The sequence below is a fragment of the Actinomyces sp. W5033 genome, assembly GCF_051303165.1.
The window spans coordinates 242,797-358,139 of record NZ_JBPPGD010000001.1 but is presented as its reverse complement, the minus strand read 5'-3'; the positions used below and the strand labels follow the sequence as shown (position 1 = coordinate 358,139).

Sequence of the window (115,343 nt, the reverse complement as noted above, 5' to 3'; positions counted from 1 at the left end):
GGTCGACTACGTCACCGAGGGCGACTTCCCGATCTACGGCAACGACGACGACCGCGCCGACGACATCGCCGCCACCGTGGTCCACACGATCATGTCGAAGATCAAGGCCCAGCCCTTCTACCGCGACGCCATCCCGACGCAGTCCGTCCTGACGATCACCTCGAACGTCGTCTACGGCCGCGCCACCGGCTCCTTCCCGTCCGGCCACCAGAAGGGCACCCCCTTCTCGCCCGGCGCCAACCCGGAGAACGGCATGGACACGCACGGCATGGTGGCCTCCATGCTCTCCGTGGGCAAGCTCGACTACAACGACGCCCTGGACGGCATCTCGCTGACCAACACCATCACGCCCCAGGGCCTGGGCCGCACGCTCGACGAGCGCGTCGCCAACCTGGTGGGCATCCTCGACGCGGGCTTCGTCCCCGAGGAGGACTGACCCTCCCGCCGCCCACCCGTTCGGCGCCCGGTACCGCGTGCTCCGGGCGCCGACGGTGAGGGACGGCCCCACCGACTCTCTGTCGAACACTCAACACCTATGTGAAAGGGGCCAATCATGCCCACGTACGAAGAGCGCCTCGCCTCCATGAAGGCGCAGCGCCAGGACAATGGCGGCGTCAAGGGCCTGTACCACGCCAACATCAACGTCCTGGACCGCAACACCCTCGAGGACGCCATGGAGCACCCGGAGAACTACCCGAACCTCACGGTTCGCGTCTCCGGCTACGCCGTCAACTTCGTCAAGCTCACGCGTGAGCAGCAGCTGGACGTCCTCAACCGCACCTTCCACGCCGGCGCCTGAGCCGGCCAGGGGTGAAGGAGCCAGATGACTGACACCATCACCCCCGCGACACGGGGCGGCCGGGACCAGGACTTCCTGGCCCCGGCCGCCCGCCTGCGCGGGGCGGGAATCGGTGGGCTCGAGGAGCTGACCGACCTCCAGCGGTCGGACCGCCTCGCCCGCATGCGTGAGGGGTCCCTCGGATCCATCCACTCCTGGGAGCTCGTCACCGCCGTCGACGGGCCGGGCACCCGGATGACGGTCTTCCTCAACGGCTGCCCGCTGCGCTGCCTGTACTGCCACAACCCGGACACCTTCCTCATGAAGGACGGTGAGCCGGTCGAGGCGCAGGAGCTGCTGCGCCGGATGAAGCGGTACCGCGGCGTCTTCCGTGCCTCCGGTGGCGGCATCACCCTGTCGGGCGGTGAGGTCCTCATGCAGCCAGCCTTTGCCCACACGCTGCTGCGCGGCGCCAAGGAGATGGGAATCCACACGTGCATCGACACGTCGGGCTTCCTCGGTGCCAACGCGAGTGACGAGTTCCTCGACGACGTCGACCTCGTGCTCCTGGACGTCAAGAGCGGTGACGAGGAGACCTACAAGAAGGTCACCGGCCGCGCCCTGGCGCCCACGATCGCGTTCGGTGACCGGCTTGCGGCCAAGGGGATCCCGATCTGGGCCCGTTTCGTGCTCGTGCCCGGCCTCACCTCCGACCCGCGCAACGTCGAGAACGTCGCCCGGATCATCGAGCGGTGGGGACAGGCCGTCGAGCGCGTCGAGGTGCTGCCCTTCCACCAGATGGGCACGGACAAGTGGGACGCGCTCAAGCTGGACTACAAGCTGCGCGACACCCGCCCGCCGGAGCCGGAGATGGTCGAGGCGACCCGCGAGATCTTCCGCTCCCACGGCTTCGTCGTCCACTGACGCCAGCGGAGCGCCGGACCACGGCCAGGGCCCCTGGCAGGTGCGAGCGGTCGTGCCGCGTGGACCTTCATGACGGCGCCCCGCTCCTGTGGGGCGACGCCCGCGTCCCCGGGCACTGCCGTGTGGCGATGCCTATATCATTCATGTATACCCATAGGGGTATATACTCACGTCGGTGGGCAATGAGGCCCGCCACGAGTCAACAATGAGGTGAGCTCAATATGGCCAGAGTGGTCGTTCTGGGCGCGGGCGTGTCCGGTCACGCGGCTGCGCAGCACCTGCGCCGCCTGCTCCCGCGGGAGCACCAGGTCGTCGTCATCAGTCCCAACTCGCAGTGGAACTGGATCCCGTCGAACATCTGGGTCGGCACGGGACGCATGCGCAAGGAGCAGGTCGTCTTCCCGCTCGCGCCCGTCTACAAGCGCAAGGGCATCATCTTCCACCAGGCCAAGGCCGTGGCGCTGCACCCGGAGGGCACTCAGGCGGACGAGCGGCCCCAGGTCGAGATCGTCTTCACCGAGAAGGGCCGAGAGGGCGAGACCCGGCGCCTGCCCTACGACTACCTCATCAACGCCACCGGCCCACGGCTCAACTTCGACGCCACCCCGGGACTCGGTCCTGATGAGGGCGGGCACAGCCTGTCCGTGTGCACGGCCTCCCACGCCGTCCAGACGGCCGCCGAGCTGCGCAAGGTCATCGAGGCGGCGCGTGCCGGCAAGGAGCAGCGCCTGGTCATCGGCACGGGCAACGCCACCTGCACCTGCCAGGGCGCAGCCTTCGAGTACGCCTTCAACGTCGACTTCGAGCTGCGCGAGGCCGGCGTGCGCGATCGCTGCGAGGTCGTCTACCTCACCAACGAGGCCGAGCTGGGTGACTTCGGCGTCGGGGGTATGCGTTTCCGCCAGGCGGGCTACCAGACGACCTCGCAGCTGTGGACGGAGTCGCTCTTCCGTGAGCGCGGTGTCAAGGCGATCAGCGGAGCGGCGGTCAAGCGCGTTGAGGAGGGCTCCCTGACCTACGAGTCGCTCGACGGGCAGACGCACCGGCTGGACTTCGACTTCGCCATGCTCCTGCCGCCCTTCTCCGGCCAGCCCCTCAAGGCCTACAACCGCTCCGGCGAGGACATCACCTCGACGGTCTTCGCCCCGAGCGGCTTCATGAAGGTCGATGCCGACTACACCCCACGCCCCTACGAGCAGTGGAGCGCCGACGACTGGCCGCGCACCTACCAGAACCCGACCTACCCCGAGCTGTTTGCTGCCGGTATCGCCTTCGCCCCACCGCACGCCATCTCCAAGCCGCGCAAGACGCCCAACGGCACCGTCATCGCGCCCGCCCCGCCGCGCACCGGCCAGCCCTCGGGCTCGATCGGCCGTGCCTGCGCCGAGTCGATCGCGGACATGGTGCTCGGCAGGGACAAGCCCCTGCACGAGGCGTCGATGGCGAAGATGGGGGCCTCCTGCGTGGCCTCGACCGGGGCGAACCTGCGCACCGGCTCGGCGGCCGCCATGATCATGTACCCCATCGTCCCCGACGAGCGGACTTACCCGGAGACCGGGCGCCACCCGTACCACACCCGCGGCGAGATCGGCCTGTTTGGCCACTGGATCAAGTTCATGCTCCACTACCTGTTCATCTACAAGGCCAAGTCCCTGCCGGGCTGGTCCCTCATCCCGGAGTGATCGACATGTCTGCGACAAGCACCCACAGCACCGACAGCGTCCCCAGCACCGGACAGGAGCAGCCGACGGGTCGCCTCCTCATTGAGGAGCTCGACCCCGTCCAGGCCGAGCGCATCCGCCGGGCGCCGCTGCCCACCAAGCAGACCCTGCGCCGGCGCAGGCTCCTGCCCCTCCAGGTGCTGAAGTTCATGGAGACGAACCTGCGCATCGCCGACATCGTGGCCCGGGAGCGGCTCGGGCTGTGACGCGGGCGTGACGACGCGGGGGGGGGACCCTGTTCCCCCCTTCTTCTTAGACCCCCCCCCCTCCCTCTATGACGCTCTTGCGGGTGGGTTGGGGTTATCGGGTGTTGATGCGGTTTTGTTCTCCCCCCCCCCCCCCCCTTCCCCCCCCCCCCCCCCGCGTCCGCTAGGGCAGGCTCAGGCCAGGGCGTCCGACAACGCGTGGGCCGACTGCTCGACCTGCCAGGGACGTGCCCCCAGCTGCGTGAGGACCTCGCTGACGGCCCTGACGCTGACGTCCGGGACCGTCCCCGCAGCCTCCTGCTCACCGATCCGCCAGGCCAGGCGGCGCTGGACCTCGGGGCTGAGCAACAGCTCCTGGGGCAGATGGAGGGTTCCCGCCCGCTCACGCACGGCCGCCCGCACCTCATCCAGGGCCGTGGCGGCCTCGGCGTGCCGGCGCCCCCACGACCGCGGCTGGGGCAGCTCGCCGTCGCCCAGGGGGGCGTGCGCCGGGGGGAGCTCGGACTCCGGCAGCTGCAGGGCGCGGTCAATGGCCTGCCACCACAGCTCCTGGTGCTGACGCGCCTGACGGGAGGAGAACTCCCTCAGCGCCTGCATCTTGCGACGTGAGGTCGGACGCGCCACCGCAGCGGCCACGAGCGCCTGGTGCGGCAGGACCTTCGACGGCGTGCGGTCGAGCTCGCGCGCCTTGTCCTCCCGGGCGGTCCACAGCTCGCGCAGCACCGCCAGGGACCTGGGGGAGCGCACCGCACGACCCGCTCTGGGCGTCTTGCGCCACGGGTCCACCTTGGCCGGACGCGGTGGACGGGTCCGCTCGTGCTCGAACTCCTGCCAGGCCCACTCCGCCTTGCCCACCGCCTCGAGCTCGGCAGCCAGGGCGTCACGCAGGTCGATGAGCAGCTCGACGTCGAGCGCCGCGTAGACGAGCCACGTGCGCGGCAGGGGCCGGGTGGACCAGTCGGCGGCGGCATGGTCCTTGGCCAGACGCAGCCCCAGGGTCTCCTCGAGCACCGCACCGAGCCCCACGTGCTCACGGCCCAGGATCCGGGCGGCGAGCTCGGTGTCGAACAGGCGGGCCGGACGCAGGCCGAGAGCCTCCAGACACGGCAGGTCCTGGTCGGCGGCGTGCAGGATCCACTCCGGCCCGTCGAGGACCGTGCCGAGCGCGTTCATCGGACCGCAGGAGACCGGGTCGATGAGGACGGTGCCCGCCCCGTCGCGCCGCAGCTGGACGAGGTAGGCGTCCTGGCCGTAGCGGAATCCCGAGGCCCGCTCCGCGTCGACGGCGACCGGCCCTGTGCCGCGCGACAGCGAGGTGACGGCCCTCTCAAGGGCGGCTGGCGTGTCGGTGACCTCAGGCAGCCCGTCACGGGGCGTGGTGTAGGCCACCACCTCCTCCTGCCGGACCGGGTGGGCGGTGGTGCCGGGCACGGGCACCGGCCGGGGCGCAGGGGTCATCGGGCCCGTCCCATCAGCGACAGCGAGGCCGCCTGCTCGGGCTCGTGCCCCGCGGCGACGTGGATGAGCTCGTACCAGGCGGCCAGGTGCGGGCCCAGGTCAGGCGAGACGGGGGACCAGGAGGCGCGAATCTCGGCGTGGGCGCAGGCGTCGTTCAGCTCCAGCCCGCCGAAGGTCTCGGACAGCACCCGCGTCACAGTGCCGACGAGCGCGCGGTGCCCTGCGCCCTGGTGGTCAAGGGCCTCGGCCAGCCAGGACCAGGCGGCCGCGCCCAGGACGGGGTCCGTGCCGATCTCGGTGTCGATACGGGCGCGCGCCATGACAACGAGCCGGAAGTCGCCGTCCCAGGCCGTCTGCCCGTCAGGGTCGTGCAGGACGACGAAGCGCCCCGAGGCCACAGGCGTGCCCGCCTGGGTCTCAGCGGTCTGCGCCGTCAGGGCCGCCGCGAAGGGCGCGAGCCTCCGGGGGGCGGGAACCTCCTCCAGGACGAGCCCGCGTGGCCGGGATGCCGTCCTCAGGCTGAGCAGGGCCTCCTCGAAGCGCTCGGGGAGCTCCGCTCGCGCCTGGTCTGGTCTACGTGCACGGCTGTCGGTCACCGGGTCAGGCTACCGACGAGCCCTGTGGTGGCGGGCTCCCACGCCGGCAGCCGCAGCCACCCGCACGCACACCCGCCGCTGCGACGGTGCCCCGCGCCGGCCGTGGCGAACGTGGCGAGTGACACGCGACAACGAGTTGGCGCCCAGGTGGGTGCTCTGCTAACTTTCTTCTCGCGCCGCTCATGGGCGGTCACGCGGATGTGGCTCAGTTGGTAGAGCATCACCTTGCCAAGGTGAGGGTCGCGGGTTCGAGTCCCGTCATCCGCTCGGGCGATTGGCGCAGCGGGAGCGCGCTTCCCTGACACGGAAGAGGTCACTGGTTCGATCCCAGTATCGCCCACGGTAGGGGTCCGGAGCCGCACGGCTCCGGACCCCTTGTGCGTGTCCGCCGCCGCTTGAGGCAACCGGGCACAGGAGCCTCGCCCGTCACACAACCACTGGGAGGACACATGCGCCCCGAGGTGCTGCCCGTCATCGTCTCCGGCGAGCAGAGCGCGTACGCGCTCGCCCGCCTCATGCACGAGGCCACCGGCTCCCGGGTCCTGTGCGTGAGCCCTGATCCGATCGAGGCGATCACCCGATCGGCCTTCATCGACGTCCACCACGTGCCGCTCCACCAGGACGACGACGCCCTGTGCGCGACCCTGGAGGAGATCCGCGACGCCCATCCGGACCGGATCGTCGTCGCCATGGCTAACCATGACAATTTCGCGCGCTTCGCCGCACGCCACCGGGACCGTCTTGGCGAGCGGGTCGTCATGCCCTACCCGCAGCTCGACGTCTTCGACGCCGTCCAGGACAAGGCCCGCTTCTCCGAGATCTGCCGCGAGCAGGGCATCCCCACCCCTGCGGACACCGTCGTAGACCTGGCGGACCCTCAGGAAGGGCAGTGGAGCGCCCCGCGCGTGGACCTACGGTTCCCCGTCGTCGCCAAGGCGATCGACGCACTCGACTACGCCCGCGTGTCCTTCGAGGGCAAGGCGAAGGTCTTCTTCCTCGACACCCAGGAGGAGCTCGACGCCCTGTGGGCACCGCTGCGCGCCGCGGGGTTCACGGGGCGCTTCCTCGTCCAGGAGCTCATCCCGGGCGATGACACGTGCGGAGTCTCCCTGACCTCGTACGTCGACTCCCACGGCGTCGTCACGCTGCGCTCATCCGCTCGTGTCCTGGTGGAGGACCACGACCCCACCGCCATCGGCAACCCGATCGCCATGCTGGTGGAGGACTACCCGCAGCTGCACGGGCAGATTGAGAACTTCTTCCGGGCTGTGGGATACACGGGGTTCGCCAACGTCGACGTCAAGGTGGACCCGCGCGACGGCTCCCACTACTTCCTTGAGGTCAACCCCCGCATGGGCCGGAACTGCTACTACGTGCGCGCCGGCGGGGTCAACCTCATGGAGCCCATGCTCGCTGACCTTGTTGACGGACGCAGCCCCGAGCCGCTGCGGGCCACCGAGCCGGCCGTCTACAGCCTCATTCCACGTCGCCTCATCTATCGTTACCTCAGGGAGCCGGGCCTGGCCTCGCGGGTGCGCGCCGTCATCCGCCGTGCGGGCCTGCACGACCCCATGCTCAATCCTGAGGAGGGCGACGTGCGGCGCGCGGTCGTCGTCCACCTCCAACGCCTCAACTACTACCGCAAGCTCAACCGCTTCTACCCGCGTCCTGAGGGGCTCTACTTCTGAGCCGTGGGCCCGTGGGACGAGGAAGGGACCAGTTCCCCATGCCCCAGACCTTCCGACCAGTCACCGACGAGGACTACGCACGGCTCATTGCTGGCAGCCCCTACCCGCACCGCGCCTCCGTCGAGTGGGACGACTACGCCGCCCTCCTTCCCGAGCGCGCCATCTGGCGGGGCTCGCGGCTGGCCTACCTGCCCGACGGCGCAGCCCGCCCTCGCGCCGTCATCACCCTGCGCCAGTTCCACATCCACGCCATGCCGTTCCTGTGGGCCGAGGGCGGCCCTGTGTGGGTGGGGCAGGAGCCCAGCGCTGAGGAGGAGACAGCCTTCGCCGCCGCCCTGGGACAGCTCGTGCGCTCCGAGGACCACGCCCAGGCCTTCGTGCGCTTCGACGTCCTCCACCATGAGGACGTCCTCGGCACCGTCCCCGCCTGCCAGGAGCTGTACGCGCACGACACGACTGTCGTCATCGACACGACCGGGACCGAGGATGACCTGCGTGCCCGCATGAAGAAGCGGGGCCGGCGCGATGTCAACAAGGCCCAGCGCGAGTGCCCCGCCGTGATCGCCGAGGAGACGACGACGATCGACCGAGCCGGCTTCGACGAGCTCATCGCCGTCATGGCGCTGACGAGCGAGCGGCAGGGGTTCAGCGCCCATGACGCTGAGCACTACTGGACCTTCTTCACAACCTTCCGGGACAAGGGGATGGCCCGGCTGTTCGTCGGCCGGGAGGACGGGCGCCCGGTCAACTGGGGCCTGTTCATCGTCCGCGGGGACTTCGCCACCTACGAGGTGGCCGCCTCGACCGAGGAGGCGCGGCGCACGGGGGCGCCGGACCTCATGCTCTACACCGGTCTCATCACCCTCCAGGCCGACGGTGTCAGCGCCGTCGACCTCGTCGCCGTCGGCTCCGACTACAACCCCACGCTCAACACGCTCAACCGCTTCAAGACGAAGTGGACGACGCAGACGACGCGTGTGCCCGCGCCCGTGGAGGTTGTCCTCAAGCCACTGCGCTACCGCGTGCTCACCTGGCTCGCCGCCCGGCGTCCGTGAGACGCGCCGCTCCGGCTGTGAGCACGTGGACAGGCACCTCACCCGCCAGGATGAGGCACGAGGGGCTCCCGCGTGGTTACCCTCGGACCACCGTGACGATGCGCTACACCATGCGCGCCTGACTTATGAAGGAAAGAGAGCACATGAGCTCAGCCTCCACCGCAGCCGCCAGCGCCGGTGAGCCGACCGCCGTCCTGCGCCCCGTCAACGCCCGCGACGCGCGTATCGCGGTGGGCTGCACCCCCTGCCCCCTCGAGCAGCTCGAGGTCTGGCAGGCCTTCGAGGCCAGCCAGGGGCACGAGCTCTTCGGACGCTTCCTCTACGAGTGCGAGGGCAAGCCCACCGCCGTCATCAGCCTCTACCGCTACACCATCGGCGGTCGCCCCTTCCTGTGGGCCAAGCACGGCCCTGTGTGGCTCAAGGAGCAGACCCCCGAGCGCGAGGCCGACCTTCGCCGCCGGCTCGTCGCCGCCGTGCGCGCCCGCGACCCGCGTGCCGTCTTCATCCGCATGCACGCCCGCTTCCGTGCGGGCGACACCCACGAGCTCATCTCCACCATCACCTACGACCGCACCTACGTCATCGACCTGCGCCCGGGCACCCCTGAGGCGATCAGTGCCGCCATGCCCAAGGACGGGCGCCGGGGCGTGCGCCGCGCCGAGCGCACCGCCCGCGAGGCCGGCTGCACCATCGCGGAGGAGACCGGCCTGGACCGCGCCGCCTTCGAGGAGCTGTACGCCGTCCTGGAGGAGACTGCCAGGCGCGACGGCTTCAGGCCCCATCCCAGCCAGGTCTACTGGGACATGCTCACCACCCTGGGCCCCGAGCACGCCCGGGTCTTCGTCCTGCGCCAGGACGGCGTCGCCCACTGCTGGGACATCGTCACCGTCTCCGGCGCGATGGCCACGGCCTACTACGGCGCCTCCTCCAACGCCTCCCGCGGCTTCCGCGGGGCCGAGGCCCTCGACTGGGCCGTCGCCTGCGCCATGGCCGCCGAGGGCCGCACCGGCCTGGACCTCATGGGCGCCGAGTCCACCCGGGTGCCCGAGCTGTACTCCGTCGGCCGCTACAAGCGACGCTTCGCCCAGCACCCCACCGAGGTCGATGGCGCCTGGGACGTGCCCGTGCGCCCCGTGCTCTACCGCGCCCTGGTCCAGGCGCGTCGCGCGCGTCACGCCCTGCGCCACCGCCTGGGGGTCTGAGCCCACCGCGCGGTCGGTATGATCCGGCACAAGCGGACGCACCCGTACAGCGGCCGCCGTCCCCAACTCCAGGAGCACCTCCGTGTCAACTCAGCCCAGCACCGACATCACCCTTGACGGCGTCCCGCGCAGCATCGAGGGGGGCACCACCGGAACCGCGCTCCTGGCCGGCGCCGACGGCGTCGTCGCCATGAGGGTCAACGGCGAGCCCTGGGACCTCGAGCGCGTCGTGCCCGCCGGGGCCGTCGTCGAGGCCATCACCCTCGACTCCGAGGACGGCCTCAACATCCTGCGCCACTCCGCCACCCACGTCATGGCCCAGGCCGTCCAGGAGATCTTCCCGGACGTCAACCTCGGCATCGGCCCGTTCATCACGGACGGCTTCTACTACGACTTCGGCAACATCGACGCCGTCACCCCCGAGCTCCTCAAGGAGATCGAGAAGCGGATGAGGCGCATCGTCAAGGAGGGGCAGACCTTCCGGCGTCGTGACGTCACCGAGGAGGAGGGGCGCACCGAGCTCGCCGACCAGCCCTACAAGCTCGAGCTCATCACCACCAAGGGCCAGGGCGCGGAGGCCACCGCCAGCGTCGAGGTCGGCGCCGGCGGCCTGACGATGTACGACAACGTCCGCCGCGACGGCGAGGTCGTCTGGAGCGACCTGTGCCGCGGCCCCCACCTGCCCACCACCCGTCTCATCGGCCAGGGCTTCGCCCTGACCCGCTCCTCGGCCGCCTACTGGAAGGGCGACCAGAGCGGTGACTCCCTCCAGCGCATCTACGGCACCGCCTGGGCCTCGAAGGAGGACCTCAAGGCCTACCAGGAGCGCCTGGCCGAGGCCGCCCGCCGCGACCACCGCAAGCTCGGCGCCGAGCTCGACCTCTACTCCTTCCCTGAGGAGATCGGCCCGGGCCTGGTCGTCTTCCACCCCAAGGGCGGCATGCTGCGCCACCAGATCGAGCAGTACGTCATCAAGCGCCACGAGGAGGCCGGCTTCGACTTCGTCCACACGCCGGAGATCTCCAAGGGCGGGCTCTTCCACACCTCCGGTCACCTGCCCTACTACGCGGACACGATGTTCCCGCCCATGCTCGCGGACGAGGAGACCGACGCCGAGGGCACCGTCACCAAGGCCGGCCAGGAGTACTACCTCAAGGCCATGAACTGCCCCATGCACAACCTCGTCTTCCGCTCACGCGGGCGCTCCTACCGGGAGCTGCCGCTGCGGTTCTTCGAGATGGGGCACGACTACCGCTACGAGAAGTCCGGCGTCGTCCACGGCCTGACCCGCATGCGCGGCTTCACCCAGGACGACTCCCACACCTACTGCACCCGTGAGCAGGCGCCCGCCGAGATCCGCACCCAGATCGAGTTCTTCATCTCGATCCTCCGGGCCTTCGGCCTGAGCGACTTCTACCTCGAGCTGTCCACCCGTGACGAGGACGGTGCCAAGAAGGACAAGTTCATCGGCTCGGACGAGGACTGGCAGGCCGCCACCCGCACCCTGGAGGAGGTGTGTGCCTCCACCGGTCTCGATCTCGTCCCGGACCCGGGCGGCGCCGCCTTCTACGGGCCGAAGGTCTCCGTCCAGGTCAAGGACGCCATCGGACGCACCTGGCAGATGTCCACCATCCAGTACGACTTCAACCAGCCCGAGCGCTTCGACCTGCAGTACACGGCCCCCGACGGCACCCACCAGCGCCCGATCATGCTGCACTCGGCCAAGCTCGGCAGCGTCGAGCGCTTCATCGGCGTGCTCACCGAGCACTACGCCGGGGCCTTCCCCGCCTGGCTCGCCCCCGTCCAGGTGCGGCTCGTGCCCGTGGCTGAGGCCTTCGACGGCTACGTCAGCGACGTCGCCGCACGGCTGCGCGCGCGCGGTGTGCGCGTGGAGACCGACCTGTCCGACGACCGCTTCGGCAAGAAGATCCGCAACGCCTCCAAGGAGAAGGTCCCCTTCATCCTCATCGCCGGAGGTGACGACGCCGAGGCCGGCGCCGTCTCCTTCCGCTTCCGCGACGGGTCCCAGGCCAACGGCGTGCCCGTCGCCGAGGCCGTCGAGCACATCGCCCAGGTCATCGCCGGGCGTGCCAACGACCCGGCGCAGGAGAAGATCACGCGATGAGCAACAGGCCCGAGCAGGTGCCCGGCACCGGACCGGGCCGCCTCGAGGACCTCGAGGGGACCGTGGTCGCCGGGCCGCTCGGGCCCGTCACCGTCGAGCAGCCCTTCCAGCAGCCGGACCTGCCGGAGCCCTTCGGGCGCCTGTGGACCCCGCACCGCATGGTCTACATCGGCGGCCAGGACAAGCCCTCCGACGCCTCCGAGGCCCAGTGCCCCTTCTGCGCGGCGCCCGGGCGCCAGGACGAGGCCGCCCTCGTCGTGCACCGGGCGGAGCACGCCTACGTGCTCATGAACCTCTACCCCTACAACACCGGTCACCTGCTCGTGTGCCCCTACCGGCACGTCTCGGACTGGACCGAGGCCAGCGAGGCCGAGCGCGTCGAGATCGGGCGGCTCACCGCCCGCGCCATGGAGGTCCTGCGCCACGTGTCCCACCCGCACGGCTTCAACCTGGGCATGAACCAGGGCGAGGTCGCCGGCGCAGGGATCGCCGCCCACCTGCACCAGCACATCGTGCCGCGGTGGACGGGTGACGCCAACTTCATGCCCATCGTCGCCAGGACCAAGCCGGTGCCACAGCTGCTGGGCGAGCAGCGCGACATGCTCGCCGCCGCCTGGCTCACCGCCCCGACCACCGCGGGCCCCAGCGTTAGCCCGCCGCCGCCCACCCACGACCCCACGAGGACACCATGCTCGGACAGCACGGACGCGGCCTGACCAAGGCCCTGTTCACCCAGCCGGCGCTCGCGCTCGCGCGCCTCGGCGTCACGCCCAACATGCTCACCGTCACCGGCACGCTGCTGACCGTCCTCGTCGCCGTCACCACCCTGCCGCAGGGGCGGTTCCTGCTCGGAGCGGCGCTGCTGGCCCTGGTGGTTGTCGGGGACTCCTTTGACGGCATCCTCGCCCGGGCCACCGGCACGACCTCCGTCTTCGGCGCCTTCCTCGACTCGACGATGGACCGCATCGCCGACGGCGCCGTCTTCGGCTCCCTGGTCGCCTGGGCGGCGCTGCGCCTGGAGCCTGGTGCCCTGCGCACGGCGACGATCGTCTGCGCCCTGGCCGTCGTCGTCCTGGCCGAGGTCGTCTCCTACGCGCGCGCCAAGGCCGAGTCGCTGGGCGTCAGTGCCAGCGTGGGCGTCGCTGAGCGCACCGACCGCCTCGTCGTCGCCGGGGTCGGCGTCGTCGCCGTCGGGCTGGGAGCCCCCCAGTGGGTGCTCACCGCCGCCCTGGCACTGGTCTCCCTGGGCTCACTCGTCACGGTCGTCCAGCGGGTGCTGGCCGCGCGCAGCCAGCTGCGCCAGCGCGAGCACGCCGCGGCCCCGGAGGAGGGCAGGCCCCTGTGAGCCCCTCGGTCGAGGACCTCTACCGCCTCGCCTGGCGCCACGCCCACCGCCTGCCCCCGCGCGTGGGCTACGCGCTGTGCCACCTGGGAGCCGACGCGACCTGGCTGCTCCACACCCTGCAGGGCCGGCGCACGGGCGTCGGCCAGCTCCGGCGCAACCTCGCACGCCTGCTGCCCGGCGCCACCCCGGCGGCGCTGCGCCGCACCACCAGGCAGGCCATGCGCTCCTACATGCGCTACTTCTACGAGGCCTTCGCCCTGCCTGGCACAAGCCCCGAGCAGCTCCAGGCCCGCGTGCGCCCGGACATCGACCCCCGGGCCTACGAGGACCTGGCCACCGGGTCGATCGTCGTGGCGCTGCCCCACATGGGCAACTGGGACCTTGTGGGCGCCTGGGCCTGCTCCCACCTCGCGCAGGTGCTCACCGTGGCCGAGCACCTCGAGCCGGATGACCTCTTCGAGCAGTTCGTGGCCTTCCGCGAGGGCCTGGGGATGCGCGTCATCGGCCAGCGCCGCGGTGAGAAGGCCTTCGACCGGCTCCTCGCCGCCGCGCAGGAGGGCCACCACGTCATCGCGCTGCTGGCCGACCGCGACCTGTCCTCCGCCGGGATCCAGGCCAGTCTGTGCGGGCACACCATGCGGGCGGCGGCCGGCCCGGCCGCGCTCGCCGTGAGGCTGGACCGGCCCCTGTACTACGCCAGCGTCTTCTACGAGCCTCTGACGGGCGAGCGCCGCCGCGCGGCCGGCGGCCCCTGGGGCGTCGTCCTGCGTCTGCGCAAGGTCGAGGAGCCGGGACCCACCGCGGCCCCCACGCGAGAGCGCGTCGAGGCCTGGACCCGGGCGTGGGTCAGCGCCCTCGCCCCCGAGCTCGTGGCGCACCCCACGGACTGGCACATGCTCCAGGCGGTGTTCGACGCGGACCTGGACCCCGAGCGCCTGGCCCGAGCCCACGCCCGTCAGGCACAGCTGAGCCCGCAGGACACCGCGACGGCGGGGGAGGAGCCATCATGAGAGTCGGTATCGTCTGCCCCTACTCACTCGACGCCCACGGCGGCGTCCAGGTCCACGTGCTCGACCTTGCCGCCGAGCTCAGGCGCCGCGGCCACGAGGTGGGCGTCCTCGCCCCCGCCTCGGAGGGCACCGAGCTTGCCGAGGGCGTCACAAGCGCCGGGGACTGCGTCGCCATCCCCTACAACGGCTCGGTGGCCAGGCTCAACTTCGGGCCCGTGGTCGCCCGGCGCGCCAGGCGCTGGCTCGACGAGGGCCGCTACGACCTGCTCCACATCCACGAGCCCATCACACCGAGCGTCGGCATGCTCGTGCTCCAGGCGGCGCAGGCGCCCGTCGTGGCGACCTTCCACGCCGCCATGGACCGGTCCCTGGCCCGCGAGCTGCTGTCACCGGCCACCGTGCCGCTCATCGAGAGGATCGCCGCGCGCATCGCCGTCTCCGAGGAGGCGCGACGCACCCTGGTCCACTTCCACGGTGGCGACGCCGTCGTCATCCCCAACGGCGTCAACGTCGCCCCCTTCGCCCGTGCGCCCAAGGACGACCCCCGCTTCGTCGGCACCGCCCAGGCACCCACCATCGCCTTCCTGGGACGCCTCGACGAGCCCCGTAAGGGGCTGCAGGTGCTCGCCGGGGCCATCGGCCCCGTGCTCGAGGTGGTGCCCGGTGCACGCTTCCTCATCGCCGGGCGCGGGGAGGCCGAGGAGCAGCGCCAGGCCCTGGCCCGCTACGGCGCGCACGTGCAGTTCCTCGGCGGCGTCAGCGACGAGGACAAGGCGGCGATGCTCGCCAGCGCCACCTGCTACGTGGCCCCGCAGACCGGCGGGGAGTCCTTCGGCATCGTGCTCGTCGAGGCCATGGCCGCCGGCACCCGGGTCATCGCCTCGGACCTGACCGCCTTCTCCGACGTCCTGGGGGCAGGGCGCTACGGCGCCCTCTTCCGCAACGGGGACAGCGACGACCTCGCGCGCGTCATCATCGACACGCTCACCCGTCCCGAGGCGGCCGCGCAGCGCCAACGCGCCGCGCAGGGGGTGGTCGGCCGCTACGACTGGGCGACGGTGACGGACGCCGTCCTCGACGTCTACGACATGGCCCTGTCCACCGCCCACGTGCGCGTGGACCCCGCCCCGGGCGCCCGCACCATGGTCGCGCGCCTGCGCGGTGTCCGGGGCGGGGGCGAGAGGTGAGCGGCGGCTGGGCCGGGGCGCTGGGCCTCCTGCTGGCGCTCCTTGTGGCCGTCGCCGTCGGCTGGGCCCTGTACGCCCAGGCGCTGAGGGTGGACCGCCTGCACCGGCAGGTGCTCGGCTCCCGCGCCACCCTGGAGACCCAGCTGGTCCACCGGGCCCAGGCCGCGGCCGAGCTCGCGGCCTCCGGCTACCTCGACGCCGCCTCCGCCCTGCTGCTCTCACGCGCCGCCCACGACGCTCTTGAGTGCGAGGCCCCGCTTGTCGAGGACGGGCTCGATCCCGACTCCCAGGCCCCCGGGCCGACGACGCGGCAGCGCACCCGTGCGGCCGTCGAGTCGGACCTGTCGCGCGTGACCCGCGCCGTCCTGGACCCTCAGACCCGCAGCTCGCTCATGCAGGAGCCGTTGGCCTGCCAGTGCCTGTCACGGCTGGACCGGGCCGGCTACCGGCTTGTGCTCGCCCGGCGCTTCCACGACACCCACGTCTCCGAGGCCAGGCGCCTGCGCCGCAGCCCGGCCGTGCGCCTGCTCAGGCTCGCCGGCCGGGCACCGCTGCCAGGCACCTTCGACATGGACGACGACCTCGGCCCCGCGGGACCGCCCGCCCCGCACCACGAGGACCCCCAGTGACCACCTACCCGCCCAGTGCCTGGGGCCCGCGCCCCAGCGGGGACGCCGGCTGGCGCCCCACAGCGGCCGGCGGCTACGTGCCGGTCCACGCACACCCTGGGGCCGGAGCACCTGTTGCGGCCGGCGCCTGGGTCCAGCCGCGCGCGCTGCGGCGCCGGCGCGCCAGTGACATCGCCGTCCACCTGCTCGCCCTGCTCGGCGGTGCCGGGCTCGCCGTCATCCTCTACGTCATCTACACCGAGGCCGGGCAGGCAGGTGCCCTCGTCCTGCCCTTTCTCCTTGCCCTCGTCCCGCTGGGTATCGTCCTGGTCTGCGTGCGCTGGATCGACAGGTGGGAGCCGGAGCCTGTGGGCGTGCTCATCGCAGCCTTCCTGTGGGGGGCCGGCGTGGCCACCGTGGTCTCGATGCTTGTCAACACCTCCACCTCGCTGCTGGTGGCCGCGGTGACGGGCGACGACGACGGGGCCGAGCTCGTCTCCTCGGTCCTGTCCGCGCCCCTCGTCGAGGAGTCCACCAAGGGTCTGGGGGTCCTGCTCGTCTTCCTCATCTGGCGCCGCTCCTTCAACGGCCCCATCGACGGCGTCGTCTACGCCTCCGTCATCGCCGCGGGCTTCGCCTTCGCGGAGAACATCCTCTACTTCGCACGCTACTGGGACCAGGTCCTCGCCGTCTTCATCATGCGCGGCATCATGTCCCCCTTCGCCCACGTCACCTTCACGGCCTGCACCGGGCTGGCCGTGGGGCTCAGCGCCCGTCGCCGCTGGCGCTGGGCCTGGGTGTGGATGACGCCCATCGGGATGGTCGGCGCGGTGGCCCTGCACGCCTTCTGGAACGGTGTGGTCTCCGTGCACCCCGAGATGTACCTGTTCGCGGAGGTCCCCTTCTTCCTCGTGTGCATCGGCATCGTCATCGGCCTGCGGGCGGGAGAGCGGCGCAGCCTGCGCCTGCGCCTGGAGGACTACGCCCGCACCGGCTGGTACGCCCCGGCGGAGGTCACGATGCTCACCACCTCCGCGGGCCGCGCCTCGGCTCGCCTGTGGGCCAAGGCCCGTGGGCCGGCGGTCGAGCTGGCCATGAGGGACTTCCTGGCCGCCTCGCTCCAGCTGGCCTGCCTGCGGCAGCAGGCGGTGAGCGGGCACACGGGCGCCGACTACGCGCTCAGGCAGGCCGAGCTGCTGGGGGTCGTCCAGCGCTGCAAGCAGGTTTTTGGGGCCTACTCATGACGGCGCGCGCCAGCACGGGTGACGGTGCCGCCCGGCTCGCGCCGGACGGGCGTGACCCGCTCCAGGTGCCGGAGAACTGGAGCGAGCTGCTCGACCCGGCCGAGTGGCGCCTCAACGAGGAGGGGCTGCCGGCCCGGCGTGCCGCGCGCGTCGTCGCCCTGCGCGAGAGCCCCCGTCCCGAGATCCTGCTCGTCGTCGGCCACGACTTCGCCGACGCCGCCCACTGCTGGGTCTTCACCCCCGGCGGAGGGATCCTTGACCACGAGGACGCCCGCTCCGGGGCCAGGCGGGAGCTCGCCGAGGAGACCGGGATCGTCCTGGATGACGCCGAGCTCGTCGGGCCTGTGGCCCGGCGCAGCTGCCGCTTCCGCTTCAACCTCGTCACCTGCCGGCAGGAGGAGGAGATCTTCCTCGCCCGCCCCAGCCAGACAGGGCCGATCGACCGCGCCGGCTGGACGGAGACGGAGAGACAGGTCCTCGACTCCCTTCGCTGGTGGGGCCTGGACGAGCTCGACGCCGCCGTGGAGGCCGGGACGACGGTCTACCCCGGCACGCTGCCCCGGCTGGCGCGCGAGCTGCTCGGCGGCTGGGACGGGGTGACCCGCGACATCGCGGAGGACGACTGACCACCGGGGCCCACAGGCCCAGGCGGCCACCGCCTCAGGCTGGGCGCACGGGCGCCGCAGGCCCCTGGCTCCGTGACGATCGCCTCACGACTGGGCCCTGGCGCAGCAGGATCACTCCCGTGCGGGCCGGGCGCACGGCGTTAGGCTTGCCCAGGTCTTCCGTGTGCCGCGGGCCGTGCCCGGCGGTGCGCGGGCTCTTGTCGCCACCGCTGCTGGCCGTCCGGCCCGGGCAGCGTGACACCCTCGACTCCCAGGAGGACACATGTCGGGACACTCCAAGTGGGCAACCACCAAGCACAAGAAGGCTGCCATTGACGCCAAGCGCGGCAAGCTCTTCGCCCGCCTCATCAAGAACATCGAGGTCGCGGCCCGCACCGGAGGCGGTGACCCGGCCGGCAACCCGACCCTCTTCGACGCCATCCAGAAGGCCAAGCGCAACTCGGTGCCGGCCGACAACATCACCCGCGCCGTCAAGCGCGGCTCCGGCGAGGAGGCGGGCGGCGCCGACTGGCAGACGATCATGTACGAGGGCTACGGGCCGGCCGGGGTCGCCTTCCTTGTCGAGTGCCTCACCGACAACCGCAACCGCGCCGCCTCCGACGTCCGCGTCGCCTTCAGCCGCACCGGTGGCAACCTCGCGGACCCCGGCTCCGTGGCCTACAACTTCTCGCGCAAGGGCGTCGTCGAGGTCGCCAAGGCCGACGGGGTTGACGAGGACTCCATCCTCATGGCCGTGCTCGACGCCGGAGCGGACGTCGAGGAGGTCGTCGAGGGCGCCGATTCCTTCGAGATCCTCTCCGAGCCGCAGGACCTCATCGCCGTGCGTGACGCCGTCACCGGTGCCGGCATGGAGTACGAGTCCGCCGAGTCCCAGTTTGTCGCCGGCACCAAGGTCGAGGTGGATCTCGAGGGCGCCCGCAAGGTCATGCGCCTCATCGACGCCCTCGAGGACCTGGACGACGTGCAGAACGTCTTCACCTCCGTCGAGATCTCCGCTGAGGTCGCGGCCCAGCTCGAGGACGAGGACTGAGCACCCGCCTGCCGGGCACGGCCCGCTCGCGCAGCGCCGTCGTCGCCCAGCAGCGGGTCCTGGGCATCGACCCGGGGCTGACCCGCTGCGGCCTGGGCTGCGTGGACATCGACCCCCGCCGCCGCGTGCGTCTCGTGGAGGTGGGGGTCGTGCGCACGCCCCCGTCGCAGAGCCCGGAGCTGCGCCTGCTGTCCATCGCCGAGGCCCTGGACGACTGGATCGCCCGCCTGGGGCCCACGAGCCTGTCCGTCGAGCGCGTCTTCGCCCAGGACAACCTGCGCTCCGTCATCGGGGTGGCCCAGGTCATGGGCGTGGCGATGCTCGCTGGCGCCCGCCACGGTCTCGAGGTCGCCCAGCACACCCCCAGCGAGGCCAAAGCCGCTGTCACCGGCTCCGGCACGGCGGACAAGCCGCAGGTCCAGGCCATGGTCGCGCGCGTCCTCGGCCTGGCGGAGCCTCCCAGCCCCGCGGACGCCGCCGACGCGCTCGCCCAGGCGATCTGCCACGGGTGGCGCGGAGGCGGCACCGGCGCTGACGGCGCCACCGAGATGGTCTCTGCCGGGGGAGCGGTGCGTGCCAGCGCCCGCACCCCCGCCCAGCGCCAGTGGGCCGAGGCCCAGGCCGCTGCCCGCCGTACCGGGGCGGTGGACCCGCGCCGCCGCCGGCGCTGACCTCGGCCCCACCTGATAGTGTCTGTACACACGTTCGACGGCGGTGTCCTCCGCCCCGACCCGAGGAGAAGCCCCGATGATCGCCTCCGTGCGTGGCACCGTGCTCGAGACCTCGCTCAACGGCGCGACCATTGAGGTCGGCGGTGTGGGCATGGCCTTCCAGGCCACGCCCACGGCCCTCGCCGGCCTGCGCCCGGGTGAGGAGGCCATGGTCCACACCGAGCTCGTCGTCCGTGAGGACTCCCTCACCCTCTTCGGTTTCGCCGACGACGACGAGCGCCACTGCTTCCGCGTCCTCATGGGCGCCAAGGGCGTGGGGGCGCGCCTGGCGCTGGCGGTGCTGAGCGTGCACACCCCCGACACCCTGCGCCGCGCCGTCGCCGAGGCGGACGTCGCCGCCCTCACCCGTGTGCCGGGGCTGGGGCCCAAGGGCGCCCAGCGCGTCATCCTCGACGTGGGCGACAGGCTCGGCCCTGTGCGCGACGAGGGCCCCGGCCGCACGGGCGGCGCCCTGGAACGAGGCTCCGCGCAGCCGGGCCCCGCCCCCTGTCCCGACGTCGTCGCCGCCCTCGTCCAGCTGGGCTGGAACGAGGCGACGGCTGCCGAGGCCGTTGGCACTGTCGAGGCCGCCCACAGCGCCGCCCACGGGCAGGCGGCCGCTCCCATGACCGTGCCCGAGCTCCTGCGCGCCTCCCTCAGGTGGCTGGGCGGAGGGCACCGTGGCTGAGCGCGACCGCTTCGTCTCAGGTGGCGCCGACGAGACCGAGCGCGCCGCCGAGGCGGCGCTGAGACCCAAGCGGCTGGAGGACTTCGTCGGCCAGGAGGTCGTGCGCGGACAGCTCTCCGTGGTCCTGCGAGCGGCCCTGGCACGTGGCACGACCCCGGACCACGTCCTGCTGTCCGGCCCGCCCGGACTGGGCAAGACCACGCTCGCGATGATCATCGCCGCGGAGGTCGAGGGCTCCCTGCGGCTGACGAGCGGACCCGCCGTCCAGCACGCCGGCGACCTCGCCGCGATCCTGTCCTCGCTGGAGGAGGGCGACGTCCTCTTCATCGACGAGATCCACCGCCTGGCGCGCACCGCCGAGGAGATGCTCTACCTGGCGATGGAGGACTACCGGGTGGACGTCGTCGTCGGAAAGGGACCGGGGGCCACCTCCATCCCGCTGACGCTGCCGCCCTTCACCGTCGTCGGCGCCACCACCCGCGCCGGCCTGCTGCCCGCCCCGCTGCGCGACCGCTTCGGCTTCACCGGGCACCTGGACTACTACGGGCCCGCCGAGCTCGGCCGCATCGTCGCCCGCTCCGCCGGCCTGCTCGGTGTGCGCCTGGACCCCGAGGCCGGCACCGAGCTCGCCCGCCGCTCGCGCGGCACCCCCCGCATCGCCAACCGGCTCCTGCGACGCGTGCAGGACTGGGCCGAGGTCCACGGCACGCCCGGACGACTCGACCTGGAGGCCGCCCGCGCCGCGCTGGAGGTCTTCGAGGTTGACGCGCTCGGCCTGGACCGGCTGGACCGCTCGGTCCTGCGGGCACTGTGCACCCGCTTCGGCGGCGGCCCCGTGGGCCTGGCCACACTGGCCGTGAGCGTCGGGGAGGAGCCCGAGACCGTCGAGACCGTGGCGGAGCCCTACCTCGTGCGCGAGGGGCTCATGGTGCGCACCCGCCAGGGCCGGGCCGCCACACGGGCCACCTATGAGCACCTGGGCCTCGAGGTCCCCGCCGACGGGACCCTCTTCGGCTGAGCGGCGCTGCTGCGGCCACCGCGAGCGGGGCGCGCGTCACACCGGTGAGTGACGCGGCTCGCGCTGCGCGGCCCGGGCCGTGACCTAGACTCGCGGAGGCCGTACCACGTCCTGGCGCGGCTGACGCGACCGAACGGAGAACCCTCCATGCTCTGGATGATCCTCGCCATGCTGTTGGCCTTCTGGGCCATGGCGCACTTCGCCAACAGGCAGCAGAAGAAGCTCCAGGCCGAGCAGCAGGCGCGCACTGACGAGGCCCTCGCCGTGCCCGGCACGTGGGTGCGTACCCGCGCCGGCTTCTACGGCACGGTCGTCGAGGTCGACGGCGACGTCGTCACCCTCGCCACCCCGCTCGGCGATGAGTCCCTGTGGGCCAAGAGCGCCATCGTCGGCGCCGAGGAGCCCCCCTTCGCCTCCCCCCACGAGGAGCCAGACGACGAGGTCGGAACCGAGGGCACCCCGGCCGGGGACCCGGACGAGCAGACCGCAGGGGCCTGAGCCCCACCGACCAGCCGGGAGCGGCCTGCGGCACCGCCGCTCGAGCCTGCGCACGACGCTCCCGCACCCGACAACCCCCACGAGGAACAACCGCGTGTCCACCAAGCAGCTCAGGCACCCGGGGCGACAGCTCCTGGTGCTGCTCGTCCTCATCGCACTCGGCTTCGGCGTGCTCGCCGTCGGCGCCGCCACCGGACGCACGACGATGACGCCGGGCCTCGCCCTCGACCTCGAGGGCGGCACCCAGATCATCCTCACGCCCACCACGAGTGACGGCTCGAGCATCTCCGACGAGGACATCGAGCAGGCCATCGGGATCATCCGCCAGCGCGTGGACGCCACGGGTGTCTCCGAGGCGCAGATCTCCCGTCAGGGCGGCCAGAACATCGTCGTCTCCCTGCCCGGCACTCCCTCGGAGGAGACCCTGAGCCTCGTGCGCACCTCCGCGGTGCTCTACTTCCGCCCGGTCATCCGGGTGGTCCAGCGCTCCGCCACCGCCCTGGCCGAGGCGCAGAACCAGTACGTCGCCCAGGCGCAGGCCTCCGCCTCCGCCGCGGCCTCCGCCTCCGCCGCGGCCTCCGCCTCCAGCGACGAGCCCCGCAGCGAGCCCACCCAGGACCCCGCCGCCCTGAGGGCCGGGCACGACCGGCTCGTCTCGGGCGGCGCGCCCACCCAGGCCCCCAGCGCACTGGCGACCACGACGCCGCAGGAGGTCGCCCTGCGCAGCGCCGACCTCGACGGTGACGGGACCATCTCCTCCGAGCCGCTGCCCTCGACCTCCGAGGACAGCTCCTCCGACTCGTGGATCAGTGAGCAGCTGCTCTACGACGCCTACATGACCGACTGCACGGACCCGGCCAACCTCACCGGGACCGTTCAGGACCCGGCGGTCGCCGTCATCTCCTGCGCCCGCGACGGCCAGGGGGGCGTCTACGTCCTCGGGCCCGCCGACATCCTCGGCACCAGCATCGCCAAGGCCGACTCCGCCCTCGAGGTCACGAGCCAGGGGGTGACGACCAACAACTGGGTCGTCAACCTCGAGTTCGACGACGAGGGCACCCGAGCCTTCGCCGAGGTCTCCTCACGCCTCATCGCCTACCGCGACGCGGCCGGATCGGCGTCGTCCTCCACCACGGACGCGGCCAGCGCCGTGCGCTCGGCCAAGGCCCAGTTCGCCATCGTCCTCGACGGCCTGACCCTCATGGCCTCCGGCTTCAACCAGTCGGTGACCACGGCCATCACCGACGGCAAGGTGCAGATCTCGGGAGGCTTCACCCAGGAGAGCGCAGGCACGCTCGCCAACCAGCTCTCCTTCGGCTCCCTCCCGCTGACCTTCACCGTCCAGTCCGAGCAAGCCGTCTCCGCCACCCTGGGCACCGAGCAGCTGCGCAACGGGCTGGTCGCCGGGCTCATCGGCTTCCTGCTCATCATCGTCTACCTGGCCTGGCAGTACCGCGGGCTGTCGGTCATCGCCGTCGCCTCGCTCGTCGTGGCCGCCGCCGTGACCTACCTGGCGATCGCCCTGCTGTCCTGGGCCATGGGCTTCCGCCTGTCCCTGGCGGGCGTCGCCGGCCTCATCATCTCCATCGGCATCACGATGGACTCCTTCATCATCTACTTCGAGCGCGTGCGCGACGAGGTCCGGACCGGCCGCACGCTCGTGGCCGCCGTCAACGAGGGCTGGGGGCACGCCCGGCGCACGATCATCGTCTCCGACGCCGTCAACCTCGTCGCCGCCGTCGTGCTCTACTTCCTCGCCGTGGGTGGGGTCCAGGGCTTCGCCTTCACCCTGGGCGTCACCACCGTGGTGGACCTCGGCGTCATCATCCTGTTCACCCACCCGATGATGGTGTGGATCCTGCGCTTCCCGTTCTTCGGCAGGGGCCACCGCCTGTCCGGGCTCGATCCCGAGCACCTGGGCGCCCGCTCGCAGTCCGTCTACGGCGCCGGGCGCCAGGCCCTGGCCGACGCCGCCACCACCTCCCTGGCACGGCGCAAGGCCGCCCGCGCCGCCGCGCAGGACGGGCGGGCCCACGCCGTGGACCTACCAGCGTCGAGCCGAAAGGAGGGCGAGGACAAGTGAAGAGCCTGGCCCAGCTCGGTAACGAGCTCTACTCCGGCAGCACCTCCTTCCCCTTCGTCCCCAGGCGCAAGGTCTGGTACTCCACCGCCGTGGGTGTCATCGCGGTCGCCGTCATCCTGCTCGCCACGGTGGGGCTCAACCCGGGCATCGACTTCAAGGGCGGAACCGAGGTGACCGTCACGGGCATCGAGTCCCTCAGCGAGGCGCCAGCCAGCGCCGTCGTCGCCGAGCAGGGGCTGCCCGCCTCCACCTCCGTCACCACGATGGGCACCTCCTCGGTGAGGGTGCAGACCATCGGCCTGAGCCCGGCCCAGAGCGAGGAGCTGAGCACCGCCCTGGCCCAGGCCTACGACGTCGAGGCCGGCAACGTCTCCGCCACCACCATCGGCCCCACGTGGTCCTCGGACGTCACCTCCAAGGCCCTGCGCGGGCTCGTCCTGTTCTTCCTGCTCGTCGGAGCCCTCATCTGGGCCTACTTCCGCACCTGGAAGATGGCGGTGGCCGCCCTGCTCGCCCTGTGCCACGACATCATCGTGACCGTCGGCGTCTACGCCGCCACCGGCTTCGAGGTCACGCCCGCCACCATCATCGGCGTGCTGACGATCCTCGGCTACTCGCTCTACGACACGGTCGTCGTCTTCGACAAGATCCGTGAGAACACCGTCTCCTGGCAGGCCCAGACGCGCTCGACCTACGCCGAGCTGGCCAACCTCGCGGTCAACCAGACCTTCGTGCGCTCGCTCAACACCTCGGTCGTGGGCGTGCTGCCGGTCGCCTCCCTGCTCGTCGTCGGCACCTTCGTCCTGGGAGCCGGGACCCTGAGGGACATCGCCCTGACCCTGTTCATCGGCATGATCGCCGGGACGCTGTCCTCAGTGCTCCTCGCGACCCCGCTGCTGGTGGACCTGCGTCGGCGCGAGAGAGCCGTCGTCGAGCACACCGCGAAGGTCACCGCGGCCCGCGCCCAGCGCCTGGAGGAGGCCGGTGACGACCCGGAGGCCCTGGCCGCCCTCACCGGCGCCCCCGTCGCCGCCCCGCTCGTCCCTGGCCACCACCTGGGAGCAGCCGCCCAGCCCAAGAGGAGGAAGAAGCGGTCATGACATTCCCTGCCCCCCTGCCCACCGAGCTCACCCAGCTCGTCCTGGACAACCTCCGCGAGGTGCCGGACTTCCCCGAGCCCGGTGTCCTGTTCCGCGACATCACCCCCCTGCTGGCCAACGGCGGGGCCTTCTCCACCTTCATCAGCGACCTCGCTGAGCACTACCGGGGCCACATCGACGCCGTCGCCGGCCTCGAGTCGCGTGGCTTCATCCTCGCCGCACCGCTGGCCTACACCCTGGGCATCGGCATGCTCACGGTGCGTAAGGGCGGCAAGCTGCCCGGGCCCGTCCTCGGCGTCGACTACGACCTCGAGTACGGCTCGGCGCGCATGGAGCTGCGTCCCGAGACCGTCAGGCCCGGCCAGCGTGTGCTCGTCATCGACGACGTGCTCGCCACCGGCGGCACCGCCGCAGCCTCCATCGACCTGCTGGAGCGCTCCGGGGCGACGGTCGTCGCCGTGTGCATGCTGCTCGAGCTCGCCGGGCTCGGCGGCCGTCAGCAGCTGCCTGGGCGTCACGTGGACTCCGTGGTCGTCTTCCCCTCGTCCTGACACCTGCGGCGTTGCGCGTGGCTCTATGATCCGAGCATGACGGACACGCGCAGCACCACAGACGCAGGCGACGACACCATCGTGCCCGGCTCCCGGGTGCGCAGCCGCCTGGCATGGTTCGGCTCCCGCGGCCACTCCACGCCGGCCGCCATCGAGCCGCTTCTGCGTGCGCTGCGTGCCAACCACCCCAAGGCGGACACGAGCCTCATCGTGCGTGCCTACCAGGTGGCCGAGAAGGCCCACGAGGGGCAGAAGCGCAAGTCCGGAGAGCCGTATATCACGCACCCGGTGGCGGTCGCGACCATCCTCGGCGAGCTGGGCATGACCCCGCAGACCCTCGCGGCGGCGCTGCTGCACGACACCGTCGAGGACACGGACTACACGCTCGAGCACCTGCGGGCCGACTTCGGTGACGAGATCGCCCTGCTTGTTGACGGCGTCACCAAGCTCGACAAGCTCCAGTACGGTGAGGCCGCGCAGGCCGAGACGGTGCGCAAGATGATCATCGCGATGTCCAAGGACATCCGGGTGCTGCTCATCAAGCTCGGCGACCGGCTGCACAACGCCCGCACGTGGAAGCACGTGTCCAAGGAGACTGCGGCCCGCAAGGCCAAGGAGACCCTGGAGATCTATGCCCCGCTGGCGCACCGCCTGGGCATGAACACCATCAAGTGGGAGCTCGAGGACCGGTCCTTCAAGGCCCTGTACCCGGGCGTGTACGACGAGATCGAGCGGATGGTCGCTGAGCGCGCCCCCGCCCGCGAGGAGTACCTGCGCCAGGTCCGCCTGCAGATCGAGGAGGACCTGCGGCTGAACAAGATCAAGGGCACCGTCACCGGCCGGCCCAAGCACTACTACTCGATCTACCAGAAGATGATCGTCAGGGGAAAGGACTTCGACGACATCTACGACCTTGTGGCTGTGCGTGTCATCGTGGACACCATCCAGGACTGCTACGCGGTCCTCGGCGCGCTGCACTCGCGCTGGACCCCGATGTCCGGCCGGTTCAAGGACTACATCGCGGTCCCCAAGTTCAACCTCTACCAGTCCCTGCACACGACGGTCGTCGGTCCTGACGGCAAGCCCGTGGAGATCCAGATCCGCACCCACGAGATGCACCGCATGGCGGAGTACGGTGTCGCGGCCCACTGGAAGTACAAGGAGGACCCCAACGCCTCCGGTCCGGCGCCGGCACGCGTCAAGGGCGAGGAGGAGGCCGGCGAGATGGCGTGGCTGCGCCAGCTCGTCGACTGGCAGAAGGAGACGCAGGACCCCGCCGAGTTCCTCGACTCCCTGCGCTACGAGATGGCTGGCACGCAGGTCTACGTCTTCACCCCGAAGGGTGATGTGCTCGCCCTGCCCGGGGGATCGACGCCGGTGGACTTCGCCTACGCCGTCCACACGGAGGTCGGTCACCGCACCGTGGGCGCGCGGGTCAACGGCCGCCTGGTCCCGCTGGACACGCGCCTGGAGAACGGCGACAGCGTCGAGGTCTTCACCTCCAAGGCCCTGGGGGCAGGGCCCAGCCGCGACTGGCTCAGCTTTGTCGGCTCGACCCGGGCACGCAACAAGATCCGCTCGTGGTTCTCCAAGGAGCGGCGCGAGGAGGCCATCGAGGAGGGCAAGTCCCTCATCGCGCGCGCCCTGCGCAAGAAGGACCTGCCCATCCAGCGGCTCATGAACCACGAGTCCCTTACGGACGTCGCCAAGACCCTGGACAAGGGGGACATTGACGGGCTGTACGCGGCGGTCGGGGAGGGGCACGTCTCGGCCCAGCACGTCGTGGACACGCTCGTGGCGGCGATGGGTGGCGAGGCCGGCACGGAGGAGACCCTGGCCGAGGGCGTGCTGCCGACGAAGGCGGCCAGGGCCCACCAGCGTCCTCACTCCGACTCCGGTGTCGTCGTCGAGGGCATGGACGAGGGTGATGTCTACGTCAAGCTCGCGCGCTGCTGCACGCCCATGCCCGGCGACCCGATTGTCGGTTTCATCACGCGTGGCTCCGGGATCTCCGTGCACCGGGCGGACTGCCAGAACGTGGATCAGCTCCAGCGAGAGCCCGAGCGGATCGTGGCGGTGCGCTGGGCGGAGCACGCGCACTCCGCCTACCTCGTACAGATCGACGTCGAGGCCCTTGACCGTGGTGGGCTCCTGGCGGACATCACGCGGGTGCTCGCCGACAACCACGTCAACCTCATGAACGCCAACATCTCCACCAGCCGGGACCGGGTAGTGACGGCACGCTTCGTTGTGGAGCTGGCCGCTGCCAGCCACCTGGACCACACGCTGTCCTCCCTGCGCCGTATCGACGGCGTCTTCGAGGCCCGCCGCTCCACCTCCTCGTCCTCCTCCCGCCGTCAGGACTGAGCCGGGGGCACGAGTGCGTCGACGATCCTGCGGGCGCGCGGCCGGCCACGGCTGGCGGCGCCCCGGCAGTGGGTGAGCGCCAGGTGCAGCCGCGTGCGACCGACCCCCAGCGAGCGGGCGGTCAGGACCGCTCGGACGGCACGTCCTGGGGCGGCGGTGCGCGCGAGGTCCACCGCCGCGCGGGCGGGGTGAAGGCAGCGCAGGGCGCCGATGACGACGACGTCGCAGGGCGGCACGCATCCGCGCAGGACGCGCGTGCCCGGTCGGCGCCCGCGGCGCGAGGGGATGATGAGGCACAGTCGCGTGGGCACCCGCCCGCCGGCGTGAACCCACAGGGCGGCCTCGCCTGCGACGACGGCGTCGTGGGGCACGAGCGGGGCGAGGGCGCGGGCCCGCTGGACGGGGGTGCGCAGCAGGTCCGAGGGCACGGCCGTGCCCAGGACGTCGGTGAGCACCCTGGTGTCGAGGCGGGCGTCGCGCAGGACCGCCATCTCCTGGGGATCGAGCGGTCCCAGCGCGGGCCGGGTGGGACGCAGGACGGGGGTGCGCACAGCGGTCAGGGCGCCGCGGCGGCCCGGCCCGGCGGCGGCGGGGGAGCCTCGACGGGGTGTCATGGGCGCATCGTGCACCTCCGGGTGCGCTGAGCACGAGGACGGCGCCCAGGGCTGTGGACAGGCAGCGGGAGCCGTGCCCGCGCGGCTGTGGAGCGACGCTGCGTCCCGTCACACCTGTGGACACGGAACCGACTCGTCCACGGTGCGCACGTGTGTCCTGGCCCGCGCGCACGGGACGGGCCCTGCCACCACCGCGGTGACAGGGCCCGCCCCGTCGTCCGGAGCACCGCCCCGGCTGTGCGCGTCAGGCGCGGCTGGACAGGCGCACCTGCTCCAGCCAGGCGCGCCGGGCCGTGAGAGCGGCCTCGGCCTCAGCGACCTTCTTGGTGTCGCCTGCGTTGCGAGCGGCCTCGAGGTCGCGCTCGAGCTCGGCGATGGAGTCCTCGAGCTGGCCGGCCAGGCCCTCGGCACGGGCCTTGGTCTCCGGGTCGCTGCGGCGCCACTCGGCGTTCTCAGCGTCACGGATGGCGTCCTCGACGGCGCGCATACGGCCCTCGATGCGGCGCACGGCTGCCCTGGGCACGCGTCCGGCCTCCTCCCAGGCGTCCTGGATGGGGCGCAGCGCCTTCTTGGCGGCCTTGACGTCCTTGATCGGCAGCAGCGCCTCGGCCTTGGCGACCAGCGCCTCCTTGACCTTGAGGTTCTCGGCGTACTCGGTGTCGGTGGCCTCGTCCTTGGCGCGGCGGGCGTCGAAGAACACCTGCTGGGCGGCGCGGAAGCGGGCCCACAGGGCGTCGTCCTCCTTACGGGAGGCGCGCCCGGCCTTCTTCCACTCCTCCATGAGCGCCCGGTACTTGGCGGAGGTGCCCGCCCAGTCGGTGGAGGCGGACAGCTCCTCGGCGCGCTTGATAAGCGCCTCCTTGGCGGCCTTGACCTGGGACTGCTTGGCGTCGAGCTCGGAGAAGAACTGGCGACGGTGGCGGTCGAAGGTGGTGCGCGCGTGGCTGAAGCGCTTCCACAGGCCGTCCTCGGTGGGACGGTCCAGGCGCGGGCCACGGCGCTGGGCGCCCTTCCACTGCTCGAGCAGGTCGCGCAGCTCGGCACCGGAGCTCTTCCACTGCGTGCGGCCCGGGTCCTGGGCGGCGATGGCCTCGGCACGCTCGACCAGTGCCGTGCGCTCCTTGAGCGCCTGCTCGCGGGCGGCGGCGCGCTCGGCGTTGACCGCAGCCCGCCGCTCGGAGGCGACGTCCTTGAGGGCGGCGAAGCGCGCGCGCAGGCCCTCGAGGTCACCGACGGCGGCCGGCTCCTTGAGCGACTCCTCCAGGGAGGAGACCGTCGAGTCGATCTCACGCACGGACAGCTGGGGCAGGCGCGTGGCGAAGAGGTCCACGGTGGCCTTGAGGTCGAGGAAGCGGCGCACGTAGAAGGCGAGGGCCTCGGCGACGGGCGCGTCGGGGAACTGGCCGACCTCGCGCTCGGAGCTGGCGTCCTGGACATAGACGCGGCCCTCACCGTCAACGCGGCCCCACTTGGCGGCGTCCATCGCCTCCTGGGGATCGACCTCAGGCTCGGCCGGGGCGGCGGGTGCGCTCGGGGTGGGGGAGGCGGGCGTCGCGGCGGGAGCGTCGATGGCAGGGGTGTCAACAGCCGGGGCGGGACCGTCTGCCGGCACCGGCTCACCGGGGGTCACGGTGGCCTCGGCGTCGGCCTCGGCGTCGGCCTGCTCGGGGGCGTCTGGGAGAGTGGTGGTGTCGATGGCCTCGGTGGACGTCGGCTCGGACGTGGCGGTGGGCTCCAGGTCCACGTCGGCCTCGGCGCCAGGCTGGGTCTGCTCGGTCACGGTGTGCTCCTTCATGGGTTGACGGGGTGGGACGCTGCGGTCCGTTCCGTTCGCGCCCGGCACCAGGCCGGGTGGTGGGTGCCGCCTCGGTACGAGGCAGTGCCAGGGATTCTACGTGCTCACAGACGCGTCGGCGCCATCCGAGGTGCTGTGCCCGTGCGGTGTGAGATCGTCAAGGCCGCGCACAGGCACAGGGCGCTGTGGGCTGGGTGAGCCACCGGGCCCCGCCGACAGGCTGCCTGATAGTCTCAGTCCGTGATCGTCTGAGCCCCTGCCCCTCCGGCCCTGCGCGCCGGAGTAGGGCTGCGCCTCCGCCCGCACCGCCGCGCCCAGGAGCCCCCATGCCCGCGATCACCCTCACCGAGCTCACCTTCTCCTACACCGCCGAGCCGCTGCTCGAGCACGTGTCCCTCACCGTCGCCGACGGCGAGCGCGCCTGCCTCGTGGGCCCCAACGGCTGCGGCAAGACCACCCTGCTCAAGCTCGTCACCGGCGCCCTCGCCCCCGACTCCGGCAGTGCTGCCGTCACCGGCCTTAACGACGACGACGTCGGGCTGCGCCCCGCCCCGGACGTGCTGACCATGACGGGCAGTGTCGGCGGCTACCTCGACGCCGCCACCGCGGCCCTGCGCTCCCTGCCCGCACTCTTCGACGAGGTCGCCACCGCTGTGGCCTCCTCGCCGTCGGCAGCCGACCAGGCGCGCCTGGTCCGCGAGTACGACCACCTGCTGGCCGCCATGGCTGCCGCCGACGTGTGGGGGCTGGAGACGCGGGTCGAACAGACCCTCGCCGGGCTCGGCCTGGGCGTGCTCACGGGGCCGGACGGCCGGGGCCGCGACCTGGCCACCCTCTCACCGGGCCAGCGCGGACGCCTGGAGCTGGCCGCGATGCTGCTGGCCTCGCCGTCGGCCCTCGTCCTGGACGAGCCCACCAACCACCTCGACGACGAGGCCACCGCCTACCTGACGGCCTTCCTCACCGGCTTCAGCGGCCCGGTGCTGCTCGCCAGCCACGACCGCGCCTTCCTCGACGACGTCGCCACCGTCCTGCTCGACCTCGACACCGCCCCCTGGCAGGCGCTGGCCACCGCCGAGGGCGCCGGCGCCCTACCGGGAGTGCAGCGCTGCGCCGGCACCTACACCGACTACCTCGCGCTCAAGGCCGCCGCCCGCGCCGGCCATGCCGACCTGCACGCCGCCCAGCAGAAGGAGAAGAAGGGCATCCGCGCCCACCGGCGCGCCAGCGAGGACATCGCCCGCGGCGGAGTGCGGTTGAGGGAGGCGTCCGGCACGCAGAAGAAGTTCTTCGCCGACCGGGCCTCGAGGACCTTCATGCGTCGCGCCCACAACGACGACCGCCAGCTGGAGGCCCTGACCGCCCGCGAGGTGCGCAGGCCCCGCGAGCACCGTCTGCACCTCGACCTGCCGCCCGTCACCAACCGCGAGGGCATGGCTCTCACCGCGCGCCGGGCCACCGTCCCCGGGCGCCTGGCCCCCGTGACCCTCGACCTGCGGGCGGGCGAGCACCTGCTGCTCACCGGCCCCAACGGCTGCGGCAAGAGCACCCTGCTGCGCTGGGCTGCCACGGGCCGCGCCCCGACGCCGCAGGCCACGGGGACACTCCGTCTCGACGGGACCGTCGCCGTCGTGCCCCAGCGGCTTCCGCGCCCCGGCGACCGGGGCCTGGACGAGCGGACCTGGGCCACGGGCATCGGCGAGCGCGGCGCCGGGGTCCTGCACCCCGCCTACTGGAACCGGTGCGTGGGCGAGCTCTCCGCCGGCAACCAGCGGCGCGTGCAGCTCGCCCTGGCGGCCGCGGCGGCGCCGCAGGTCCTCATCATCGACGAGCCGACGAACTACCTGGACCTGGACACCCTGGAGGCGCTTGAGGAGGCGCTGGCGGGGTGGAGCGGGACCCTGTTGGTGGCGAGCCACGACCGGTGGCTGGTCAGGCACTGGGCGGGGCTACGCCTGAGCATGGTGCCGTGGGCGCCGCAGACGGTGGTGGCTCTCAGGCCTGAGCGGTCACGCGCAACCACCCGCGGCGCGGATGTTGGTCGACCTCGACCCGGTTGAAGCCGGATGCCTCGCAGGCCTCGCGCAGGACGTCGCCGTCGGGCACGTTCATCTGGAGCCGGTCGGCCCACGAGCCGGCACTGGCGCGGTCCGCCGCCTCATTGGTGATGACGAGGCGGCCACCCGGGCGCAGCACCCGGTGCACCTCGGTGAGCCCGGCGTGCAGGTCGGGCCAGAAGTACACGGTCTCGAAGGCGGTCGCGACGTCGAAGAACCCGTCCGCGAAGGGCATGTCCTCCACGCTCGTCTCGTACACGCGCAGCCGCCCCGAGGCGATGGCGTCCGGGCAGAGCCTGCGCGTGTGCACCAGGGCGGTGGCCGAGTGGTCGACGCCGCCGACCTCGCGCCGGGTGGCACGCAGGAGCCGGTGGACGACGGCGCCGCCCCCGCAGCCGATGTCCAGGGCACGGTCCTGCTCGCCGACCTGCGCGGCCGCCAGGCCCCACCGGTGCAGCGCGCCGTGGGCGAGGTTCATGGCCAGGAGGGTCAGGTGCCCTAGGAGGTTGTCTCCCGGACGCCGGAACGGGGAGGGTACGGGGCCGGTCGTGCACATGGGCACCATGATGTGCCGCGCGTCCAGGCTGGCGCACCAACCGTCAGATCGCTTCGCCATCGGGTGGGCGACGGCGACCCGGCGCGCGGGTGTGGCACGCCGCAACCATGAGACTCGAGACGGTGGTCCGTGCGACCGAGCTGGCGGTGGAGATCGTCATCGCGGCGTCAGCGACCGCCTACCTTGTCAACGGGCGCGGCGAGGTGCTGGTCCTTTGGGAGGTTGTGTGCCTCGGCTATCTGCTCGTGGGTGCGGTGCGCGCCTGGCGCACGGCCGGGCGCGACGCCCGTGCAGACGCTCCGCGTCGTGTGCCGGATATGGAGGGCTACCCGGGTGCCTATGCCGGTGCCTGGCTCCTACCACTGCTGGCCTCCGCGGTCGGCTTCGCCTGCGCCTTCGCCGCGCTCCAAGCCCGGGCCAGTGCCGCGACCGACGACAGCGCGATGGTGCTGGCGCTGCTCGCCTCGTCGGGTGTCGTCATCTCCTGGCTGCTGCTGCACGTTGGGTTCGCGGACATCTATGAGATCGTCTGCTTACATCACCCCACGGCTCTGTCCTTCCCCGACACTGAGGAGCCGGGACGCATCGACTACCTCTACTTCTCCGTCACGGTGGGGACCTCATTTGCGACCTCGGACGTCACGGCCCGCTCGCCCCTCGTACGTCGCGTCGTCGTTGTGCACGGCATCCTCAGCTTCTTCTACAACGCCCTCGTCGTCGCCGTGGCCATCCAGGTGCTCCAGCAGGTGCTCGGCAGTTAGCCCCGGCCGGTCTGGATAGTCTTGGCACATGATCCTTGAGCGCACTCTCGCCGCCGTCTTCGGGGCCAACTGCTACGTCCTGGCCGCGGGGCCGGGCCGGCCGGCCGTCGTCGTCGACCCGGGAGCCGGTGCGGCCCGGGGGGCCTTGGCGCTGCTGCGCTCCCAGCAGCTGACGCTCGGCGCGGTCCTACTCACCCACGCCCACGCCGACCATGTGTGGGACACGCAGCGGCTCATCGACGCCGCCCACGCCGAGGGCCTGCTCGCCAGCGACGACGCCGTCACAGTCCCCGTGTACGTGCCCGAGCCGGACCTGTACCGTCTGGAGGACCCGGACACGACGACGGGTATCCGCGCTGGTGGCATGGGCTTCGCCGAGATGGCCGGCACCGCCTGGCAGGTGCCGGCGGATGTGCGGGTCTTCCCCGCCGAGGGCTTCACCCGCGCCTTCGAGGTGGTGCCCGGGGTGGGGTTGCAGGCGGTGGCGGCGCCGGGGCACACCGAGGGGTCCTCGTTGTTCTTCCTCAACGCCCGCCTGGGTGACAACCAGCTGCTCTTCGAGGCCGAGGTGCTCGATGACCCGTCAACGGTGGAGGAGCGGGACTACCTCGTGGCGCTGTCCGGCGACGTCATCTTCAAGGGCAGCGTGGGACGCACGGACCTGCCCGGTGGCGACCAGGTGCAGATGTGGGCGACGCTGCGCTTCCTGGCGAGCGCCGTCAACCCGGAGACGGTGCTGCTGCCGGGCCACGGCGCGGTGACGACCATGGAGCACGAGCACCGCGGTAACCCGTACCTGGCTGAGGCCAAGGTGCGTGGAGGAGACCGGCGGGTCTGAGCGGAGCCAGGCCGGGGCTGCGGCGACTGTCACGCCCGGCAGCCGCCGTGGTGGCCGGATGACCGTCTCAGCCGCGTGACACAATGCGCGCATGTCACCAGCACAGGCGCGAGCAGCACAGTCCTCCCTCTCCGGCTTCCCCGAGTGGCTCCCCGCGGGCCGCGTCGTCGAGCAGGCCTTCATCGACCAGCTGCGCCGTACCTTCGAGCTCCACGGCTTCTGCGGCATCGAGACCCGGGCCGTTGAGCCGCTGACTCAGCTGACGAAGAAGGGGGAGACCTCCAAGGAGGTCTACCTGCTCTCACGCCTGCAGGCGGACCCGGACGAGAAGGACTTCGCTGACCCGTCCAAGCAGCTGGGCCTGCACTTCGACCTCACCGTGCCCTTCACCCGCTACGTCGTGGACAACGCGGGCGTGCTGACCTTCCCCTTCAAGCGCTACCAGATCCAGAAGGTCTGGCGGGGCGAGCGACCCCAGGAGGGGCGTTTCCGCGAGTTCTACCAGGTGGATATCGACGTCGTCGGTGACGGCGCCCTGCCCCTGCACTATGACGTCGAGGTGCCGCTCATCATGAGCGAGGCGCTGGCTGCCCTGCCGATCCCGCCGGTGACGATCCACGTGTCCAACCGGAAGGTCGCCCAGGGCTTCTACCAGTCCGTCGGCATCGGTGAGGACCAGCTCGTCAAGGTGCTGCGGGTGGTGGACAAGATCGACAAGATCGGTCCCGAGGCCGTCACCTGCGAGCTCATCGAGACGGTGGGCGTCACGCCGGCGCAGGCCTGCGCCGCCCTGAGACTGGCGACCATCACCGGTGAGGACCCGGCCGCCGTGCGCGCAGCGGTCCTTGAGGCCCTGGAGGGCGCCGAGCCCCACGCGCTGCTGCTCACCGGTCTGGATGAGCTGACGGACCTGCTCGAGGCCGCGCGGCGGCGCCGGTCCGGCGCCATCATCGCGGACCTCAAGATCGCCCGGGGCCTGGACTACTACACGGGCACGGTCTACGAGTCCTTCATGGCGGGGGCCGAGGACCTCGGCTCGGTGTGCTCGGGCGGTCGCTTCGACAACCTCGCCACCAACGGCAAGCGCACCTTCCCGGGCGTGGGCATCTCCATCGGCCTGTCGCGCCTGCTCTCGCGCGTGCTGGCCGACGGCCTCATCGAGGTCAGCCGGGCCGTTCCCACCGTGGTGCTCGTAGCCGTCACCGACGAGGAGCACCGCGGTGCCTCCGACGCCGTCGCCGACACCCTGCGCCGCCGGGGTATCGCCGCGGACGTGGCCCCCACGGCCGCCAAGTTCGGCAAGCAGATCAAGTTCGCGGACAAACGCGGCATCCCCTTCGTCTGGTTCCTGGGTGCCGACGGTGAGCCGGACTCCGTCAAGGACATCCGCTCGGGCGAGCAGTGCCCGGCTCGGGCCGACAGCTGGCGGCCTGTCGATGACGCCGACCTGGCTCCGCGCCTGCGCGCCGCCGGGCAGGGCGGGGACGCTGCCGAGGGGTACCAGGCAGGTTGAGCAGCCCGAGCCTGCCGGAGCTGAGGGCGGCCTGACAGGTCGCGGACTCGGCCAGGCCGGGCCGCCTGGCAGGGCTCAGCGCCCTGTCGGTACCCCGGCGCCGACAGGACCGCGCGGGAGCGTGACGGCGTCCGCGAGGGCAGCGCCGACGCCCTGGTAGACGTTGATGACGGTGTCCACGCCGCGCTCGTGCATCTCCAGGGCCTCGTCGTCGAAACGCGCGACCGCGACGACCTCACCGGCGAAGCCGTGGCGCTCGATCCAGTCGAGGACCTGCAGGTTGGCCCCGGGCTCGGGCATGGCCAGGACGGCAGCGCGCACCTCGCCGGCCCCCAGACGCAGCCAGAAGTCCGTGTCAGTGGCGTCACCCTCGATGATGTTGAGGCCGATGGCCGCCAGGTCCTGGACCTTGTCGGTGTCGGAGTCAACGGCCAGGACGGGCAGGGCAGCCCCCTCGCCGTGGCGGGGCAGCTGCGAGACGAGCCGGCGGTAGGTGCTGCGACCCACACGCCCCATGCCGAAGACCACGACCTCCACGCCGGTGAGGTCAACCGGGGCCTCGGCTGGGTGCAGGGCGTCGGGGGCGTGGTCGGGCAGGGCGTGGGAGACGGCCTGGACGAGGCGGCCGGACCGCTTGTTGATGACGCTGGCGAGGACGAAGGAGCCGGCCACGGCCAGGGACAGTGCCTGGAGCCACTGGCTGCCGAGCAGTCCCTGGGAGACTCCCACTCCTGCGACGACCAGCGCCGGCTCGGAGTAGGAGCCGACCGCCAGGCCGGTGAGGACGGCGCTGCGGTGGCGCAGGCGCATGGCCCACAGCACCGCCGTGTAGACCGCCGAGCGCAGCGGCACGAGGGCGATGATGGCCAGACCCATGAGCAGGGCCCCCGTTCCGGGCAGTCCGGCGGCTCCGACGGATACGAAGAAGGCGACGAGGAAGAGCTCCTGGACCGGGCGGAAGGACTGGGCGAGGTCCTGGGCGCTGGGGTGGGAGGCGAGCAGCGCGCCGACGACGAGGGACCCGAGGGTTCCGGGCAGGCCGACGATCTCGAAGAGCTCGTAGCCGGGCAGGAGGGCGGCCGTGATGCCGAACAGGGTGTACATCTCGCGGTGGGAGATGCGTGAGAGCACCCAGCCGGCGAGGTACCGGGCGGGCCACAGGAGCACGAGGAGCAGCGCCCAGGGTGTGGGCGCCTGGCCGGAGATGAAGATGAGCAGCACGATCGAGCCCGTGTCCTGCAGGATGGAGGTCCCGACGGCGATGCGCCCGTAGTGGGCGGAGCCGTCGTCGCGCTCCTCCAGGATCTTCATGATGACGATGGTGGAGGAGGAGGCGAGGGCGAAGCCGACGACGAGGGCTGCGCCCCAGCCTGCGGTGTGGCCGACGCCGACCCCGACGACGAGGGCGGTCAGGGCGGTGAGGGCGACCATGGTGACGGCTGCGGTGCCTAAGACCACCCGCCGTGACAGGGCACGGGGATCAAGATCCAGCCCGATGGAGAACAGCAGGAGCGCGGCCCCAGGTCACCTACCGTGCTGACCCAGGGCAGCTCGGGCACCCCGGTCGCCCCCAGGACGAAGCCGGCAGCGATGTAGCCAACGAGCGGGGGCAGGCGCAGCAGTGCGGCGGCGAAGCCGAGCAGGACGACGGTCAGGAGGTAGGCGGCTGCGGTCATGTGTCCTTCCGGGAGTCGGGTGGCTGGGGCGCGCTCCGGGCGGCTCAGCCGGTGGCGGGCCCAGGAGCGGGCCCGTGGGGATCGGTGGACCCGGCCCGAGGTGCGGCGGGCTGGCCGCCGGGACCGGGGTCGAGCGCCTCGACGGCCTCGGCGAGGGAGGAGCCCAGTCCGTCGTAGACGTTAATGACGACGTCAACGCCCTTGGCGCGCAGCTGCTCCGCCTCGTCGTCGTAGCTGGCGATGGCCAGGACCCGGCCGGCAAAGCTCCTGCGGCCCAGCCACTCGATGACGTGGAGGTTGGCGCCAGGGTCCGGCATCGCGAGGACGGCCTTGGTGGCGTGCACAGCGTCCAGGCACTCCCAGAACTCCTGGTCGGTGGCGTCGGCCTCGAGGACGTTGTAGCCCTTAGCGGCGAGGCGCTCCACCTTTGCGGCGTCATTGTCGATGCCGAGCACGCCGTGGGCGCCGTCGGCGTACAGGCGCGCGTAGGTGGCGCGGCCGATGCGGCCCATGCCGAAGATGACGGTCTGGACCCCGGTGAGGTCGAGCGGCCGCTCCTCGGGGTGCAGGGTGCTGGAGGGACGGCGGGGAATGAGGTGGGTGATCCAGGCGATGAGAGCGGTGGGCCGCCGGTTGACGACGGCCGACAGGACGAAGGACAGGGCCAGGGCGAGTGAGACCGCTGCGGTCCACTCGTGCCCGAGGACGCCGTGGTCGACGGCGACGGCGACGACGATGAGCGCGAACTCGGAGTAGGCGGTCATCGCCAGGCCGGTGAGGGCGCTGGTGCGTCGTCTCATGCGCAGCACGCGCACCGTCACGGTGTAGACGACAGCCCGCAGGGGCACGAGGGCGAGAAGGACGCCCGCGAGGAGGAAGGCACCGGCGCCGGGGACACCGTCCATGCCGATGGTGAGGAAGAAGCCGACGAGGAGCAGCTCCTTGATGGTGAACAGGGAGCTGGACAGCTCCTTGGCGGCCGGGTGCGAGGCCATGAGGGCACCCATGATGAGGGCCCCGAGGTCGCCGTCCACCCCCAGGGCGTCGAAGAGGAGGTACCCGGGCAGGAGGGCGACGGCGATACCGAACAAGGTCCGCATCTCACGGTGGTCGATGCGGTTGAGCACGAGGCCCAGGAGCCGGGCCGCAGGCCACAGCAGGACGAGGGCCAGCGCCCAGGGGCTCGGGGTGCGCTCCGAGGCAAAGGTCATGTAGATGACGGCGGCGATGTCCTGGACGACCAGGACACCGATGGCGATGCGCCCGTACAACGATCCGGTGTCGTCACGCTGCTCGAGCAGCTTGATGACGACGACGGTCGAGGAGAAGGACAGGGAGAAGCCGAGCAGCAGGACCCCGGTGGGGGTGACCGTGTCCACCTGGAGGCCGAGCAGGAGCAGCCCGCCGATGACGACGGAGCCCAGGCCCGTGAGCAGGACCATCGTGGTGACGGCGGTGCCGATGACCTCGCGCCGCATGAGGATGCGCAGGTCCAGCTTGAGGCCGATGGTGAACAGGAGGATCGCGACGCCGACGTCGCCCATGGCCTCCACCACGGGCAGGGCAGGCAGCCCCGAGGAGCCGATGACGAAGCCTGCGAGCAGGAAGCCGACGAGGGGAGGCAGGTGCAGCAAGGTGGCGGCGAAGCCCAGGACGACAACGGCGAGCAGATACAGGGCTGGGGTCACGGGCGTGCCTCTCGTGCCGGGCCGGCGTCAGTCGTTCATAGTGCCCGGCCGGTCCAACACGGGGCCCGCCTCCGATATTCCCTCCACCCTCAGGCGTCACGGCGCGGGTGCGTCACCAGCGGTCGTTGTCGCGTCCGCCGCGGAAGCCGCCACGGTCGTTGTCGCGACGGAAGCCGCCACGGTCGTTGTCGCGACGGAAGCCGCCACGGTCGTTGTCGCGTCCGCCGCGGAAGCCGCCACGGTCGTTGTCACGTCGGAAGCCGCCACGGTCGTTGTCGCGACGGAAGCCGCCACGGTCGTTGTCGCGTCCGCCGCGGAAGCCGCCACGGTCGTTGTCACGTCGGAAGCCGCCACGGTCGTTGTCGCGTCCGCCGCGGAAGCCGCCACGGTCGTTGTCGCGACGGAAGCCGCCACGCTCGTCGTCGCGTCCGCCGCGGAAGCCGCCACGCTCGTCGTCGCGCCCGAAACGAGGGCGCTCGGCACGGCGCTGCTGGCGCTCGGAGGACGGGTTGTCGGAACCGTCCCAGCCGTGGCCCGGGCCCTCATCGAGGTGGATCCGCATCTCGCGCCCCCCGAAGGTCGCGTGGCCCATGGCCTCGAGCTGCTCCGCAGACAGGGGCGTGTGGATCTCCACCAGGGAGAAGGACTGGAGGATGTCAATCTTGCCGATGTCAGAGCCGGAGATTCCGCCCTCGTTGGCCAGGGCGCCGACGATCGCGCCGGGCAGGACGCGGTCACGGTGACCGACCTCGACCCGGTAGACCGTGCCGGTACCGTCCTCGTGCCGGCGACGGCCTCCACGGGCGGCCCCGGGCTTGCCGTCGGGGCGCTCACCGCGCCCTCGGCGGTCGTCGCGGTCACGGCCGCCTTCGAAGGAGGCGGAGACGAAGGTGCCCTCGGAGTCCACGGTCTCCTCGCGGCGCACGCGCTGACGCGGCTCCTCCTTGCGCTCCTTCCAGGTCCGGGGGCCCTCATCGCCCACAGCGAGCGCCAGCAGGGTTGCCGCCAGGTCCTCGACCTCGGTCCCGAGCTCGGCCGCCTGAGTGGCGACGAGCTCGGCGTACATCTCGAGGCGTCCGCGCTCGAGCCTCGCGGCGGCCTTGTCCAGCAGCCGTCCCGCGCGGTGGCGTGAGACGTCGGCGGGGGAGGGCAGGGTGATCTCCTCCAGGCGGGTGCCCGTCAGACGCTCGATCTGACGCAGCTTGCCCTTCTCCTTGGGGGTGAGGAAGGTGACGGCCTCACCGTGACGGCCGGCACGGCCGGTACGGCCGATGCGGTGCACATAGGCCTCAGCCTCGCGGGGCACGTCGAAGTTGACGACGAGCCCGATGCGCTCAACGTCGAGGCCGCGGGCGGCGACGTCGGTGGCGACGAGGACGTCGAGCGTGCCCTGGCGCAGGCGCTCGACCAGGCGCTCGCGCTCGCGCTGGGGCACGTCGCCGCTGATCGCTGCGGCCTGGATACCACGGCCGGCGAGCTCGATGGCGACGTCCTCGGCGGTGGACTTGGTGCGCACGAAGACGATGGCCGCGGCGGCCTCGGTGACCGCGAGGACACGCGAGACGGCACCGATCTTGTGGCGGAAGGGCACGACCGCGTAGGTCTGGTGGACGGTGTCCACGGTGGAGGACTGGCGCGAGACCTCGATGCGCTGAGGGTCGGTGAGGTGCTGACGCGCGACGGCCTGGATGGCGGGCGGCATCGTGGCGGAGAACAGGGCTGTGCGGCGCTCGGCGGGCAGGGAGGAGGCAATGGTCTCGACGTCCTCGGCGAAGCCCATGCGCAGCATCTCGTCTGCCTCGTCCAGGACGAAGAAGCGCACGTCGTCCAGGCGCAGGGCGCCCTTGTCAATGAGGTCGATGACACGGCCGGGGGTGCCGACGACGACCTGCGCGCCGCTCTTGAGGGCCCCGATCTGCGGGCCGTAGGGGGCGCCGCCGTAGACGGCGACGACGTCGAGGCCGCGCGAGCGCTGGGCCATGTCGGTGATGGCGTCGGCGCTCTGGATGGCGAGCTCACGGGTGGGGGCCAGCACGAGCGCCTGGACCCTGCCGTCGCGCGAGTCCACCGCGTCGAGCAGAGGCAGGCCGAAGGCGGCGGTCTTGCCGGTGCCGGTCTGGGCGACGCCGACGACGTCGCGTCCACCCAGCAGCACGGGGATGGCCTCGCGCTGGATGGGGGTGGGGGTGACGAAGCCCATGTCGGTGACGGCCTTGAGCAGGTCGGCGGGCAGGCCGAGGTCGCTGAAGGTGAGCTCCTCGGGGCCCGTGGGCTGCTCGGCGGGCTCCTCCTCGCCGTCGTTGACGAAGGGGGCGTGGCCGTCAACCTGCTCCTCGTCGAGGTCCTCGGAGCCGTCGTCCTGCGCCTGCTCGTCGTCCTCCTCCTCGGGGTCGTTCTCCTCGAGGGCCAGGGCGGCCGCGGTGTCGACGTCGTCCTGCTCGTCCTCGTGCTCCACGTCCTCCGGGTCCTCTGGGGAGTCGGAGGAGGCGGGTGTGTCGAAGGAGGAGGCGGAGGCCACGGACCCGCCGGTGACGGCCGGGGCCGCGTCGGCGGGGGAGGTGACGGTGTCGTCGCCGTGGCTGACCTCGGCCTCGAAGAGGGCGTCGAGGCTGAGGGGCCCGTCAGCGGGCGCAGTGCTGCCAGGGGTGTGGGTGCTCATTGGTGTTGTTCCCGTATCCGGTCCGGTGGGGACCTGTTGCGGAGTGTGGGGGAGGCCCGGTCGGCCCACCTCTTTGCCGTACCGCACCCACCACACTCGCCCTGCGCCTGGCTCGACACGGTGGTGTCAAGGGCGGCTGACGGGCTTCACGCACAGACTCACGGGCACTGCCGGGCCGCCAGGGCGGCGCAGCCCCGAACGGGGTTCACAGCACGGATCGCTCCTGGGGCCACTGTATCGGCCGCGCCGACGAGGCGGGGCGGTGGACCCGGCATGACGCCTCAGGTCACACGTGATCCTGCTCTCGCGGGCCCCGCGCGTACTATCGGCGGCGGCGCCCGCCCGTCTCGCGGTGCGCCCCGCCGGGCGCCGGGACCACGCGCCCCCAACGGAAGGACCTCAGCACCCATGCTGCGCACCCGCCACGCAGGATCCCTGCGCGTCGCCGACATCGGCTCGACCGTCACCCTCACCGGCTGGGTGGACCGCCGCCGCGACCACGGAGGTGTCGCCTTCATCGACCTGCGTGACGCCTCCGGCATCGCCCAGGTCGTCATCCGTCAGGAGGTCGCCCACGACCTGCGCTCGGAGTACGTGCTGCGTGTGACCGGCGACGTCACCCGCCGTCCCGAGGGCAATGCGAACCCCCAGCTGCCCACCGGCGAGGTCGAGGTCGTCGTCAGCGACATCGAGATCCTCAACACCGCGGCGGCGCTGCCCTTCCAGGTCTCCGACCACGCCGAGGACTCTGGCCAGGTGGGTGAGGAGGCCCGCCTGCGCTACCGCTACCTCGACCTGCGCCGCACGCCCATGCAGCACGCCATCCGCCTGCGCTCCAAGGTCTCCCAGGCCGCCCGCAAGGTCCTGGCCGAGCACGACTTCGTCGAGGTCGAGACCCCCACGCTCACCCGCTCCACCCCCGAGGGTGCCCGTGACTTCCTCGTCCCGGCGCGCCTGGCCCCCGGCTCCTGGTACGCCCTGCCGCAGAGCCCCCAGCTGTTCAAGCAGCTGCTCATGGTGGCCGGCATGGAGCGCTACTACCAGATCGCCCGCTGCTACCGCGACGAGGACTTCCGGGCAGACCGTCAGCCTGAGTTCACCCAGCTCGACATCGAGATGTCCTTCGTCGAGCAGGAGGACGTCATGCAGGTCGCTGAGGACGTCCTCAAGGAGGTGTGGGCCCTGATCGGCCACGACCTCGTCACCCCGATCCCGCACATGACCTACCGCGACGCCATGGCGCGCTACGGCACCGACAAGCCGGACCTGCGCTTTGGTCTGGAGCTCGTCGAGCTCACCGACTACTTCAAGGACACGACCTTCCGCGTCTTCCACAGCGAGTACGTCGGCGCCGTCGTCATGCCCGGCGGGGCCTCGCAGTCGCGCCGGACCTTCGACGCCTGGCAGGACTGGGCCAAGCAGCGCGGCGCCAAGGGCCTGGCCTACGTCACCGTCTCGCAGACGGGTGAGCTCGGCGGCCCGGTCGCCAAGAACATCACCGACGCCGAGCGCGCGGGACTGGCCGGGGCCACTGGCGCCCAGCCGGGTGACGCCATCTTCTTCGCCGCAGGCGCCACCGACGCCGCACGGGCCCTGCTGGGCGCGGCGCGTCTGGAGATCGGCAAGCGCTGCGGCCTCATCGACGAGGACGCCTGGTCCTTCGTGTGGGTCGTGGACGCGCCCCTGTTCAAGCCCTCGGCCGCCGCGAAGGAGGAGGGTGACGTCGCGCTGGGCAGGTCGCCCTGGACGGCGGTGCACCACGCCTTCACCTCCCCGAAGCCGGAGTGGCTCGAGACCTTCGACCAGGACCCGGGCAACGCCCTGGCCTACGCCTACGACATCGTGTGCAACGGCAACGAGATCGGAGGTGGCTCGATCCGTATCCACCGCTCGGACGTGCAGAAGCGCGTCTTCGACGTCATGGGGATCGGTGAGCAGGAGGCCCAGGAGAAGTTCGGTTTCCTGCTCGACGCCTTCAAGTACGGTGCCCCGCCGCACGGCGGCATCGCCTTCGGCTGGGACCGCATCGTCAGCCTGCTCACGCACGCGGACTCCATCCGCGACGTCATCGCCTTCCCCAAGTCCGGTGGTGGCTTCGACCCCCTGACCGAGGCACCTGCACCGATCACGCCTGAGCAGCGCAAGGAGGCCGGCGTCGACGCGGTCGTCGGCCAGGAGGCCGTGTCGCAGGCTGGCTGAGACCGCGGCCCGGGTACGTGCCCCCGGCTGCCGTCACCGGTAGCCGGGGCGCGGCCCATCCGCGCACGGGTGCGCCCCGCCTGAGCCGGGAGCACAATGGGCGCATGTCGCGCTACATCGAGCTCCACCCCGACAACCCTCAGTCCCGCCTCGTCGACAAGGTCGTCGGCGTCATCAAGGACGACGGCCTCATCGCCTACCCCACCGACTCCGGCTACGCCCTCGCCTGCGCCCCGGGCAACAAGGAGGGCCTGGACCGCATCCGCCAGATCCGTCAGCTCTCCGACAAGCACAACTTCACCTTCGTGTGCGCCGGCTTCGCCCAGGTGGGCTCCCTCGCCATCGTCGGCAACAACGCCTTCCGCCTCATCAAGCGCCTGACGCCCGGACCCTGGACCTTCATCCTCAAGGGCACCAAGGAGGTCCCGCGCATGACCCTCAACCCGAGGAAGCACACCCTCGGCGTGCGCATCCCGGACCACGCCATCACCCAGGCGCTCGTCGCCGCCTACGGCGCGCCCCTGCTGTCCTCGACCTTCATCCGCCCCGGCAACGAGGTCCCTGAGACCAGCGGCTGGGAGATCGAGGACGCCCTCGGCCACCTCATCGACGTCGTCATCGAGGGCCCCGTCGGCTCGACCGAGCCCACCACCGTCCTCGACCTCACCCAGGACGTGCCCGAGGTCGCCCGCGAGGGCGCGGGGGACACCCGCCTGCTGTGAGCGCTCAGTCCTGGGCGCTCACCGACCCGGGCACCTGCTCGGGGCCCTCCTCACGAGCGGTGGGGGAGCGCGGCACCGACACCAGCGGCTCGGCCAGCCCGTAGCGCTCGACCAGCGGCGCCAGCCACCTGGGCAGCCACCAGTTCCACCCGCCCAGCAGGGACATGGCCGCCGGCAGGAGCAGCAGGCGCACCACCGTCGCGTCCACCGCCATGAGCACTGCCAGCGCCAGCGCCACCTGGGCGACGATGAGCAGCTCGGAGCTGACGAAGCTGAGGAACACGACGATGAGCAGCGCCGCCGTCGTGCTCGTCAGGCGGCCCGTGCCCTGAATCCCGGCCTCGACGGCACCGGCGTCGTCACCCGAGCGAGCGTGGTGCGCCGCCACCCGGTCCAGCAGGAGGAGGTCGTCGTCGGTCACCAGCCCCAGACCGATGCCGATGACGGCCGCGACGGAGTAGGCCTCCACGCCCCCCAGCGTCTCGACGCCGAGGAGCCCAGCCAGGTGCCCCTCCTGGAACACCCACGTCACCACGCCGTAGCTCGCCAGCACCGACATCGTGTTGACCAGCAGCGTCTTGACCGGGATGACGAGCGAGGCGGTCGTCAGCAGCATGAGGACGATGAGCACAAGACCGACGACGACCACGACCCACGGCAGCGCCCCCGTGATCGCGTCGCGCAGGTCCACCTGGGCCGCCGCCTGTCCCGTGACCCACATGTCCGCGGGGGCCGCCAGGTCCCGCACCGCCCGCACGGCTGCCTCCGCCCCGGTCGAGGCGCCCTCGCCCTCCAGGTCGAGGTAGACCACCGTGTACTCGCCGGCCGTCGCGGTGCGCAGGATCGAGGTCACGCCCTCGGCGTGGGCCACCTGGCTGTTGATGAAGGCGGTCGCCCGCTCCCCGGCCTGGGCCAGCACCACGGTGGCGTCGGCGTCCTGCGCCGCCGGGTAGGAGGCCGCCAGCGTGTCGAGGTAGACGGCCTGGTCGGAGGATGCGGGCAGCAGGTCCTCGTCGGAGACCAGCACGTGCAGGTGGCGGGCGGGGGAGGCCAGCACGACGAGGATGACGAGGGAGACCGCCAGCGCCACCCAGGGCACCCGCTGGATGAGCCCGACGGCGCGGGAGAACACGCCCTGCTCACGCGCGGCGTCCCCCACCCACGAGCGCAGCCGCCGCAGGGCCCCCACGCGCCGCAGCGGTGAGGGGTGGTGCAGGCGCCGGCCGACCAGCGCGACCAGGGCCGGCGCCAGCGACAGGCACACGGCGGTGGCGATGACAACTGCGGCGATCCCCGCCCGGGCGATGGCCCCCAGGACGTCGGTGCCGATGAGCAGCAGAGCCGCCAGCGCGACGACCATCGTCAGCGACGTGAGCAGGATCGTGCGGCCCGTGCTCAGGAGCGTGAGCGCCACCGCCCGCGTCACGGGGGAGGCGCGGCGGCGCCGACGGCGCTCCGCGCGCCCGGCCCGGCCCCGCGCCACGGGGCTGAGCGCCGTCTGGCCCTCCCGCAGGCGGGCCAGCTCCTCGCGAAAACGTGTGGTGAGCACGAAGCCGTAGTCCGTGGCCAGCGCCAGGGCGAGCATCACCGTCACCGGCAGGACGAAGGCGGGCAGCTCGATGAGCAGGCTCAGCAGCCACAGGGCGCCCAGGGTGGCGAGCAGGGTGGTCACCGCCGTGGCCACGGGCACCAGGGCCGGCAGCACGGCCCCGAAGACGAGGACGAGCAGCAGCAGGATGGCAGGCAGGGCGATGAGCAGGGCGACGAGCGTGTCCTGCCAGGCCTGGTCGATGACGGCCTGCTCACGCAGGCCCTTGTGGGAGACCGTGCCCGAGGCGCCCGGGCTCACTGAGGACAGCTCGGTGGGCACCCGCTCCAGGCGCGACTGGACGCGCGTCACCGCCTCAGCGAGGTCCTGCGCGTGCTCCTTGTCCCCCTCCTTGGCTACCTCGGGCCCGTTGGGGTCCACCGTCACCACGATGAGGAAGCCGTCAAGGTCCTTGGAGGCCAGCACCTGTCCGGCCGGCTCCTCGAGCATGCCGGGCACGACGAAGGGGTCGAGCACATTTGTCTCGCCGACGACGGCCGCAAGGTCCTTGTGGGCGTCCGCCAGGGCGGCGGCCACCTCCTCCTGGCGCTCGGGCGTGGACACGTCCACCCCGGTGACGAGCAGGGTGACGGTCGTGCCGTCACCGGACAGCGCCTCGATGATCTCCCGGCCCTGCCTCGACTCGCCCAGCCCCGGCGCGCCTGCCCCGCCGACCAGACGGCTTGTCAGGGGGCCCAGGCCCAGGCCCGTCGCCGCGACCGTCAGGGCGAGGACGGCGACGAGCGCCCACGAGGCGACGACGACGGAGGCGTCCTTGACGACGCGTCGGGAGAGCCAGTGGAGCACCCCGTCATTGTTGCAGACCCCCGGCCGGGGGCCCGGTCCCGGCACGCGGGGCCCCGGGGGCCGACGGGCACCGCGATAGGCTCCTCACGTGGACCTCTTCGACAGCGCCGGCACCGACGACGTCGGCCTGCCCGTGGACACGCACGCGCCCCTGGCCGTGCGCATGCGCCCGCGCAGCCTGCCCGAGGTCCTGGGCCAGGACCACCTGCTCACTGCGGGCTCACCCCTCCAACGGCTGGTTGGCGCGGCGGACCCCGGCTCCGGGCAGGGTACCGGGGTCTCCTCCGTCATCCTGTGGGGACCGCCGGGCACCGGCAAGACGACCCTCGCCTACCTCGTCGCGCGCGGCAGCGGCCGACGCTTCGTCGAGCTGTCGGCGCTCACCGCCGGGGTCAAGGACGTGCGCGCCGTCGTCGAGGACGCACGACGGCGCCTGGCGGCCTCGGGGGAGGAGACCGTCCTGTTCGTCGATGAGGTCCACCGCTTCTCGCGCTCCCAGCAGGACGCCCTGCTGCCCAGCGTGGAGAACCGCTGGGTCACGCTGATGGCCGCCACCACCGAGAACCCGAGCTTCTCGGTGGTCTCCCCGCTGCTGTCGCGCTCGCTGCTGCTCACGCTCCACCCGCTCGAGGCCCAGGACGTGCGCCGCCTCGTCGACCGGGCCGTGGCGGACCCGCGGGGGCTGGGCGCACGCGTGCGTCTGGAGGACGAGGCCCGCGAGCAGATCGTGCGCATGGCCGGCTCCGACGCCCGCAAGGCCCTGACCGTCCTCGAGGCTGCCGCCGGCGCCGCCCTCTGTGCCCGCCCGCACCAGGACGACGCCGCTCACCCTGCGGACACGGGCACCGCCGCCCCCGCCGCGGTCATCACCCTGGCCGGGGTCGAGCAGGCGGCGGACGTCGCCGCCGTGCGCTACGACCGCCAGGGCGACCAGCACTACGACGTCATCAGCGCCTTCATCAAGTCCATGCGCGGCTCCGACCCCGACGCCACCCTGCACTACCTCGCCCGGATGCTCGCTGCCGGTGAGGACCCCAGGTACATTGCCCGGCGCATCACCATCCACGCGGCTGAGGACGTGGGCCTGGCCGACCCCACGGTCCTGTCCACCGCGGTGGCGGCCCAGCAGGCCGTCGGCCTCATCGGTATGCCCGAGGCCCAGCTCGTCCTGGCCGAGGCCGCCCTCGCCGTCGCCACCGCCCCGAAGTCCAACGCGGTGACCCTCGGCATCGGTCGGGCCGCCGCCGACGTCGCCGCCGGAAGGGCCGGGCAGGTGCCCGCGCACCTGCGCGACGCCCACTACCCCGGGGCCCAGCGCCTGGGGCACGGCGTCGGCTACCTCTACCCCCATGACCACCCCCACGGCGTCGTGGGCCAGCAGTACCTGCCTGACGGGCTCGCCGGGCAGCGCTACTACGAGCCCACCTCCCGCGGCTTCGAGAAGCAGGTTGCCGCCCGTCTCGAGGCCGTGCGCCGGATCCTTCAGGACGGTGCCGGCGCATGAGCCCGCTCGAGCCCGTTGCCGCCCGGCGCCGGTCGGTACGCACCGTCCTGCTCGTGCTCGCCACCGGGCTGGCGGCGGGCCTGCTCTCCGGGCTCTTCGGCGTCGGCGGGGGCCTGGTCATCGTCCCCGCGCTCATGGGTGTGCTCGGCATGGACCAGCGCCGTGCGGCCGCCACCTCGCTGGCAGCCATCGTCGTCACCGCCGCAGTGGGCACCGTCTCCTACGCCCGGCACGGGGAGGTGTCCTGGACGGCCTCCGCCATCGTCTGCGCCGGGTCCCTGGCCGGGGCGCCGCTGGGGACCTGGCTGCTGCGCCGCCTGCCGCACCGGGTCCTGCCCTGGGTCTTCGTCGCCTTCACGCTCGTCGTCATCGTCTCCCAGCAGCTGCAGGCGCCGGTGCGCGACGCCGGGCTCCTGCTCGACCCGCTGCGCGGCGCGGGCCTCGTGGGCGTTGGCGTCCTGGCCGGGGTCATGGCGGGCCTGGTGGGCGTGGGAGGCGGCAGCGTCATCGTGCCCGGGCTGCAGCTCGTCGCCGGCGTCGGAGACCTCATGGCTCGCGGGACCTCCCTGCTCGTCATGGTGCCCACCGCGGCGGTGGGCACCTGGTCCAACCTGCGCCACGGCGCCGTGGACCTGCGGGCCGGCCTGCTCGTGGGTGCGGCCGCCGTCGTGGCCGCGCCCCTGGGCGCCCGGGTGGCGGCTGCCCTGAGCCCTGCCGCCGGGAACACGCTGTTCGGCGTCTTCCTCGTGGGCGTCGTCCTCAACGTGCTCGGCAAGGAGCGCGTCCGCCTGCGCCGTCAGCGCCGGCAGGGTCCCGGGGCCCGCGGAGCGGGTGACGGCCAGGGCTGAGGAACCGGTCACACGGGAGGGGCGTGGCTCGCCTCGCAGGGCGGTCACCCGCTAGTGTTCCTGGGCTGCCTGCGTGCGGTCATCTCACCGCGCGCGCCGCCCCTGGGGTCCCGGCCCGTCCACGTGGCTGACCCCGCGCCCCGCGCACCCGCACGGGGCGTGCGATCACTCCGACAGGAAGAAGAGACGAGCATGAGCTCCTCCCGCTCCCGCCGCCAGGTGCGCCTCTCGCGCGCCCTCGGCATCCCGCTGACCCCCAAGGCCGTGCGCTACTTCGAGAAGCGCCCCTACGGCCCCGGCGAGCACGGCCGCGCCCGCCGCCGCACCGAGTCCGACTACGCCGTGCGCCTGAAGGAGAAGCAGCGCCTGCGCGCCCAGTACGGCATCCGCGAGGCCCAGCTCCAGCGCGTCTTCGAGGAGGCCCGCCGTGAGAAGGGCCTGACCGGTGAGTCGCTCGTCGAGCTGCTCGAGATGCGCCTGGACGCCCTCGTCCTGCGCTCCGGCTTCGCCCGCACCATCGCCCAGGCCCGTCAGGACGTCGTCCACCGCCACATCCTCGTGGACGGCAAGGTCGTGGACCGCCCCTCCTTCCGCGTCAAGCCCGGCCAGACCATCCAGGTCCGTCCGCGCTCCCAGGTGATGGTCCCCTTCCAGATCGCCGCCACCGGCGCCCACCGCGACGTCCTGCCCCCCGTGCCGGACTACCTCGCGGTTGAGGTCGAGAAGCTCACCGCTACCCTGGTGCGCCGCCCCAAGCGCGACGAGGTCCCCGTCACCTGCGACGTCCAGATGGTCGTCGAGTACTACTCGCGCTGACCGCCTCCCAGGAGGACACAGCCACCGGGACGCCCCGCACCGCACGCCGGTGAGGGGCGTCCCGCCTACCCGGTCGGGCGGGGTAGTCTCGCCCCCGGTCCTCGCCGCGTGGGCGCCAGCGACGCGGCCCGCGCCGGGCGCCGCCGCGCGCACGCACTCACCCACGCACCCGACTCAGGAGCAAGAACAGCACATGCGTACCTCAGAGATCCGCTCCCGCTGGCTCGACTACTTCGCGGCGAACGGTCACGAGATCCGCCCCTCGGTCTCCCTCGTCTCCCCGGAGCCCTCGATCCTGTTCACCGTCGCCGGGATGGTCCCCTTCATCCCCTACATCCTCGGCACCGAGCAGGCCCCCTGGCCCACGGCGGCGAGCGTGCAGAAGTGCATCCGCACCAACGACATCGACAACGTCGGCCGCACCACCCGGCACGGCACGTTCTTCCAGATGAACGGCAACTTCTCCTTCGGGGACTACTTCAAGGAGGGGGCCATCCAGTACGCCTGGGACCTGCTGACGGGTCCCGTGGCCGAGGGCCGCTACGGCCTCGACGGCGACCGCCTGTGGATGACCATCTGGGAGAAGGACGACGTCTCCTGGGACTACCTCACCCGCACCCTCGGAGTGGACCCCACCCACGTCCAGAAGCTCCCCTTCGAGGAGATCTCCTGGTCCACCGGCCAGCCCGGACCCGCCGGCGCCTGCTGCGAGATCCACTACGACCGCGGCCCCCAGTACGGCCCCGACGGCGGCCCCCTGGCCGACACCCAGGGCGACCGCTTCCTCGAGATCTGGAACCTCGTCTTCGACGAGTTCATCCGCGGTGAGGGCCAGGGCCACGACTTCGAGCTCGTCGGCAAGCTCGACCAGACCGCCATCGACACCGGTGCGGGCCTCGAGCGTCTGGCCTTCGTCATGCAGGACAAGCCCAACATGTACGAGATCGACGAGGTCTACCCCGTCATCGCCGCCGCCGAGGCCATGAGCGCCAAGACCTACGGGCGCGGGGCCGCGGGCCCCAGCGCCGGCGACGACTACGAGAACGACGTGCGCATGCGCGTCGTCGCCGACCACGTGCGCTCCGCCCTCATGCTCATCAGCGACGGGGTGCGTCCCGGCAACGACGGCCGCGGCTACGTCCTGCGCCGTCTCATCCGTCGCGCGGTGCGCTCCATGCGCCTGCTGGGCGTCGAGGAGGCCGCGATGCCGACCCTCCTGACCGCCTCCAAGGACGTCATGCGGCTGTCCTACCCCGAGCTCGAGGAGCGCTGGACGCAGATCTCGGAGGTCGCCTACGCCGAGGAGGAGGCCTTCAGGCGCACCCTGGCCGCCGGCACCACGGTCCTGGACACCGCGGTCGCCCGGGCCAAGGCCGCGGCCTCCGCCACGGGCGGCAAGGCCGTCGTGCCCGGCTCGGTCGCCTTCGAGCTGCACGACACCTCAGGCTTCCCCATCGACCTCACCCTCGAGATGGCCGCCGAGCAGGGCGTCGCCGTCGACGAGGACGCCTTCCGCGCCCTCATGAGCGAGCAGAAGGAGCGCGCCCGCGCCGACGCCCGCGCCAAGAAGACCGGCCACGCCGACATCCGCGCCTTCCAGGACATCGAGAAGGCCATGGGAGGCGGCTCCACCTTCCTGGGCTACACCGAGTCGGCCGCCGACGCCGTCGTCACCGGCCTGCTCGTCGACGGCGTGCCCCAGCCCGTGGCCACGGCGCCCGCCGAGGTCGAGGTCATCCTCGACCGCACCCCCTTCTACGCGGAGATGGGCGGCCAGCTCGCCGACCACGGCACCATCCGCCTGGCCGACGGCGGCGTCGTCGAGGTCACCGACGTCCAGGCCCCCATCAAGGGCCTGAGCGTGCACCGCGGCACCCTTACCGAGGGGACCCTCGCCGTCGGGGAGAAGGCCTATGCCGAGATCGACACGCAGCGCCGGCTCGCCATCGCCCGCGCCCACACCGCCACCCACATGGTCTACGCGGGCCTGCGCCGCGTCGTCAACGAGCACGCGGACCAGGCCGGCAGCGAGAACTCTCCCTCGCGCCTGCGCTTCGACTTCCGCCACGGCGCGGCGCTCAGCGGCACCCAGCTCACCGACATCGAGGAGCTGGTCAACACCACGCTCGCCCAGGACCTCGAGGTCCGCACCGACGTCATGAGCATCGACGAGGCCCGGGCCATGGGCGCCATCGCCCTGTTCGGTGAGAAGTACGGCCAGCAGGTGCGCGTGGTCACCATCGGTGACGGCTTCGACCGTGAGCTGTGCGGTGGCACCCACGTGGCCACCACCGGGCGCATCGGCCGTGTCGCCCTGCTGGGCGAGTCCTCCATCGGCTCCGGCGTGCGTCGCATCGACGCCCTGGTCGGCGACGGCGCCTACGGCTTCCAGGCCAAGGAGCACGCCCTCGTCTCGCGCCTGTCCGCCCTGGTCGGAGGCCGCGCCGAGGACCTGCCCGAGCGCGTCGAGCTGCTCATGAGCCGCCTGAAGGAGGCGGAGAAGAAGCTCGCCGTGGCGGAGCAGGCCGCCATGGCCGCCAAGGCCGTCGAGGTCGTGGCCGGCGTGGTCAAGGTGGGGCCCTACCGCCTCGCCGCCGCGGACCTGGGGGCCGTCGGCTCCGGCGACGCCCTGCGCGGCCTCGTGCTCGACGTGCGCGGCCGCCTGGGCGAGGGCGAGCCCGTCGTCGTGGTCGGCATGGGCGTCGTTGGGCAGCGCCCGCAGGTCATTATCGCCACCAACCAGGCTGCCCGTGACGCCGGGGCCCGCGCCGGGGACCTCGTCAAGGTCGCCGCCACGACCCTCGGCGGTGGCGGCGGAGGCCGCCCCGACCTCGCCCAGGGCGGTGGCCAGGACGCCACCCGGCTGCCCGCGGCGATGGCCGCCGTCACCCGCGCGCTGGGCGCGTGAGCGGCCGGCACGCCATGCGCCCGGGTGCCAGGATCGCCTTCGACGTGGGCACGGCCCGCGTCGGCGTGGCCCGCTGCGACGCCGACGCGATCCTTGCCGTCCCGCTGAGGACCCTGCACCGGGACCGCTACGGCGCCGACCTCGACGAAGCCGCCGACCTCGTCGAGGAGCACGGCGCCGTCGAGGCCGTCGTCGGCCTGCCCCGGCACATGGCGGGAGGCTCCTCCTCGTCCACCCGGGACGCGCGGCGCTGGGCCCGCCAGCTCGCCTCGCTCATCGCCCCGGTGCCCGTCAGGCTCGTGGACGAGCGGCTCACCACCGTCACCGCGCAGCAGGCGCTGCACGCCTCAGGCCGGCGTGCGAAGGACTTCCGCGCCGTCGTGGACCAGGCAGCCGCCGTCGTCATCCTCGAGCACGCGCTCGAGACCGAGCGCCGCACCGGCAGCCCCGCAGGCGAGCTGGTCATGGCGCTCAGGGAAGGACGAGCGTGAGCCGGCACGCCCGTCGCGCCGAGGCCGCCAGCACCTCGGCCCCCACGTCCCCCTCTGGCACCCGGCGCGCCCGCGCACCTCGGCGCCCGCGCCGCACCGTGCTCGCCATCATCCTCGCCGTCGTGCTCGTCGCCGGCCTGGGCCTGATCGCCGTCACGGCTGTGCGCAGCGCGTCCCAGGCCCCCTCGGCGCGGCCCTCTGTCTCCGACTACAGCGGCGCCGGGCACGGCAGCGTCGTCGTCACCATCCCGGAGGGCGCCTCGAGCGCCGAGATCGCCCGGCTCCTCGTCCAGGCCGGCGTCGTGGCCACCGAGGACGCCTTCGCCGACGCCTACGCGGCCAGCACCACCGGGATCCAGGCCGGCACCTACACGCTGCGGCTGGGCATGTCCGCCGCCAACGCCGTCGCCGCCCTGCTCGACCCGGCCTCCCGTGCTGACCGCACCCTCACCGTCCCCGAGGGCTGCACGCGCGAGCAGGTCAAGGAGCGCCTGATGAGCGTGGGCGGTTTCAGCGAGCAGGAGGTGGAGACCGCCTTCAGCGACGCCGCGGCCATCGGCCTGCCCGAGGTCGCCGGCGGCCAGGTCGAGGGCTGGCTCGCGCCCTCCACCTACGACGTCGCCGAGGACGCCACCGCCACCGACGTCGTCGCCTCGATGGTCTCACTCACCCTCAGCCGTCTCACCCGCCTGGGCGTGGCTCCGGCCGACTACGAGCAGGTCCTCACCAAGGCGTCGGTCGTCGAGCACGAGGTCGCCTCGAGCACCTACTACGGCCAGGTCGCCCGCGTCATCGAGAACCGTCTGGCAAGCACCGGGACGGACACCGCGGGCCGCCTCCAGATGGACTCCACTGTCCTGTACGGCCTGGGCCGCACCGGTGGCGTGCCCACGAGCGAGGAGGTGCGGGACCGAGGCAACCCGTACAACACCTACGTGCACGCGGGACTGCCCCCGACGCCCATCGGCAGCCCGGGCGAGCTGGCCATCGCCGCCGTCGTCTCCCCGCCCCAGGGGGCGTGGCTGTACTTCGTCACCATCAACCTCGAGACCGGTGAGACGCTCTTCGCCTCCACCCAGGACGAGCAGCAGGCCAACACCGAGCGGCTGACCGCCTACTGCCGCGAGCACGAGGACATGTGCTCCACGGGGGGCGGCTCATGATCTCGCGCGGGCGTGCCGCCGTCATCGGCGACCCCGTCGCCCACTCGCTGTCCCCGGTCCTGCACCGTGCGGCCTACAGCGCGCTGGGTCTGGAGGGCTGGGAGTACGAGCGGCGCCACACGCGCCCCGACCAGCTGCGGCCCCTGCTGGCCGAGCTCGCCGCGCCGGCAGGACCCGGCCCCGTGTGGGCGGGCCTGAGCGTCACCATGCCCCACAAGCAGACCCTGCTCAGCTGCCTCGACGTCCTGGACCCACTGGCCCAGAGCGTTGGTGCCGCCAACACCGTCGTCGCCCAGCGCGCCGGACGTGGCCCCGCCCTGCTGGCGGGCTTCAACACCGACGTCGCCGGGATCGTCGGCGCCCTGCGCGAGGCCGCGGGGGACCGGCTGGCGCCGTCCTCGCGGCCCGCCGAGGCCACCGCCCTCGTCCTGGGCTCGGGCGCCACAGCCTGCTCGGCGCTGGCGGCGCTCACCGAGCTCGGGGCCGGGCGCATCGTCGTCGCCGCACGCCGCCACGCCGGGCCGGGCCGGGCCCTGGCCGCCGCCCACCGCATGGGACTCGAGATCGAGACCGTCACCTGGAGCCCCGGGGACCCCCGCTCCGACGCCGCCGTGGCCCAGGCCCTGGCTGAGGCCACCATCGCGGTCTCCACGCTGCCCGCGCACGCCCCCGACGTCCTGGCCCCCCTCATCGAGCGGGTTCGCCCGGGCGCGGCCCTGCTCGATGTCACCTACGACCCCTGGCCGACGGCGCTGGCCGCCGCCTGGCAGCGGGCCGGCGGGCTCGCCGTCCCCGGCTGGCTCATGCTCCTGCACCAGGCCGTGCCGCAGGTTCGCCTCATGACCGGCATGACGCCGGACACCGGCGCCATGCGCACGGCCCTGGTCGGGGCCCTGCCCCGGCACCGCCGCCCCGGCTGACGGCCGTGTGGGATGATCGGCTGCATGCTTCGATGGATGACCGCCGGTGAGTCGCACGGCGAGGCCCTGACCGCCCTCATCGAGGGCGTGCCCGCAGGCGTGGAGATCACGAGCGAGACGGTCCGATCGGCCCTCGCCCGGCGCCGCCTCGGCCACGGACGTGGAGCACGCCAGGCCTTTGAGCGTGACGAGCTGAGCATCGTGGGCGGCGTGCGCCACGGGCGCACCATCGGCAGCCCGATCGCCATGAGGATCGGCAACTCCGAGTGGCCCAAGTGGTCCACGGTCATGAGCGCAGACCCTGTTGACCCGGCCGAGATGCTCATCGACGCCGGTACCGGCGACGAGCGGGAGATCGCCCGCAACCGGCCGCTCACCCGCCCCCGGCCGGGGCACGCGGACCTGCCCGGGGTGCTCAAGTACGACCTCGCGGACGCGCGTCCCGTGCTCGAGCGCGCCTCGGCGCGCGAGACGGCCGCCAGGGTCGCCCTCGGTGCGGTGGCCGAGGCCCTGCTCGAGCAGGTCGCCGGCGTACGCCTGGTCAGCCACGTCCTGCGTGTGGGCGGTGTCAGCCTGCCCGACGACGCCTCCAGGCCCGGGCCGCAGGACGAGCAGCGTCTGAGCGCCGACCCGGTGCGCTGCACGGACCCGGTGGTCAGCGCCGCGATGGTGGCGCAGATCGACGCCGCCCACAAGGCGGGCGACACCCTGGGCGGGGTCGTTGAGGTCATCGCCACCGGCGTGCCCATCGGGCTGGGCACGCACGTGGACGCCTCACGCCGCCTCGACGCCCGCCTGGCGGCAGCCGTCATGGGCATCCAGGCCGTCAAGGGCGTCGAGATCGGTGACGGCTTCGCCTCGGCGGTGCGCCGGGGCTCCCAGGCCCACGACGAGATCCTCTTCGTTGGCGACGGGAGGGTCGAGCGCGCCACCAACCACGCCGGCGGCATCGAGGGCGGTACCTCCAACGGCTCGGACGTCGTCGTGCGTGCTGCCCTCAAGCCGATCTCGACGGTGCCGCGCGCCCTGCGCACGATCGACCTCGCCACGGGCCAGGAGGCCACCGGCCTGCACCAGCGCTCCGACACGACCGCCGTCGTGCCCGGGGCGGTGATCGCGCAGGCGATGGTGGCGCTCGTGCTCGCCGACGCCCTGCTGGACAAGACCGGGGGGGACAGTGTCGAGGAGTGCCGCCGCAACCTGGACGCCTACCTCGCCCGCGTGGCTGAGCGGACCCGCTGGTGAGGAGAGCATGAGCATGAGCACCACGAGCCTCACCCCCGCGGACCGCTCCCGCCTGCCGGTGGTTCTCGTCGGCCTGCCCGGCGCGGGCAAGACCACGGTCGCCCGGCTGCTCGCCCGCGCCCTGCGGGGCGCCTCGGTGGACCTGGACGCCGAGGTCCGGCGCCGCTCGCGCATGAGCGTGCCCGAGATCTTCGAGGCCGAGGGGGAGGAGGGCTTCCGCGACCGGGAGACGGCCGCCCTGCGCTCCCTGCTGGACGGGGCGGCCACCACCACCGGTGTCATCGCCCTGGGCGGTGGGGCCGTGCTGCGCCCCGCCAACCGCGAGATGCTCGCCGGGTGCACGGTGGTCCACCTGTCCGTCACCGCCGCCACCGCTGCCGCACGGGTCGGCGACGGCAGTGGCCGCCCCCTCATGGCCGGGCCGCAGGACGGCGGCGCCCGCACCGGGGCGGACGGCGTGCGCAGGCGCATGGAGCAGCTGGCCGCTGAGCGCACCGCCCTGTACGAGCAGGTCGCCACCCTCACCGTCGTCGCCGACGGCCTCACCCCTGAGGCCGTGGCCGAGGAGGTCCTGCGGCACCTGGGCCACCCGGCCCCCGCAGCGGACCGCTCCGCGACCGTGGCCGGGCCCGAGAACCGTGCCACCGTGTGCGTGGGCGGTCCCCATCCCTACGACGTCGTCATCGGCCAGGACCTGAGCCGCTGCGTCACACAGGCCGTGGCCGCCGCACCCGGCCACGGCGCCGGAGGGGTGGCGGTCGTCCACGCCGACGTCCTTGACGAGCGCGCCCGCGACCTCGAGGCGGCCCTGGCCGCCGACGGCCAACGGGTCACCCGCCTCGCGGTGCCCGGGGGCGAGGCCGCCAAGCGCACCGCCGTGCTGGACCGGCTGTGGCAGGCCCTGGGCTCCTTCCGCATGGGGCGTGACGGCTGCGTCGTCGCCCTGGGAGGCGGCGCCACGACGGACCTCGCGGGTTTCGCTGCGGCGACCTGGCTCCGGGGTGTGAGCGTTGTCCAGGTCCCCACCACGCTGCTGGCGATGGTGGACGCCGCCGTCGGCGGCAAGACGGGCATCGACACCGACGCCGGCAAGAACCTCGTGGGCGCCTTCCACCCGCCTGCCGCCGTCGTGTGCGACCTGGACTCACTGGGCACCCTGGGCGCCGAGGAGCTGCGCGCCGGGCTCGGCGAGGTCGTCAAGTGCGGTCTCATCGCCGACCCGGCCATCCTCGACCTCGTGCTCGGCTCGCGGCCTGCCGACCTGCTGAGCCTGGACGGCCCGGTGCTGGCCGAGCTCGTCACGCGCTCGGTCGCTGTCAAGGCGGGGGTCGTCGGCGAGGACCTCACCGAGTCCGGGCTGCGGGAGATCCTCAACTACGGGCACACCTACGCCCACGCCGTCGAGACGGTCACCGGCTACGCCTGGCGCCACGGTGAGGCGGTGGCAGTCGGCTGCGTCTTCGCCGCTGAGGTCGCGCACCGCAGCGGCCGCATCGACGCCGACCTGCTCAGCACCCACCGCCGGGTCCTGGCGGCGGCCGGCCTGCCGACGTCCTTCCCCGAGGGGGCCGGCCGCTACGAGGAGCTGGCGCAGGTGATGCTCTCGGACAAGAAGGTCCGCTCCGGGCGCATCCGCATGGTCCTGCTCGACGGCCTCGCCCGGCCCGTGTGGGGGGTCGAGCCGGACGAGGCGGTCCTGCGCGCCGCGCACGCGGCCGTCACGGGCGAGGGGCGGACCCAGCCGTGAGCGTGCCCGTCCCCGCACCGGCCGCGGCCCCCGCAGTCTCCGGGGCTGCGGACCCCGGTAGCGAGCGTGCCGCTGCGGCGTCCGTCGGCCCGCAGGACGCCGTCGTGCTCCTCGGCGCCCCGGGTGCCGGGTGCAGCAGCGTCGCGCAGGCCCTCGGCCGGTCCCTGGGCCTGGTGGTGCGCGACCTCGGGGCCCAGGTCGCCGGCCGCCTGGGCGTCCGGCAGGAGCTGGCGCTCGTCGCGGTGGGGGAGCAGCGCTACCGGCAGGCTGAGGCTGAGGCCGCGTGCGCGCTGCTCGCTGACCCCGTCGGCGCCGTCACGGCCCTGGGCTCGGGCTGCCTGGCCGACGCCGGGGTCCGCGCCGCCCTGGAGCGCGCCCGTGCGGGCGGTGCCCGCACGGTGCTGCTGACCGCCACGACCCGGCGCCTGGCCACCCGCAACGGGCTGGACGCCCCGCGCTCGGTGGCGCTGGGCAACGTCCACCACGCCTTCACCCAGATGCTCCACGCCCGCCAGGACCTGTGCCGCCAGGCCGCGGGCGCCGGGGCCGTCGTCGTGGACACGAGCGCGACCACCCCCGCACAGGCGGCTGGCGAGGCGGCCGTGCTGCTGGGGTGGTGACCGGCCTCGCACGCCTCGCCCCGGGGTCCCGGCAGAAGCGGACGGTAGTCTTGCGGCGACAAGACTTCTCCCCGACAGTGAGGAACACCCGTGGCAACGACGAACGACCTGAAGAACGGCCTCGTGCTCAACATCGAGGGCCAGCTCTGGCAGGTGGTCGAGTTCCAGCACGTCAAGCCGGGCAAGGGCCCCGCCTTCGTGCGCACCAAGCTCAAGAACGTCCTGTCCGGCAAGACCGTTGACCGCACCTTCAACGCCGGCCTCAAGGTTGACACCGCCACCGTTGACCGCCGTGACATGCAGTTCTCCTACAAGGACGGTGAGGACTTCGTCTTCATGGACGTCAAGGACTTCGAGCAGGTCCCGGTCTCCGCCGAGACCGTCGGCGACGCCGCCACCTACATGCTCGAGGGCCAGGACGTCATCGTCGCCTTCCACGAGGACTCCGTGCTCTTCGTCGAGCTGCCCGCCTCCGTCGTGCTGACCGTCTCCCACACGGAGCCGGGCCTGCAGGGCGACCGCTCCTCCGCGGGCACCAAGCCCGCCACCCTGGAGACGGGCGCGGAGATCCAGGTCCCCCTCTTCCTCAACGAGGGCGACCGCGTCAAGGTGGACACCCGCACCGGCGAGTACATCTCCCGCGTCACCGACTGACCCGATGACCGGCACCAGCCTCCACGACGAGGCGCCCGCGGGCCACGCCGCCTTGGACGGCGGGGCCACGGGCTCCTCACGCCACGTCAAGCACCTCGTCACCGCACGCACCAAGGCCCGCCGCCGCGCCGTCGAGATCCTCTTCGAGGCGGACCAGCGCGGCATGCTGGGCGGCAGGCCCCAGCACCAGGTGGACGAGCCCCGTCACGGCGACGCCCACGGCGAGGACACCGAGCCCCAGCACACCGTCGCCGAGGCCGCGCAGACCCTGCGCGACTTCGCCGCCCGGCGCGCCGTCGACTCCGCCAACCACACCGAGGCGCCCGCCTACACGCGCGAGATCCTCAGCGGCGTCGCGGACCACCTGGCCGACGTCGATGACACCATCGAGACCTACGCCCAGGACTGGACGCTGGCCCGAATGCCCGCCGTGGACCGCGCCATCGCCCGCGTCGCCACGTGGGAGATCATCTACAACGACGACGTCGACGCCCCCGTGGCGGTCGATGAGGCCATGACGCTGGCGAGGATGCTCTCCACGGACGACTCGCCCCGCTACCTCGGCGGCGTGCTCGGGCGCATCGGGGACCTCGCCGACACGCTGCGCTGACAGCGGGGCGCGGCCCCGTCGCGTCCCGAGGCCGTGGGCGGCCGCGCACCAGGGCCGCCCACGGCCTGCCAGACCCGTCGGCTCCTGCCGCTAGGGTGTGGTGGCGTGAGCAGAACCCCCGTCCTCGCCGTCACCGGCGCCACCGGCCGCGTCGGCGGAGGCGTCGCCGCCCTCCTGCACGACGTCGGCCTGGCCCCCCGCCTCATCGTGCGTGACGCCAGCCGGGCACCGGCCTGGGCCCGCGACGTCGCCGTCACCACCTACGGCGACCGTGAGGCCGCCCCCGTCGCCCTGCGAGGCGTGGACGTCCTGCTCATGGTCTGCGCCTCCGAGGCGGCCGACCGCCTCGAGCAGCACCGGGCCCTCATCGACTCCGCGGCCGAGGCGGGAGTGCGCCACGTCGTCTACACCAGCTTCCTGGGCGCGGGGGAGGACTCGGTCTTCACCTTCGGCCGCACCCACGGCGCCACCGAGGCCCACCTGGCCTCCTCGGGCATGACGACCACGTTCCTGCGCGACTCCTTCTACCTCGACTTCCTGCCCGAGCTCGCCGTCAACGGCGTCATCGCCGGGCCCGCCGGCCCCACGGGAGGACGCGTCGGCGCCGTCGCCCGGGCCGACGTCGTGCGCTCGGCCGCCGCCGTGCTCGCCGAGCTCGCCGCGGGCTCCGCCGCCCACGACGGCGCCGTCTACACGATGACCGGCCCCCAGGCCCTGAGCCTGATCGACGTCGCCCGCACCCTCACCGAGCTGGGCACCCCCACGACCTACCGCGAGGAGGATCTTGAGCAGGCCTACGCCTCGCGTGCCGGCTACGGCGCCCCAGCCTGGCAGGTAGACGGCTGGGTGAGCACCTACACCGCCATCGCCTCCGGCCAGCTCGCCGCCGTCACCGACGACGTGCGCCGCCTCACCGGCCGCGAGCCCCTGAGCCTGGTCGAGGTCCTCACGGGCGAGCGCCCCTGACTGATATCTCACGCGGCGCCCCACCTGCCCGCCGGGCGGGCGCGCACCGTGCAGGGATACGATGCGGCCGTCAGACATCCTTGAACTCCGTCCAGCGAGGCGGGGAAGGAGGTCCACGCACCGTGGCCCACGCGCAGCCCACCGGCAAGCAGATCCTCGGCGAGGCCGAGATCGCACGCTCCCTCGTGCGGATCGCACACGAGATCGTTGAACGCAACCGAGGTGTCGAGGACATCCTCCTGCTCGGCATCCCCTCCGCCGGCGTCCCCCTCGCCCAGCGCCTGGCCAAGGCCCTCGCCTTCGCCACCGGCGGGCGCGAGGTGCCCGTCGGCACCCTCGACATCACGATGTACCGCGACGACCTGGGCCGCCACGCCATCCGCGTGCCGCAGGCCACCGTCATCCCCGGCGACGTCCTGGAGGGCCGCACCGTCGTGCTCGTCGACGACGTCCTGTACTCCGGGCGCACCGTCCGCGCCGCCCTCGACGCCCTGGGCTCCATCGGACGCGCCGACGCCGTCCAGCTCGCCGTCCTGGTGGACCGCGGCCACCGCCAGCTGCCGATCCGCGCGGACTACGTGGGCAAGAACCTTCCGACCTCCCGCAAGGAGAAGGTCGTCGTCTGCCTCACCGAGCTCGGCGCCGCAGCCGACTCGGTCGCCATCCACCCGTCGCCCGAGCCCACCACGGAGGCCGCCCGATGAAGCACCTGCTGTCCGCCAAGGACCTCGGCCACGACGAGGCCGTCATGGTCCTCGACACCGCCGAGGCCATGGCCGCCACCCAGCGCCACGCCGTCAAGAAGCTGCCCACCCTGCGCGGCAAGACGGTCGTCAACCTCTTCTTCGAGGACTCCACCCGCACCCGCCTGTCCTTCGAGGCCGCCGCCAAGAGGCTCAGCGCCGACGTCATCAACTTCTCCGCCAAGGGCTCCTCGGTGTCCAAGGGGGAGTCCCTCAAGGACACGGCCCAGACGATCATGGCCATGGGTGCCGACGCCGTCGTCGTGCGCCACTCGGCCGACGGTGCCGCCCACCTGCTGGCCCACGCCGGCTGGATCAACGTGCCGGTGCTCAACGCCGGGGACGGCAAGCACCAGCACCCCACCCAGGCCCTGCTCGACGCCATGACCCTGCGCCGGTGGTACGACCCCTCCACCGGGGCCGCCGACGGCTCGCCCGCCCCGCGCGGGCGAGACCTCGCCGGCGCCAGGGTCGTCATCGTCGGTGACATCCTGCACTCGCGGGTGGCGCGCTCCAACGTGGACCTGCTCACCACCCTGGGCGCCGAGGTCACGCTCGTGGCCCCGCCCACCCTCCTGCCGGTGGGGATGGAGGGCTGGCCCTGCTCGGTCTCCTACGACCTGGACGAGACCATCGCCGAGGTCGGCCCCGACGCCGTCATGATGCTGCGCGTCCAGCGCGAGCGCATGAGCGCGGCCGGTGGCGGCTACTTCCCCAGCCCCGCCGAGTACTCACGCGCCTACGGCCTTGACACCGCCCGCCGTGAGGCCATGCCCGCCCACGCCATCGTCATGCACCCCGGTCCGATGAACCGCGGCCTGGAGATCACCGCCGAGGCCGCCGACGACCCCCGCTCGCGCATCATCGAGCAGGTCGGCAACGGCGTCTCGGTGCGCATGGCCGCCCTCTACCTCCTCCTGGCCGACGAAGGGACCCAGCTGTGACCGCCCACCTCCTCATCGGTGCCCGCCCCTACGGCGAGGACGCATCCGACATCCTCGTCATCGACGGCCGTATCGCCGCCATCGGCCCCGAGGCCGCCGCGCAGGCACCCGCCGACGCCGTGCGCCACGAGCTCGACGGCCTCATCGCCCTGCCCGGGCTCGTGGACCCCCACACCCACCTGCGCGAGCCCGGCGGCGAGTCCGCCGAGACGGTCTTCACGGGCACCCGTGCTGCCGCCGTGGGCGGCTACACCGCCGTCTTCGCCATGGCCAACACGACCCCGGTCCAGGACAACGCCGGAGTCGTCGAGCAGGTCCTGCGCCTGGGCCAGGACGCCGGCTGGGTGGACGTCCACCCCGTGGGCGCCGTCTCCAAGGGCCTCAAGGGCGAGCAGCTGAGCGAGATGGGCGCCATGGCCGCCTCCGCCGCCCGGGTGCGCGTCTTCTCCGACGACGGCAAGTGCGTCCACGACCCCGTCCTCATGCGTCGCGCCCTGGAGTACGTCAAGTCCTTCGACGGCGTCATCGCCCAGCACTCCCAGGACCCGCGCCTGACCGAGGGCTCGCAGATGCACGAGGGCGTCGTCTCCGCCGAGCTCGGCCTGCGGGGATGGCCCTCCGTCGCCGAGGAGGCAGTCATCGCCCGTGACGTCCTGCTCGCTGAGCACGTCGGCTCGCGCCTGCACGTGTGCCACCTGTCAACGGCCGGCAGCGTCGAGATCATCCGCTGGGCCAAGGCCCGCGGGATCGACGTCACCGCCGAGGCCACCCCTCACCACCTGATGCTCACCGACGAGATGGCGCGCAGCTACTCGCCGCTGTACAAGGTCAACCCGCCCCTGCGCACCGCCGAGGACGTCGAGGCCGTGCGCGAGGCCCTGGCGGACGGCACCATCGACGTCGTCGGCACCGACCACGCCCCTCACCCGCTGGAGGACAAGGACTGCGAGTGGCAGGCCGGAGCCTTCGGCATGACCGGCCTGGAGACCGCCCTGCCGATCCTCATCGAGACGATGGTGAGCACGGGCCGCATGACCTGGCGCGACATCGCCCGGGTCATGTCCACTACCCCCGCCCGCATCGGCCGCGTGCAGGACCAGGGCCAGGGCCTCAAGGTCGCAGCCCCCGCCAACATCACGGTCGTGGACCCCACGGTGCGGCGCACCGTTGACGGCGCCTCGCAGTGGACGCACTCGACCAACACGCCCTACGCCGGCATGGAGCTGCCTGGCCAGGTCGTCGCCACCTTCCTGCACGGGCGGCCCACGGTCCTGGGCGGCGTGCCCGTCGCCCGCGACGGTGAGGCGCAGGCATGAGCCCGGCCGCCTCACCCACACGCGCCCCCGCCCTGCTCGTCCTCGAGGACGGCTTCGCCCTCGTCGGCCGCTCCTACGGCGCCACCGGGCGCACCGTCGCCGAGATCGTCTTCAACACGGCGATGACCGGCTACCAGGAGACCCTCACGGACCCCTCCTACCACCGTCAGATCGTCGTCATGACCGCCCCGCACATCGGCAACACCGGGGTCAACGACGAGGACCCCGAGTCCGGGCGCATCTGGGTCGCCGGCTACGTCGTGCGCGACCCCGCCCGGCGGGCCTCCTCCTGGCGTGCCCGGCGCGAGCTGGAGGACGAGCTCGTCAGTGCCGGCGTCGTCGGCATCTGCGACGTTGACACCCGCGCCCTGACCCGCCACCTGCGCGAGCGCGGAGCCATGCGCGCCGGCATCTTCTCCGGCGATGCCCTGCCCGCCGGGGTCGGCACCGACCTGCGCGGCGCCCCCTCCCAGGCGGCCCTGGACATCTGCCTCGACGCGGTGCGCTGCGAGCCCGTCATGGAGGGCCAGGCCCTCGCGGCCGAGGTCACCACCGAGGACGGCTACGTCGTCGAGCCCTCCGGTGCCTGGCAGGGGCGCGAGCCCGTGGCCGTCGTTGCCGCCGTTGACCTCGGGATCAAGGCCCGCACCCCCTACCAGCTCGCCCAGCGCGGGGTGCGTGTGCACGTGCTGCCCCAGTCCACGACCCTCGGCGAGCTGCTGGCCCTGAGGCCCGACGGCGTCTTCTTCTCCAACGGCCCGGGTGACCCTGCGACGGCAGACGCCGAGGTCGCGCTCCTGCGCGGGGTGCTCGACGCCGGCCTGCCCTTCTTCGGCATCTGCCTGGGCAACCAGATCTTCGGCCGGGCCCTGGGCTACGGCACCTACAAGCTCGGCTACGGCCACCGTGGCGTCAACCAGCCCGTGCTGGACCGTGCCACCGGCCGCGTCGAGATCACCGCGCACAACCACGGCTTCGCGGTTGACGCCCCCGTCGGCGCGCCCAGCACCGCCCCCTACGACTCCGGCCGCTACGGGCGCGTCGAGGTCAGCCACGTGGGCCTCAACGACGGTGTCGTCGAGGGGCTGCGCGCCCTGGACATCCCCGCCTTCTCCGTCCAGTACCACCCGGAGGCCGCGGCGGGACCGCACGACGGCGAGCACCTGTTCGACCGCTTCGTGCGCCTCATGACCGCCCACCGTGCCGCCACGGGCCACGGCGAGGCCACGACCGCCGAGGAGAACGACTGATGCCCCGCCGTACCGACATCCGCTCCGTCCTCGTCATCGGCTCGGGGCCCATCGTCATCGGGCAGGCCTGCGAGTTCGACTACTCCGGCACCCAGGCCTGCCGTGTCCTGCGCTTGGAGGGCATCCGCGTCATCCTCGTCAACTCCAACCCAGCGACGATCATGACGGACCCGGACGTGGCCGACGCCACCTACGTCGAGCCGCTGACCCTGGAGGTGCTGACCTCCATCATCGACAAGGAGCGCCCTGACGCGCTCCTGCCGACCCTGGGCGGCCAGACGGCCCTCAACGCCGCCATGAGCCTGGTCGAGGCCGGCGTGCTCGAGCGTTACGACGTCGAGCTCATCGGCGCCAACGCCGAGGCCATCAACGCCGGTGAGGACCGCGACGAGTTCAAGAGGGTCGTCGAGCGCTGCGGCGCCGAGGTCGCCCGCTCCGTCATCGCCCACACGATGGACGAGTGCCACCGGGGTGTCGAGGCCCTGGGCGGCTACCCCGTGGTCGTGCGCCCCTCCTTCACCATGGGTGGGCTGGGCTCGGGCATCGCCTACGACGCCGCCGACCTCGAGCGCATCGCCGGCCAGGGCCTGGCGGCCTCGCGCACCACCGAGGTGCTCCTGGAGGAGTCGATCCTCGGCTGGAAGGAGTACGAGCTCGAGCTCATGCGCGACAAGGCGGACAACTGCGTCGTCGTGTGCTCCATCGAGAACCTCGACCCGGTGGGCATCCACACGGGCGACTCCATCACCGTGGCCCCTGCCCTGACCCTCACCGACCGCGAGCTGCAGCGCCTGCGCGACATCGGCATCGCCGTCATCCGCGAGGTCGGGGTGGACACCGGCGGCTGCAACATCCAGTTCGCCGTGGACCCCGCCACCGGGCGCGTCGTCGTCATCGAGATGAACCCGCGCGTCTCGCGCTCCTCGGCCCTGGCCTCCAAGGCCACTGGCTTCCCCATCGCGAAGATCGCCGCCCGGCTGGCCGTGGGGTACACGCTCGACGAGGTCCCCAACGACATCACGGGCTCGACCCCCGCCTCCTTCGAGCCGGCTCTCGACTACGTCGTCGTCAAGGTCCCGCGCTTCGCCTTCGAGAAGTTCCGTGGCGCGGACCCCACGCTCACCACGACGATGAAGTCCGTCGGTGAGGCCATGGCCATCGGACGGTCCTTCACCGAGGCCCTTCAGAAGGCCATGCGGTCCATCGACAAGAAGGGCACCGCCTTCCACTGGGACGGCCCGGCTCCCGCGCCCGAGGCCCTACCCGCACTGCTGGAGTCCCTGCGCACACCCACCGAGCACCGCCTGCTCGACCTGCAGCAGGCCGTGCGCGCCGGGGCGGGCGTGGACGAGCTGTACGAGGCGACCCGCATCGACCCGTGGTTCCTCGACCAGATGCTGCTCCTGCAGGAGACGGCCGACATGGTCCGCCAGGCCCCGGCCCTGACCCCCACGGTCCTGGCGGAGGCCAAGCGCCACGGCTTCTCCGACCTCCAGCTCGCCGGGATCAGGGGCCTGAGTGAGGACACCGTCCGCGAGGTGCGCCACGCCTACGGCCTGCGGCCCGTCTACAAGACGGTGGACACCTGCGCCGCTGAGTTCGCCGCCCGCACCCCCTACCTGTACTCGAGCTACGACACCGAGAGCGAGGTGGCGCCGCGCGAGCGCGAGGCCGTCATCATCCTGGGCTCGGGTCCCAACCGCATCGGCCAGGGCATCGAGTTCGACTACTCCTGCGTGCACGCGACCATGGCGCTGGCCGAGCGCTACGAGACCGTCATGGTCAACTGCAACCCGGAGACGGTCTCCACCGACTACGACGTCTCCGACAGGCTGTACTTCGAGCCGCTGACCTTCGAGGACGTCATGGAGGTCTACGAGGCCGAGCTCGCCGCCGGTCCCGTGGCCGGTGTCATCGTCCAGCTCGGCGGCCAGACCCCGCTGTCGCTGGCGGCCCGCCTCAAGGCGGCGGGCGTGAGCATCATCGGCACGAGCCCTGAGGCCATCGACGCCGCTGAGGACCGCCAGGCCTTCGGAGCCGTCCTGGCCAGGGCAGGGTTGCCCGCCCCCGCCCACGGGACGGCGCTGACGGACGAGCAGTCCCTCGAGGTGGCCGCGACGATCGGCTTCCCCGTGCTCGTGCGCCCCAGCTATGTGCTGGGTGGGCGTGGCATGGAGATCGTCTACGAGCGCTCCGGCCTGGAGGACTACCTCGTGCGCGCCAGCCAGGAGCCCGGGGGCGCCTACGCCAACGGGCCGCTGCTCATCGACCGCTTCCTCGACGACGCCATCGAGATCGACGTCGATGCCCTCTACGACGGCACCGAGCTCTTCCTCGGGGGCGTCATGGAGCACATCGAGGAGGCCGGCATCCACTCGGGCGACTCCGCCTGCGTCCTGCCCCCCATGACGCTGTCGGACACGGAGATCGCCCGCATCCGCCGTTCCACACAGGCCATCGCCGAGGGCGTGGGTGTGCGCGGGCTCATCAACATCCAGTTCGCCCTCATGAGCGACACGCTCTACGTCATCGAGGCCAACCCGCGTGCCTCACGCACGGTGCCCTTCGTCTCGAAGGCCACCGGCGTGCAGCTGGCCAAGGCGGCGGCGCTGCTCATGGCGGGCGAGTCCATCGCCTCCCTCAGGCGCAGCGGCCACCTGCCCCTGCACGACACCTCCCACACCGACCCGCTGGACCCCATCGCGGTCAAGGAGGCGGTCCTGCCCTTCAGGCGCTTCCGCACCCCCGACGGCAGGGCGGTGGACACGGTCCTCGGTCCCGAGATGCGCTCGACCGGTGAGGTCATGGGCTACGACATCGACTTCCCGACGGCCTTCGCCAAGTCGCAGGCCGGCGCCTACGGCGGTCTGCCCACCGAGGGCACGGTCTTCGTCTCGGTGGCGGACCGCGACAAGCGGGCCGTCGTCCTGCCGGTCGCCCGCCTGGCCGAGCTGGGCTTCACGGTGCTGGCCACGACGGGCACCGCCCAGGTGCTGCGCCGCAACGGCATCCCCGCCACCGCGGTGCGCAAGGTCAGCGAGGGCCTGGGCGAGCACGGCGAGCAGACGATCGTCGAGCTCATCGAGTCCGGCATGGTGGACATGGTCGTCAACACGCCCAAGGGGCAGGGCGCCCGCGCCGACGGCTACTCGATCCGTGCGGCCACGACGAGTGCCGACCGTCCCATCATCACGACGGTGCAGCAGCTGCAGGCGACCGTCCAGGCGCTGGAGGCCAGGCTGCGTGGCCCCTTCAGGATCCGCTCCCTGCAGGAGCACGACGCCGCGCGCGCCGCACGACGAGAGCAGGTGGGCGCATGAGCACCGCGGCGCACATGCCCGCCGCGGGCGTCGCCGGGCGCGCGCCCTTCGGCACCCGTCTGGCCCGGGCCATGGACGAGCTGGGCCCCCTGTGTGTGGGCATCGACCCTCACAAGGGCCTGCTGGACTCCTGGGGGCTGAGCGACGACGCGACCGGGCTGCGCGAGTTCTCCCTGCGGGTGGTTGACGCTCTCGGTGGCCGGGTCGCCGCAGTCAAGCCGCAGTCAGCCTTCTTCGAGCGCCACGGCTCGGCGGGCGTGGCGGTCCTGGAGGAGACCCTCGCGGCGCTGCGCGAGGCGGGCACGCTCAGCATCCTGGACGTCAAACGGGGTGACATCGGCTCCACGATGGGAGGCTACGCGGACGCCTACCTGTCCGAGGGCTCGCCGCTGGCGGCGGACGCCCTCACCGTCTCGCCCTACCTCGGCTTCGGCTCCCTGGAGCCCGTGCTCGCCCTGGCGCGTGAGACCGGCCGCGGCGTCTTCGTGCTGGGACTGACCTCGAACCCGGAGGGCAGGAGCGTCCAGCACGCGGCGGATGCCTCCGGCCGCTCGGTGGCGGGCGCGGTGGTGGACGGCGTGACGGCCGCCAACGCGCAGGCTTCGAAGGCCGGCACGCTCGGCAGCATCGGCCTCGTTGTCGGCGCGACCGTGGGTGAGGCCGTGCAGGAGCTCGGACTGGACCTGGCGGCCTCGGCCGCCCCGCTGCTGGCCCCCGGGGTCGGTGCGCAGGGTGCAGGCGCGGCCGAGCTCGAGCAGGTCTTTGGCCCCGCACGCAGCCAGGTGCTCGCCTCGACCTCGCGCGGGGTGCTGGGAGCCGGCCCCGAGGCCGCCTCACTGCGCCGGGCCGCCGCGGCCGCGGCCGCCGAGGCGGCACAGGCCCTCAGGGGCTAGACGGGCCGGCAGGCCGCGTGCCCGGCCCGCGGCCCGGGCACGGGGGCCGGCGGCGCGCTGTCTCGCGCCGCCGGCCCGTTTTCTCCGGGTGGTGGCCGGTAGTGGATGATGGGCCCATGAGCGAGCCCACGACGTCCCCGCGCGCCGTTGTCCTGGCCGGCCCGACTGCGGTTGGCAAGGGCACGGTGGTTGCCGAGCTGCGACGGCGCCACCCCGGCCTGTACGTCTCCGTGTCCGCCACGACCCGCCGCCCGCGCCCGGGGGAGGTGGACGGTGTCCACTACCACTTCGTCACCGACGAGGAGTTCGACCGGCTCGTCGCCGAGGACCAGATGCTCGAGTGGGCCCTCGTGCACGGGCGCTGCCGCTACGGGACCCCGCGCGGCCCGGTACAGGCCGAGCTCGGCGCCGGCCGTCCCGTCCTGCTCGAGATCGACCTCGACGGCGCCCGGCAGGTGCGCCGCACCCTGCCCGAGGCGCGGCTCGTCTTCCTGGCCCCGCCCAGCTGGGACGAGCTCGTCAACCGCCTCGTCGGCCGGGGCACCGAGGACGCGGCCGAGCGTGAGCGGCGCCTGCTCACCGCGCGCACGGAGATGGCCGCCGTGGACGAGTTCGACCACGTCGTCGTCAACGACACCGTGGCGCGTGCCACGGATGAGCTCGAGGGCCTGCTCGGCCTGGCGGGCTAGACTGTCCCGGTTACCGCACGGCCTGTCAGGGCCGGTCACGCGCTCAGAAAGCAGGTCACGCACATGCTCGGTACCTCCCCCCAGCCCGAGGGCATCACGAACCCGCCGATCGACGACCTTCTGGAGAAGGTTGACTCCAAGTACGGGCTCGTGGTGGAGGCCGCCAAGCGTGCCCGGCAGATCAACAGCTACACCCAGCAGCTCGAGGACAACCACCTGGAGTTCTTCGGCCCCCTCGTGGAGACCGAGACGGAGGAGAAGCCGCTGGGCATCGCGCTGCGCGAGATCGCCGCGGACAAGCTCGAGGTCATCGCGGGTGACGTCGCCCGCGCCCGCCGCGCCGAGGCCGAGGAGGCCCGCCGGGCCGCTGAGGAGGACACGTTCTCCGACCTCTTCCGGGACAACCCGCTGTCGCTGGGCGAGGAGGGCCCGGCCACCAGCGTGGACGACATCGAGTTCTGACGTCCTGGCCCTGGTGGAGCAGCACATGAGCGCACGCGCCGCGTCCCCGACCGGGAGGCGGCGCGTCGTCGTCGGCGTGTCCGGGTCCATCGCCGCCTACAAGGCGCCCACGGTGGTGCGGCGCCTGCGGGAGGCCGGCTGCGAGGTCAGGGTGGTCGCCACCGAGGCGGCCCTGCGCTTCATCGGCGCCCCGGCCCTGGCCGCGGTGTCCGGGGGGCCGGTGTCCACCGGCGTCTTCGACGACCCCGCCGCGGTCGAGCACGTGGCCGTGGGGGAGTGGGCCGAGCTCGTCCTCGTCGCCCCGGCCTCCGCGGACCTCCTCGCCCGTGTGGCGGCCGGACGAGCGGACGACCTGCTCACCGCCACGGTCCTGACGACCACCGCGCCGGTGATGCTGTGCCCGGCGATGCACACCCAGATGTGGCGCAACCCGGCGACCGTCGAGAACGTCGCCACCCTGCGCCGCCGTGGCCTGGACGTCCTCGAGCCCGCCGACGGCCGCCTGACCGGCGAGGACTCGGGCACCGGGCGCCTGCCCGAGCCTCAGGACATCGTCGCCGCGGCCCTGAGCGCCCTGGCTCACCGGCGCACGCCTGAGGCAGCGGCCCAGGTCCTGGCCGGGCACCACGTCGTCGTCAGCGCGGGTGGCACCCGCGAGCCCCTGGACCCGGTGCGCTACCTCGGCAACCGCTCCTCCGGGCGCCAGGGCGTCGCCGTCGCCCGCGCCGCAGCCGCCCAGGGGGCCCGGGTCACCCTCGTGGCCGCCAACATCAGCGAGGACCTCCTGCGCGGCCTGGGGCCGACGGTGGAGGTCCTCGCGGTGGGCACCGCCCTGGAGCTGCAGGACGCGGTCAGGAGCGCCTGCGTTGACGCCGACGCCGTCGTCATGGCGGCCGCCGTCGCCGACTTCAGGCCCCGCAGCGTGCACAGCGCCAAGATCAAGAAGCACGTGCTGACCCCCGGCCAGGAGGGTGGCGCGCCGCGGCCGGCCCCCATCGAGCTCGTCGAGAACCCCGACGTCCTCGCCGGCCTCGTGAGCCGCCCGCCGCGCACGGACGGGGTGCGCACCCTCGTCGTCGGCTTCGCCGCCGAGACGGGTGACGCCGACGGCGACGTCCTCGCCCACGGCGCCGCCAAGGCACGGCGCAAGGGCGCCGACCTGCTGGCCGTCAACGCGGTCGGCCAGGCGCTGGGCTTCGGCGACGTGCCCAACGCCGTCGTCGTGCTCGACGCCCACGGTGCTGAGGTCGCGCGCGCCCAGGGGACGAAGGACGAGGTCGCCCGGGCGCTGGTTGCGCTGGTGGCCGATCGCCTGGCGGGGACGTGCGCTGACGCACAGTGACCAGGTCCTCCGGGGCCCGGTTCGTGTCCTGTCCCGCCGGTAGGCTGTGCCCGTGAACTCCTCCCTCCGTCTCTTCACCTCTGAGTCCGTCACCGAGGGCCACCCGGACAAGATCTGCGACCGGATCTCCGACTCCGTCCTCGACGCGATCCTCGAGCAGGACCCGGCCGCGCACGTCGCCGTCGAGACCATGATGACCACGGGCCTCGTCCACGTCGCCGGAGAGGTGACGACGAGCGCCTACGTGGAGATCCCCCAGATCGTGCGCGACGAGATCGTCGCCATCGGCTACGACTCCTCCGACGTCTGCTTCGACGGCCGCTCCTGCGGTGTGTCGATCTCCATCGGCCAGCAGTCCCCGGACATCGCCGCCGGCGTGGACAAGGCTCTCGAGGTGCGTGGGGAGGGCGTCGGCCTCGACCCGCTCGACGCCCAGGGCGCCGGGGACCAGGGCCTGATGTTCGGCTACGCCTGCACGGAGACCAGCGAGCTCATGCCGCTGCCCATCCACCTGGCCCACCGCCTCGCCGAGCGGCTGACGGCCGTGCGCAAGCAGGGCGTCGTCGCGGGCCTGCGCCCCGACGGCAAGACCCAGGTCACCATCGGTTACGAGGGGGACCGGCCCGTCAGCCTGACCAATGTCGTGCTGTCCACCCAGCACGACGAGGACCGCAGCCAGGCGTGGCTGCGCGACGCCCTGACCGAGGAGGTCCTCGTCCCCGTGCTCGTCGTCGAGCAGGCCAAGGGCCTCGACCTCAACGTCTCCGGTGCCGAGGTCCTCGTCAACCCCTCAGGCCGGTTCACCATCGGCGGCCCGGCCGGGGACGCGGGCCTGACCGGCCGCAAGATCATCGTCGACACCTACGGGGGCACGGCCCGCCACGGCGGCGGCGCCTTCTCTGGCAAGGACCCCTCGAAGGTGGACCGCTCGGGCGCCTACGCCATGCGCTGGGTCGCCAAGAACGTCGTCGCCGCAGGCCTGGCCGAGCGCTGCGAGATCCAGGTCGCCTACGCCATCGGCTCCGCCTACCCCGTGGGTCTGTACATCGAGACCTTCGGCACCGAGACGGTCGCGGTGGAGCGGATCCAGGCCGCGGTGCAGGAGGTCTTCGACCTGCGCCCGGCCGCCATCATCCGCGACCTCGACCTGCTGCGGCCGGTCTACCGCACGACGAGCGCCTACGGGCACTTCGGCCGCCCCGGCTTCACATGGGAGGACACGAGCCGCGCGCCGCTGCTGCGCGCCGCGGTCTGAGCCGCCGGGGCCCGGGCCGCAGGGGAGCAGGCCACGACGAGCAGGAGGAGGGGCGATGAGCCGCACCGGCCAGCAGGACGCGCTGCTCGTGGCCCCCGCCCCTGCCCAGCGCCGTGTGAGCGGCGGCGGCGTCATGGCGCCCGTGGCCAGGGTCCTGCTCGACTCGGGTGTGCCGCACCTGGACCGTCTCTTCGACTACCTCGTGCCGCCCGGGCTCGACGCCGCCGCCGCCGAGGGCGTGCGCGTCGTCGTCCGCTTCGGTGGGCAGGAGGTCCAGGGATGGGTCTGGGAACGCGCCAGCACGACGACGCACACCGGCCGGCTGGCGCCCGTGCGCCGCGTCGTGTCCGACCTGCCGGTTGTGCCCGAGGCCACCCGCAGGCTCGTGGAGGCCGTTGCCGCCCGCACCGCAGGCACCCGCTCCGACGTCCTGCGCCTGGCCGTGCCCACCCGGCACGCCACCACGGAGCGCGCCGTGCGCGCCGAGCCCCCCGGGCGCCTGCTCCGGCCCGCCCGCCCGCAGGCGGCCGCCACCGGCTGGGGCGCCTACACCGGTGGCGCCGTCTTCCTGGACGCCGTCAGCGACGGCCACGCCCCGCGGGCGGTCCTGACCGCCCTGCCCGCGCGCGAGGGCGTCCTCGACGACTGGGAGGTCCTGCTCGCCCAGGCCGTGCGGGCCAGCTTGTCCAGCGGGCGCGGGGCGCTCGTCGCCGTCGCCACCACCGCCCAGGCTGAGGAGCTGGCGCCGCGTCTTGGTGACGCCCTCAATGGTGAGGAGGTCCTCGTCCTCAGCGCCGAGCACGGCCCGGCCCGCCGCTACCGGGTCTTCAGCAGGCTGCTTCTGGGCCGCGCGCGCGTGGTCGTCGGCACCCGCGCCGTCGCCTTCGCCCCCGTGGCGGGGCTCGGCCTGGCCGTCATCTGGGATGACGGCGACGACCGCCTTGACGAGCCCCGTGCCCCCTACGTCCACGCCCGCACCGTCCTGGCCCTGCGCAGCGGGCTCGAGCACTGTGCCCTGCTCATCGCCTCGCGCACGCGCAGTGTCGAGGCCCAGTCCTACGTCGCGCAGGGCTGGGCCCGCGACCTTGAGGCCCCACTCCCCCTCGTCCGCGCCACCGTGCCCCGCGTCGAGGTCCCCGCGGACGCCGAGCTCGGCCGCGAGGGCGCCAGCGGCCGAGCCCGTGTCCCCTCCCTCGCGCACCGCGCGCTGCACCGGGCCCTGGGCCACGGACCCGTCCTCGTCCAGGTCGCCCGCTCCGGCTACGCACCCGTCGTCGTGTGCGCCACCTGCCGCGCCGTCGCCCGCTGCCGCTCCTGCTCGGGCCCGCTGTCGATGAGCCGACGTGGTGAGGCGGCCTGCCGCTGGTGCGGGCGTCCCGGGGCCGGGTGGGCGTGCCCGCAGTGCGGGGGCGAGCGCCTACGCATGGGCGGATCGGGCTCCGTGCGCACGGGGGACGAGCTCGGCCGCGCCTTCCCGGGCGTGCCCGTGGTTGTCTCGGGCACCCGAGCCGACCACGGCGTGGTCACCACGGTGGACGCCGCCCCCCGGATCGTCGTGGCCACCCCCGGCGCCGAGCCGGTCGCCGAGGGCGGCTACACGGCGGTCCTCCTGCTCGACGGCGCCGTGCTGTCCTCGCGCCCCGAGCTCGGGGCCTCGAGCGAGGCCCTGCGGCGGTGGGCCAATGCCGTCGTCCTCGCCCGGCGCGACGCCCGGGTCATCCTCCTGGGCTCTCCGGACCTGGCTGTCTCCCAGGCCCTCATGCGCTGGAACCACGCCGGCTTCGCCGCCGAGGAGCTGCGTGAGCGGCTCGAGCTCGAGCTGCCGCCCGCCGTGCGCTGCGCCCGCCTCGACGGCCCGCTCCCGGCGGTCGAGGCCTACCTCCAGACGGCGCGGGAGCAGGGCTGGGACGTGCTCGGACCGGTCCACGCGCCACAGCCAGTGGCCCAGCCCACGAGGGCCGGCGTGCCGGTGCCTGAGCGTGTGCGGGCCCTCGTGCGCGTGCCGCTGAGCCAGGGCCATGACCTGGCCGAGACGCTGCGCCTGCAGTCACGCGAGCGCTCCGTGCGCCGCGAGGACCCCGTGCGCATCGAGCTCGACCCCACCGTGCTGTGGTAGGCCGGTGCCAGTGCGGCGCGCAGGCCACCTGGGGCGGGCGCGGGGAGGTCACCGGCAGGAGCCCCGGGTAGCATGGCAGGCCAGCAGCACCGAGTGTGAGGAGACGCCGTGGAGCACAGCAGCGGGTCCGCCCCTCAGACGGCCTGCGCCGGGCACGGAGCGGTCCCCATCGACGCCGTCGTCCTCGACTGGGGCAACGTCCTGCACCGGTGGCAGGCCCACCGCGCCGTCCAGGGGCGGGTCGATCCCTCGGTGTGGGAGGAGATGGCCACCACCGGCGAGTTCACCCGGTGGAACGCCCTGTGGGACGCCGGCGCCACTAAGCAGGAGGTGCTGGCCGCCGTCGCCGCCGAGCAGCCCGCGCGCACGGACAAGGTCGAGGCCATGCGCACCTACTGGGAGCACTTCGAGGACACCCTCACCGGTCCCGTCCCCGGCACCGCTGCCCTTGTCCAGGCGCTGCTGGGCGCCGGGACGCCCCTGTACTGCCTGACGAACTTCAACCACCTGCTGTGGCCCCTGGGGCGTGAGCGCGTGCCGGAGCTCGCCCGTTTCCGTGGCGTCGTCGTCTCCGGCGAGGAGCGCCTGGTCAAGCCTGACGCCCGCGTCTACCGCCTCCTGCTCGAGCGCTACGGGCTCAGTGCCGGGCGCACTCTCTTCGTGGACGACTCCGCGGCCAACACCGCCGGGGCCGCGGCCGTGGGCCTGCTGACCCACCACTTCACCACCGCTGCCGCGCTGCGCGAGGACCTGGCAGCACGGGGCCTGCTGCCCGCCGCCATAGACTGAGACCCATGCGTGTTCTCTTCGCCGGCACCCCCGAGGTCGCCCTGCCCGTGCTGCGTGCCCTCATGGACCACGAGGAGCACGAGGTCGTCGGGGTCCTCACCCGCGCCGACGCCCGCCGGGGCCGCGGACGCACACTGCACCCCTCACCCGTCGCCGCCCTCGCCCGTGAGGCCGGCCTTGACGTGCGCACCCCGGCCACCCTCAAGGACGAGGACACGCAGGCCTGGGTACGCGGCCTGGGGGCGCAGGTCGGCGTCGTCGTCGCCTACGGCAGGCTCGTGCCCCCCGCCCTGCTCGACGTGCCCGCCCACGGCTGGCTCAACCTCCACTTCTCACTCCTGCCGGCCTGGCGCGGCGCCGCCCCCGTGCAGCGGGCTGTCATGGCCGGGGACCGGGTGACGGGGGCGAGCGTCTTCCGCCTCGAGGAGGGCCTCGACACCGGGCCCGTCTACGCCACGCGCACCGTGCCCGTGACACGGCACGACACGGCTGGTGACCTGCTCACCCGCCTCGCCGACGAGGGCGTCCCCCTCGTCCTGGACGTGCTCAGCGGCCTGGCCCGCGGCAGCGCCGTGGCCACCGCGCAGCCAGAGCAGGGCGTGAGCCTGGCCCCCGTGCTCGTGCCGGCCGACGGCGTGGTGGACTGGAGCCGTCCCGCCGAGCAGATCGACCGGCAGGTCCGCGGCGTCACCCCCGCCCCCGGGGCCCGCACCACCTACCTCGGCACATCCCTGCGCCTGGGCCCCCTCGAGGCCGTGGCCGAGGGCGACGCCACCCTGGCACCCGGAGAGCTGCACGTGACCAAACGAGAGGTCCTGGTGGGAACTGGGAGCACGAGCGTGAGGCTGGGGCTCGTGGCCCCGGCCGGCAAGAGCTGGATGGAGGCCAGCGCCTGGGCCCGTGGCGCGCGCCCCGTCCCCGGCACCCGCCTGGGCACGAGCGACGACGGGCAGGCTCGCTGATGGGCGGCGACCGGGGCGCCCGGGCAGGGCGTGGTGCCGGGCACGGTGGAGCACACCCCCACGCCGGCGCCCAACGGCGCGGTCAGGGACGCGAGCGCGGCCAGGGCAACCAGGGCGGGCGCCGTCACCGGGCCCGCGGGGCCGGCCAGGCAGACGGGATCGGGCAGCAGCCGGGCACCCGCCACGGGCAGGGCAGGCACCCCGGCACGCGCCGGCACGAGGCGGACCCGGCGCGCCTCGTGAGCCTTAAGGCCATGACCCGGGTGCGTGAGGACGGCGCCTACGCCAACCTCGTCCTGCCGCCTCTTGTCGACGAGGCCCGCCTCACCCGCCGTGACGCCGGCTTCGCCACGGCCCTGACCTACGGGACCCTGCGCCTGCAGGGCCGCTACGACGCGATCATCTCGCGCTGCGTGGACCGTCCCCTGGACAGGCTCGACGGCGTCGTCCTCGACGTCCTGCGCCTGGGCGCCCACCAGCTGCTCGGCATGCGCGTGGCCACCCACGGCGCTGTGGACGCCACCGTCAGCCTCGCCTCCCACGCCGCAGGGCGGGGCGCCGCCGGGCTCGTCAACGCCGTGCTCAGGCGCGTGGCGGGCAAGGACCTCGACGCCTGGCTCGAGGAGGTCTCCGCCCAGGCCCCCGACGAGCTCACCGCCCTGTCGCTGACCGAGTCCCACCCCCTGTGGGTCACGTGGGCCATGCGCCAGGCCCTCATGGCCCACGGGCGAGAGGAGGACGAGCTCGCCGCCCTGCTCGCCGCGGACAACACCGACCCGGCCGTCGTCCTGTGTGCCCGTGACGGCCTCATCAGCCCCGAGCACCTGGCCCGCCAGGTTGAGGCCGCCACCGGTACCAAGCCCCGTCCCGGTGACCTGAGCCCCTACGCCCTCATCATGGACGGGGGCGACCCCGGCCGTGTGGAGGCGGTGCGGCGCTCGCGCGCGGGCGTGGAGGACGAGGGCTCCCAGCTCGTTGCCCTCCTGCTGTCCGAGGCCCCCCTCGACGGCCGTGACGAGCGCTGGCTCGACCTGTGCGCCGGCCCCGGCGGCAAAGCGAGCCTGCTGGCCGCCCGCGCAGCCCAGCGCGGTGCCCACCTCGTGGCCAACGAGGTCACCGCGCACCGAGCGGCTCTTGTGCGCGGCGCCCTGCGCGCCGTGCCCGAGGGCGTGGCAGAGGTCCGGTGCGAGGACGGGCGCGGCTACGGCCAGGCCGAGCCGGGCCGCTACGACCGGGTGCTCGTTGACGCCCCCTGCTCGGGGCTCGGCTCCCTGCGGCGCCGGCCCGAGGCGCGCTGGCGCAGGGAGGCGACGGACGTCACCGAGCTGGCCGGCCTCCAGCGCGAGCTGCTCACCAGCGCCCTGGGGGCGGTGCGTCCGGGCGGCCTGGTCGCCTACGTCACCTGCTCGCCGCACGTGATGGAGACCCGTCTGGTGGTCCAGGACGTCATGAGGCGCCTGGCCCGGCAGGGTCAGGACACCGAGCTCGTGCACGCCGGTGACGTCGCCACCCGCGTGGCCCCTGTGCCCCCGGCGGGCGCCCGTGACCAGATGCTCCAGCTGTGGCCGCACGTGGACGGCACAGACGCCATGTTCTGCGCGCTCGTGCGACGGCGCTCCTGAGCGACGAGCCCGCGCCTGCCCTGTGAGTCCCGCACTGTGAAGGAGCCCCGATGACCCCGTGCGCCGCTATCCACCCCTCGATCCTCAACGCCGACCAGGCGCACCTGGCCGATGAGCTCGCCCGTGTCGAGGGCGCCGACGGCCTCCACCTCGACATCATGGACAACCACTTCGTCGGCAACCAGTTCGGCGGCCCCTCCCTGGCCCAGACGGTGCTGGAGCACACGAGCCTGCCCGTGGACGCCCACCTCATGATCGAGGACGCGGACCGCTGGGCGCCCCAGTACGCGGAGATGGGCTGCGCGGTGGTCACCGCCCACGCCGAGGCCACGAGGGCGCCCTTCGTCCTGACGCGTGAGCTGCACCGCCTGGGTGCCGGCGCGGGCCTGGCCCTGCGCCCGGCGACGCCGCTGAGCGTGCTGGAGCCGGTCCTGGCCGAGATCGACCTCCTGCTGCTCATGACGGTGGAACCCGGCTTCGGCGGCCAGTCCTTCATCGACCTCATGCTCCCCAAGATCGCCCAGGCGCGGCGCCTTGTCAGCGAGCAGCACCTCGAGCTGCGCATCCAGGTGGACGGCGGTGTCAACCGCTCGACCATCGAGCGCGCCGCCGAGGCGGGGGCGACGGTCTTCGTGGCGGGCTCGGCCGTCTACGGGGCGCAGGACGCCCTGGAGGAGGTCGAGCACCTGCGGGCGCTGGCCTCAGGGCACCACCACCCCTGAGGTTTGTGGGTAACCTCTAAAACTCGTCTGCGATCTCCTCATCCTCTCCTGCACGGGCCCCAAGCCCCGGGATGTCGCGGAACGGCGCCATGGGCACAACAAGGGCGGCGTGTTTTGTGTGGTGCGCACAAGTGACGCTGAAACGGATCGCCTCTAGCGTGGGGGTGCTGGCGCAGCCACGTCATGCCCTTGTGCATCACGTGCTGTGACGGCACCGCCGGACGACCACCCCCGTCAGCGCTCAGGTGCTGGCACGGGCGTCCGGCCCGGAGGACCGAAGGGATCCCGCTTTGTGCGGGACCACGATCCTCCTCAGAGCGCCGAGACACAGAGGAGCACCGTGCCCACGAGAGCGACCACCAGGGTCCTTGACCGCGTCCTCATCGCCAACCGCGGAGAGATCGCCCTGCGGGTCGTGCGGACCGTCCGCGACCTCGGCGGCACGTCGATCCTGCCCTACACGCCTGAGGACCTCATGTCCCCGGCCGCCGAGCTCGCGGACGAGGCCTACGCCCTGCCCGAGGGCAGCGGGTACACCGACGCCGAGGCCGTCCTCGCGCTGGCCCGTGAGACCGGAGCCCAGGCCATCCACCCCGGCTACGGCTTCCTGTCCGAGAACGACTCCTTCGCTCAGGCCGTCATCGACGCCGGCATCGCGTGGGTGGGCCCCAGCCCCAGTGCCATGCGGGCCCTGGGGGACAAGATGAGCGCCCGCGCCACCGCCGAGCGGGCCGGGGTCGCCCCCGTGCCCGGCATCACCGACTCGGTCACGGACCCCGCCACCGTCATCGCCTTCGCCGCCGAGCACGGCTACCCCGTGGCCCTCAAGCGCACCGACGGCGGTGGCGGACGCGGCATCACCGTCCTGCACGACGACGACGAGGCCCGCACCACCCCCGCCTTCGCCTCGGCCGAGGCCGGCGGCGGCACCCTCATCCTCGAGAAGTTCGTCACCGCGGCCCGTCACGTCGAGACCCAGTGCGCCCGCGACGGCCACGGCGCCTTCGCCGTCGTGTCCACCCGCGACTGCACGCTCCAGCGGCGCAACCAGAAGCTGTTCGAGGAGGCCCCGGCCCCCTTCCTGCCTGCGGGCACCCACGAGCGCCTCGTCGAGGCCTCCCGGCGCCTGCTTGAGACCGTCAGCTACGTCGGCGTCGCCACCTGCGAGTTCCTCCTCACCCCGGAGGGCGACCTGTGGTTCCTCGAGGTCAACCCCCGGCTTCAGGTCGAGCACTGTGTCTCGGAGGAGGTCACCGGCACCGACCTCGTCGAGGTCCAGCTGCGCATCGCCGCCGGCGGCGGGCTCGGCGAGGTCCCCGAGGTCCGCGGGCACTCGGTCGAGCTGCGCATCACGTGCGAGGACCCGGCCACCGGCATGTCGCCCTCGACCGGGACCATCACCCGTCTGCGCTGGCCCGCGGGCCCCGGCGTCCGCATCGAGTCCGGTGTCGTCGAGGGCGACGTCGTCACCCCCCTGTTCGACCCCATGCTCGCCAAGATCGTCGTCACCGGCGCCAGCCGCGAGCAGGCCCTCGCCCGCGCCCGCCGCGCCCTGCGCGAGACGGTGGTTGAGGGCGTCACCGTGTGCACGGCCCTGCACGAGCACGTGCTCAGCCGCCCCGAGCTCACCGGACCGGACGCCGACGGCGGCCTGGGTGTGACCACCCGCTGGATCGAGAGCTCGGTCCTGCCCGCCCTCAGCGCCCCGGCGGCCGCCAGCGTTCCGCTCATCGGCGAGGTCCCGAGCGCGGGCACGAGCACCGTCGCCGGGCCGCGCACCCGCTCAAGCTACGTCATCGAGATCAACGGCCGCCGCCTGAGCCTCACCCTGCCCGACGGCATCCTGGGTGGGCCCGGCGCCCGGCACAACATCGGGGCCCGTCCCCACCGGGCCCCCCAGCCGCTGCGCTCGCGCTCACGCGCCCGCTCCGGGGGCCAGCTTGCCGTTGACGGCGGCGCCCCCGCACCCGAGGGCGTCATCGCCGCCCCGATGCAGGCGATCGTCACCCGCATCTGCGTCGAGCCCGGGTGCCGTGTCCACGAGGGCGACCTCCTCGTGGTCCTGGAGTCGATGAAGATGGAGAACTACGTGCACGCCCCCCATGACGGCCTCGTCGAGGCCGTTGACGTCAGCGCCGGGCAGACCGTCAGCGCGGGCGAGGAGCTGCTGCGCCTGAGCAGCCCCGGTGAGCCGACCGACGAGGCACAGGAGGCCTGAGCCGTGACCACAACCGCCACCCCCAGCGCCTCCGGCGCCACCACCCCGAGGCCCCACCAGGCCCCCGGCGGCCTCCCGCTGGCACAGACCCTGGCCGGCTCGCCGGCCACCGAGGCCTTCCGCGAGCGCGCGGACCGCATCGCCCGCGAGGCCGAGGACACCGCCGCCGCCCGCCAGCACGCCAAGGGCAAGCAGACCGCCCGCGAGCGCATCGACGCCCTGCTCGACATCTCGACCTTCCTCGAGATCGGCCGCTACACCGGCTCCGGCGCGGGGGACAAGGCCCGCCCGAGCGGTGTCGTCACCGGGTTCGGGCAGATCGACGGCCGTCAGGTCGCCGTCTACTCCCAGGACTTCTCCGTCTCGGGTGGCGCGCTGGGCGCGGTGGAGGGCGACAAGATCGTGCGCCTGCTCGACGACGCCCTGCGGCTGCAGATCCCGGTCATCGGGCTCATCGACTCCGGCGGCGCCAAGATCCAGGAGGGGGTGGCGGCCCTGCGCCAGTACGGGCGCATCTTCAACCGCACCTGCGCCGCCTCCGGGCTCGTGCCGCAGATCAGCGTCATCCTCGGTCCCTGCGCCGGCGGCGCCGTCTACAGCCCCGCGCTGACCGACTTCGTCATCGCCACCCGCGAGGCCTCGCACATGTTCGTCACCGGGCCCGACGTCGTGCGCGCCGTCACCGGTGAGCGCATCAGCGCCGAGGACCTCGGCGGCGCGCAGATCCACGGCTCGGTCTCCGGCGTCGTCCACTACGTCGCCGAGGACGAGGCCGACGCCCTGGCCCAGGTGCGCACCCTGCTGGCCTACCTGCCCTCCAGCGCCGAGCAGGAGGCACCCCGTTACGCCTACGACGACGCCGACCGGGTCCAGGACCGCCTGGCCGCTGCCGGCGTGGGCACGATCGTGCCCGCCTCCACCCGGCAGGCCTACGACGTCGTCGATGTCGTCGCAGCCCTCGTGGACCACGGCGAGCTCGTCCAGGTCCAGGAGGACTTCGCCGCCAACGTCGTGGTCGGCTTCGCCTGCTTCGAGGGCCGTCCGGTCGGCATCGTGGCCAACCAGCCCATGGTTGACGCCGGCACCCTCGACGTGGACGCCTCCGAGAAGCTCGCCCGCTTCGTGCGCTTCTGTGACGCCTTCGGGCTGCCCGTCGTCACCTTCGTCGATGTGCCCGGCTACCGCCCCGGCGCCGAGCAGGAGCACGCCGGCATCATCCGGCGCGGCGCGAAGGTCATCAACGCCTACGCCACCGCCACCGTCCCGCTGGTGACCGTCGTGCTGCGCAAGGCCTACGGCGGCGCCTACATCGTCATGGGCTCCAAGGCCATTGGAGCCGACCTCAACTTCGCCTGGCCCGGCGCCGAGATCGCCGTGCTGGGCGCGGCGGGCGCCGTCGGCATCATCCACCGCCGCGAGCTGGCCAGGGTGCGCGACGAGCAGGGCGAGCAGGCCGCCGCCGCCGAGCACGAGCGCCTGGTCGCCGAGTACGACAGCAGCGTCATCAACCCCGACAAGGCCGTGGCCATCGGGGAGATCGACGCCGTCATCGCCCCCGAGGACACCCGCACCGTCATCGTCGACTCCCTCGCCGCCCTGGCGGCCAAGCAGGACGCGGCGCGCACGCCAACCAAGAAGCACGACAACGGACCCCTGTGAGCCCCACGTGAGCACGAGCACCCCCACCACCGACCCGACCCAGACCCCGACGACTGAGGACCGCATGAGCACCCAGCCCACCACCACCAGCACCACGACGGCCGACCGCCTCGCCCAGGGCGAGGGCTACGTCCTCATGTTCGGAGGACAGGCCACCCCGTGGCGCGCCACCCTCAGCGAGCTGGTCGGCACCGACCGCAGCCTCGCCGCCGGCCTCGTGGCCCTGGACGAGGCCGTCTGCCGCCGTCTGGCCCCCGTGTCCACCGACCTGCTCGTCGTCACCCCGCGCGGCGGCCGCCTGCTCGACGAGTCCGCCACCCCGCTCGCCCCGGCCAGCGCCGCCGCGGACACCGCCGACGTGTCCGTGCCCGGCATCCTCATGGCCCAGCACGCCGTGCTGGCCGGACTGCCCGGCGCCGGCGTCAACGTCCTGGGTGAGACCGCCCCCGCCGCGGTCATCGGCCACTCGCAGGGCGTGCTCGGCGTGGCACTGCTGCGGGCCCTGGCGGCCGCCGGCGGCGACATGACGCACGAGGGCGTCACCGACGTCCACGCCCTGGCGCGTCTCATCGGCGCGGCCGCTGCCCGCACCACCCAGCGCCTGGGACTGGGCGCCTCGGGTGAGTCCACCCCCATGCTCTCCGTGCGCGGAGTCACCCGCGAGGTCCTGGATGCCGTGCTGACGCGCGTGCCCGGCCTCACCGGGGAGCACGCCGTGACCGTCGGCGTCGTCAACGGCCGCCAGGCCCACATCCTGTCCGGGCGCCCGACGGACCTCGAGCGCGTCGTCACCGCCCTGGACAAGGCCGCGGCCCGCTCCGCCGAGGACCGCAAGGAGCGTCGCCGCGGCGGCGCCGTCCTGGCTCCCGTCACCGAGTTCCTCGCCACCTCCGTCCCCTTCCACACGCCGCTGCTCGAGCAGGCCGTGAGCGACGTCGTGGCCTGGGCCGGACGCTGCGGCATCGACACCGGGCTGGCGCACGACCTCGCCGTCGCCGTTCTCATCGACCCGGTCGACTGGCCGGCCCTGGTCACCGACGCCCTGGAGCGCGCCGACGGCGCCCGCCTCGTGCTCGACCTCGGCCCCGGCACCGTCCTGGCCCGCCTGACCGAGGCGGTCGTCGCCGGCACGGGCACGAGCGTCGTCGCCGCGGGCACCGCCCGGGCCCTGGACGACCTCGACCGCCCCGGCGCCGCCCCGGCACCCAGCGTGGACCGTGCCCGCTTCGCCCCGCGCCTGACCCGGCTGCCTGACGGCCGTCTGACCCTGTCCACGGCCTTCACCCGTCTGACCGGCCGCTCCGCGGTCCTGCTTGCGGGCATGACCCCCACGACGGTTGACGCCGAGATCGTCGCCGCGGCCGCCAACGCGGGCTACTGGGCCGAGCTGGCCGGCGGTGGCCAGGTCACCGCCAAGGTCCTGGCCGACAACCTCGCCTCCCTTGAGGCCCAGCTCGAGCCGGGCCGGACGGCCGCCTTCAACGCCATGTTCATGGACCGCTACCTGTGGAACCTCCAGCTGGGCACGCAGCGCCTGCTGTCCAAGGCCCGCGGCGCCGGCACCCCCATCGACGGCATCGTCATCTCCGCCGGCATCCCCGAGCTGGACGAGGCCCTCGAGCTCATCGAGCGTCTGCACGGCGAGGGCTTCCCCTACATCGCCTTCAAGCCCGGCACGGTGGACCAGATCCGTCAGGTCATCTCCATTGCCGCTGCCGCGCCGCACGCCCAGGTCATCATGCAGATCGAGGACGGGCACGCCGGCGGGCACCACTCGTGGGAGGACCTGGACACCATGCTCCTGGCCACCTACGACGCCGTGCGCGCCCGCGACAACATCGTCCTCGTCGTCGGCGGCGGCATCGGCACCCCCGAGAAGGCCGCCCGCTACCTCACCGGTGCCTGGGCCCGCCGCTACGGCACTGCCGACGCCCCGGTTGACGGCGTCATGGTCGGCACCGCCGCCATGACGGCCCTGGAGGCCAGGACCAACGAGGACGTCAAGCAGCTGCTCGTGGACACCCCCGGGATCACCGAGGGCACCGAGGGCGCCATCGACGGCTGGGTGGCCTCGGGAGCCTCCGCCGGCGGCATGACCTCGGGCCTGTCGCACCTGCGCGCCGACCTGTACGAGATCGACAACTCCTCCGCCCGCGCCGCCCGCCTCATCCAGGCCGTCGCCGGTGACGAGCAGGCCGTCGCCGCCCGCCGCGACGAGCTCATCGAGGCCATGTCCCGCACGGCCAAGCCCTACTTCGGCGACGTTGACGCGATGACCTACCTGCAGTGGCTCACCCGTTACGCCGAGCTGACCGTCAGCCCGCACGAGGGCCGCGCGGCCACCGAGGCCGACTGGATGGATGAGGGCTGGTACGACCGCTTCCTCGACATGCTGCACCGGGTCGAGGCCCGCCTGAGCGAGGCCGACCACGGCGAGGTCCCCACGCTCTTCGCGGACCACGCCAGCGTCCTCGACTCCGACGCCGCCCTGGCCGCCGTCGCCGAGCGCTACCCGGCCGCCACCACGACCCTCGTGGAGCCCGCGGACGCCGCCTGGTTCGTGGACCTGTGCGCCAAGCACCCCAAGCCCTGCCCCTTCGTCCCGGTCCTCGACGCCGACATCCTGCGCCGCTGGGGACAGGACTCCCTGTGGCAGGCGCAGGACCCGCGCTACACGGCCGACCAGGTGCGTATCATCCCGGGGCCCGTCGCGGTCGCCGGCATCACCACCGTCAACGAGCCCATCGGCCACCTCCTGGGCCGTTTCGAGGCCGCCGCCGTCCAGGCCCTGCAGGAGGCCGGCACCGCCGAGCAGGCCGCCGCCGGCCGCCTGGGCGCCAGCTCGCCGGCCGTGGGGGCCGCCCCCGTCAAGGACGCCACCGAGCTGGTGCGCGCCACCCCGCACGTGCTGTGGAACGGGCACCTGACCACCAACCCGGCGCGCGTCCTCGAGGACAGCGCCTACGACGTCGTCCACCGCCCCGACGTCGCCGAGGACGCCTACGACCTCGACATCCACCTCGACACCCACTGGGACGCCACTCCCGGCGGACAGTCCGTCCACGCCGTGCGACGCCTGGTCGTGCCCCTGCGGCTCGCCGCCGCCTGGGACGGGGCCGCCCCCCTGGTGGACCCCAGCCGTATCAGTGACACGATGAACGAGCTGCTGCGCCGCACCGCCGGCGTCGGCTCTGTCTCCGCCGCCGGTGACCACATCGAGGCCCTGCCCGAGGTCGTCGCCGCCGTCGAGGGGGCTGTGGACGCGCTCGGCCGGCCCGCCACCCAGCCCTTCGGGACGGTCCACGACTCCTTCACGCTCGCGGCGACCCTGGGCGTGGACCACGCCGCCGTCACCGCCAACGCCCTTCCCACGGGCCTGAGCGCCGCCAGCCTCGTGCCGGACGCGCTGCTGGGACCCTGCTGGCCCACGGTCTACGCCGCCCTGGGCTCGGTTGTCGAGGACGGGATGCCGCTGATCGAGGGGCTGCTGGGCGCCGTCCACCTGGACCACACCGTCGACCTGCACCGCTCGCTGGCCGACCTGGCCGCCTGGGCGGGCCCGCAGGCTCGGGTGCGCGTGGACGGTTGGGTCGCCGCTCTGGAGGAGTCCAGCGCGGGGCGCGTGGTCGATGTGCGCCTGCAGCTGACCGACGCCTCCGAGGGCGAGCGCTCCGGCGAGGTCATCGCCCTCATGCGCGAGCGCTTCGCCATCCGTGGGCGCGCCCACGGCACGGCCGTGCCCTCCTCACCCGAGCTCGCCGGCGGCACCGGCCGCGAGGTCGAGCCCGCTGCGCGCCGCCTGCTGCGCCGCGTGCGCGTCACCGCGCCCACGGACATGACGGCCTTCGCACGCGTCTCGGGTGACTACAACCCGATCCACACCAGCTACCACGCCGCGAAGGTCGCGGGCATGCAGGCCCCGCTCGTGCACGGCATGTGGCTGTCGGCCACTGCCGAGCAGGTCGCCGCCTCCACCGACGTCGACGGCCAGCGCCACGTGCTCGCCGGCTGGACCTACGTCATGCTGGGCACCGTCGACCTGGAGGACGTCGTCGAGATCTCCGTCGAGCGCACGGGCCTCGTGCGCGGCGGCGGCCTCGCCCTGGAGGTCACCTGCCGCATCGGCGACGAGGTCGTCTCACGCGGCACCGCGGTCACCACCGCCGAGCCCACCGCCTACGTCTTCCCCGGCCAGGGCATCCAGGCCCAGGGCATGGGCCTGGACGAGATGAGCGCCTCGCGCGCCGCCCGCGAGGTGTGGGAGCGCGCCGACGCGCACACCCGCGCCGAGCTCGGCTTCTCCGTCATCAACCTCGTGCGCGACAACCCCACCGAGATGACGGCACGGGGCACCACCTACCGCCACCCCGAGGGCCTGCTCAACCTCACCCAGTTCACGCAGGTGGCGCTCGCCACCGTCGCCATGGCCACCGTGGCCAGGCTGTCCGAGGCGGGGGCGCTGGTCGAGGACGCCGCCTTCGCCGGCCACTCGCTGGGCGAGTACACGGCCCTGAGCGCCTACGGGCGCGTCATGCCGGTGGAGACGACGATCTCCATCGTCTTCCAGCGCGGCTCGACCATGCACAGCCTCGTCGAGCGCGACGAGAACGGCGCGTCGAACTACCGCATGGGCGCCCTGCGCCCGGTGATGGCCGGCATCCGCGCTGAGGACGTCGAGTCCTACGTGGCCGGTGTCGCCGAGGCCTCGGGCGAGTTCCTGCAGATCGTCAACTACAACCTCGCCGGCCAGCAGTACGCGGTGGCAGGCACGGTCAAGGGGCTCGAGGCCCTGGCCCGCGACTCGCGCGAGCGGGCCGAGGCGCGCGGCGCGAAGAACCCCTTCATGTACGTGCCCGGCATCGACGTGCCCTTCCACTCCGAGGTGCTGCGTCCGGGCGTGCCCGAGTTCCGTGACCGGCTGCTCGCCCTCATCCCGCAGGACCTCGACCACGAGCGCCTCGTGGGCCGCTACGTGCCCAACCTCGTGGCACGCCCCTTCGCCCTGACGCCCGAGTTCGCCCAGGCGATCCTCGACGTCGTGCCCTCCGAGCCCGTGCGTGAGGCCCTGGCGGACTGGCCGGCGCGTGCCAGCCGTCCGCGTGAGCTCGCCCGCCTGCTGCTCGTCGAGCTCCTGGCCTGGCAGTTCGCCTCCCCGGTGCGCTGGATCGAGACGCAGGACGTGCTCTTCCGCGCCCAGCAGGACGGCGGGCTGGGCATCGAGCACCTCGTGGAGGTCGGCCTGGCCGCCTCCCCGACGCTGGCGAACATGGCGGCGCGCACGCTGCTGCTGCCGGCCTACGCCGGACGCCGGGTCGTCGTCCACAACGTCCGCCGCGACGAGTCGCGTGTGCTCGCCACGGACACCGACCCGGCCGTCGAGGAGGTCATGGACGACGCCCTGCCGACGGCGACGCCCGCGCCCGTGGCCTCGGCGCCGAGCCCGGACACGGCTGCGCAGGCTCCGGAGCCCGAGCAGGCCCCGCAGGTCGAGGTCGTGCCCGCAGCGCCCGCTCCCGCCGTGGCCGCAGGCCCGGTCGAGGACCTGCCCTTCGGCGCCACGGACGCCCTGACCGTCCTGCTCGCGCACGCCGCCCGCCTGGCCCCCAGCCAGATCGGCGCCACCGACACCACCGAGACCCTCACCAACGGCGTCTCCTCGCGGCGCAACCAGCTCCTCATGGACCTGGGCACCGAGCTCCAGCTGGCCTCCATCGACGGCGCGGCTGACGCCGACATGCCCTCGCTGGCCGCCATCGTCGCCAAGGGCGCCCCAGGCTACAAGCCCTTCGGCCCCGTGCTCACCGACGCCATCCGCTCCGGCCTGGGCCGGATCCTCGGCCCGTCGGGGGTGCGCGCCAGCCGCGTCGCCGAGCGCGTGACCGGCACCTGGGGCCTGGGCGAGGGCTGGGTCTCCCACGTCACCGTCGCCCTGTTCCTGGGCACCCGCGAGGGCGCCTCCGTGCGCGGCGAGGACCTGGCGACCCTGGGCTCCTCGGCCCCGCTGGGCTCCGCCGCCGCCGTGGACGCCCTTATCGACAAGGCCGTCCAGGCGGTCGCCGCAGACCACGGCGTCGCCGTCGCCAAGCCCTCCGCGGGGGGTGGCGCCGGAGGCTCGGTCGTGGACTCCGCGGCGCTGGACGCCTTCAGCGAGAAGGTCACCGGCGAGGCCGGCGTGCTGGCCACGACGGCCCGCACCCTGCTGGAGGCCCTCGGCCTGGCCGCCCCCGCGGGCGCCAGCGCTGAGGCGCTGGCCGAGGCCGCCTCGGACTCCGCGGCCACCCAGGCCCTCGTGTCCGCCGTTGACGCCGAGCTCGGCACCGGCTGGCTGGCCTCCGTCACCCCGGCATTCGACCCGCGGCGGGCCGTGCTCATCGACGACCGCTGGGCCACCGCCCGCGAGGACCTTGCCCGCCTGGGCAACGGCGAGATGCGCATGAGCCAGGCGCGCGAGCACCTGGCACCCGAGCGCTTCACGGGCCTGGGCCAGGCCGTGGCCGACCAGGCCGCCTGGTGGGCGCAGCGCCTGGAGTCCGAGGGCCACGGCAAGCGTGCGACCCTCGCCCGCGCCATCAGCGAGGCCGCCCGCACGACGCCGCAGCCGGGCTCCGCCCCGGTCCGCTGGGCCGAGGACGTTGCCGTTGTCACCGGCGTGGCCCCCGGCTCCATCGCCGCGGCCGTCGTCGGCGAGCTGCTGTCGGGCGGCGCCACGGTCATCGCCACCTCCTCGCGTCTGACCCACGAGCGCCTGGCCTTCGCGACCAGGCTCTACCGTGAGCACGCCAGCGCCGGGGCGCGCCTGTGGATCGTGCCGGCCAACCTCGCCTCGTACCGCGACGTTGACGCGCTCGCCGCGTGGATCGGCAACGACGAGGTCGTCACCTCGGGCGGCACCTCCACCCTCGTCAAGGAGGCGCTGGTTCCGACCCTCCTGTTCCCCTTCGCCGCACCGCGCGTGTCGGGCACACTGGCCGACGCGGGCCCCGAGTCCGAGTCCCAGACCCGCCTGCTCCTGTGGAGCGTCGAGCGCACCATCGCGGCGCTGTCGGCCATTGGCACGGACACCCACGTGGACCACCGTCTGCACGTGGTGCTGCCGGGCTCGCCGAACCGAGGCACCTTCGGCGGCGACGGCGCCTACGGCGAGGTCAAGTCCGCTCTGGACGCCGTGGTCAACCGCTGGTCCTCCGAGAGCTCCTGGTCCCAGCGCGTCACGCTGGCCCACCCGCGCATCGGCTGGGTGCGCGGCACCGGCCTCATGGGCGGCAACGACCCGCTGGTCGCCGCCGTCGAGGCCGCGGGCGTGCGCACCTGGGCGACCGAGGAGATCGCCGCCGAGCTCGTCGCCCTGTGCCTTCCCCAGGTGCGTGCCGCCGCCGCCCAGGCGCCGGTGGACGCCGACCTCACCGGCGGCCTCGGTGACGGCGTGGACCTCGTGGCCCTGCGCGAGCAGGCCGCCGGCACCCCACAGGCCCCCGTCGAGGAGTCCGGGACGCAGGCAAGCGTTGCCGCCCTGCCCACCCCGGTCACTCCGGTGCAGCCCACCGCCCCGGACTGGGGCGAGGTCACCACGGACCTGGAGGACATGGTCGTCATCGTCTCCACCGGCGAGGTCTCGACCTGGGGCACCGCCCGCACCCGCCGTCAGGCCGAGCTGGGCATGAGCGGCGGCGAGGACGTCGAGCTCACCGCCGCCGGCGTGCTCGAGCTCGCCTGGGGCATGGGCCTGCTCACGTGGCAGGACTCCCCGACGGCCGGCTGGTACGACGCCGACGGCGAGATGGTCGCCGAGGACGAGATCTACGACCGCTACCGCGACGAGGTGGTGGCCCGCTGCGGCATCCGCCAGTTCACCGACGACGGGGTCATCGCCCCCGACGCGGAGATCGACGTGCCCGTCTACCTCGACGCCGACATCACCCTCAGCGTCCCCGACGAGGCCACGGCCCGTTCGGTGGCGCAGGCCGACCCCGAGCACACGCTCATCGAGGCCGATGCGCAGACGGGGGAGTGGACCGTCACCCGCCTGGCCGGCTCGATGGTGCGTGTGCCGCGCCGGGCCGCGCTCTCGCGCACGGTCGGCGGCCAGATGCCCACGGGTTTCGACCCGCGCAGGTGGGGCATCCCCGCCTCGATGGTCGAGGGCATGGACACGATCGCCTCCTGGAACCTCGTGACCGCGGTGGAGGCCTTCCTCGCGGCCGGCTTCACTCCCGCTGAGCTGCTCACGGCCGTTCACCCCTGCGACGTCGCCTCCACGCAGGGCACCGGCTTCGGCGGCATGGAGTCCATGCGCAAGATGTTCGTCGGCAGGCTCCTGGACGAGGAGCGTCCCAGCGACATCCTCCAGGAGGCCCTGCCCAACGTCGTGGCAGCGCACGTGATGCAGTCCTACGTCGGCGGCTACGGCTCGATGGTCCAGCCGGTGTCGGCCTGCGCCACCGCAGCGGTCTCCGTCGAGGAGGGCTTCGACAAGATCGTCCTGGGCAAGGCCGACGTCGTCGTCGCCGGCGCCATCGACGACATCTCCATCGAGTCGGTGGTCGGCTTCGGCAACATGAACGCCACCGCCGAGGCGGCCGCGATGCGCGCCAAGGGCATCTCGGACCGTCACTTCTCGCGCGCCAACGACCGCCGTCGCGGCGGCTTCGTCGAGGCCGAGGGAGGCGGCACCGTCATCCTCGCCCGGGCCTCGGTGGCCCAGCGCCTGGGCCTGCCGGTGGCCGGTGTGCTCGGCTTCGTCTCCTCCTACGCCGACGGCGCCCACACCTCCATCCCGGCCCCCGGCCTGGGTGCGCTCGGTGCGGGCCGCGGCGGCACGGGCTCCCGGCTGGCGCGTGCGCTCAGGGCACTGGGCGTCGAGGCCGACGACATCGCCGTGGTGTCCAAGCACGACACCTCAACCAAGGCCAACGACCCCAACGAGTCCGAGCTGCACACGCGCCTGGCCCGTGCCCTGGGCCGCAGCGAGGGCAACCCGCTGGTGGCGGTGTCGCAGAAGTCGGTGACCGGTCACGCCAAGGGTGGTGCCGCGCTGTTCCAGATCGCGGGCCTCACCGAGGTCCTGGCCACCGGGGTCGCGCCCGGCAACGCCAGCCTCGACGTCGTGGACGCGCCGCTGGCCAAGGACGCCTTCTGGGTGTGGCCGCGCACGCCGATCTGCCTGCCCACCCGCGGCGGCGTGGTGCGTGCCGGCCTGCTCACGAGCCTGGGCTTCGGCCACGTCTCCGGGCTCATCGCGGTGGTCCACCCCGGTGCCTTCGAGGCGGCGCTGCGTCAGGCCGGCGGCCAGGAGGCCGTGGACGCCTGGCTCGCCAGCGCCAACCGTCGTCTGGCCGAGGGCGCGCGCCGTCGTCGGGCGGGCATGATCGGGCGCGCCTCGCTCTTCGAGCCGGTTGAGGGCCGTCGCCTGGGCGACAAGGGCCCGCACCGCGACCCCCACGAGGTCGAGGCCGCCATGCTGCTCGACCCGGAGGCCCGTCTGGGCGCCGACGGCGTGTACCACGCGGGGCAGTGACCCCGGCGGTGCGCTTGGCCGCACCGTCAGTGAGTGTGGGCGGGGCCCGCAGCGAGCAGGTGCTTGCTGCGGGCCCCGCCCGTTGCTGTGGCGGCAGCCGCGCCGCCGTGCTAGTCCTGTGCCCTGGTCCCCGAGCCCTGAGGAGGAGCCGTGTCTGAGCCCCACCTGCCCGAGGTGCCCGTGCCGGCCTGCGTGCTGGGCGTGGGCACGGACCTCGTGCACGTGCCCGCCCTCGCCCACCAGCTGACGATCCCGGGAACGGTCTTCGCCGAGCGGGCCTTCACCGCACGTGAGCTGCGTGAGGCACGACGGCGCGCCGACGCCGCCGGCTCCCTCCAGGCCGAGCACCTGGCGGCCCGCTGGGCGGCCAAGGAGGCCCTGGTCAAGGCGTGGTCACAGGCCGCCAACACGGTGGCGGGGCGGGCGGTGCCCCCGGCGCTGGTCCCCGAGAGCCTGGACTGGCGCGAGATCGAGGTCGTCACCGACCGCTGGGGGCGCCCGGGGCTGAGGCTGACGGGCCAGGTGGCGGCCGGTGTCGAGCGCGCCCTGGGCGCGGGCGCCAGCGAGCCGGGCTGCTGGCCCGTGTCGCTGACCCACGACGGCGACTGGGCGGCCGCCGTCGTGCTGTGCGCACCCGTCGCCCAGGGCGCCGGGGGTCAGTAGCTGGCGCGCTCCTGGGCCGCGGCGCCACCGGAGCGCTCGTCGATGAAGCGTTGGGCGAGGGCCTCGGACTGCCGCGCCAGCACGGCCACGTCGGCCCCGACGAGGATGAAGTCCACACCCTGGTCGAGGTAGCCGTGCGCGGTGGCCGGGTCGAAGGCGTTGACGCCGACCCTCGTGCCCGCTGCGCGCGCCGCGGCGACGGCCTGCTGGACCTGGGCCACGACCTCGGGGTGCGTCTGCTGCCCGATGAGCCCCATCGAGGCGGCCAGGTCCGCCGGCCCGATGAAGACGGCGTCCACGCCCGGGGTGCTGGCGATGGCCTCGGCGTTGGCGACCGCGGTAGCGGACTCGATCTGGACGGTGAGCGAGACGTGCTCCTCGTTGGCGCGCGCCAGGTACCCCTCGACACGGTTCCAGCGCGCCCCTCGGGACAGCGCCGAGCCGACGCCGCGCACGCCCGCCGGGGGGTAGCGGGTCGCGCTGACCGCCTCAGCCGCCTGCTCGGGGGTGTCGACCATGGGCACGAGCAGGTTCTGCGCTCCCAGGTCGAGGTACTGCTTGATGAGCACCCGGTCGTTGGCGCTCACGCGCACCACTGGGGTGACGGGGTAGGCGGCGACGGCCCGCAGCTGCTCCTGGACCGAGGCCAGCGACAGGGGGGCGTGCTCGCCGTCGATGAGCAGCCAGTCCAGCCCGCTGCCTGCGCAGATCTCCGCCGCGGTGGTCGAGCCGGAGCACACCCACATGCCCACCTGGGCCCGGCGGGCCCCGGCCAGGCGCTGGGCGAAGGTCGGGGGCAGGGTCACAGGAAGCGGCATGAGACGCTCCCCAGCTCGCCGTAGTCGCACACGACGCTGTCACCGCGCTCGACCCACACGGGGCGGGTGAAGGAGCCGGCGAGGATGATCTGCCCGGCCTCGAGGCGCTGGCCGTGCTGGTGGAGCTTGTTGGCGAGCCACGCCACGCCGGTGGCCGGGTGGTTGAGCACGCCAGCGGCCAGGCCGGTCTCCTCGATGGCCTCGTTGCGGTAGAGCACCGCCCCCACGCGCCGCAGGTCCAGGGCGTGGGGCGGCGTGGGGCTGCCTCCGATGACCATGGCGCCGTAGGCGGCATTGTCGGCGATGGTGTCGACGATGGTGCGTCCCTCGAGCTGGATGTGGGAGTTGAGGACCTCCAGCGCCGGGATGACGTACTCCGTGGCGCGCATGACGTCCATGAGGGTGCACGCCGGGCCGGCGAGCTCGTCCTTGAGGAGGAAGGCGAGCTCGACCTCGACGCGCACGTTGGTGAAGGCGCTGGTGTCGAGCACGGCGCCGGTCTGCACGACGGTGTCGTCGAAGATGACCCCGTAGTCGGGCTCGGTGATGCCGGTGGCGGCCTGCATCGCCTTGGAGGTCAGGCCGATCTTGCGGCCGACGAGGCGGTGGCCTGCCGCCAGGCGCCGTCGGCTCCACACGCTCTGGATGGCGTAGGAGTCCTCGACCGTCGCCTGGGGGTAGCGGGCCGTGATCCGTTCAATGAGCTCGTGGGTGCGCTCGGCCTGCTCGAGCTCAGCGGCGATCTGCTCGATCTGGTCCTGGGTGAGCATCCTGTCCTCGTCTTCCGCAGCGTGCGCTGCCTGGTGTGCTGTGCCGGAGGGAGGGGTGGGCGGGGGCGTGGGCACACGTCCCCGCCCACCCGGTGGGGTCAGTTGGTGAGGTCGAACACGCCGTCGAAGAACGCCGAGATCGCGGCGGTGCCGTCCAGCGGCTGGATGTCGGCGACGTACTGGTCCGGGCGGACGACGACGACGGCCCCGGAGTCGGCGATGCCACGGGCCTGGAAGACCGGGTCCTCTGGCAGCGCCGACCACACCTGGTTCCAGTCCTCGACCTGGAAGGGGCCGGTGCGCGGGCGGAAGGCCTCGGGCGTGTCGGTGATGTCGTACTCGCGGTGGTGCTGGCGGTAGACCACCACGAGGTCGAAGAGGGTGTCGGGGTCGTCCCCGGGCCGGGTGTGGCGGACCATGGGCGAGCTGGGGTCAGTGGCCCACCACTGCGCGAAGTCGGCCACGCGGCCGGGCTCGCCGGGGGCGGCGGCGTCGGCGAAGACGTACACGCGCCAGCGTCCGTCGGCCACGTGCTGGTGGCCCAGGGCGAGGGTCGTGGCGTCGCAGCGGCGCACGGCCGGGTGGGACTTGAAGCGCTTGCCCAGCGGGTACCCGGTGGCGGCCTGCTGGACGGCGCGCGAGGAGATGATCTGCGAGGGCGGGTACTGGGTCATGAAGCCGGCCGGGAACTCGGCCGTGCGGACGTAGAAGTCCTCAATGGGCTCGTCGTCGCTGTACTGGCCGGACATGCGTGAGGACCACTCGGAGTCGAAGCTGATGAGGTCCTGGGCGATCTGCTGGCGCTCGGCGTTGTAGGTGCGCAGCAGCTTCTCGGAGGAGTACCCGCGCAGGACCTGGGCGAGCTTCCAGCCGATGTTCCACGAGTCCTGCATGGACACGTTCATGCCCTGACCGGCCTTGGCCGAGTGCGTGTGGCAGGCGTCGCCACAGATGAACACGTGCGGCTGGCGCGACTCGTCGGGGTCGAGGCCGACCTCGTCGAAGCGGTCGGTGACGCGGTGACCGACCTCGTAGACGCTCCACCAGGCGACCTCCTTGGGGGTCACCGTGTAGGGGGCGACGATGGCGTTGAGCCGCCGGATGATCTCCTCCAGGGGCGTGTGGCGCACCTTGTGGTTGTCGTCGGCGCCGACCTCGCCCAGGTCCACGTAGGAGCGGAAGAGGTAGCCGCCCTCACGGGGGATGTGGAGGATGTGCCCCTGCCGGGAGGAGATGATCGACTTGGTGCGGATGTCCGGGAAGTCGGTGTCGGCGACCATGTCCACCACGCCCCAGGCGTGGTAGGAGACCGTGCCCTGGTGGGTGGCGCCGATGGCCCTGCGCACGCGCGAGTGGGCGCCGTCGCCACCGATGAGGTACTTCGTGCGCACGGTCAGCTCCTCGCCGCTGCGCTCACCCGCGGTGCGCCGCAGCCGGGCCTCGACGGGGTACTCGCCCTCACCGATGCTCAGGTCGATCAGCTCCAGGCCCCAGTAGGGGCGCGAGCGTGAGGGCTGGCGCTCCATGAACTCGCGGAAGTAGTCGAGCACGCGTGCCTGGTTGACGATGAGGTGGGGGAACTCGGACAGATCGTGAGGGTCGTCGTCGGTGTAGCGGGTGCGCACGATGTGACCGGGCTCGTCCGGGGAGGGCGACCAGAAGGCGGTCTCGGTGATCTGGTAGGCCTCGTTGATGATCTCGTCGGCGAAGCCGAAGGCCTGGAAGGTCTCGACCGAACGCTGCTGGACGCCGTCGGCGTGGCCGAGCACGAGGCGGCCGTCGCGCTTGTCGATCATGCACGAGAGGATGTCAGGGAAGACGGACAGCTGCGCGGCGGCGACGATGGCCGCCGGGCCGGAGCCGACGATGAGCACGTCCATCTGCTCGGGCAGCTCGGGGGAGCGGTTGACGCCGACTCCGGCGGCCGGCAGGGTGCGGGGGTTGTCGGAGACATAGCCGTGGTGGTGGAACTTCATGGTAATCAGACCTTCACGTCGTTGTGGTGGGAGGCGGCCGCAGGGCGCTGCGGCGCGCAAGGACCCAGGGCCCTGTGCGCCAGGGCCGGGTGGCAGGACCCAGGGCCCTGGGGGAGTCAGGTGAGCGGGCCGCCGGCGACGGCGGTGGCCTTGGGCAGCTGGCTCCTCATGGAGGCGAGCTTGTGGGCTCGCGCGTAGTGCTCGATCTCGTTTAGGGAGGCGGCGCGTCGAATGAGATCGAGGAGGTGCTCGTGCTGGTGGACGGAGACCAGCGAGGCGGTGGGGCTGAAGTCGAGCGCGGAGCGCCGGATCATGGCGACGCGCTCGGCCTCGGTTCCCAGGAGCGTCAGCAGCCTCTCGTTGGGGCACGCCGAGGTGAGCACGGCGTGGAAACGGGTGTTGAGGCGCCGGTACTCGGCGGAGACGAACTCGACGTCGGTGAGCCGGAGCATCTGCGCGTTGAGCTCGCTGGCGTGGTCGAGCTCGGCGGGGGACAGGTGCGGTGCGGACAGGGCGGTCGCCAGCCCCTCAAGGAGCGCGAGGGTGGTCATCGTGTCCTGGTACTCGGTGTAGTTGATCCCGAGGACCTGGGCGCCGACGTTGTGGGTGTAGTCCACCAGGCCCTCGGACTCGAGCCGCCGCACGGCCTCGCGCACCGGCACCACCGACACCCCGGTCTCCTGGGCGATGGCCGTCAGGACGAGCCGGAAGCCGGGGGAGTAGCGCCCGTCGAGGATGCGTGAGCGCAGGTACTCGTAGACCATCTTGGACTTGGACCCGGTGGTCGTGCTCACGCTGGCTCCTGCGGTGGTGGCGGGGGCGTCCCCGCGGGCTGTGCTGGCCCCGTGTCGCAGGGTGCGAGGGGCTGTCAGCCGCAGTGTAGGGAGCCCCCACGCCACCACCGTCGTCGCCATGCCCGTGTCGTCCCTTCTGCTCAGTACCCGGCGCCGCGCTCGAAGGTCGCCTCGGTGGCGTGGCGGGAGCGGGCGACCTCGTCGATGAGGGCGTTGGCCTCGGCGTCGGCGGCCGCGGACAGGTCGCGTCCGGTGCGGTCGCGCAGCAGCAGCGCGGCCACGAGGGCGACGGTGGTGACGGTGAACAGGTAGAAGGCGACGGCCATGGAGGTGCCGAAGCGTGCCTGAAGCGCGGTCGCCAGGAAGGGGGCGAAGGCGCCGCCCACGATCGCGCCGAAGGCGTTGGCCAGGCCCGCACCGGAGTAGCGGATCCTCGCCGGGAACATCTCGGCGAAGAGCGCGGCCTGGGGCCCGTAGGTCATGCCGAGCGGGATGGTGAGCACCACCATGGCGAGCCCGATGAGGGCGTAGCTCTGGGTGTCGATGAGCCTGAAGGTGGCGAAGATCCAGACCATCTGGAAGAGGAAGCCGATGAGGTAGATCCTCTTGCGCCCCACCCTGTCCGACAGGTGGGCAGAGGCCAGGGTGGTGGCGATCCAGCACAGGGCGGCCAGCGAGACGAGGTGGAGGATCGTCTCTCGGTGCAGCCCCAGGTCGTTGGTCGTGTAGGACAGGATGTAGCCGCCCGTGATCATGTACCCGGCCACGCCGTTGCCGGCGAAGATGAGGGTTCCCTGGACCAGGGGGCGCCACGACGTCCTGAACATGTCCACGAGGGGCAGGCGCACCTGCTCGTCGGCCTCGGCCAGCTCGTCCATGACCGGGGACTCCGACACGCCCAGGCGGATGGCCATGCCGATGGCCACGAGGACGATGGACCCCAGGAAGGGCACCCGCCAGCCCCAGGTCTCGAACTGGCTGTCGGTGGTCAGGACGTCGATGACGGCCAGGGCGAGGGTGGCCAGCAGCATCCCCAGCGGCACGCCGATCTGCGGGAAGCCCCCGAAGAGACCGCGCTTGCCGGCCGGCGCGTGCTCAACCGCCATGAGGGCGGCGCCGCCCCACTCGCCGCCGGCGGCGAAGCCCTGGACGACCCTGAGGACGATGAGCAGCACCGGTGCCCACACGCCGATGGTGGCGTAGGTGGGCAGCACGCCGATGAGGAAGGTGGCCGTCCCCATGAGCACGAGGGTGAGCACGAGCATCGCCTTGCGCCCGAGCCGGTCGCCGTAGTGCCCGGCGACGGCGGCTCCCAGCGGCCGGAAGAAGAAGGAGATACCGACCGTGGCGAAGGACAGCAGGCGCCCGGCGACCTGTCCGGCGCTGGCGACGAAGGGGTCGAAGAACAGCGGGGCGAGGATGATCGCGGCCGCGTTGGCGTAGATGAAGAAGTCGTACCACTCGACGGCGGTGCCCACGAGGGTGCCGAGCGCGACGCGCCGGTCCTGCGGCTTGTGCTCGTCGAGGATGATGCCCGCGGGTGCGGGGCCGTTGCCGGGGGCCGTCATCGTCACACCTGCCCCCCGACCTTGTAGCCGGCCTGGGTGTCGCCCTTGCGGGTGTAGGAGAAGCCGTCGGCACCGATGGTGACGTCGATCTCCCGGGGCTCCTCGCGCTCGATGAGGGGCACGAGGTTGCCATCGAGGTCGAGCACGCGTGAGGCCTCGGTGTACCAGGAGGGCACGACGGCGTGGCCCCAGAAGTCGCGGCGCTGGTTGTCGTGGACGTCCCACACGACCTCCGGGTTGTCCGGGTCGCCGGTGTAGTAGTCCTGCGTGTAGATCTCCACGCGGTGCCCGTCGGGGTCGCGCAGGTAGAGGTAGAAGGCGTTGGAGACGCCGTGGCGGCCGGGGCCGCGCTCGATGGAGTCGGAGCGGCGCAGGGCGCCGAGCTTGTCGCAGATGTAGAGGATGTTGTGCTTCTCGTGGGTGGAGAAGGCGATGTGGTGCATGCGCGGGCCGGTGCCTCCGGTCATGGCGGTGTCGTGCACGGTGTGCTTGCGGGTCATCCAGGCTGCGTAGGTGACGCCGGCCTCGTCCTTGATGGACTCGGTGGTCTTGAAGCCGAGGTCGTTGAGGTAGGCGGTGCCCTTGACGACGTCGGGGTAGACCTGGTTGAAGTGGTCCAGGCGCACCAGGGCGCCGGCGCCCTGCTGGTCGTAGGCCCAGGCCAGGCGCTTGACGTGGTCCACCTCGTAGAAGAACTCGTAGGTGAATCCGAGCGGGTCGGCCACGCGCACGGCGTTGTGCACGCCCTTGGAGAAGCTGCCGCGGCGGGTGGCGCATCCGAGCTCGCGGTAGTAGGCCTCGGCCTTGTCCACCTCCTCCTGGCTGCGCACGCGGAAGGCGAAGGCGGCGACGGCGGCCTGCGGCCCCTTGCGCAGGACGAGGTTGTGGTGGATGAACTCCTCGAACCCGCGCAGGTAGATGGCCTCGTCGTCCTCCTCGGTGACGACGAGACCGAGGATGTCGACGTAGAACTCGCGTGAGGCGGCGAGGTCGGTGACGACGATGTCCATGTAGGCGCAGCGCAGCACGTCCGGCGCGGGGGCCTGGGGGGTGGGAATGAGATCGGTCATCACAGTCTCCTTTGGCTGTTGTGGTGTGGTGGTCGGTGAGCCGCCGTGGCTCTGACCTCGTGGGTGTGGTGGTCGGGCGGCGTTGCCCCGCGGTGGTGGGTGGTGCTGGCTGCGGTGCGTCGGGCCCCGTTGCCTGGCGCACCGCAGCGGTCTGGGAGGGTCTCAGGCGGAGGGCCCGCCGAGGCCGAGGTCGCCGTCGGCGTACCCGGTGGCGCCGAAGCGCGTCGTGTGCACGTCGCCCAGGCGCACGTGCACGGACTGCTGGACGGAGTAGAAGTCCAGGGAGCGGTAACCGCCCTCGTGGCCAAGGCCGGAGCCCTTGACCCCGCCGAAGGGGGTGCGCAGGTCACGCACGTTGTGGGAGTTGATCCACACCATCCCGGACTCGATGGCGCTGGCGACGTTGTGCGCGCGGGCGACGTCGCCTGTCCACACGTAGGCGGCCAGGCCGTACTCGACGTCGTTGGCCAGGCGGATGGCCTCCTCCTCGGTGTCGAAGGGGGTGATGGCGACGACGGGGCCGAAGATCTCCTCCTGGAAGATGCGGGCGGTGGGGGGCACGTCGGCGAAGACGGTGGCCTGGACGTAGTTGCCCTCGCCCAGGTGCTCGGGGCGCGCACCGCCGGCGACGAGACGGGCCTCGCTCTTGCCGATCTCGATGTACTCGGTGACCTTGCGGTAGTGCTCTGGGTGGACGAGGGCAGCGATCTCGGTGTCGGGGTCGGAGGGAGGTCCGACGACGACCCTGCTGGCGCGCTCGGCGAAGGCGGCCACGAAGCGGTCGTAGACGGGGCGCTCGACGAGGATGCGAGAGGAGGCGGTGCAGCGCTCGCCGTTGAGGGAGAAGACGCCGAAGAGGGTGGAGTCCAGGGCCGCGTCGAGGTCGGCGTCGGCGAAGACGATGGCGGGGGACTTGCCGCCGAGCTCAAGCGACATGTGCTTCATGTGGCGCGCGCAGTTGGCGTAGATGACCTTTCCGGTGCCCAGCTCGCCGGTGAAGGAGATGAGGGGGACGTCAGGGTGCTTGACCAGGGCGTCGCCGGCGGACTCGCCGAAGCCGTGGACGATGTTGAACACGCCCTCGGGCACGCCCGCGCGCTCCATGATGCCCACCCACAGCTGGGCCGAGACGGGGGTGAACTCGGCGGGCTTGAGCACCACGGTGCAACCGGAGGCGAGCGCGGGGGCGAGCTTCCAGGACTCCTGCATGAAGGGGGTGTTCCAGGGGGTGATGAGCCCGGCCACACCCATCGGCTTGCGGTTGACGTAGTTGATCTGGCGTCCGGGCACGGTGAAGGCCCCATCGACCTGGGCGACGATGAGGTCCGCGAAGAAACGGAAGTTCTCGGCGGCGCGGGTGGCCTGGCCGCGGGCCTGGCGGATGGGCAGGCCGGAGTCGAAGGACTCGATGGCGGCGAGCTCGTCGTTGAGGGCGGTGACCTCGTCGGCGATCCGGTTGAGGATGGTGGCGCGCTGGCGGGCGAGCATGCGCGGCCAGGGACCGGAGTCGAAGGCCTTCTTGGCGGCGGCCACGGCCGCGTTGACGTCGGCCTGCTGGCCGCTGGCGCAGGTGATGTAGGGCCTGTTGGTGGTGGGCTCGATGACCTCGAAGGTCGCGCCGTCGGCGGAGTCGACGAGGGCGCCGCCGATGTAGTGCTGGATCGTGTCGGGCAGGCCCGTGGGCGTGGTGGCCAAGGTGCTCTCCTGGGTGGTGGGCGGTGTGCTGGTGTGGGGTCAGTGCTGGCTCTGGCGCCAGGTCTCGTAGCGCTCGCGCCAGGCGGCGGTCAGGGGGAAGAGGCCGTCAACGCGGTGGCCGGCTGCGACCATCTCGGCGATGAAGCGCTCCGCGTCCTCCTGCTGCTCGCCGGCTTCGAGGACCTCGGTGACCAGGGCGGGTGGGATGACGACGGCGCCGTCGTCGTCGGCGACGATGACGTCTCCGGGCTGGACGGTCGTGCCGCCGCAGGTGATGGTGACGTCGGTCTCCCACGGGACGTGGACGCGTCCGAGGACGGAGGGATGGGTGGAGGCGCACATGACGGGCAGCCCGGTCCCGGCGACGGCGGCGGCGTCGCGCACGGCGCCGTCGGTGATGACGCCGGCGGCGCCGCGGACCTTGGCGCGCAGGGCCAGGACGTCGCCGAGGGTGCCGGCGGTGCTGAGGCCGCGGGCCTCCATGACGAGGACCTCGCCCTCGCCGACGGCGTCGATGGCGCGCTTCTGGGCGTTGTAGCCGCCGCCGTGGCTGGCGAACAGGTCGGGGCGGTAGGCGATGTAGCGCAGGGTGCGGGCGGTGCCGACCATGTGGCTGCCGGGCACGAGGGGGTGGACACCGTCGATGGAGGCGTCGGGGTAGCCACGTCGGCGCAGCTGGGAGGAGATGGTGGAGACGGCCAGGCCTCCCAGCCGTCTGCGCAGCTCCTCGGTGAGCACCCACGGGGCGGGGGAGGGCTCGAGCCCAGCGGCCTCGGGGCTGCCCCAGGCGTCCACGCGCTGAGCGTCGTCGGCGGCGGGTTGGGCGCCGGTGGGGCCCAGCGGTGGGCCGGCCACGACGGTGGTGGTGAGCTCTCCGGTGCTCAGGCCGGGGTCGTCAAGGCTGTAGACCTCGACGCTCACGCTCTGACCGGGCACGAGGACGGAGGAGCCCGCGGGGGTGCCGGTGAGGATGACGTCGCCGGGCTCGAGGGTCATGAAGCGGGACAGGTCGGCGATGAAGTGGGGGAGGCTGAAGAGCATGCCGGCGCTGGAGTCGTCCTGCACGGTGGCGCCGTCCACGCGGGTGCGCAGGCCGATGCGGGCGGGGTCGAGACGTGAGGCGTCCAGGAGGACGGGTCCGAGGGGGGTCATGCCGTCGCCGGACTTGGAGCGGGTGTTGGAGCCCTTGTCGGCAGCGCGCATGTCGAGCAGGCCCATGTCGTTGCCGGCGGTGACCCAGCCGACGTGGGACCAGGCCTGCTCCTCGGTGACGTTGCGGGCGGCGGTGTCGATGACGAGGGCGATCTCGCCCTCGAAGACGAGCAGCTCGGTGCCCTCGGGGCGGGTGACCGTGCCGGGGCCGGCGATGGAGGAGGAGGCCTTGAGGAAGTAGGAGGCCTGCGCCGGGGTGCGTCCGCGCTGGGCGGCGCGCGAGGCGTAGGACAGGTGCACCGCGATGACCTTGCCGGCGCGGTGGCCGAGGGCCTCGCTGATGACGTCGGTGGGGGTGGTGGTCACGGGCTGCTCCTTGTCACGGACGGCTGTGCGTGGGTGTGGCGCCGCCACCGTTGGCGGGTACCCGGTATTGCCGTATATGAGATCGTATACGATGTGTGTTAGAATGATGACCCAGGTCACGCAACCTGTCAACATCTCTTTCGTGACCCGCGGCGACTCATCGACACCGCCACACACACCCTCGAGCCTCATCCACGCGGTGAGTCTCCGCCGCGGCCCCGGCCCGGCAGGACTTCAAAGGAGAAGCCACATGGACCACACGAGCACCCAGGACGCGGTCAGCGACCTCCTCAGCCGCGTCCCCACCGGGATCTTCCTCAACGGCGAGTTCACCGAGGCCTCCTCCGGCGAGCGTTTCGACGTCCTCAACCCCGCCACGGGGGAGGTCCTCACCACGGTGGCCAGCGCCACCCCCCAGGACGCCGCCACCGCCATGGACCAGGCCGTGGCCGCCCAGAGGACCTGGCAGTTCACCTCCCCGCGCGAGCGCGCCGACATCCTGCGACGCGCCTTCGAGCTGACCACGACCACCTACCGCAAGGACCTGGCCCTGCTCATGACCCTGGAGATGGGCAAGCCGCTGGCGCAGGCCGACGGCGAGGTCACCTACGGCGCGGAGTTCCTGCGCTGGTTCGCCGAGGAGGCTGTGCGCGTGCGCGGCGACTACTTCCGCCTGCCTGAGGGCCACCTCCAGGCCCTCGTCGTGCGCCGTCCCGTGGGACCGTGCCTGCTCATCACCCCGTGGAACTTCCCGCTGGCGATGTCCACCCGCAAGGCGGGTCCGGCGCTTGCCGCCGGCAACGTCGCGCTCCTCAAGCCCTCGAAGGACACCCCGCTGACCTCCCTGCTCTTCGCCAGGATCATGTCCGAGGCCGGGCTGCCCGCCGGGGTCCTGTCCGTCCTGCCCTCGCAGCGCAACCGCGACATCACCGGCCCGCTGCTCCAGGACCCGCGCCTGCGCAAGGTCTCCTTCACCGGCTCCACCCCTGTGGGGCGGGCCCTGCTCAAGGAGGCTGCCGGTAACGTCCTGCGCACCTCGATGGAGCTGGGTGGCAACGCGCCCTTCATCGTCTTCGAGGACGCGGACCTCGACGCCGCCGTCGAGGCCGCCGTCGTGACGAAGATGCGCAACATGGGTCAGGCCTGCAACGCCTCGGACCACTTCCTCGTCCACGAGTCCGTCAGCGAGGACTTCGGACGCCGTCTGGCCCAGGCGCTGGGCGCGCAGCGGCTCGGCGACGGCACCAAGGACGGCGTGGACATCGGCCCGCTCGTCTCGGCGCGCCAGCGCGACGCCATCGCCGCCATGGTGGACGGGGCACTGGCCTCCGGCGCCCGGGCGCTCACCGGCGGCCAGGTGCCCGAGGGGCCCGGCTTCTTCTACCCCCCGACGGTCCTGGTTGACGTCCAGCCGCGCACCGACATCGTCCGTGAGGAGATCTTCGGGCCCGTGGCCCCCATCGTGTCCTTCTCGAGCGAGGAGGAGGTCATCGCCCTGGCCAACGACGACCTCGTGGGACTGAGCGCCTACGTCCACACCCGGGACATGGCACGCGTCATGCGGCTGGCCGAACGCCTCGAGTTCGGCATGATCGGCGTCAACTCCGCGACGATCTCCAACGCCGCTGCGCCCTTCGGCGGTGTCAAGCAGTCCGGTATGGGCCGTGAGGGAGGCAAGGAGGGCATCGAGGACTACCTCGAGACCGTCTACGTTGGCATGCCGACCCCCGACTTCCTGCCCTGAGACCGGGGCCGGTCCCCGTCGGCCCGCGCGCCGGGGACCGGCCCCGCCCAGGTGCGCAGGCGCCGCCCTCGGGCTCCTGGGGCAGGCGGGCGCTGCCGGCTCACAGCCCCAGCAGCGGCCGGTAGGTGCTCTCGTCCTCCTGGGAGAAGACGTTGAAGATGACCCGCAGGTCGGCGTCGTGGGCGCTGAGCCAGCCGCGCACCGTCTCGACGGCGGTCTCAGCGGCCTCCTGGCGCGGGTAGCCGAAGACCCCCGTGCTGATGGAGCACACCGCGACGGTGCGCAGCCCGTGCTCGGAGGCGACGTCGAGGCAGCTCGTGTAGCAGGAGGCCAGCTGACGGCGGTGCTCCTCGGTGGGGTGACCGGCCGCGACCGGGCCGACCGTGTGGATGACGTGCCGGCTCGGCAGGTTGTAGGCGGGGGTCATCCTCGCCGCGCCTGTGGGCTCCTCGCGCCCCTGCATCATGCGGGCGCACTCGATACGCAGCTCGATGCCCGCGAAGGTGTGGATGGCGTTGTCAATGCACAGGTGCCCGGGCACCCAGCAGCCGAGCAGCCGGCTGTTGGCCGCGTTGACGACGGCGTCGACGGCGAGGGTCGTGATGTCGCCGCGCCACAGCAGCAGGTGGCTGTCCTGGGGGCTGGCCAGCGCGTCGGCGACGGTGCTCACGCCCGCCTCCTCGATCATGGCGCGCAACAGCTCGTCCTGCGTGGCGAGCAGGGACGGGGCGGCGGGCGCGGGCGGGCGCGTGTTGACCAGGGCGCGCAGCACGGTCCACAGCTCGTCCGCCTGCGTCGTCGCAGGGGGCTCGGCACCGCGCTCGGCGCACAGGGCGTCGACTGTCGAACGCAGGAGGGCGGCTCTGCGGTCATTGTGCATTGCGGGGCTCCTGTGAGGTGGTGGTGGTCAGCGCGGTGAGGACGGCGTCGATGTCGGCGTCGATGAGGATGGAGCGGTCACGGATCTGTACGGGGGCGTAGGCCTCGCCGAGGTTGACGCAGGCGTAGACGGCCGCGGGGTTGGCATAGGTCGAGCGCCAGAAGGGGTACTTGACGATGGTCGGCGTGTTCGCACCCACGCCCAGGTCCAGGAAGAGGACGTGGCCTGCGCTGTGCGACTGCAGGAACCGCCGGTAGCGTGCGGCCGCCTCATGCCAGCCGGCGTCCTCGACGAAGGTGTCGTCGGCGCGCAGGTTCATCGCCATGGGCTCGCCGCACACGGGGCAGTGGGGCACGATCTCGCCGGGGACCGTCATGAGCAGCCCGCGTTCAGGCACCACGAGGGCGCCGTCGTCAGCGATGGTAAGGCCCTGCGCGAGGATCATCCGCCGTACGGTCTCGTGGTTGTCATAGGTCCTGGGGTGGCACGGGACGGCACACTGCCACAGGCCGTAGTCGCCCTGCGTGTAGAACAGGCGCTGTGTGGGCAGGCCGGCAGTCTGGAAGCGGTGGTCGACGTTGGTGGTGAGCACGAAGAACTCGCGCCCCTCCAGCAGGGTCAGCAGGGTGGAGTACGTGTCCTTGGGTGTGGCGACGTAGCGGTTGCACCAGATGTGGCGGCTCCAGTAGGCCCACCGCTCCTCCAGGCTCGCGAAGGGGTGGAAGCCGGCCGTGTACATGTCCGTGAAGCCGTAGACCGCGATGAAGTCGGCGAAGAGCGTCTCGAAGCGCTCGCCGGAGTAGGTCAGGCCCGCAGCGGTGGACAGGCCGGATCCCGCGCCGGAGCCGGGCGACGTCCTCGCCCGGGGCTGCTTGTGCTGGCATGTGCCGACCTTCCCTTGCTCAGCGTCGTCGTCCATCACCACTGGGCGTGGCCAGCCGGGCGTGGCCAGCCGGGCGGGTGCTACTCCTGCCGTCCCGGGCCTCGAGAGCGAGGTGGCGGCGCAGCGGGTCCAAGCATAAGGGGGCGGTGCCGCGAGCGTGTCCACGCAGCGGACATGGCCGGAACCTGCACCGATCCCACGGGGGCGCGTCCTTGATATGGGGCCGATTGCGGGCCGCTGTCGCCCTCAGGACCGTGTCCATGTCCGCTGCGTGGACACCGGTGCGCCTGCCGTGACTGGCGCACCGACGGCGGTATCGAACGCGCGGTGTCAGGCCGGCAGCGCCTGGTGCACCGGTGTCGCGGATATTGGCGTCGGTGGAGGATGAGACACTGCGCGGGTACAGCGCTGTGGGGCGCCACACCGACGACGAGGACGAGAAGTGAGCGGACATATGGAGCGTGCGGAGCTGCACCGCGCGATCTGGCAGGTGGCCAACGACCTGCGCGGCAGTGTCGACGGCTGGGACTTCAAGGCCTATGTGCTGGGTTTCCTGTTCTACCGGTTCATCTCCGAGAACCTGACGTCCTACATCGACGAGGCCGAGTGGGAGGCCGGGGACCCCGGTTTCAGGTACGCGCTCATGTCGGACGCGGACGCCTACCGGGAGCGAGAGGGCATTGTCAACGAGAAGGGCTTCTTCATCCCTCCCTCAGAGCTGTTCGACAACGTTCGCGCCAGGGCTGCGCGCGACGAGAACCTCAACGAGACGCTCTCACGGGTCTTCCACAACATCGAGGCCTCGGCCGTGGGGACGGGCTCGGAGTCGGACCTTCGAGGCCTGTTCGACGACGTCGATGTCAACTCGTCGAAGCTGGGCCGGACCGTCGCCCAGCGCAACGACAAGCTCGTGCGCATCCTCGAGGCCATCGGTGACCTGGACCTGTCCTACGAAGACTCGACGATTGATGCCTTCGGTGACGCGTACGAGTTCCTCATGACGATGTACGCCTCCGCCGCAGGCAAGTCCGGTGGTGAGTTCTTCACCCCGCAGGAGGTCAGTGAGGTCCTCGCCAGGATCACCGTGGCGGGTAAGACGCGTGTCAACGGTGTCTACGAAACTTTCATGCCACGACGGATACAAACGCGCGCGAACTACGATTTAGCCGCTTGATTGGTTGAGTCGGGAATCCAGTGATGCGAAGAGCCTGTCACGGCTGCGACCGATGGCGATCGTGTCCCTGATTAGGAGGATTATGTTCACACCAATTCATCAGGCCTTGGGAATTGAGCCTGGCGACCTGTCGCTGAGTTTGATCGAGCAAGCGGTCGAAAATGGCGTTCGCGAGACTGGTGCGCTCGACTGGAAGGCCAATTTCTATGATCCTCGCAGGCCGCGATGGGATGATGAGGCTGCCAAAGATGTAGCGGCCATCGCTAACAGCGGCGGCGGCTGGATCGTATTCGGAGTTGCTGAGGACGGTGAGACAAGTGCTGCCATGGATATAACTCCGATTCAGTGGAATGCGGATATGCAACAGCGCATTCTTCGAGTGGCATATGCTCGTATAGGACCTCCGGTCTTGGGATTGGAATTCTTCCCACTTCCAGCCACCGAGGGTAGTGTCGTGATGATGCGGGTTCCGGATTCTCCTGATGCTCCGCATTTTGCGCGAAACGGTGACGTTGCCTTCGTTGCCCCTCGGCGCAACGGGCCCCACACTGTGTTCATGAACGACCGTGAGATTGAGCGCGGATTCCGCGAGCGGTTCCAGCAAGCAGACAATCGTGAGCAGCGGCTTCAGGCAATTTTTGAGCGCGCAAGTGAAGGGCTTAATCCCGATGACGGCGTTTGCTTGGTCGCGGCGGCCGCCCCGGTAGAACCATCAGGTTCGCTGGAGCCACCGAGGGAGGAAGACGTCTATAGGCTCATGGGTCAAGCGTCATTCCCTGGACTCGTCTACAGTGGCAACAGACCTGTGCGCTGGGACTCGGGGGAAGTCCGTAAGGGACTGCGGCAGTGGGTGATGCGTAGCCATCGCGAGGACCGATACGCATTTCGGAAATATCTGCACGATGATGCGACCGTGCTCGCGTGTTACCGACTCGGGGGCCTGACAGATCGGGAGGATGCCCGTCACTACTACCCGGTGGGCCTACCGAATCATTGCATGGCTTCGGACATTGAATCTGCTCTGATCGACTTCATCGCACTGCTGCGTGCTCACGCTATGAGCCGTCAATCGAATGCCGGTTTCCTCGTGCGGGTGGGTTTGGTTGGAAATCCAAGCGAACCGATCTATATTCGCACGACGGAATCAAACACGAACTACTTGCTGTCAGCGGAGTACGCGGAACCGATCCGCCGCTTCCAGCTGGTGTCGACAGAGCTTAATCCCCTGGCATCCATCGAGACGGTGATGCCAGTCGCCAATGATCTTGCTCGAGACGTGATAAATCAGGGTGGAGTCAAGTTCTTGAAGGTTATGGCTGAGCCGGGCGACGATTAGTCGTACTTGTTTAGGTCTTGGTGATGCTGATCTGACTTCCGTCGCGGAAAATGAACGTCACCGTGCCGTCGGTGCTGACGACTCCTTTGTCGAGCAGGGTGACGCAGAGGTATGGGCTGAAGACCAACTGTTCAATATCGAGTTTCGCAGTCTCCTCCCTGTAGTAGCAGTAGGCAGCAAGCCGTTTGTGCTTGTTTTGGATCTCGGCGGCCACGGCAGCGTGCTCAGCCAACAGGGCTTGGTGCTGTTGGTGGGTGGCGTTGAATGTCTTCTCGTAGGCTTGTTGGTCTTGGGCGACGCGTGCGTTGCGGGCGATCAGTGATTCGAGCTTCTTCGCTACTTGGTCGATCTGTGCGATCAGTCCGGCCGCTTTGACTTCAAGGTCGCTGGTGTCGAGCGCGTCGAGCACGGCGCGGTTGACGGTGTCATCGGCTGGTGAGCCGAAGCGGAGGCGGATGGCCTCGAGGAACATGTCTTTGAGTCGTTCATCGTCGATGTGCCCGGTGGCGCACGTAGTGTCGCCTTTATATTTGTGGCCGCACCGCCAGATGATCTTTTCGTATTTGCATGCCTGCATGCCACGTTTTCGATCCGAAGAAGTGCCCGCACTGGCCGCAGACGAGAGTGGATGAGAAGGGGCGGGTCCGGTGTTGTGTTCGCTGATTCGCGGCACCGTTGGCTAGTTCTGCTTGGACGAAGTCCCACACTGCTGGGCTGATGATTGCTTCGTGGCTGGCGGTGACGTAGTACTGGGGCACTTCACCGTGGTTGGTGACCTGCTTCTTTGTCAGGAAGTCAGCAACATAGGACTTTTGCAGGAGGGCGTCGACCTTGTACTTCTCGTTGGTGAGGATCGAACGCACCGATTGGTAGTGCCAGGTCTTGTTCCCTGGGGCGGTGAACGTCTCGGGCTCGTCGGTGAGGGTACGGGCGATCGCGCCGATGGCCATGCCGCCTAAGTACATGTTGTAGATTCGCCGCACGATCTTGGCTTGCTCAGGGTTGACCACGAGGTTGCCGTCTTCACCCTTGTCGTAACCAAGGAACCGGGAGTATGCGATGGTGACTTTCCCGTCGGCGAAGCGTTTGCGGTGTCCCCAGGTGACGTTTTCGGAGATGGAACGGGCTTCTTCCTGGGCCAGCGAACTCATGATGGTGATGAGGAGTTCACCTTTGGCGTCGAAAGTCCAGATCCCTTCCTTCTCGAAATAGACTTCCACGCCTTTGTCTTTGAGCGCCCTTACTGTGGTGAGCGAGTCGACGGTGTTGCGGGCGAAACGGGATACGCTCTTGGTGATGATGAGGAGACCACGGACCCCACCTCCCTGAGCGCGGACGACCGGGCCTTCCTCGACCGGGCCATTGACGACTACAACACGCAGTTCGGCACCGCCTATGACTCCAGCGCGAACGGCTTCGAGGGTTACTACGAGGACATCTCGCGACGCCTCGCCTGCCGTGAGATCGACCTTGTCATCGTCGTCAACATGTTCCTCACGGGCTTCGACTCCAAGACGCTCAACACCCTGTGGGTGGACAAGCACCTGCGCTCCCACGGCCTCATCCAGGCCTTCTCCCGCACCAACCGGATCCTCAACTCCGTCAAGTCCTACGGCAACATCGTGTGCTTCCGCGACCTTCAGGCCGAGACCGATGAGGCAATTGCCCTGTTCGGGGACAAGGACGCCGGCGGCATCGTCCTGCTGCGCCCCTACGCCGAGTACCTGAGCGAGTACCTCGCACGGCTCGCCGAGCTGCGTGAGCGTCATGACCCCGGTAGCCCCATCCTCTCAGAGGCCGCCCAGCGCGACTTCATCGCCCGTTTCGGCTCGATCCTGCGCCTGCGCAACATCCTTGCCTCCTTCGACGACTTCGCGGACGACGACGTCCTCACCGAGGCGGACTTCGCCGACTACCGCAGCGTCTACGTCGACCTGTACCAGGACCTGCGGCAGCGGGCGACGGGGGACAGGGAGGACGTCACTGAGGACCTCGTCTTCGAGATCGAGCTCGTCAAGCAGGTGGAGGTCGGCGTCGACTACATCCTCATGCTCGTTGAGCAGCACAGGACCGAGATGGGCGGCCGCACCGACAAGGAGGTCCCGGCCGACATCACCCGCGCCGTCACCTCCAGCCCCACCCTCCACTCCAAGCGCGACCTCATCGAGGACTTCGTCAGGTCCGTGTCTGCCCACGGCGACGTCACCGAGCAGTGGCAGGGCTTCATCACCGGCCGCCAGGAGACCGAGCTCGCCGGGCTCATCGCCCGTGAGCACCTGCGCGACCAACCCGCCCGCACCCTCGTAGCCACCGCCATGCGCGACGGCCAGGTGCCCACCGAAGGCACGGCCATCACCGCGGTCCTGCCACCCATGTCACGTTTCCGGCGTGACGCGGGTGACGACACCCACGAGACCAAGAAGACGCGGGTGCTCGACGCCCTGGCTGCTCACGTGGCCCGCTTCCGCGGGCTCGTCTGAGGTGCAGCGACGTGCCTGTGGGCCAGGCGTGCTCACGGAGCCGCCACCGCCAGTTGCCGCCCCACCCCGCCACCGGCTAGCCTCCTGCCTGAGCACGTGCTCCGGGGTCGGTGAAAGTCCGAGCCGGCGGTGACAGTCCGCGACCCGCGCACACGCCCCGACGGGGCGCCGTGAGCGGCTGAGCTGGTGGAACTCCAGCACCGACGGTGAGAGTCCGGATGGGAGGAAGCACGAGGTGCGCCCGGCGTCCCGACGCCGTCGCCGCCCGCCGCGCCGCGCGCGCACGGACGGCGGCTGTGGGACCCAGGGGCGCGCCGCGCGGGCGCGAGCCGCTGCCCCGCCCCTCACCCCGGAGCCGCCCGGGGCACCCGTCCCGGGGGAGTACCGGGAGGACCTGTGGGCACCGCCCCCCAACACGCCGCGCGTGGCGCCCTCGCGCCGCCGACGCGGGCCACCGCGTCCGGGCTGCGCACCGGCCCGCTGCCCGCCCTGCTGCTGGGTGCGGGCGCACTCACCCTGTGGTGGGCCGTCACCGCCGCCCAGCTGGTGCCCGCGGTCTTCCTGCCCGGCCCCACCGACGTCGCCCGCCGTCTGTGGCTCGCCATGACCCAGGGCGGCGTCCTCGCCTACGCCTGGGTGACGCTGCGCGAGGCCCTGCTGGGCTGCCTGCTGGCCGCCGCCGCGGCCCTTCCTCTCGCCTGGGCCCTGTACCGCTGGCCCATGTTCAGCCGCACCGTGCTGCCCTACGTCGCCGCCTCCCAGGCCGTGCCCGCCATCGCCGTCGCCCCGCTGCTCGTGCTGTGGATCGGCTACGGGACCCTGCCCGTCGTCGTCCTGTGCGCCTTCATGGTCTTCTTCCCCATCACGGTCACCGTGCTGCTGGGCCTGAGGGGGCTGGACACCGACGTCATGGACGCCGCCCGACTCGACGGCGCCCACGGCGTGACGCTCCTGGTCTACATGGAGCTGCCCATGGCGCTGCCCGCGATCCTGTCGGGGCTGCGCACGGGCTTCACCCTGTCGGTCACCGGCGCGGTCGTCGGGGAGATGACGATGGGCGGCGAGGGCCTGGGCATGGTGCTCTCCCACCAGCGCGACAGCGTGGACACCACCGGCCTGTTCTCCACCATCGTCCTGCTGTGCGTCCTGGCGACCTCCATCCACTGGTGCCTGCACGAGCTCGAGCGCCGCAGCCGCGTCGTGGCCGCTATGCGCGGTCGGCGAGCCACGTGAGGCACCGCCTCCTCCTGACACCCCTCACCGCACACAACCCGGAAGGAACCCCATGACCCCGCGTCCCACCCTCACCCGCCGCAGCCTCCTGGGCGCCGCCCTCGGCACCGGCGCCGCCGTCCTGCTGGCCTCCTGCGCCTCCGGCACGGCCTCACACGGACGGAGCACCGCCTCCACCTCGGGCCTCGTCATCGGCATGACCTACACACCCAACGTGCAGTTCGCGCCCTTCTACATGGCTGCCGACGCCGGCGACTACGTCGATGGGGTGAGCCTGCGCCACCACGGCGCCCAGGAGGGCCAGTTCGACGCCCTGCTGGCGGGCACCGAGCAGCTCGTCGTCGCCTCGGCCGACGAGGCCGTCGTGGCGGCCTCCCACGGCAACGACCTCGTCGTCGTCGGCGGTTACTACCAGCGCTTCCCCGGCTGCGTCATCGTCCCCGAGGACTCCGGCATCAGCACGCTGGAGGGCCTCAGGGGCCACAGCCTCGGCCTGCCCGGCCGCTACGGCTCCACCTGGTTCACCGTCCAGCTCGCCCTGGCGACCGCCGGCCTGAGCGAGTCCGACGTCGATATCCAGGAGATCGGTTACACGCAGCAGGCGGCCCTCGTCTCCCGCAAGGTGGACGCCATCGCGGGATTCACGAACAACGACGCCGTCCAGATCGCCCAGAACGGGATGGCTGTGCGCACCATTGACGTCGCCCCCCACGTCCCGCTGCTCGGGGCCTCCCTCGTCACCACACGCACCCAGCTGGAGGCGCACCGCGAGGACCTGGCCGCTGCGGTGGCCGCGTCGGTGGCTGGTATGGAGCGCTTCGTGGCGGACCCCGACGGCGCGGTGGAGGCCACCCGCGCCTACGTCACCGACCTCGTTGACACCACCCAGGCTGCCCACGCCCGGGAGGTCGCCGTCGCCACCGCCGCCCTCGTCAAGCCCGACGCGGACGCCGTCATCGGTGCGCTCAGGCCCGAGCAGGTCGGGGAGATGATCGACTTCCTGGCAGGACGCGGCCTGCTGGGCGCCACCACGCCGTCAACCGACGACGTGTGCGACCCTCTCGTGTGAGCGTCGCAGCGGTGTGTGGGCGTGGGGGGGGGGGGAAACCACTTGTGCGCCCGGACCCCCGCGCACAACAAGC

90 protein-coding genes, 2 tRNA genes, 1 pseudogene and 1 riboswitch (1 of these 94 running past the window's edge) are annotated in these 115,343 nt (G+C 72.3%); of the genes and pseudogenes, 71 read left to right on the top strand and 22 right to left on the bottom strand.

Translation table 11 applies throughout. The annotated features are described in order from the left end of the window. From pflB to ACSJJR_RS01515, 5 genes are all read left to right on the top strand, one after another. Positions 1–436 carry the 3' end of a formate C-acetyltransferase gene (pflB, locus tag ACSJJR_RS01535; protein WP_435941738.1) on the top strand. The gene continues 1,676 nt to the left of window position 1, outside the view, so only the last 436 of its 2,112 coding nucleotides appear in the window; the start codon falls outside the window, past its left edge; it ends in the stop codon at positions 434–436. 117 nt (positions 437–553) lie between these two features. Then, positions 554–799: an autonomous glycyl radical cofactor GrcA2 gene (gene grcA2 / locus ACSJJR_RS01530; protein ID WP_435941737.1), complete on the top strand. Its 246-nt coding sequence runs from the start codon at positions 554–556 to the stop codon at positions 797–799. A 24-nt stretch (positions 800–823) separates the two neighbouring features. Further along, complete coding sequence (gene pflA / locus ACSJJR_RS01525) at positions 824–1,702, top strand: pyruvate formate-lyase-activating protein (protein WP_435941736.1); 879 nt, start codon at positions 824–826, stop codon at positions 1,700–1,702. Positions 1,703–1,923: 221 nt separating this feature from the next. Next, positions 1,924–3,384, top strand: coding sequence for an NAD(P)/FAD-dependent oxidoreductase (locus ACSJJR_RS01520; protein ID WP_435941735.1), 1,461 nt, complete (start codon positions 1,924–1,926; stop codon positions 3,382–3,384). Between the two features lie 5 nt (positions 3,385–3,389). Then, complete coding sequence (locus ACSJJR_RS01515; protein WP_435941734.1) at positions 3,390–3,629, top strand: hypothetical protein; 240 nt, start codon at positions 3,390–3,392, stop codon at positions 3,627–3,629. A gap of 174 nt (positions 3,630–3,803) precedes the next feature. On the opposite strand, the gene ACSJJR_RS01510 is transcribed toward ACSJJR_RS01515, so the two are convergent. After that, positions 3,804–5,087, bottom strand: coding sequence for an HRDC domain-containing protein (locus ACSJJR_RS01510; RefSeq protein ID WP_435941733.1), 1,284 nt, complete (start codon positions 5,085–5,087; stop codon positions 3,804–3,806). Then, positions 5,084–5,683, bottom strand: a complete 600-nt coding sequence (locus ACSJJR_RS01505; protein WP_435941732.1) for a DUF3000 domain-containing protein — start codon at positions 5,681–5,683, stop codon at positions 5,084–5,086. The genes ACSJJR_RS01510 and ACSJJR_RS01505 overlap by 4 nt, the downstream gene beginning before the upstream one ends. 194 nt (positions 5,684–5,877) lie before the next feature. Here ACSJJR_RS01505 and ACSJJR_RS01500 point away from each other — a divergent pair. From ACSJJR_RS01500 to ACSJJR_RS01395, 22 genes are all read left to right on the top strand, one after another. Then, positions 5,878–5,950 (top strand) — tRNA-Gly (locus ACSJJR_RS01500). Position 5,951: 1 nt separating this feature from the next. Then, a tRNA-Val gene (locus ACSJJR_RS01495) sits at positions 5,952–6,023 on the top strand. Positions 6,024–6,132: 109 nt separating this feature from the next. Further along, on the top strand, positions 6,133–7,371 hold the full coding sequence (locus tag ACSJJR_RS01490; RefSeq protein ID WP_435941731.1) for a carboxylate--amine ligase: 1,239 nt from the start codon (positions 6,133–6,135) through the stop codon (positions 7,369–7,371). 38 nt (positions 7,372–7,409) lie between these two features. After that, positions 7,410–8,426: a lipid II:glycine glycyltransferase FemX gene (locus tag ACSJJR_RS01485; RefSeq protein WP_435941730.1), complete on the top strand. Its 1,017-nt coding sequence runs from the start codon at positions 7,410–7,412 to the stop codon at positions 8,424–8,426. A gap of 143 nt (positions 8,427–8,569) precedes the next feature. After that, complete coding sequence (locus ACSJJR_RS01480) at positions 8,570–9,628, top strand: lipid II:glycine glycyltransferase FemX (protein WP_435941729.1); 1,059 nt, start codon at positions 8,570–8,572, stop codon at positions 9,626–9,628. An 82-nt stretch (positions 9,629–9,710) separates the two neighbouring features. Then, complete coding sequence (gene thrS, locus ACSJJR_RS01475; protein WP_435941728.1) at positions 9,711–11,753, top strand: threonine--tRNA ligase; 2,043 nt, start codon at positions 9,711–9,713, stop codon at positions 11,751–11,753. Beyond that, positions 11,750–12,469, top strand: a complete 720-nt coding sequence (locus ACSJJR_RS01470) for an HIT family protein (protein ID WP_435941727.1) — start codon at positions 11,750–11,752, stop codon at positions 12,467–12,469. The genes thrS and ACSJJR_RS01470 overlap by 4 nt, the downstream gene beginning before the upstream one ends. Further along, positions 12,442–13,098 carry a phosphatidylinositol phosphate synthase gene (pgsA, locus tag ACSJJR_RS01465; protein ID WP_435941726.1) on the top strand — a complete coding sequence of 219 codons (657 nt, stop codon included), beginning with the start codon at positions 12,442–12,444 and terminating at the stop codon, positions 13,096–13,098. The genes ACSJJR_RS01470 and pgsA overlap by 28 nt, the downstream gene beginning before the upstream one ends. Then, positions 13,095–14,108, top strand: coding sequence for a phosphatidylinositol mannoside acyltransferase (locus ACSJJR_RS01460; RefSeq protein ID WP_435941725.1), 1,014 nt, complete (start codon positions 13,095–13,097; stop codon positions 14,106–14,108). Before pgsA ends, ACSJJR_RS01460 begins: the two co-directional genes overlap by 4 nt. Beyond that, positions 14,105–15,295: a glycosyltransferase family 4 protein gene (locus ACSJJR_RS01455; RefSeq protein ID WP_435941724.1), complete on the top strand. Its 1,191-nt coding sequence runs from the start codon at positions 14,105–14,107 to the stop codon at positions 15,293–15,295. Before ACSJJR_RS01460 ends, ACSJJR_RS01455 begins: the two co-directional genes overlap by 4 nt. After that, the gene (locus tag ACSJJR_RS01450; RefSeq protein ID WP_435941723.1) at positions 15,292–15,924 is read left to right on the top strand and encodes a hypothetical protein; all 633 of its coding nucleotides are present in this window, start codon (positions 15,292–15,294) and stop codon (positions 15,922–15,924) included. The genes ACSJJR_RS01455 and ACSJJR_RS01450 overlap by 4 nt, the downstream gene beginning before the upstream one ends. Next, positions 15,921–17,147 (top strand): PrsW family intramembrane metalloprotease, encoded by a 1,227-nt coding sequence (locus ACSJJR_RS01445; RefSeq protein ID WP_435941722.1) that lies wholly within the window; start codon positions 15,921–15,923, stop codon positions 17,145–17,147. The genes ACSJJR_RS01450 and ACSJJR_RS01445 overlap by 4 nt, the downstream gene beginning before the upstream one ends. Next, positions 17,144–17,773, top strand: coding sequence for an NUDIX hydrolase (locus ACSJJR_RS01440; protein ID WP_435941721.1), 630 nt, complete (start codon positions 17,144–17,146; stop codon positions 17,771–17,773). The genes ACSJJR_RS01445 and ACSJJR_RS01440 overlap by 4 nt, the downstream gene beginning before the upstream one ends. 262 nt (positions 17,774–18,035) lie before the next feature. Beyond that, the gene (locus ACSJJR_RS01435) at positions 18,036–18,803 is read left to right on the top strand and encodes a YebC/PmpR family DNA-binding transcriptional regulator (protein WP_435941720.1); all 768 of its coding nucleotides are present in this window, start codon (positions 18,036–18,038) and stop codon (positions 18,801–18,803) included. Between the two features lie 65 nt (positions 18,804–18,868). After that, positions 18,869–19,474, top strand: coding sequence for a crossover junction endodeoxyribonuclease RuvC (locus ACSJJR_RS01430; RefSeq protein ID WP_435941771.1), 606 nt, complete (start codon positions 18,869–18,871; stop codon positions 19,472–19,474). 76 nt (positions 19,475–19,550) lie between these two features. After that, positions 19,551–20,201 (top strand): Holliday junction branch migration protein RuvA, encoded by a 651-nt coding sequence (ruvA, locus tag ACSJJR_RS01425; protein ID WP_435941719.1) that lies wholly within the window; start codon positions 19,551–19,553, stop codon positions 20,199–20,201. Next, positions 20,194–21,219 carry a Holliday junction branch migration DNA helicase RuvB gene (gene ruvB, locus ACSJJR_RS01420; RefSeq protein ID WP_435941718.1) on the top strand — a complete coding sequence of 342 codons (1,026 nt, stop codon included), beginning with the start codon at positions 20,194–20,196 and terminating at the stop codon, positions 21,217–21,219. The genes ruvA and ruvB overlap by 8 nt, the downstream gene beginning before the upstream one ends. Positions 21,220–21,366: 147 nt before the next feature. Continuing rightward, positions 21,367–21,717: a preprotein translocase subunit YajC gene (locus tag ACSJJR_RS01415; RefSeq protein WP_435941717.1), complete on the top strand. Its 351-nt coding sequence runs from the start codon at positions 21,367–21,369 to the stop codon at positions 21,715–21,717. Between the two features lie 94 nt (positions 21,718–21,811). Further along, the gene (gene secD, locus ACSJJR_RS01410) at positions 21,812–23,800 is read left to right on the top strand and encodes a protein translocase subunit SecD (RefSeq protein ID WP_435941716.1); all 1,989 of its coding nucleotides are present in this window, start codon (positions 21,812–21,814) and stop codon (positions 23,798–23,800) included. Further along, positions 23,797–24,900 carry a protein translocase subunit SecF gene (secF, locus tag ACSJJR_RS01405; protein ID WP_435941715.1) on the top strand — a complete coding sequence of 368 codons (1,104 nt, stop codon included), beginning with the start codon at positions 23,797–23,799 and terminating at the stop codon, positions 24,898–24,900. The genes secD and secF overlap by 4 nt, the downstream gene beginning before the upstream one ends. Beyond that, positions 24,897–25,451: an adenine phosphoribosyltransferase gene (locus tag ACSJJR_RS01400; protein WP_435941714.1), complete on the top strand. Its 555-nt coding sequence runs from the start codon at positions 24,897–24,899 to the stop codon at positions 25,449–25,451. The genes secF and ACSJJR_RS01400 overlap by 4 nt, the downstream gene beginning before the upstream one ends. Before the next feature lie 36 nt (positions 25,452–25,487). After that, entirely contained in the window at positions 25,488–27,818 is a 2,331-nt protein-coding gene (locus ACSJJR_RS01395; RefSeq protein ID WP_435941713.1) for a RelA/SpoT family protein, read from the top strand. Here the strand turns inward: ACSJJR_RS01395 and ACSJJR_RS01390 are convergent. Next, positions 27,809–28,432, bottom strand: coding sequence for a hypothetical protein (locus tag ACSJJR_RS01390; protein ID WP_435941712.1), 624 nt, complete (start codon positions 28,430–28,432; stop codon positions 27,809–27,811). The genes ACSJJR_RS01395 and ACSJJR_RS01390 overlap by 10 nt on opposite strands. Before the next feature lie 244 nt (positions 28,433–28,676). Then, positions 28,677–30,212, bottom strand: coding sequence for a DUF349 domain-containing protein (locus ACSJJR_RS01385; protein WP_435941711.1), 1,536 nt, complete (start codon positions 30,210–30,212; stop codon positions 28,677–28,679). A 341-nt stretch (positions 30,213–30,553) separates the two neighbouring features. On the opposite strand from ACSJJR_RS01385, the gene ACSJJR_RS01380 reads away from it, so the two are divergent. Beyond that, complete coding sequence (locus tag ACSJJR_RS01380) at positions 30,554–32,287, top strand: ABC-F family ATP-binding cassette domain-containing protein (protein ID WP_435941710.1); 1,734 nt, start codon at positions 30,554–30,556, stop codon at positions 32,285–32,287. Here the strand turns inward: ACSJJR_RS01380 and ACSJJR_RS01375 are convergent. Further along, the gene (locus tag ACSJJR_RS01375) at positions 32,223–32,762 is read right to left on the bottom strand and encodes a class I SAM-dependent methyltransferase (protein WP_435941709.1); all 540 of its coding nucleotides are present in this window, start codon (positions 32,760–32,762) and stop codon (positions 32,223–32,225) included. The two genes, ACSJJR_RS01380 and ACSJJR_RS01375, sit on opposite strands and share 65 nt — an antisense overlap. Positions 32,763–32,947: 185 nt before the next feature. Between ACSJJR_RS01375 and ACSJJR_RS01370 the strand changes: the two genes are divergently transcribed. The 3 genes from ACSJJR_RS01370 to hisS all read left to right on the top strand — a co-directional run bounded on the left by ACSJJR_RS01370 (position 32,948) and on the right by hisS (position 35,952). After that, positions 32,948–33,601, top strand: coding sequence for a DUF1345 domain-containing protein (locus ACSJJR_RS01370; RefSeq protein WP_435941708.1), 654 nt, complete (start codon positions 32,948–32,950; stop codon positions 33,599–33,601). A gap of 28 nt (positions 33,602–33,629) precedes the next feature. After that, the gene (locus tag ACSJJR_RS01365; protein ID WP_435941707.1) at positions 33,630–34,439 is read left to right on the top strand and encodes an MBL fold metallo-hydrolase; all 810 of its coding nucleotides are present in this window, start codon (positions 33,630–33,632) and stop codon (positions 34,437–34,439) included. A 91-nt stretch (positions 34,440–34,530) separates the two neighbouring features. After that, positions 34,531–35,952 carry a histidine--tRNA ligase gene (gene hisS, locus ACSJJR_RS01360; RefSeq protein WP_435941706.1) on the top strand — a complete coding sequence of 474 codons (1,422 nt, stop codon included), beginning with the start codon at positions 34,531–34,533 and terminating at the stop codon, positions 35,950–35,952. Between the two features lie 75 nt (positions 35,953–36,027). Here the strand turns inward: hisS and ACSJJR_RS01355 are convergent, their stop codons facing one another. From ACSJJR_RS01355 to ACSJJR_RS01340, 4 genes are all read right to left on the bottom strand, one after another. Then, positions 36,028–37,422, bottom strand: coding sequence for a cation:proton antiporter domain-containing protein (locus ACSJJR_RS01355; RefSeq protein ID WP_435941770.1), 1,395 nt, complete (start codon positions 37,420–37,422; stop codon positions 36,028–36,030). After that, the gene (locus tag ACSJJR_RS01350; RefSeq protein WP_435941705.1) at positions 37,401–37,628 is read right to left on the bottom strand and encodes a hypothetical protein; all 228 of its coding nucleotides are present in this window, start codon (positions 37,626–37,628) and stop codon (positions 37,401–37,403) included. Before ACSJJR_RS01350 ends, ACSJJR_RS01355 begins: the two co-directional genes overlap by 22 nt. Before the next feature lie 44 nt (positions 37,629–37,672). After that, on the bottom strand, positions 37,673–39,316 hold the full coding sequence (locus tag ACSJJR_RS01345) for a cation:proton antiporter domain-containing protein (protein ID WP_435941704.1): 1,644 nt from the start codon (positions 39,314–39,316) through the stop codon (positions 37,673–37,675). Positions 39,317–39,428: 112 nt separating this feature from the next. Then, positions 39,429–41,975, bottom strand: a complete 2,547-nt coding sequence (locus ACSJJR_RS01340; RefSeq protein ID WP_435941703.1) for a DEAD/DEAH box helicase — start codon at positions 41,973–41,975, stop codon at positions 39,429–39,431. Positions 41,976–42,383: 408 nt separating this feature from the next. On the opposite strand from ACSJJR_RS01340, the gene aspS reads away from it, so the two are divergent. After that, complete coding sequence (gene aspS / locus ACSJJR_RS01335; RefSeq protein ID WP_435941702.1) at positions 42,384–44,174, top strand: aspartate--tRNA ligase; 1,791 nt, start codon at positions 42,384–42,386, stop codon at positions 44,172–44,174. 104 nt (positions 44,175–44,278) lie between these two features. After that, positions 44,279–44,896 (top strand): L-threonylcarbamoyladenylate synthase, encoded by a 618-nt coding sequence (locus ACSJJR_RS01330; RefSeq protein ID WP_435941701.1) that lies wholly within the window; start codon positions 44,279–44,281, stop codon positions 44,894–44,896. 4 nt (positions 44,897–44,900) lie between these two features. Here the strand turns inward: ACSJJR_RS01330 and ACSJJR_RS01325 are convergent, their stop codons facing one another. Further along, positions 44,901–47,291 (bottom strand): MMPL family transporter, encoded by a 2,391-nt coding sequence (locus ACSJJR_RS01325; RefSeq protein WP_435941700.1) that lies wholly within the window; start codon positions 47,289–47,291, stop codon positions 44,901–44,903. An 88-nt stretch (positions 47,292–47,379) separates the two neighbouring features. On the opposite strand from ACSJJR_RS01325, the gene ACSJJR_RS01320 reads away from it, so the two are divergent. The 32 genes from ACSJJR_RS01320 to acpS all read left to right on the top strand — a co-directional run bounded on the left by ACSJJR_RS01320 (position 47,380) and on the right by acpS (position 94,262). Continuing rightward, positions 47,380–48,795, top strand: coding sequence for a replication-associated recombination protein A (locus ACSJJR_RS01320; RefSeq protein ID WP_435941699.1), 1,416 nt, complete (start codon positions 47,380–47,382; stop codon positions 48,793–48,795). Then, positions 48,792–49,643 carry a sulfite exporter TauE/SafE family protein gene (locus ACSJJR_RS01315; protein ID WP_435941698.1) on the top strand — a complete coding sequence of 284 codons (852 nt, stop codon included), beginning with the start codon at positions 48,792–48,794 and terminating at the stop codon, positions 49,641–49,643. The genes ACSJJR_RS01320 and ACSJJR_RS01315 overlap by 4 nt, the downstream gene beginning before the upstream one ends. A 192-nt stretch (positions 49,644–49,835) precedes the next feature. Next, entirely contained in the window at positions 49,836–50,459 is a 624-nt protein-coding gene (gene rpsD, locus ACSJJR_RS01310; RefSeq protein WP_435941697.1) for a 30S ribosomal protein S4, read from the top strand. A gap of 193 nt (positions 50,460–50,652) precedes the next feature. Further along, the gene (gene alaS / locus ACSJJR_RS01305) at positions 50,653–53,367 is read left to right on the top strand and encodes an alanine--tRNA ligase (RefSeq protein WP_435941696.1); all 2,715 of its coding nucleotides are present in this window, start codon (positions 50,653–50,655) and stop codon (positions 53,365–53,367) included. A gap of 14 nt (positions 53,368–53,381) precedes the next feature. Further along, entirely contained in the window at positions 53,382–53,858 is a 477-nt protein-coding gene (ruvX, locus tag ACSJJR_RS01300; protein WP_435941769.1) for a Holliday junction resolvase RuvX, read from the top strand. After that, positions 53,855–55,021, top strand: a complete 1,167-nt coding sequence (gene mltG, locus ACSJJR_RS01295) for an endolytic transglycosylase MltG (RefSeq protein WP_435941695.1) — start codon at positions 53,855–53,857, stop codon at positions 55,019–55,021. Before ruvX ends, mltG begins: the two co-directional genes overlap by 4 nt. Continuing rightward, positions 55,018–55,941, top strand: a complete 924-nt coding sequence (locus ACSJJR_RS01290; RefSeq protein ID WP_435941768.1) for a shikimate dehydrogenase — start codon at positions 55,018–55,020, stop codon at positions 55,939–55,941. Before mltG ends, ACSJJR_RS01290 begins: the two co-directional genes overlap by 4 nt. A 24-nt stretch (positions 55,942–55,965) precedes the next feature. Further along, on the top strand, positions 55,966–57,186 hold the full coding sequence (aroC, locus tag ACSJJR_RS01285) for a chorismate synthase (protein ID WP_435941694.1): 1,221 nt from the start codon (positions 55,966–55,968) through the stop codon (positions 57,184–57,186). 7 nt (positions 57,187–57,193) lie between these two features. Beyond that, entirely contained in the window at positions 57,194–58,933 is a 1,740-nt protein-coding gene (gene aroB, locus ACSJJR_RS01280; protein WP_435941693.1) for a 3-dehydroquinate synthase, read from the top strand. Then, positions 58,930–59,553, top strand: coding sequence for a shikimate kinase (locus ACSJJR_RS01275; RefSeq protein WP_435941692.1), 624 nt, complete (start codon positions 58,930–58,932; stop codon positions 59,551–59,553). The genes aroB and ACSJJR_RS01275 overlap by 4 nt, the downstream gene beginning before the upstream one ends. A gap of 90 nt (positions 59,554–59,643) precedes the next feature. Further along, entirely contained in the window at positions 59,644–60,207 is a 564-nt protein-coding gene (gene efp / locus ACSJJR_RS01270; protein WP_435941691.1) for an elongation factor P, read from the top strand. Between the two features lie 4 nt (positions 60,208–60,211). Continuing rightward, a complete protein-coding gene (gene nusB, locus ACSJJR_RS01265; protein WP_435941690.1) occupies positions 60,212–60,817 on the top strand; it encodes a transcription antitermination factor NusB in 606 nt (201 codons plus the stop codon). Between the two features lie 105 nt (positions 60,818–60,922). Beyond that, the gene (locus ACSJJR_RS01260; protein WP_435941689.1) at positions 60,923–61,783 is read left to right on the top strand and encodes an SDR family oxidoreductase; all 861 of its coding nucleotides are present in this window, start codon (positions 60,923–60,925) and stop codon (positions 61,781–61,783) included. A 122-nt stretch (positions 61,784–61,905) separates the two neighbouring features. Beyond that, the gene (gene pyrR / locus ACSJJR_RS01255; protein WP_435941688.1) at positions 61,906–62,487 is read left to right on the top strand and encodes a bifunctional pyr operon transcriptional regulator/uracil phosphoribosyltransferase PyrR; all 582 of its coding nucleotides are present in this window, start codon (positions 61,906–61,908) and stop codon (positions 62,485–62,487) included. Beyond that, complete coding sequence (locus tag ACSJJR_RS01250) at positions 62,484–63,470, top strand: aspartate carbamoyltransferase catalytic subunit (RefSeq protein ID WP_435941687.1); 987 nt, start codon at positions 62,484–62,486, stop codon at positions 63,468–63,470. Before pyrR ends, ACSJJR_RS01250 begins: the two co-directional genes overlap by 4 nt. After that, on the top strand, positions 63,467–64,786 hold the full coding sequence (locus tag ACSJJR_RS01245) for a dihydroorotase (protein WP_435941686.1): 1,320 nt from the start codon (positions 63,467–63,469) through the stop codon (positions 64,784–64,786). Before ACSJJR_RS01250 ends, ACSJJR_RS01245 begins: the two co-directional genes overlap by 4 nt. Then, positions 64,783–66,036, top strand: coding sequence for a glutamine-hydrolyzing carbamoyl-phosphate synthase small subunit (gene carA, locus ACSJJR_RS01240; protein WP_435941685.1), 1,254 nt, complete (start codon positions 64,783–64,785; stop codon positions 66,034–66,036). The genes ACSJJR_RS01245 and carA overlap by 4 nt, the downstream gene beginning before the upstream one ends. Then, a complete protein-coding gene (gene carB, locus ACSJJR_RS01235; RefSeq protein WP_435941684.1) occupies positions 66,036–69,356 on the top strand; it encodes a carbamoyl-phosphate synthase large subunit in 3,321 nt (1,106 codons plus the stop codon). The genes carA and carB overlap by 1 nt, the downstream gene beginning before the upstream one ends. After that, entirely contained in the window at positions 69,353–70,249 is an 897-nt protein-coding gene (gene pyrF / locus ACSJJR_RS01230) for an orotidine-5'-phosphate decarboxylase (RefSeq protein WP_435941683.1), read from the top strand. Before carB ends, pyrF begins: the two co-directional genes overlap by 4 nt. 116 nt (positions 70,250–70,365) lie before the next feature. Continuing rightward, positions 70,366–70,938, top strand: coding sequence for a guanylate kinase (gmk, locus tag ACSJJR_RS01225; protein WP_435941682.1), 573 nt, complete (start codon positions 70,366–70,368; stop codon positions 70,936–70,938). Between the two features lie 63 nt (positions 70,939–71,001). Then, complete coding sequence (gene rpoZ / locus ACSJJR_RS01220; RefSeq protein ID WP_435941681.1) at positions 71,002–71,400, top strand: DNA-directed RNA polymerase subunit omega; 399 nt, start codon at positions 71,002–71,004, stop codon at positions 71,398–71,400. A 25-nt stretch (positions 71,401–71,425) separates the two neighbouring features. After that, entirely contained in the window at positions 71,426–72,742 is a 1,317-nt protein-coding gene (coaBC, locus tag ACSJJR_RS01215) for a bifunctional phosphopantothenoylcysteine decarboxylase/phosphopantothenate--cysteine ligase CoaBC (protein WP_435941680.1), read from the top strand. Between the two features lie 52 nt (positions 72,743–72,794). Then, on the top strand, positions 72,795–73,997 hold the full coding sequence (metK, locus tag ACSJJR_RS01210) for a methionine adenosyltransferase (RefSeq protein WP_435941679.1): 1,203 nt from the start codon (positions 72,795–72,797) through the stop codon (positions 73,995–73,997). Positions 73,998–74,052: 55 nt separating this feature from the next. Then, the gene (locus tag ACSJJR_RS01205) at positions 74,053–76,113 is read left to right on the top strand and encodes a primosomal protein N' (protein ID WP_435941678.1); all 2,061 of its coding nucleotides are present in this window, start codon (positions 74,053–74,055) and stop codon (positions 76,111–76,113) included. 108 nt (positions 76,114–76,221) lie between these two features. Continuing rightward, complete coding sequence (locus ACSJJR_RS01200) at positions 76,222–76,902, top strand: HAD-IA family hydrolase (RefSeq protein ID WP_435941677.1); 681 nt, start codon at positions 76,222–76,224, stop codon at positions 76,900–76,902. 5 nt (positions 76,903–76,907) lie between these two features. After that, positions 76,908–77,864: a methionyl-tRNA formyltransferase gene (gene fmt, locus ACSJJR_RS01195; RefSeq protein ID WP_435941676.1), complete on the top strand. Its 957-nt coding sequence runs from the start codon at positions 76,908–76,910 to the stop codon at positions 77,862–77,864. A 254-nt stretch (positions 77,865–78,118) separates the two neighbouring features. Then, positions 78,119–79,486, top strand: a complete 1,368-nt coding sequence (locus tag ACSJJR_RS01190; RefSeq protein ID WP_435941767.1) for an RsmB/NOP family class I SAM-dependent RNA methyltransferase — start codon at positions 78,119–78,121, stop codon at positions 79,484–79,486. A 50-nt stretch (positions 79,487–79,536) separates the two neighbouring features. Beyond that, positions 79,537–80,208 carry a ribulose-phosphate 3-epimerase gene (gene rpe / locus ACSJJR_RS01185; protein ID WP_435941675.1) on the top strand — a complete coding sequence of 224 codons (672 nt, stop codon included), beginning with the start codon at positions 79,537–79,539 and terminating at the stop codon, positions 80,206–80,208. 340 nt (positions 80,209–80,548) lie between these two features. Beyond that, positions 80,549–82,426, top strand: coding sequence for a biotin carboxylase N-terminal domain-containing protein (locus ACSJJR_RS01180; RefSeq protein WP_435941674.1), 1,878 nt, complete (start codon positions 80,549–80,551; stop codon positions 82,424–82,426). Between the two features lie 90 nt (positions 82,427–82,516). Further along, positions 82,517–84,085: an acyl-CoA carboxylase subunit beta gene (locus ACSJJR_RS01175; protein ID WP_435941766.1), complete on the top strand. Its 1,569-nt coding sequence runs from the start codon at positions 82,517–82,519 to the stop codon at positions 84,083–84,085. A 64-nt stretch (positions 84,086–84,149) separates the two neighbouring features. Continuing rightward, a complete protein-coding gene (locus ACSJJR_RS01170) occupies positions 84,150–93,599 on the top strand; it encodes a fatty acid synthase subunit beta domain-containing protein (protein WP_435941765.1) in 9,450 nt (3,149 codons plus the stop codon). A gap of 150 nt (positions 93,600–93,749) precedes the next feature. Continuing rightward, on the top strand, positions 93,750–94,262 hold the full coding sequence (gene acpS / locus ACSJJR_RS01165; protein WP_435941673.1) for a holo-ACP synthase AcpS: 513 nt from the start codon (positions 93,750–93,752) through the stop codon (positions 94,260–94,262). On the opposite strand, the gene ACSJJR_RS01160 is transcribed toward acpS, so the two are convergent. The 8 genes from ACSJJR_RS01160 to ACSJJR_RS01125 all read right to left on the bottom strand — a co-directional run bounded on the left by ACSJJR_RS01160 (position 94,256) and on the right by ACSJJR_RS01125 (position 104,471). Continuing rightward, positions 94,256–95,080: an HpcH/HpaI aldolase family protein gene (locus ACSJJR_RS01160; protein WP_435941672.1), complete on the bottom strand. Its 825-nt coding sequence runs from the start codon at positions 95,078–95,080 to the stop codon at positions 94,256–94,258. The genes acpS and ACSJJR_RS01160 overlap by 7 nt on opposite strands. Beyond that, entirely contained in the window at positions 95,065–95,850 is a 786-nt protein-coding gene (hpaH, locus tag ACSJJR_RS01155) for a 2-oxo-hept-4-ene-1,7-dioate hydratase (RefSeq protein ID WP_435941671.1), read from the bottom strand. Before hpaH ends, ACSJJR_RS01160 begins: the two co-directional genes overlap by 16 nt. 98 nt (positions 95,851–95,948) lie before the next feature. Beyond that, a complete protein-coding gene (locus tag ACSJJR_RS01150) occupies positions 95,949–97,826 on the bottom strand; it encodes an FAD-dependent monooxygenase (RefSeq protein WP_435941670.1) in 1,878 nt (625 codons plus the stop codon). A 116-nt stretch (positions 97,827–97,942) separates the two neighbouring features. Further along, on the bottom strand, positions 97,943–98,620 hold the full coding sequence (locus tag ACSJJR_RS01145) for a GntR family transcriptional regulator (protein ID WP_435941669.1): 678 nt from the start codon (positions 98,618–98,620) through the stop codon (positions 97,943–97,945). Between the two features lie 140 nt (positions 98,621–98,760). Beyond that, on the bottom strand, positions 98,761–100,188 hold the full coding sequence (locus ACSJJR_RS01140) for an MFS transporter (protein WP_435941764.1): 1,428 nt from the start codon (positions 100,186–100,188) through the stop codon (positions 98,761–98,763). A gap of 2 nt (positions 100,189–100,190) precedes the next feature. Then, complete coding sequence (gene hpaD, locus ACSJJR_RS01135) at positions 100,191–101,258, bottom strand: 3,4-dihydroxyphenylacetate 2,3-dioxygenase (protein WP_435941668.1); 1,068 nt, start codon at positions 101,256–101,258, stop codon at positions 100,191–100,193. A gap of 162 nt (positions 101,259–101,420) precedes the next feature. Beyond that, complete coding sequence (locus ACSJJR_RS01130; protein ID WP_435941667.1) at positions 101,421–102,953, bottom strand: aldehyde dehydrogenase; 1,533 nt, start codon at positions 102,951–102,953, stop codon at positions 101,421–101,423. 39 nt (positions 102,954–102,992) lie between these two features. Beyond that, positions 102,993–104,471, bottom strand: a complete 1,479-nt coding sequence (locus ACSJJR_RS01125) for a fumarylacetoacetate hydrolase family protein (protein ID WP_435941666.1) — start codon at positions 104,469–104,471, stop codon at positions 102,993–102,995. A 250-nt stretch (positions 104,472–104,721) separates the two neighbouring features. On the opposite strand from ACSJJR_RS01125, the gene ACSJJR_RS01120 reads away from it, so the two are divergent. After that, a complete protein-coding gene (locus ACSJJR_RS01120) occupies positions 104,722–106,215 on the top strand; it encodes an NAD-dependent succinate-semialdehyde dehydrogenase (protein ID WP_435941665.1) in 1,494 nt (497 codons plus the stop codon). A 100-nt stretch (positions 106,216–106,315) separates the two neighbouring features. On the opposite strand, the gene ACSJJR_RS01115 is transcribed toward ACSJJR_RS01120, so the two are convergent. Together ACSJJR_RS01115 and ACSJJR_RS01110 are read right to left on the bottom strand one after the other, a co-directional pair. After that, positions 106,316–107,095, bottom strand: a complete 780-nt coding sequence (locus ACSJJR_RS01115; protein ID WP_435941664.1) for a protein-ADP-ribose hydrolase — start codon at positions 107,093–107,095, stop codon at positions 106,316–106,318. After that, positions 107,085–108,014: a Sir2 silent information regulator family NAD-dependent deacetylase gene (locus ACSJJR_RS01110; RefSeq protein WP_435941663.1), complete on the bottom strand. Its 930-nt coding sequence runs from the start codon at positions 108,012–108,014 to the stop codon at positions 107,085–107,087. The genes ACSJJR_RS01115 and ACSJJR_RS01110 overlap by 11 nt, the downstream gene beginning before the upstream one ends. A gap of 418 nt (positions 108,015–108,432) precedes the next feature. Between ACSJJR_RS01110 and ACSJJR_RS01105 the strand changes: the two are divergent. Next, positions 108,433–109,098, top strand: a pseudogene (locus ACSJJR_RS01105) (type I restriction-modification system subunit M); the annotation flags it as partial. A 136-nt stretch (positions 109,099–109,234) separates the two neighbouring features. Continuing rightward, positions 109,235–110,488 (top strand): AlbA family DNA-binding domain-containing protein, encoded by a 1,254-nt coding sequence (locus ACSJJR_RS01100; RefSeq protein ID WP_435941662.1) that lies wholly within the window; start codon positions 109,235–109,237, stop codon positions 110,486–110,488. A 10-nt stretch (positions 110,489–110,498) separates the two neighbouring features. Here the strand turns inward: ACSJJR_RS01100 and ACSJJR_RS01095 are convergent, their stop codons facing one another. After that, entirely contained in the window at positions 110,499–111,065 is a 567-nt protein-coding gene (locus tag ACSJJR_RS01095; protein WP_435941661.1) for a zinc ribbon domain-containing protein, read from the bottom strand. After that, the gene (locus ACSJJR_RS01090; protein ID WP_435941763.1) at positions 111,013–111,786 is read right to left on the bottom strand and encodes a recombinase family protein; all 774 of its coding nucleotides are present in this window, start codon (positions 111,784–111,786) and stop codon (positions 111,013–111,015) included. Before ACSJJR_RS01090 ends, ACSJJR_RS01095 begins: the two co-directional genes overlap by 53 nt. On the opposite strand from ACSJJR_RS01090, the gene ACSJJR_RS01085 reads away from it, so the two are divergent. The 3 genes from ACSJJR_RS01085 to ACSJJR_RS01075 all read left to right on the top strand — a co-directional run bounded on the left by ACSJJR_RS01085 (position 111,697) and on the right by ACSJJR_RS01075 (position 115,270). Continuing rightward, a complete protein-coding gene (locus ACSJJR_RS01085; protein WP_435941762.1) occupies positions 111,697–112,968 on the top strand; it encodes a type I restriction endonuclease subunit R, EcoR124 family in 1,272 nt (423 codons plus the stop codon). The two genes, ACSJJR_RS01090 and ACSJJR_RS01085, sit on opposite strands and share 90 nt — an antisense overlap. 94 nt (positions 112,969–113,062) lie before the next feature. Beyond that, positions 113,063–113,202, top strand: a riboswitch (FMN riboswitch). A 231-nt stretch (positions 113,203–113,433) separates the two neighbouring features. After that, the gene (locus ACSJJR_RS01080; protein ID WP_435941761.1) at positions 113,434–114,201 is read left to right on the top strand and encodes an ABC transporter permease; all 768 of its coding nucleotides are present in this window, start codon (positions 113,434–113,436) and stop codon (positions 114,199–114,201) included. 52 nt (positions 114,202–114,253) lie between these two features. Further along, positions 114,254–115,270, top strand: coding sequence for an ABC transporter substrate-binding protein (locus ACSJJR_RS01075; RefSeq protein ID WP_435941660.1), 1,017 nt, complete (start codon positions 114,254–114,256; stop codon positions 115,268–115,270). Positions 115,271–115,343 lie beyond the last annotated feature (73 nt).

Excerpts from the sequence above, each read along its gene's own strand:
- ACSJJR_RS01160 (WP_435941672.1), bottom strand. The coding sequence starts at position 95,080 with ATGCCGCTTCCTGTGACCCTGCCCCCGACCTTCGCCCAGCGCCTGGCC.
- rpsD (WP_435941697.1), top strand. The coding sequence starts at position 49,836 with ATGAGCTCCTCCCGCTCCCGCCGCCAGGTGCGCCTCTCGCGCGCCCTC.
- rpoZ (WP_435941681.1), top strand. The coding sequence starts at position 71,002 with ATGCTCGGTACCTCCCCCCAGCCCGAGGGCATCACGAACCCGCCGATC.
- carB (WP_435941684.1), top strand. The coding sequence starts at position 66,036 with ATGCCCCGCCGTACCGACATCCGCTCCGTCCTCGTCATCGGCTCGGGG.
- ACSJJR_RS01365 (WP_435941707.1), top strand. The coding sequence starts at position 33,630 with ATGATCCTTGAGCGCACTCTCGCCGCCGTCTTCGGGGCCAACTGCTAC.
- rpe (WP_435941675.1), top strand. The coding sequence starts at position 79,537 with ATGACCCCGTGCGCCGCTATCCACCCCTCGATCCTCAACGCCGACCAG.
- hpaD (WP_435941668.1), bottom strand. The coding sequence starts at position 101,258 with ATGACCGATCTCATTCCCACCCCCCAGGCCCCCGCGCCGGACGTGCTG.
- ACSJJR_RS01075 (WP_435941660.1), top strand. The coding sequence starts at position 114,254 with ATGACCCCGCGTCCCACCCTCACCCGCCGCAGCCTCCTGGGCGCCGCC.
- ACSJJR_RS01455 (WP_435941724.1), top strand. The coding sequence starts at position 14,105 with ATGAGAGTCGGTATCGTCTGCCCCTACTCACTCGACGCCCACGGCGGC.
- ACSJJR_RS01340 (WP_435941703.1), bottom strand. The coding sequence starts at position 41,975 with ATGAGCACCCACACCCCTGGCAGCACTGCGCCCGCTGACGGGCCCCTC.
- ACSJJR_RS01480 (WP_435941729.1), top strand. The coding sequence starts at position 8,570 with ATGAGCTCAGCCTCCACCGCAGCCGCCAGCGCCGGTGAGCCGACCGCC.
- pflA (WP_435941736.1), top strand. The coding sequence starts at position 824 with ATGACTGACACCATCACCCCCGCGACACGGGGCGGCCGGGACCAGGAC.
- ACSJJR_RS01115 (WP_435941664.1), bottom strand. The coding sequence starts at position 107,095 with ATGCACAATGACCGCAGAGCCGCCCTCCTGCGTTCGACAGTCGACGCC.
- ACSJJR_RS01435 (WP_435941720.1), top strand. The coding sequence starts at position 18,036 with ATGTCGGGACACTCCAAGTGGGCAACCACCAAGCACAAGAAGGCTGCC.
- ACSJJR_RS01095 (WP_435941661.1), bottom strand. The coding sequence starts at position 111,065 with ATGCAGGCATGCAAATACGAAAAGATCATCTGGCGGTGCGGCCACAAA.
- hisS (WP_435941706.1), top strand. The coding sequence starts at position 34,531 with ATGTCACCAGCACAGGCGCGAGCAGCACAGTCCTCCCTCTCCGGCTTC.
- ACSJJR_RS01520 (WP_435941735.1), top strand. The coding sequence starts at position 1,924 with ATGGCCAGAGTGGTCGTTCTGGGCGCGGGCGTGTCCGGTCACGCGGCT.
- pgsA (WP_435941726.1), top strand. The coding sequence starts at position 12,442 with ATGCTCGGACAGCACGGACGCGGCCTGACCAAGGCCCTGTTCACCCAG.
- ACSJJR_RS01390 (WP_435941712.1), bottom strand. The coding sequence starts at position 28,432 with ATGACACCCCGTCGAGGCTCCCCCGCCGCCGCCGGGCCGGGCCGCCGC.
- nusB (WP_435941690.1), top strand. The coding sequence starts at position 60,212 with ATGACCGGCACCAGCCTCCACGACGAGGCGCCCGCGGGCCACGCCGCC.
- aspS (WP_435941702.1), top strand. The coding sequence starts at position 42,384 with ATGCTGCGCACCCGCCACGCAGGATCCCTGCGCGTCGCCGACATCGGC.
- ACSJJR_RS01515 (WP_435941734.1), top strand. The coding sequence starts at position 3,390 with ATGTCTGCGACAAGCACCCACAGCACCGACAGCGTCCCCAGCACCGGA.
- ACSJJR_RS01490 (WP_435941731.1), top strand. The coding sequence starts at position 6,133 with ATGCGCCCCGAGGTGCTGCCCGTCATCGTCTCCGGCGAGCAGAGCGCG.
- ACSJJR_RS01140 (WP_435941764.1), bottom strand. The coding sequence starts at position 100,188 with ATGACGGCCCCCGGCAACGGCCCCGCACCCGCGGGCATCATCCTCGAC.
- ACSJJR_RS01100 (WP_435941662.1), top strand. The coding sequence starts at position 109,235 with ATGTTCACACCAATTCATCAGGCCTTGGGAATTGAGCCTGGCGACCTG.
- fmt (WP_435941676.1), top strand. The coding sequence starts at position 76,908 with ATGCGTGTTCTCTTCGCCGGCACCCCCGAGGTCGCCCTGCCCGTGCTG.
- ACSJJR_RS01205 (WP_435941678.1), top strand. The coding sequence starts at position 74,053 with ATGAGCCGCACCGGCCAGCAGGACGCGCTGCTCGTGGCCCCCGCCCCT.
- ruvA (WP_435941719.1), top strand. The coding sequence starts at position 19,551 with ATGATCGCCTCCGTGCGTGGCACCGTGCTCGAGACCTCGCTCAACGGC.
- ACSJJR_RS01150 (WP_435941670.1), bottom strand. The coding sequence starts at position 97,826 with ATGAAGTTCCACCACCACGGCTATGTCTCCGACAACCCCCGCACCCTG.
- ACSJJR_RS01440 (WP_435941721.1), top strand. The coding sequence starts at position 17,144 with ATGACGGCGCGCGCCAGCACGGGTGACGGTGCCGCCCGGCTCGCGCCG.
- ACSJJR_RS01350 (WP_435941705.1), bottom strand. The coding sequence starts at position 37,628 with ATGACCGCAGCCGCCTACCTCCTGACCGTCGTCCTGCTCGGCTTCGCC.
- hpaH (WP_435941671.1), bottom strand. The coding sequence starts at position 95,850 with ATGCTCACCCAGGACCAGATCGAGCAGATCGCCGCTGAGCTCGAGCAG.
- ACSJJR_RS01375 (WP_435941709.1), bottom strand. The coding sequence starts at position 32,762 with ATGAACCTCGCCCACGGCGCGCTGCACCGGTGGGGCCTGGCGGCCGCG.
- aroC (WP_435941694.1), top strand. The coding sequence starts at position 55,966 with ATGCTTCGATGGATGACCGCCGGTGAGTCGCACGGCGAGGCCCTGACC.
- carA (WP_435941685.1), top strand. The coding sequence starts at position 64,783 with ATGAGCCCGGCCGCCTCACCCACACGCGCCCCCGCCCTGCTCGTCCTC.
- ACSJJR_RS01380 (WP_435941710.1), top strand. The coding sequence starts at position 30,554 with ATGCCCGCGATCACCCTCACCGAGCTCACCTTCTCCTACACCGCCGAG.
- coaBC (WP_435941680.1), top strand. The coding sequence starts at position 71,426 with ATGAGCGCACGCGCCGCGTCCCCGACCGGGAGGCGGCGCGTCGTCGTC.
- grcA2 (WP_435941737.1), top strand. The coding sequence starts at position 554 with ATGCCCACGTACGAAGAGCGCCTCGCCTCCATGAAGGCGCAGCGCCAG.
- ACSJJR_RS01510 (WP_435941733.1), bottom strand. The coding sequence starts at position 5,087 with ATGACCCCTGCGCCCCGGCCGGTGCCCGTGCCCGGCACCACCGCCCAC.
- ACSJJR_RS01330 (WP_435941701.1), top strand. The coding sequence starts at position 44,279 with ATGTCGCGCTACATCGAGCTCCACCCCGACAACCCTCAGTCCCGCCTC.
- ACSJJR_RS01250 (WP_435941687.1), top strand. The coding sequence starts at position 62,484 with ATGAAGCACCTGCTGTCCGCCAAGGACCTCGGCCACGACGAGGCCGTC.
- aroB (WP_435941693.1), top strand. The coding sequence starts at position 57,194 with ATGAGCATGAGCACCACGAGCCTCACCCCCGCGGACCGCTCCCGCCTG.
- ACSJJR_RS01470 (WP_435941727.1), top strand. The coding sequence starts at position 11,750 with ATGAGCAACAGGCCCGAGCAGGTGCCCGGCACCGGACCGGGCCGCCTC.
- ACSJJR_RS01485 (WP_435941730.1), top strand. The coding sequence starts at position 7,410 with ATGCCCCAGACCTTCCGACCAGTCACCGACGAGGACTACGCACGGCTC.
- pyrF (WP_435941683.1), top strand. The coding sequence starts at position 69,353 with ATGAGCACCGCGGCGCACATGCCCGCCGCGGGCGTCGCCGGGCGCGCG.
- alaS (WP_435941696.1), top strand. The coding sequence starts at position 50,653 with ATGCGTACCTCAGAGATCCGCTCCCGCTGGCTCGACTACTTCGCGGCG.
- ACSJJR_RS01120 (WP_435941665.1), top strand. The coding sequence starts at position 104,722 with ATGGACCACACGAGCACCCAGGACGCGGTCAGCGACCTCCTCAGCCGC.
- ACSJJR_RS01415 (WP_435941717.1), top strand. The coding sequence starts at position 21,367 with ATGCTCTGGATGATCCTCGCCATGCTGTTGGCCTTCTGGGCCATGGCG.
- ACSJJR_RS01190 (WP_435941767.1), top strand. The coding sequence starts at position 78,119 with ATGACCCGGGTGCGTGAGGACGGCGCCTACGCCAACCTCGTCCTGCCG.
- ACSJJR_RS01395 (WP_435941713.1), top strand. The coding sequence starts at position 25,488 with ATGACGGACACGCGCAGCACCACAGACGCAGGCGACGACACCATCGTG.
- ACSJJR_RS01370 (WP_435941708.1), top strand. The coding sequence starts at position 32,948 with ATGAGACTCGAGACGGTGGTCCGTGCGACCGAGCTGGCGGTGGAGATC.
- ACSJJR_RS01290 (WP_435941768.1), top strand. The coding sequence starts at position 55,018 with ATGATCTCGCGCGGGCGTGCCGCCGTCATCGGCGACCCCGTCGCCCAC.
- ACSJJR_RS01315 (WP_435941698.1), top strand. The coding sequence starts at position 48,792 with ATGAGCCCGCTCGAGCCCGTTGCCGCCCGGCGCCGGTCGGTACGCACC.
- ruvX (WP_435941769.1), top strand. The coding sequence starts at position 53,382 with ATGCGCCCGGGTGCCAGGATCGCCTTCGACGTGGGCACGGCCCGCGTC.
- ACSJJR_RS01110 (WP_435941663.1), bottom strand. The coding sequence starts at position 108,014 with ATGGACGACGACGCTGAGCAAGGGAAGGTCGGCACATGCCAGCACAAG.
- ACSJJR_RS01400 (WP_435941714.1), top strand. The coding sequence starts at position 24,897 with ATGACATTCCCTGCCCCCCTGCCCACCGAGCTCACCCAGCTCGTCCTG.
- ACSJJR_RS01170 (WP_435941765.1), top strand. The coding sequence starts at position 84,150 with ATGAGCACCCAGCCCACCACCACCAGCACCACGACGGCCGACCGCCTC.
- gmk (WP_435941682.1), top strand. The coding sequence starts at position 70,366 with ATGAGCGAGCCCACGACGTCCCCGCGCGCCGTTGTCCTGGCCGGCCCG.